Raw genomic sequence first — 115,343 nt, 5'->3', positions numbered from 1 at the left:
ACGCCGCGCTCGGGATCCTGTGCCGGCTCGTTTCGGACCCTGAGTTCGATCGGATCCAGGCCGACCCGCTCGGCGAGTTCATCCATTGCACATTCGAAGGCCAGCATGCCGGGCGCTTCGCCGGGCGAGCGCATCCATTCGCCGCGGTTGATGTCCAGCGGAACCAGGCGATGGCGGGTGAGACGGTTCGGCGCCGCATAGAGCGAGCGCGCAAAAACTGCCGTTTGTTCGCAGTACTCCTCGAAGCTGGACGTTGCCGACCAGACATCGTGCGCGATCCCGGTGAGCCGCCCGTCGGTGCCCGCGCCGAGACGCACCTGTTGGATCATCTCTGCACGATGACCGGCATTGGCGAACATCTGTTGTCGCGTCAGCGCGATTTTCACGGGGCGCCGCAGGACCTGCGCTGCAAGCGCGGCCAGGATCGTATCGGCATGGACAATCAGCTTGGACCCGAAGCCTCCGCCGATGAAGGGGCTGACGACGCGCACTCGCTCGGGCGGGATGCGAAGCGTGCTGGCGACCCCGGCCCGGAAGTTCGCAAGGGTCTGCGCCGATGTATGGATCGTCAGCTCGTTGCCTGACCAGGCAGCAAGCGTCGCATGAGGCTCCATCGGATTGTGATGTTCGAAAGGCGTCCGGTACGTGGCATCGATCTTGACCGGAGCCACAGCAAAGGTGCTCTCGAAGTCGCCGATCACGCTGTCGGTCTCGAAGCCGGCATTTGTCCGCTTTGGCGCATAGGCGTCGGCCTTATGGCCCGGTAGATCGTAGACGCCCGGCTCCTCGTCGTAGCGCACCTTGATGAGGCCCGCAGCAGCGCGTGCCGCCTCGAACGTCTCCGCAACGATCAGCGGACGGGCTCGTCGTAATACCGCACCCGCTCGCTGTTGAGCGCGGGCCGGGCACGGGTGAAGACCTCTGGCACCGTCGGCGTGACCGCTGGGCCGAAATCCGGCTGGGCCGGCGCATTCCGGTGCGTCATGGCGAGCAACACCGCCGGCGCCCCTTCGGCATCGGTCGTGTCGATCTCGGCGATGCGGCCCCTGGCGATGGAGACGCCGAGAATGTAGCCATAGACTGTACCATCCAGCACATTCTCGTAAGCGTATGTGGCGCCGCCCATCACTTTGAGCGGACCGTCAATGCGGTCGATCGGCCGCCCGATTAAGGCATTGCGCGTTTCGGAAGGATGGTTCTCGCTGGTCTTCGTCTCTGTCATCGCATCACCTCATGCACTCTCGGCGGCAGCAGCGAGCGTGTGCCGCATCGTCCGTTTCGCCAGCGGGACCTTGAAATCATTGGCGCCATGCCCGACGGCTCCGGCGAGCGCGGCTTCGGCCGCGTCGGTAAAGGCACCGTGGGACGCCGCCGCGCCTGCCAGCGCGCGCTCCGCCTCCGTCGCGCGCCAGGGTTTCGCTGCCACGCCGCCCATGGCGATCCGAGCGCTTCGGATACGGTCGCCGCTTTTCTCGACGATTGCTGCCACCGACACCAGCGCGAAGGCGTAGGAGGCACGGTCGCGCACCTTGCCGTAAAGCTGCCGGCCGGGTGGTGGCGGCGGCAGGGTAACCGCAACGACCATTTCGCCGTGGCCGAGCACGGTCTCCACATGGGGCGTCGCCTCGGGCAATCGATGGAAATCGCCGATCGTGATCGTGCGGGTCTCACCGCCGGGCGAGACGGTCTCGATCCAGGCGTCGAGCCCGGACATGGCGACCGCCATGTCAGAAGGATGTACCGCGATGCAGGCTTCGCTCGCGCCGAGTACGGCGTGCATGCGGTTGAAGCCCTGAAGCGCCGCGCAGCCCGAACCCGGCTGGCGCTTGTTGCAGGGCATGTTGCGGTCATAGAAGTAGGGGCAGCGCGTACGCTGCAGGAGATTGCCGCTGGTCGAGGCCTTGTTGCGTATCTGTCCAGACGCTCCCGCCAGCAGCGCTTGCGTGAGCATCGGGTAGCGCGACCTTACCCGTGGGTCGGCGGCGAGATCGCTATTGCGGACCTGGGCGCCGACCCGAAGCCCGCCTTCCGCCGTCTCCTCGATCCGATCAAGAGGCAGCCGGCTGATGTCGACGAGATGCGCTGGGCGCTCGATCTCGAGCTTCATCAGGTCGAGCAGGTTGGTGCCGCCGCTGATGAACTTGGCGTCCGGCCGGGCCGCAACCGCGGCGGCCGCCTGCTCGGCACTCGTCGCACGTTCATAAGTGAAGGACTGCATTGCTCATGCCTCCTCTGCCGCGTCGCGGATTGCAGCGACAATGTTCGGATAGGCGGCGCAACGGCAGATGTTGCCGCTCATCCGCTCGCGGATCTCGACATCGGTGAGACCGACGGAAGCCGCTGCCACGTCAGCGCTCGCATGGCTTGGCCAGCCGGCCCGCGCTTCGCCCAGCATACCAACCGCCGAGCAGATCTGGCCTGGCGTACAGTAGCCGCACTGGAAACCGTCGCGGGCGATGAAGGCAGCCTGGACCGGATGCAGCCGGTCACCCTCGGCAAGGCCCTCGATCGTGGTGATCTCGTCGCCTTCATGCATTGCGGCAAGCGTCAGGCAGGAATTGATCCGGCGCCCATCGACGAGCACCGTGCATGCGCCGCACTGGCCGTGGTCGCAGCCCTTCTTCGAGCCGGTGAGGCCGAGATGGTTGCGCAGGGCGTCGAGCAGCGTCGTCCGCGGGTCGAGCGCGATGGCAAGATCCTTCGCGTTGATCCGCAACGATATCGTCATCGTCGGTACCGGCGTGGCCGATGCCGCCGCCGTGACGGTCTCGGCCGGCTCGGCGTCAACCGGTATTCCGGTAGCCAGGAGCACCCCGGTCGCAACACCGCCTTCCAACACCATCCGACGCGTCGGCCCGCTCCTGTTGTCCGTTTTGGCCATGCATGATCTCCCAGTCGCAATGAAGCGCAGACGGCAACTTGACCCGAGCAACCCTCGGGTTCTGTCACCCAACGACACTGGAGGTGGGAGTGCGCGCGGCGCCTTTCTTTCAAGAAACCGGCGGCACTATCAGGATTCTGGAGAAGAATTCATCCGATAGGCACGAGGCGTCGTGCGCCTTAGACGTCGGAAGGTCGTGGTGAAGTGGCTCTGGCTTGAAAAGCCGAGCCGAAAGGCAATGATACCGATCGACAAACCCGTTTCGCGCAGCAACACCTCCGCTCGCCGCACCCGTTCCTCGATCACATAGGCATAGGGTGCAAGGCCGGTCGTCGCCTTGAAGCGACGCGCAAAGCTGTCGACGGCCATGCCCGCGACGGCTGCCAGCTCGCTTAGCGAAATGTCGGAATTCATATGCGCATCGATGTAATCCCGAACGCGACCAAGTGCTCGGCGGCTGAGACAGCCGTGACGTACAAACCGCTGTTGCTCCCGGCTCAGGTTGGCCACGCGGAGGCTGACCAGGGCGACCAGATGCTCGACATAGGCAGTGTCTGGCTTGTGGCCGAGTGCCATCTCGTCGCGAAGCGAACTCAGGAGCGTGGCGACGACCGCGTCTTTCTTGTTTACCAGTAGAGGCAGGTTCCTCAGGCGTTGGCATCCGGGAAGCCTGATATCGGGATCGATCCACAGGGCTGAATAGGAGAGGTTTACATCGCGATAGAAGCCCTGTCGTTCCGCGCCTGCCGGGACGAAGGTGAGGGCTCCGGGACGGTCCATCCCATCGTAAAGGGATCGCGCCTCGTGCCGGATGGATGTATGGGACGTGCCGCCTTTTTCGGTCAGCACGATCAGATGATGAGGGGCTGTCCAGCGGAGCTCCGCCTCCCGGCACGCCCACCGCCGGTTGTCGAACACGATCGAGGAGCTGACCCATGACGCGGTTTGCAGGGGCTCCGACTTCTCGTCTTGGCTCCGAACCCGTCCGTCACCAAGCAATGGTCTGAATGACATCGCGGTATCCCGCTTGTTCACTCGCCGGGCCGTGGTCAACCCCGGCTTCGAGCGTTGGGCGCCGCCCCGCCGCTACGCATACAGCCGTCCATGTGGGACAGGCAACGGGCGTTTTTAACCGTGCCGTGGTCAAGAAATCGTGAGATGAGGCAATCCAGAGCGCCCTCCCGGAAAAGCCGATCATCCGCGCTCGGGAAACATCGCCTTCAGGCCTTCGCGCGAGGCCGTAGCGACACCGCGTTCGGTGATCAAACCGGTGACCAGCCGCGCCGGCGTCACGTCGAAGGCCGGATTGGCCGCCGGCGTGGCTTCCGGCGACACGCGGACCTGGGCGATCTCGCCGGAAGCGGTCTTGCCCCAGACCAGCGAGACCTCGTCGGGCGAGCGCTGTTCGATCGGGATTTCGGCCAGCCCGTCGCCCACGGTCCAGTCGATCGTCGGCGACGGCAGCGCGACATAGAACGGCACGTCGTTGTCGGCCGCGGCCAGTGCCTTGAGATAGGTACCGATCTTGTTGCACACATCGCCGTCGGCGGTGGTCCTGTCTGTGCCGACGACGACCATGTCGATCTGGCCGCGCTGCATCAGATGGCCGCCGGCGTTGTCGACGATGAGCGTATGCGGCACGCCGTGGCCGGCCATCTCCCAGGCGGTCAATTGGGCACCCTGGTTGCGGGGTCGCGTTTCGTCGACATAGACATGGACTGGAATGCCGGCTTCCGTCGCCAGATAGATCGGCGCGGTGGCGGTGCCGTAGTCGACGGTGGCCAGCCAGCCGGCGTTGCAGTGGGTCAGGATATTGACCGGTTCGCCCTGCTGCTTGCGCGCCGCGATCGTCTTGATGATTTCGAGCCCATGGGCGCCGATGGCGCGGTTGAGGCCGACATCCTCGTCGGCGATCTCGCCGGCACGCCGATACGCCGCCGCGGCACGTTCTGCCAGGGGAAGCGTCAGCAGGAAGCGCTGCATTTCGTTCAGCGCCCAGCGCAAATTGATCGCCGTCGGGCGCGTTTCGTGCAAGGTTGCCCAGACGGCGTCGAGTGCCGCATCCGACGGATCATCGGCCATCTGCATGGCGACGCCATAGGCAGCGGTGACGCCGATCAGCGGCGCCCCGCGAACCCACATGTCGCGGATTGCCGTGGCGATGCCGGCGACGGTATCGATCTTTTCGGTGCGGAACTCATGCGGCAGCCAGCGCTGGTCGATGATCTCCACCGAACGCCCGTCGTCACTCGGCCAGATGGTGCGGTAGTGGCGGTCGCCGACGTTCAAATCCTGCTCTCCCGTTCGATCAGCGCGGCCAACCGGTTGACCTCGTCGATGCTGTGGATCTGGCGCCGGTTGACGGCGAGGTGACGGCCGAATTTCAGCGCCTTTGCCTCACATCTGGCGCGCAGATCAGGATCGGCAATGGTCTCGAAATCGGCATTATGGGCAAGGCCGAGAATGCGCCGGTGAACCTCGACGCCGGCAAAGCCGAGCAGATCGGTCCAGATCGACTGCAGCATGTGGTCTAGCGCCTGCTCGGCGCCAAGCCTGTCGCCCTGATCCTCGAACAGACTCTTGTGGTAGAGCATGCCGGTACGCTCGGTTCGCCACAGATGCGAGAACTCGACGCGGAATACCGACCATGTCTCGACCGTAACGCCGAGCAGATAGTCGCGCATGGCATCGCGGCTTCCGCCCTGTTCATGGCCGCGCTGCGAGAAGAACGCCATCCAGAAATTGGCGAGCAGCATGCCGACGTCGAAGGCGATCGGGCCGTAGAAGGCGAATTCGGGATCGATCATCCGCGTTTCGGTGTCGGTGACCATGATCGAGCCGGAATGCAGGTCGCCATGCAGCAGCGTCTCGGCATTGGCAGCGAAGATGTGCTTCATGCGCTGCGCCTCGACCTTGAGGTCGCGGTCGGCGCGCAGCTCGGCGACAATGCCGTCGAGCTGCGGGCTGGTGTGCCGGTTCATCTTGGCATCGAAATACGGATCCGAGAAAACCAGGTTCTCGGTGATGTCGCAGAGTTCGACATTGTCGGCGAACAGCGCCAGATCGGCCTTGCGATCCTTGGTCGCCATATGCAGGTCGGAGCCGCGAAACAACGTGCGGGCCATGAACAAGCCGATGTCTTTCGCGATGTTCGGCAATTGCCGGCCTTCGATCAGTGCCCGCCGCAGGATGATGTGCGGCGACAGGTACTCCATGATGATCAGCGCCTGGCCTTCATCGAAGTGGTAGATCTCAGGCACCGAACCCGGCGCCCGTGCCTGTTGCCGCGTCAGCGCATGGTATTCGAAAAAGGAGCGTTTTAACGGCAGCGGCCAGCTGTCGCCGACCAGCCGGACGTAGGGCAGGGCCTGCTTGACGACGGCCGCACCCTGAGCACCCTCGACGATGAACACCAGGTTCAGATTGCCGTCGCCGACTTCACGAACCTTCCACTGGCTCGTATCCTTGCCGATCTGCGAACACAGGGCCTCGTTGGCACCGAGACGGCCCGCCAGTGTCTCGACCGACAGTGCTTCGAACGGCGATTTCCCAGTCATCCTCACCTCCCGCTCATGTGCTCCGATAATAGCGGAGCCATGGCGGCCGGGCCAAGCTAGGAAGCCTTCTGGCAATTGTCAATCGTGTTGACAATTGCCGATATAGCCCATAGCGTCACGGTCAGGGAGGAACGAATGGGCAATGATGCCGTGTTCCGCGTCGACGGCCTGAGGAAATCCTTTGGCCATATCGAGGTGCTTGGCGGCGTCTCGCTCGAATTGCATGCCGGCGAAGTGACCGTGCTGATGGGCGCCAACGGCGCCGGCAAATCCACCCTCGTCAAGATCATCAGCGGCGTTTACGACCATGGCGGCGGCTCGATGTCGCTTGCCGGGCATGAGTTCGACCCGAAAACGCCGGCGGAGGCGATCCGCGCCGGCGTCGTTACTGTCCACCAGAACATCAATGACGGCGTCGTCGCCGACCTCGACGTCGCCACCAATCTTACCCTCGACAGGCTGAGCGGCAGCGGCGTGCCGACCCTGTTCAATCCAGGCCGGGTGCGTCGCGAGGCAAAGGCGGTGGCCCACCGCATGGGACTGGCCATCGACCTCAAGGCCCGGATCAGCGATCTCTCTCTGGCCGACCGCCAGATGGTGGCGATCGCCCGCGCCATGGCGCACCGGCCGAAAGTGCTGATCCTCGACGAGCCGACCTCCTCGCTGTCCAGCGCCGAAGCCGACCGGCTGTTCGCGCTGCTCGACCGGCTTCGCCAGCAAGGCGTGGCCATCCTCTACATCTCGCACCGTATGTCGGATATCAGACGGCTTGCCGATCGCATCATTTCGATGCGCGATGGGGTTATCTCAGGTATCTTCGACAAGAAGCCGCTGGATTACGAAGGTGCGGTCAACGCCATGCTCGGCCGCAAGATCCAGCTCGAGCGGATCGTCGCCAGGAATTCGGCCAAAGCAATTTTCACTGCCGACGCGCTGCGGATTGCTGAAGGCGCCAGGCCGATCTCGCTGACCCTCGGCGATGGCGAGGTCGTTGCCATCACCGGCCTTGTCGGTGTCGGCAAGACCGTGCTCGCCGAGACGCTGTTCGGCCTGCGCCAGCCGCTGGCCGGGACCATGGTGCTGAACGGGAAACCTTATGCTCCCGCATCGACCGGCGAAGCGATTGCCGCCGGTGTGTTTCTCGTCGCCAAGGACCGAGGCGAAAACGGCATCGTCGGCGACTTCAACATCCAGGAGAATATCAGCCTGCCGTTCCACAGCCGCATGTCGCGTCTCGGTGTTCTCAAACGCCGTATCGAACGCGCCATTGCCCGCCAGCAGATCCAGGAGCTCGGCATCGTCTGCCGCTCGGAGAGGGACGAGATGGCGTCGCTTTCCGGCGGCAATCAGCAGAAGGTGATGGTCGCCCGCTGGATGTCGCAGGCGGCAAGGCTTTTCATCCTCGACGAGCCCTTTCAGGGCGTCGACATTTCGGCTAGGCGCGACATCGCCGCCAAGCTGCGGGCCAGCGCCCACGGCCGCGCGACGCTGCTGTTCGTCACCGAACTCGACGAAGCCCTGGAGACGGCCGATCGCATCCTGGTGATGTCGGAGCAGACGATCGTCGGCGAGCACCGCAATACCGATGTCGATCTCGAGCGTCTGCTGGCCGAAGTGGCGGGCGGGCCGTTGCACAGCGCAGCCTGACGGCGGGATGACGATGAGAATTGGAATGGAGAGGGCATGAATTCGGGTTGGATAAAGACGGTGCCGGCGTGCGGGAGCGCTGAATGATCCTGCGCGACAATGCTATTCGCTACGGCTTCATCGTTCTGTTGTTCGGGCTGATCGCCTATTTCGCCGTCGCTGCCGATGGTTTCGTCTCGCCGCAAAGTGCTGTCTTCATCTTCCAGTCGGTCGCCATCACCGGCGTTCTGGCGCTCGGCGTCACCGCCACGCTGGTCGTCGGCGGCTTCGACCTGTCGATCGGCTCGGTCGCTACCAGCGCCATGATGGCGGCTGCCTATGTCATGGTGGTGCTGGAGCAGAACGCCGTCATGGCGGTCGTCGTCTGTCTTGTGATCGGCGCCGTGGTCGGCCTGATCAATGGCTGGCTGATCGTCTATATGCGGGTTCCGGACCTTTTGGCGACGCTCGGCATGATGTTCCTGCTTGTCGGCCTGCAGCGCATCCCGACCGAAGGCCGTTCGATCGCCACCGGCATGACCATGCCCGACGGCTCGGTCGCCAACGGCAGCTTCGGCGCCGCGTTCCTGGCGCTTGGCCGCCATCGCTTCGATTTCTTCATCCCGAACCTCATTCCGGTGTCGGTCGTCGTTCTGCTCGTGCTGGCGGTGCTGATCTGGTTTTTTCTCGAATACACGCGTTTCGGGCGCATGATGTATGCGGTCGGCAGCAACGAACGCGCCGCAGAACTCGCCGGCGCGCCTGTCAAGGCATACAAAATCTGGGCCTACGTTATTTCGGGAGTTTTTGCCTCGATCGGCGGCATTTTGCTCGCTGCCCGGCTTGGACGCGGCGACATCGCCTCGGGTAATAATCTGTTGCTCGACGCGGTGGCTGCGGCACTCATCGGTTACGCGGTTCTCGGCGCCGCCAAGCCGAACGCCTTCGGCACGGCTGTCGGCGCGGTGTTTGTCGGCGTGCTGCTGCAAGGCCTGACGATGATGAACGCGCCTTACTACACGCAGGATTTCGTCAAGGGCGTGGTTCTCGTGGTCGCCCTTGTCTTTACCTTCGCCCTTTCCGGCAGGGGCAGGAGATAGGGTTCGACCGGGTCATATTTTGGGTTCAACAAGTGGAGGAAACGACGTGAACATCACAAGAAGGCTTTTGGGGAAGGCAGCGCTCGGGCTTGCCGGCGCAACATTGCTGATGCAGATGCCGGCAATAGCGCAGGACAGGCCGGCGCCGTTCGACAAGCCGGGTGCCGTCAAGATAGCGCTGGTCCGCTATCTCTCGACCGGCGACTTCTTCCAGGCCTACCTTTCCGGCGTCGAGGCGCAGGCCAAGGCGCTCGGTGTCGACCTGCGCGTGCTCGATAGCCGCCAGGACGCGGCGCTTCAGGCGGACATGGTCGACCAGGCTATCGCGCTCGGCGTCCAGGGCATCATCATCCAGCACGGACTGACGGAATCGATGAAGGACGCCGCCCAGCGTGCGGTCGACGCCGGCATCAAGGTTGTCGCCTTCGACGTCAATGTCGAAAACCCCAAGATCCCGCAGATCGAACAGTCCGACCGCGACCTCGCGCGCCTGGCGCTCGAACAGGCGGTCAAGGACAATGGCGAGAGCTGGAAGGCCGGCTATGTCTATGTCGCCGGCATCGCGCCGCTCGACCGCCGCAACGAGACCTGGGTCGAATTCAAGAAGAAATATTCGGGCATCAACGAAGCCGCCATGTTCGGCACGCTCGACAATCCGATCGCCAATTCGGTCGCCAACCAGGCCCGTTCGGTGCTATCGGCCCATCCCGACATCAAGGTGATGTTCGCGCCCTATGACGAATTCGCCAAGGGCGTGAAGATCGCGGTCGACGAGGCGGGGCTGAACAAGGACATCAAGATCTATTCGGCCGACATCTCGACCTCGGATATCGCCGCGATGCGCGAGCCGGACAGCGCCTGGGCGGCAACCGCCGCCACCAACCCGGCCGTCGTCGGCCAGGTCTCGGTGCGTGCGCTGGCGCAGCTCTTGGCCGGCGAGGATCCCGGCCACAACGTCATCGTGCCGCCGACGCTGATCACCCAGAAGGATCTGCTCGACAAGGACATCAAGAACATGGAGGACCTCTCGGCCAAGCTGCCGCAATTCGCCCATGCCGATGTCGCGATGCCGACCTGGATGCCGAACCCGAACGCGAAGTGACTTTCGGCACGAGCAAAACAATAGCCGTCTGCAGCAGCTTGTTGCAGGCGGCCTTTTTGTCGAAGATGTCTGGCGTGCCGGACCGCCGAATTGCAATTGTCGCAGCCGCCGGCTTTGTGGGCCGATTGGACAATCGAAACCCAGGATTGACGGGTACATGGAGATGCGGGCGGTAGAGGAAAGTCTTACCGGCGCCGTCGCCGGAACATGTTTTCGATGCTTGAAGGCCACCACGGGCGTTGTGGTGTTGGGTGGATCGAGCGGCCGTGTTGACGTCGGTCGCGCGCGGCTCTTTGCAAATGCGGGTGCATCGGCCTTGGCTCTGCAGTGGTTTGGCGGTGAAGGCCAGGTTCCCGGAATATGTGAGATTCCCCTGGAAACGTTCTTTGCGGCAACCGATTATCTCATTGAAACAGGATGCCGTCGTATCGTCTATGTGGGCACGTCTAAGGGTGCCGAGGCGTCATTGCTTGCCGCCGTCCATGACCAGCGAATTGATGCGGTGGTCGCGATTAGCCCGTCATCCGTAGTTTGGGGAAATGTCGGTGCGGGCCGCGATGGTGTCAGCTGGCCTGAACGATCCTCATGGTCGCTCGACGGCATCGCGCTGCCGTTTGTGCCGACAGATCCAGATTGGACACCAGAGTATGTCGATGGCCAGGTGTCCTATAGGGGGCTTTTCGAAAGTTGTTTGAAAACGTTCAAGCGGGAAGCGAATGCGGCGACCATCCCTGTTGAGACCGCATCGGCCGAGCTTCTGCTCGTCGCCGGTGGGGGCGATGCACTGTGGCCTTCCCTATCGTTCGCCCGAGATATTGTTGGGCGGCGCGGCGAAGCAGGCAAGGTCACGCATCTCATTTCGTCGCCGGATGCCGGTCACCGCATTCTCTTGCCAGGCGAGAACACACCACGCTCGACTTTGCATCCACACGGAGGCAATGACGAGGCCGATTCAAAGCTGGGCCGAAAGGCTTGGGAAGGCATCCGAGAACTACTTTAGCAAAATTCTCAAATGCGCACCTGTCTCGGCTATTCGTTGAACAGATCGGAATGGGAGCCGGTGCGAGCTAGCTGGAGTTCATCGCCGGCAACTCGGTAGATCAAGAGCCAGTCCGGTTCTATGTGAGCGTCACGAAAGCCTTTCCAATCGCCTTTCAGCGAGTGGTCCTTATAGCTCGCCGGTAGCTCATCTCCGGCGAGCAGGAGGCCTAGCAGTTCGCGCAACTTGCCAAGATCTCTGCCCCGCTTCTCCGCACGTTTCACGTCGCGACGGAATTGCCCAGAGCGAACGGGCGTCAGCACGTCACATTCCCAAATCCTTGAACAACTCATCGGCCGAGGCGAAAGGCTTGCCCTTGCCACGTTCCAATTCGGTCATGGCCTTTCGAGTCGTTGCGTTCGGCACTTTCACCGGGAAGGGAAATTCCTTGTCGGCGGCGACGCGGACCAGCAGCAGGCGAATGGCGTCGGAAACGGACAATCCCATTGCCGCCAAGGCCTCCGTTGCCTGATCCTTTGTCGCCGTATCGATCCGAGCGCGGACCACGGTATCCGTTGCCATGTTGTGACTCCTTGAGGTCTGAGCCACAATGTAGCTACAAAATACCAATTTCGCAAGAGTGATCCCGATCAGGGGCTATCTCAACGCAGCCGCGATGTTGCCGCCGTCGACCGTCGTCACATCGGCGGTGGTCCGCTCGGCCAGCGCTTGATGCAGAAAGGCCTGGGCGACGTCTTCTGCCGTCACTTCCTGCCCGAGCAGGTTGCCCGACATGTACTCCTTCTCCGACACGCCGCGCGCGCCCGAGCGGCTGGCGATCATGGCGTCGGTCAACAGCCCCGAACGGATGCGGTCGGCGTTGACGGCATTGGAGCGGATGCCATGGGCACCGTAGTCGAGGGCATATTGCCTGGACAAAAACAGCGTTGCCGCCTTGGGAATGCCATAGGCGCCGAACTTCGGCCCCGGATTGACCGCCTGCTTGGAGGTATTGAACAACAGCACGCCGCCGGTGCCCTGTTCCAGCATGATGCGCACGGCATTCTGCGCCGCCGACTGGTGGGCGAAGAAATTGAGTTCGAAACTCTTGCGCAAGGTGGCGTCGTCGAGCTCGCCGATCCGGCCCTCCCAGGCAGCACCGGCATTGGAGACAAGAATGTCGAGGCCGCCGTAGACCTCGACCGCTTTGTCGAAGGCGGCGCGCATCTGCACCGGTTCGGTGATGTCGGCGCCAATGCCGATCGAACCGTTGCCGGCTTTTTTTGCCGCCTCGGCAGCCCTTGACGCATCGAGATCGACGACGACGGCATGGGCACCGTTGTCGGCGAACAGCTTTGCGGTGGCAGCACCGATCGCGCCGGCGCCGCCGGTGACCAGCATCACCTGGCCGGTCAGCGGCTTCGGCTTGTTGGCGGCGAGCTTGGCCTGTTCCAGCGACCAGTATTCGAGCGGGAACAGGTCGGCTTTGGAGAGCGGGCGGAAATCGCCGACGGCTTCGGCGCCGCGTACCGCCTCGATCCACATTTCGCCGACGTCGGAGGCGATCTTCGCATCCTTCAGCGTGCGGCCGTGGCCGAACATGCCGAGGCCGGGCACCAGCGTCAGCCGCGGCATCGGGTCGAGCATGGTGCGCTTCACGTCGTCGAGCGCATCATTGGTTTCGAAATAGGCGCGATAGTCCTTGGCGAATTTCTCGACATGCTGGCGGATGACGGATTTGTAGTCGCCGACCTTGTCCGCGTCGGGCGCCGGCAATGCCATCGGTCCGGTCTTGATGCGGATCGACAGGTCGGGTGTCGACACACCGCGGCCGGCATAGTCGGCAATTTTTGCCGAATTGATGAAATCCACGATCGCATCCGAGGTGCGGAAATCGCTGATCATCCGGTCGAAGCGGCCTTCGCCGCGTGCCACCGCCACCGCGCCGCGCAGCATCGGCGCAATCTCCGCGGGCTTGGCCAGCCTGGCCGGCAGTGCCACTTTTTCGGTGCGCGGCTTGCCGTTCCCAGCGATGAAATCCTCGGCGACGTTCACATAATGGATCATCCGGTCATAGGCCTGCCTGGCATCGTCGCCGAAGGTGAAGATGCCGTGCTTGTCGAGGATCAGACCTTCGACCGTCGGATCGGCGTCGAATACATCGGCGGCCGCCTTGGCCAGATCGAAGCCCGGCATGATGTAAGGCACGAATCCCATTTTCGCGCCGAACACCTTCCGGCTCAGCGCTTCACTGTCCTCCTGGTCGACGATGGCCAGGATCGCCGTCGAATGGGTGTGGTCGACGAATTTGTGCGGCAGGAAGGCGTGCAGCAGCGTCTCGACCGAAGGGTTGGGCGACGACGGATCGATGAGGTTCGCCCGCTGCAGCGCGACCATGTCCTCGTCGGAGAGCTTCTTGAGCGACCGCGCCTTCAACAGCGCGCCGAGCTTGACCGCCGGCAGGCCCTGCGGCTCGATGACGCCCATGTCCCAGCCGCTGCCCTTGACGCAGAGCACGTCCCATTCGTCGCCGACAAGGTCGGTGGCCTTGATCTTGCACGATGTGTTGCCGCCGCCATGGAGGACGAGCCGCGGCTCGCCGCCCAGCAGCCTGGTCGTATAGACGCGCAGCGCCAGGTCGCGGGCCACACCCTTCTTTGCATAGTCGGCGACCAGCTTCTCCGCCTCGCCGTCATTCCACAGGTTCTTCATGTCAGCTTCGTCCGATTTCTCTTTTGTTGTGAACAGGAATACCGCGACGCCTTGATGACAATGCGTCGGCGGCTCTAGGTATCAGGCGACCTCTTTTGCTGCTGCTCCGGCATGGTCGAGCAGCCGTCGCGCCATGCGCGCGCCGACGACCAGATGGGTGCAGAGCCCGCCGGCGATCGCCGCGACGAGCGGTTCGAACTTGCTGTCCTCCTGCACCACCACCAGGCGCTTTTCGATGCTGCGCAGCGATGACAGCTCTGCCGAAATCAGCCGGCGGTTGTAGCTGCAGTCGAGCGCCTGGCCTCGGGCGTCGATGATCTGCCCGGCAATGACGCCGGCCGCACCCGCCTTGCGCAATGCAGCCATTTCGCTCTCGGTCAGCGCGCCGCATTTGACCAGATGGCTGTCGGTGTCCACCGAGCCGACCGAATACAGCGCCAGGTCGCACTCACCGATGCCCGACAATTGCTCGCGGATCACCGGCTCGGCGCGCAGGCCGCGTGCCAGTTCTTCCGTCGTCAGCACCAGCGGCGCGTAGAAATTCAGCCCCTTGGCGTTGAGCCGGCGCGCGATTTCCATCGTGCATTGGTCCGGCCGGTACGAATAGGGGGCGCCCAGATTGCCGCAGAGCTGCACCACGGTGACGTCCTGCAGATCGGCATAGGACATGATGTCGGCGATGGTGTAGATGGTCCGCCCCCAGGCGACGCCGATGCGGTCGCCCTTCCTGACCAGCTCGAGAAAGACGCTCGCCGCCAGCACCGCGATGTCGGTCGAGGGGTCGGCGACATAGCCGTTTTCCGGTGCTATCCAGACGGCGTCGAGTTGCAGCGCGTCTTCGAGCTTGCGCGCCAGCACGTCGTCGGTGAAAAGCTGGGTCGAGGTCGAGATGTTGACGATGCCGGTCTCGCGCGCCTTGCGTAGATACATCGCCACCGAGGCACGGGAAATCTTGAGCTGGCTGGCCACCTGGTCCTGGCGCAGGCCGTGTGCATAGTAAAGCCAGGCGGCCTTGTGGATAAGCTGTTCTGCCGGTCGGATCGCCATGCCATCTCCTCGCTGACATTATTCACGGCTCTCGACAAAAGTCAAACCTTAGGCTGCGCATCTGATCCGACACCTGGCATTCCGGATGTCAGTAATTGCGCATTTATTGTTATCTCGGTACAATAAACCGATCAGGAGGTCCGACAATGAACGTATCACTGGGAGAGCGTTGGGAAACCTTTGTTTCCAACATCGTCAAGCGCGGCCGCTACGGTTCTGCCAGCGAAGTCGTGCGCGAGGGCCTGCGCCTTGTCGAAGAGCGCGAGGAAAAGCTGAAGGCGCTCCGCGCCATGGTGGACAAGTCGTTTGCTGAAGGCGGCGAAGCCACCGAGCAGGATATTGACGCCGCCTTGGAAGCCAAGGCCAAGCAACTCGCAAGGGAAGGCTTTTAGGAGTGCCACGGCTGCGCATGCTGCCGTCGGCACAAGCAGATTTGGTCAATATCCTTGAATACCTCACTCGTGAAAGCGGCAGCCTGTTTATTGGCGGGCGTTTTGTGGATGCTCTGCGCCCGAAATGCCGTGATCTGGCGAGCTTGCCGGCGACGATTGGTCGTGCTCGTCCCGAACTCCGGCCGGACGTCCGAAGTTTCGCTTTCAGGGGATACGTGATTTTCTTCCGCTATAATGGCGACTTTTTCGAAGTGGCGAATATCGTGGAAGGGCATCGGGACATCGACGCTTTGTGGCCGGAGGGTGAGGGCGGGGAGGGGCGTCCCAAGTAATGGGCGAAGGTGGTAAGAAGGCTCGACCAGACATTGCGGAGGACGGGATGGGCAATCCCTACGAACAGGACCTCGACAGGAATCCGGCCAACCACCAGCCGCTGACGCCGCTGACCTATTTTGAGCGGGCGGCAAAAACCTTTCCCGACCAGACCGCCATCATCCATGGCCGCCAGCGCACGACCTATCGCGCTTTCTGGAAGCGCTCGCTGAGGCTTGCCTCGGCGCTGGCGAAGCGCGGTATCGGCAAGGGCGACACCGTCACCGTCATGCTGTCCAACACACCGCCGATGCTGGAGGCGCATTTCGGCGTGCCGATGACCAGGGCGGTGCTCCATTCGCTCAACACCCGCCTCGACGCCGCCGTCATTGCCTTCCAGCTCGATCATGCCGAAAGCAAGGTGCTGATCGTCGACCGCGAATTCGCCGGCGTGGTTCGGCAAGCGCTGACGCTGGCCAAGGTCAGGCCGCTGCTGATCGATTACGACGATCCCGACTATGCCGCCGATGCGCCCTATGCCAAGGGCGAGCGGATCGGCACGCTCGACTACGAGGCGTTTGTCGCCGACGGTGACGAGGATTTCGCCTGGTCGATGCCGGACGACGAATGGGACGCCATATCGCTCAACTACACCTCCGGCACCACAGGCAATCCGAAGGGCGTCGTCTGCCACCATCGCGGCGCGGCACTGATGGCCTATGCCAACACCATCCATGCCGGGATGGGCAAGCACCCGGTCTATCTGTGGACGCTGCCGATGTTCCACTGCAACGGCTGGTGCTTTCCCTGGACGCTTGCCGTGCAGGCCGGCACGCATGTCTGCCTGCGCTGGGTGCGGCCGAAGCCGATCTACGACGCCATCGCCGATCACGGCGTCACCCATCTGTGCGGTGCACCCATCGTCATGTCGGTGCTGATCAACGCCTTGGACGAGGACAAGCGGCAATTCCCGCAGACCGTCACCTTCAACACCGCCGCAGCGCCGCCGCCTGAGGCGGTGCTGTCGGGCATGGCCGATGAGGGCTTTGCCGTCACCCATCTCTACGGCCTGACCGAAACCTATGGCCCGGCCGTCGTCAACGAATGGCACGGCGAGTGGGACCGGCTGGAGAAAGGGGCGAGGGCGGCGAAGAAGGCCAGGCAAGGCGTGCGCTACGCCGCGCTCGAAGGCCTGACTGTGATGGACCCGCAGACGATGCAAGAGACGCCGGCCGACGGCGAGACCATCGGCGAGGTGATGTTCCGCGGCAACATCGTCATGAAAGGCTATCTCAAGAACCGCAAGGCGAGCGACGAGGCCTTTGCCGGCGGCTGGTTCCATTCGGGCGACCTCGGCGTCATGCATCCGGACGGCTACATCCAGCTCAAGGACCGTTCCAAGGACATCATCATCTCCGGCGGCGAAAACATCTCCTCGATCGAGGTCGAGGAGGCGCTGTACAAGCATCCCGCAGTCGGCTCCTGCGGCGTTGTCGCTAGATACGACGACAAATGGGGCGAGGTGCCAGTCGCCTATGTCGAGCTGAAGCCGGGCAAGGCGGCGACCGAGGCGGAGGTAATCGAGCACTGCCGCGCGCTGCTCGCCCGCTTCAAGGTGCCGAAAGCGGTGATCTTCGCGGAAATCCCGAAGACTTCGACGGGCAAGATCCAGAAGTTCCGGCTGCGGGAGATGGCAAAGCAGCCTTAGGGCCTGATCCGAAAACGGAACCGATTTCGGAAAGCATCTTTTCAAGATCCTTCGCAAAAAAACACGGGGCGGCGTTGCAGGCGCGCCCGGCGGAAACCACATGCGTTTCGTGGGCCAACTCCGTCGGGGGATGTCACCATCTGTCACTAGTAGCCAAAATCGTGCCTTGACAGGTGATGGTTTTCAATTTACGAGTGACGAAATTCTAAATTCGTCAGTCGTAAATTTGGCCAACGAGATGCTTGAAACCCTAGACACCACCGCCGATTCCGCCCGCCAGGAAAATGTCACGCGCATCCTGGATTGCGCGGAGCGATTGTTCCGCCACTACGGCTACGGCAAGACCAACGTCGCCGACATTGCGCGCGAACTCGGCATGTCGACTGCCAACATCTACCGCTTCTTCGCCTCCAAGGTGGAAATCCATCAGGCGGTTTGCGGCCGTATGCTCGAGACCTGCTACCGGTTGAGCTACGAAGCCTGCCATGGTTCCGGCACCGCCAGCGAAAAGCTCCGCCGCTACGTGCATACGCACTATCAGTGGACGCTGGAAACCATGATCGACCAGGAGAAGGTGCACGAGATGGTCATCGTCGCCATCGAGCGCGACTGGCATGTCATCGAAAAGCACATCGACCGCATCCACGACCTGGTCGCTGACGTGATCCGCGAGGGCATCGCCACCGGCGAGTTCGTCGATCAGGATCCGGTAGTCGCTTCCCGGTGTTTCGGTGCTGCCATTATCAGCCTCTCTCATCCACAGATGATGGCCCAGTGCCTCGCCAAGAAGAACCGGGCGACGCCGGACGAGCTTACCGAGTTTGCCATCAGAGCCTTGAAGAAATGACCATTGCCGCCCGTCGGGCGGTGATGTCGGCAATTCATCTCCACAATTCGGGAGTACGAAAAGTGTCTTTGTCCAAGTCCATCACCTACAGGCGACCGGCCGCCGGCCTGGCACTGATTGTCGTTGCCGCTCTCGGCCTCGCCGGCTGCTCGCAGGAGAAAGCCGAGGTCACCGAGATCATCCGCCCGGTCAAGGTGGTCGAGATCGCCAAGGCAAGCGATACCCGTCAGCTTTCCTATTCCGGATCGGTGCGCGCCCGCACCGAGATGAATCTCGGCTTTCGCATCAACGGCAAGATCACCGAGCGCCTTGTCGACATCGGTGACCGCGTCAAGCCGGGCGACGTTCTCGCCCGCATCGATCCCACCGACTACGAGCTTTCGGTGAGAAGCTCTCAGGCCAGCCTCGATGCTGCCGACCGTCAGGTCGAGACAGTCGAGCTTACGCGCAAGCGGGCCGAACAACTCTACGCCAAGAATTTCGCGCCGAAGTCGCAGCTCGAGCAGGCGACGCTCAGCTACAATCAGGCGGTCGCCACGCGCGACTCCGCCCGCTCGCAGCTTGCCCAGGCACAGAACCAGGTCCGCTATACCGATCTCAAGGCGGACAAGAACGGCATCGTCACATCAGTTGCCGCCGATGTCGGCCAGGTGGTCGGCTCCGGGACACCGGTGGTGACCGTTGCCATCGACGGCGAGAAGGAAGTCCTGATCGCTGTTCCGGAAACCGATATCGCCGAATTCAAGCCGGGCAAGACCGTCAAGGCTGGCTTCTGGTCCGATGAGGCGCTGACGCTCGACGGCAAGGTCCGCGAAGTCGCCGGCAGCGCCGATCCGCAGTCGCGCACCTTTGCCGTTCGCGTCAGCCTGCCCAACGATCCTCGCGTGCTGCTAGGCATGACCGCCTCCATCGAAGCCGCGGCGGACAACCGGCAGCAGCTGGTGTCGATCCCGCTGGCCGCGTTGGCGCAAAAGGACAGCCAATCGATCGTCTGGACAGTCGACCGCAACGGCGGGACCGTCCATGCGCATCCGGTCAAGGTCGCCGCCTTCACCCCCGACGGCGTCAGTGTCGCCGATGGGCTGAAGCCGGGTGACGTCGTCGTCGCCGCCGGCACGCAGTTCATGACCGAGAATCTGAAAGTCAAGCTGACCGGTGATGCGGCGCAACAGTCGGCGTCGGCCGATGACGCTGCAAGGCGCTTGCGCTGACGGCCAGGCAATTCACGGTTTCCGGGCGGCAGGCGCCCCCGATTTTCGAGATCTCAGGTCGATGTAACCCCCACGTCGATCCTCGCGTCCCACCGCGATGTAGATCTCTCAACTCGGAAAGCCACGCCGCCCGGAAGCCCACATCGGAAGTTCCTTGGGCATGCGAAAGCGCGTGCTCTGTTGATCAAATTGAAACGGACTGACGCCGATGACCATCGACACCAATGAAAAGCGGTCTTTCAATCTTTCGCGCTGGGCAATCGGCCATCCGAGCATTGCCCGCTTCCTGTTCGGGCTGATCATCGTCGCCGGTGCACTCGGCCTGATGCGCATGGGCCAGAAGGAAGACCCCGATTTCACCTTCCGCGTCATGGTCGTCCAGGCGATCTGGCCAGGCTCCTCGATCAAGGAGATGGAGGACCAGGTCGTCAACAAGATCGAGCGCAAGCTGCAGGAAACGCCGCACCTCGATTTCGTCCGCTCCTACACCCGCGCCGGCAGCGCCATCATCACCTTGCAGGTCAAGGGCGACACCAATCCGGCGCAGGTCGCCGATGCTTTCTATCAGGTGCGCAAGAAGGTCGGCGATATCGCCAATGAGCTGCCGCAAGGGCTGCTCGGGCCCTACTTCAATGACGAATTCGGCGACACGTTCATCACCCTGCATTCGATCAGCGGCGACGGCTACAGCTATCCCGAGCTGAAGAAATTCGCCATCCAGGCGCGTGACATGCTGCTGACGACGCCCGGTGTCGAGAAGGCCGTGATCATCGGCGACCAGCCGGAAAAGCTCTACATCGACGTTTCATCCAAGGTGCTTGCCGAACGCGGCCTGACGTTGACCGACCTGCAGAATGCGATCCAAGGCCAGAACAATGTCGACCCGGCAGGTTCGGTCGACACCGGCCAGCGTTCGGTGCGCATTTCGGTCGAGGGCGATGTCACCAGGGCGGCCGACATCCGCGAGCTTCGCCTGCGCGCCGGCAACCAGGTGACGCGCCTCGGCGACATCGCCACCGTGACCTCCGGCCTCGAGGATCCGTACCAGCGCAAATACCGTTTCAACGGTCACGACAGCGTCCAGCTCGGCGTCGTCATGGCCAAGGGCTTCAACGTCACCGACGTCGGCAAGGACGTCGAAGCGACCTATAAGCGCTTCGAAGAGGCGCTGCCCTATGGCGTTTCGGTCGATCAGATTTCCGACCAGCCGCATGTCGTGAAGGAGGCTGTGAGCGAGTTCATGGAAGCGCTCGGCGAAGCGCTGCTGATCGTGCTTTTCGTATCGTTCCTGTCGATCGGCTGGCGCTCGGGCCTGGTGATCGCGATCGTCATTCCGCTGGTCCTGGCCGCCACGTTCGCCATCATGTACGAGCTCGGCATCGACCTGCAGCGCATTTCGCTCGGCGCGCTGATCATCGCCCTTGGCCTCCTGGTCGACGACGCGATGATCGTCGTCGAAATGATGGAGCGAAAGCTCGAGGAAGGCTTGGTCAAGGTCGAGGCGGCGAGCTTCGCCTATTCCTCGACCGCCTTCCCGATGCTGACCGGCACGCTGATCACCACGGCCGGCTTCATCCCCGTCGGTTTCGCGGCCTCGACCGCCGGCGAATATGTGCGCACCCTGTTTTACGTCGTCGGCATCGCGCTGGTCGTGTCCTGGTTCGCGGCGGTCTATTTCACGCCATGGCTCGGCCACATGATCCTGAAGCAGCGCAAGCACGCCGGCAACCATCACGATGTCTTCGACACGCGCTTCTACCGCCGTCTTCGCTCGACCGTTGCATGGGCGGTGCGCCACCGCATCATCGTCCTGGTGATGACGCTGATGACGTTTGCCACCAGCCTGTGGGCGTTCCAGTTCATCCCGCAGAATTTCTTCCCGCAATCGTCGCGCCCGGAAATCCTTGTCGACCTCTGGCTGCCGGAAGGCACCAGCATCAAGGAAGTCGAGACCCAGGCCAAGGCGCTCGAAGCCAGGATGATGGACGACAAGGACAAGCGCTTCATCGCCACCTATGTCGGCGAAGGCGCGCCGCGCTTCTTCCTGCCGCTCGACCAGCAGCTTCGCAACCCGAATTTCGCCCAGCTTCTGGTGATGGCCAATGACGAACCGGCCCGCGAGCGGCTGATTGTCAAGCTGCGCACCATCCTGGCCAATGATTTCCCATCGATCCGCGCCAAGGTCGACCGCCTGTTCCTTGGTCCGCCGACCGGCTGGCCGGTGCAGATGCGCGTCATGGGTCCGGATCGCCAGGAGGTGCGCCGCATCGCCGACGAGGTGAAGGCGAAGTTCCAGGCAAATCCGCTGCTCGGCGCCATCCACGACGACTGGCTGGAGCCGGTGCCGACGATGAAGCTGGTGATCGACCAGGATCGCGCCCGTGCGCTCGGCGTCACCTCGCAGCGCATCCGCCAGACGCTGCAGGCGGCCATGTCGGGAGCGCCGCTCGATGACTTCCGCGACGGCGAGGAGACGGTTTCGATCGTCGCCCGTGAGCCGGAGGCAAGCCGTCACCTGCTGTCGGCGGTCGACTCCGTCTACATCCCGACCGATTTCGGCGGCTCCGTGCCGCTGTCGCAGGTCGCCAAGGTGGTCCCGGTGCTGGAGCAAGGCGTCGAATGGCGGCGCGACCGCTTGCCGACCATCAGCGTACGCGCCACGCTTCCGGACGGCGTGCAGCCGAACGATGTCGCCATGAAGATGTACAGCGACATGCAGGGCCTGCGCGCCAGCCTCGCACCCGGCTACAAGATCGAGATCCAGGGCGGCGCCGAGGATGCGGCCGAAAGCCAGGCCTCGATTGCGGCGAAAGCGCCGATCATGCTGGCCGTCATCGTCGTGCTGCTGATGATCCAGCTGCAGCATTTCGGCAAGGCCATGCTGGTGCTGGCGACCGGTCCGCTCGGCATCATCGGCGCGGCGGCGGCACTTTTGATCAGCGGCGCGCCGTTCGGCTTCGTCGCCATCCTCGGTGTCATCGCCCTGCTCGGCATCATCATGCGCAACTCGATCATCCTGGTCGATCAGATCGACCAGGACATCGCCGCCGGCGTGGAGCGTTCCGAGGCCATCATCGGCTCGGCGGTGCGCCGGTTCCGGCCGATCGTGCTGACGGCGCTGACGGCGGTGCTGGCGCTGATCCCGATCTCGCGTGGCGTCTTCTGGGGGCCGCTCGCCTACGCCATGATGGGCGGCATTCTCGTCGCCACGGTGCTGACCATCCTTGTCCTGCCGGCAGCCTATGCGCTGTTCTTCGGCAGGGAGCCCAAGAAGGTGGTGGAGCAGCCGGCCGAGACGGAAGAAAAGAACGAAAGGCCGCAACTGGCCCTGGCGGCCGAATAGCGGTCGAGCGAACGTCTTCCATAGATAACCCCGCCGAGGCGGGGTTATCAGGGTCGGGTCAGGCCGCAATCAGTTCGTACGGCCGAGCATCGTTATTCATTTTCTGTATTTTGATCGGTTGCTCGTCCGCGGTAGGAACGCTCCGACGCGACAACTCATCGATTCCCGCGTCAACAGGCAGCCCCAGCTTTTCGATTGCCAAACGACGCACCAGGGCCTCAGCCGAGCTGTCAATGTCGATTTCGTTGCGCTCCCATCGGCCAATCGACTGCTTGTCACGGTGGACCATGGCGGCCAATTCAGCTTGGGTCAGACCCATTTCGGAGCGCAGGAAACGAAGCTCGTCCCCGCTCATGCCCTTGGCATGGCTTACGATCCCAAGCGCGATTACTTGATGCAGTTCATTCACAGCAGGAATCGTGATGATGTCGTCGCCATCGTCATCCACCTCAACGGCGATGCCTTCGATGTAAACGTTGAGCAGACCGCTTTCTGTGTAGTGGTGTGCGTTATTCATCAGCTTCAACTCCAATTATCGAGCCCGCTTTTCGCTCGAACTCATCGATCCACATAACCGAAATAACTTTGACGAGACATCCGTTCTTGGAAGGGATGATAACGACCCCGATGGATCGACTCCCGCTGTTCGGTGTCTTGCACTCCACGCGATAACGGAAATGACCCGGCCGGGTTGCGGGCACAGGTGGTTGGTACACATTTCCAAACTTGAGCGCATGCAGCACATCAGACATGATCAAGCCGCGTTCGGAAAGCCGATCCTGCGCATGCAGCTTGTACGAGATGTTTAGTTTCAGATTTCTCGCGATAGATCTTATTTCAATCGTCGCACGGCCGGCATCCCAAGGTTGCGTGATCGTCACAAATCCCCCTTCTATGGCATTCCTTCCGGTGCTTCATCTATCATGGTGATACCTACATAAGTGCTGAACGTCAATAAACAAGCGGCATGCCATTGACGCCCGTTGGGTGGTGACAAATTCGCTACCGAACACAGGACGACACCGCTATTAAGACTAGCGCGTGGTTGGAGGACAGTCATGACCATAGCTCAGACAAAGGCACCGCTGCGGCTGCCGATCGACGGGCGCCATCGCCGGATGTTCATCGGCGGCGGCTGGGTCGATGCCCGCTCCGGTCGGACCACGGAGAGCCGCAATCCCGCCACCGGCGCGGTCATCGCCACGGTGCCGCGCGCCGACCGCCAGGACATCGACTTGGCGGTGACTGCTGCGCGCAAGGCGTTCGAGGGCCCGTGGAGCCGGTTCAAGCCTTATGAGCGCCAGGTGCTGCTGCTGAGGATCGCCGACCTCTTCGAAAAGCACTGGGAAGAGATCAGCCGCTCCGACACCACCGACATGGGCATGCCGATCATACGCACCCGCGCCAATCGCAACCGGGTCATCGGCATGCTGCGCTACTATGCCGGCATGGCGACGGCGCTGCACGGCGAGACGATCGACAACTCGCTGCCCGGCGAAATCGTCTCTTTCACCCGCAAGGAGCCGGTCGGCGTCGTCGGCGCCATCATTCCCTGGAACGCGCCAACGGCGGCGTCGATCTGGAAGATCGGCCCGGCGCTGGCGACCGGCTGCACCATCGTGCTGAAACCATCGGAAGAGGCGCCGCTGACGCCGCTTTTGATCGCCGACATCATGAACGAGGCCGGCGTTCCGGAAGGCGTCGTCAACATCGTCACCGGCACCGGCACCGAGGCAGGTGCCGCACTCGCCGAGCATATGGGCGTCGACAAGATCGTCTTCACCGGCTCGACGGCGACCGGCCAGTCGATCGTGCGGGCCTCGGCCGGCAATCTCAAGCGCGTCTCGCTGGAGCTCGGCGGCAAGTCGCCGGTCATCGTCTGCGCCGATGCCGATCTCGACAAGGCGGTGCCGGTGGCGGCGATGTCGGTGTTCGCCAATTCCGGCCAGATCTGCATCGCCGGTTCGCGCCTTTTCGTCGAACGGCCCGTCCATGACGAGTTCGTCGAGCGGCTCGCGGCATACGCCAAGGGTCTCAGGGTCGGCGACGGCATCGACCCGGCGACCGAGATCGGTCCGCTCGTCTCCGAAAAGCAGCTGCAACGGGTCACCGGTTACCTCGAGGCCGGCACCGCGGAAGGGGCGAAACTCGTCACCGGAGGCACCCGGCTTGTGGAAGGCGCGCTTGGCGCCGGCAATTTCGTCGCGCCGACCGTCTTTGCCGGCGTCTCGGACGACATGAAGATCGCCCGTGAGGAGATCTTCGGGCCGGTAATTTCAGCCTTGCCGTTCGATACGCTGGACGAGGCAGTCGAGCGGGCCAACAACACGCCTTACGGCCTGGCTGCAGGGGTCTTCACCCAAAATCTCGCCACCGCCCACCAGCTGTCGCGCAAGATCCGCGCCGGCTCGGTCTGGGTCAATACCTATCACGCCATCGATCCGGCCGTGCCCTTCGGCGGCTACAAGATGAGCGGCTACGGCCGCGAGGGCGGCGCCGAGCACCTCGCCGAATATCTTAACACCAAGGGCGTGTTCATCAAGATCGATTGATCGGTCCGCCGCCCGCACAAAAAATGCTCCCCGACGCCGGTTTTGCAAAACAGAATTCCTTCCCATGGCCGCAAAGCCATCCCATGCTCGAGCAATTGGAGCGTTACGCTCGTCGTCATCGGTGCATTTTTCCATGGCAGAAAATCGACAATTGCGGCTTGGCGCTTTCATGCGGCCCGTCAGCCTTCATACCGGCGCCTGGCGCTACCCGGGCGCCTATCCCGACGCCAACTTCAATTTCGCGCATCTCAAGCACTTCGCGCAAAGGCTGGAAGCGGCAAAGTTCGACGCCTTCTTCATGGCCGACCACCTGGCCGTGCTCAACATGCCGATCGAGGCGCTGCGGCGCAGCCACACGGTCACGTCCTTCGAGCCGTTCACGCTGTTGTCGGCGCTTGCCGCCGTCACCGATCGTATCGGGCTGATCGCAACCGCCTCGACGACGTTCGACGCGCCGTACCACATCGCCCGTCGTTTCGCCTCTCTCGACCATATCAGCGGCGGGCGCGCCGGCTGGAATATCGTCACCACATCCAATCCCGACGCCGCGCTGAATTTCGGCCTCGACGAGCATGTCGAGCACGACGAGCGCTATCGCCGGGCGCGGGAGTTTTACGATGTCGTCACCGGCCTGTGGGACAGTTTTGTCGACGATGCCTTCATCCGCGACGCCGAAAGCGGGCTCTATTTCGATCCGGCGAAGCTGCATGTGCTCGACCATAAGGGCGAATATCTTTCGGTGCGGGGACCGCTCAATATCGCGCGGCCGGTGCAGGGCTGGCCGGTCATCGTGCAGGCCGGCGCGTCGGAGGCCGGACGGCAGCTCGCGGCGGAAACGGCCGAGGTGATCTTCGCCGCCCATGCCGATCTCGCCTCGGGGCAGCGCTTCTTTGCCGACGTCAAGAAACGTGCGCAAAAACTTGGCCGGTCGCGCGACGACATCAAGATCCTGCCCGGCGCCTTCGTCATTGTCGGCGAGACCGTCGAGGAGGCGCAGACGAAGCGGGCCAAGCTCGACAGCCTCGTCTACTACGAGAGCGGCGTCGCCTCGCTGTCGATCGCGCTCGGCCACGACGCGTCGCGGTTCGATCCGGATTCAGTCTTGCCCGAAATCCCGGAAAGCAACGCCAGCAAGAGCGGCCGCGAGCGCGTCATCGAACTGGCGCGCAAGGAAAACCTGACCGTCAGGCAGCTTGCGCAGCGGCTGGGCGGCTATTCCGGTCTTGCCTTCGTCGGCACTTCGAAAACCATCGCCGACGAGATGGAGGAATGGCTGGTCACCGAAGGCTCGGACGGGTTCAACGTCATGTTCCCCTATCTTCCCGCCGGATTGGATGATTTCGTCGAGAAAATCGTGCCCGAATTGCAGCGGCGCGGCATTTTCAGGAGCGAATACGAAGGATCGACCCTGCGCGAAAATCTTGGCCTGAAGCGGCCGCCAAACCGGTTCTTCCAACCTGAGACGGCAGCGATCCGCAAAGCTGGCTAGAACCGGTAATGATTTTAGACCGTGGCAAGCATCCGTTCTTTTCGTTCGGCCCGAATGTCCATAGGGTCAGCAGCGGGCTGGCAGCCCGAAATCATCGCGAGGGCTTTGCATCATGACCAATCCGGCCGTTGTCGGTTTCTCAGGCAATTTCACCCGGCCGTCCAAGACGCGCGGCTTCGTCGATCGTATCGTGAACGAGGTAGCCGGCAGATATGGCCTGGCCGCCAGCACGCATGACGTCGTCGACCTCGGCCCCAGCCTCGGTGGCGCCAAATGGGCGCGTGAACTGGATGCGCAAGCGGGCGATATCCTCAAGCGCGTCGTCGCGGCGGACGTGCTCGTCGTTGGCTCGCCCACCTACAAGGGCAGCTATACCGGCCTGTTCAAACACTTCTTCGATCTTGTCGACCCAACGGCGCTCAGGGGCAAGCCGGTGGTGCTGCTGGCGACCGGCGGCGGCGACCGGCATGCGCTGATCATCGAGCACCAGCTGAGACCGCTGTTCGGCTTCTTCGAGGCCTTTACGCTGCCGACCGCGATCTACGCTTCGGACAGGGATTTCATCGACGGCGTGCTTGCGTCCGAGACGATCCAGGCGCGCGTCGGACAGGTCCTCGAGGATATCGGTGCAGCGCTTGGCGGTCGCTCCCGCGCCGGCACCGCTGCCGAATAGCCCCTAAAAAGAAAAACCCGCCTCAGCGGCGGGTCTCGGGGCGAATCAGCACCATACCAAAATTATTAGCATAGCTGCCGGCACAAAGCAAGAACAAAATGCAGGAATCGAGCGCGCCTTGCGTGCCCGATCCCTCAACGCAGCCGTCAGATGACGAACAGCCAGTTGGCGAGCAGCATCACCACGACGCCGGCGACCAGCGTCAGATAGGGCAGCATCCCCGCCTTTTTCACCGCAAGGTCGGACGAGCTCATGCCGAGATCGGCCAGCATGTGGTCGGGGAATTTGCCCTTGTCCTGGATGTAGTGCCGGAAGCAGAACACCGGGATGATCAAGGCTGCCGTGATCAGCCCGGCCCACAATGCCATCGGGTTCCAGACCTTGGCGCCGGCGCCCATGAAGACCGCGTTGACGTAGGCAAAGATGGCGCCGAGGCCGAGCAGCCAGCTCGGCGCCCTCCATGGCCGCGCGATGTGGCCATTGTCGATGCGGTGGATCCAGCCGGCATTGAGGTTAAGGAAGTTGAAGATGATGTAGCCGCAATTCGACACGGCGAGGATGAAGAAGAAGCTTGTTGCGTCGGCCGAGGCGATGGCCAGCACGATCAGGTTGAAGATCAGGTCGGTCCACATCGCCCGCGTCGGGGCGCCGTGCTCGTTGACATGGCTGAGATAGCGCGGCAGCCAGCCGTCGACCGAGCCTTGATAGAGCGTGCGCGAGGAGCCGGCCATCGCCGTCATGATGCAGAGCACCAGCGCCAGGATCATCAGCATCACCAGCAGGCTGTGGATCAGCTGTCCGCCGCCGACCATACCGGCCAGCGCATCGGCAACGCCGGAGCCGTCGACGATCGGCGTCGCCAGCATGCCGTTCAAGCCGAGCACGCCCTGGAAGGTGAACGGCACCAGGATGAACAGCAGCATGCACAACAGGCCGGAATAGAAGATCGCCTTGAAGGTATCGGTGCCCGGGTTTTTGAACTCGGAGGTGTAGCAGACCGCGGTCTCGAAGCCGTAGGTCGACCACGCCGCGATGAACATGCCGCCGAGCACCAGCGTCCAGCCGGCGATGTTCCACGCGCCGGGCTCCGGCGCATAGGCTGCCGCGAGCGGCACCAGCGGCGAGAAGTTTGCCCAGTTGATCTGGCCGGTGACGATCGGCACCGCGCCGACGATCAGCATCGGGATGATGACCAGCAGGCCGATATATTTCTGCACGTTGGCCGTGCCCAGGATGCCGCGATGCTGGATCGAGAAGATGATCAGCATCAGCACCGCGCCGATGAAGAAGGTGGCGTTGAAGGTGAAGGAAACCGGGCCAAGCGTGTGACCGTAGAGCGTCCAGTTACGGATCGCCGGCGTCGCCGCCGCGGTGACCGCGGTGATGGCGTCGGCGGCGCTGGTTCCGGCATGGGCCGCGATATAGGCGGCGACCTCCGGCGACGTGTCGGTGAACAGCGGCACCGGCGCCAGTGCGTTGAGGATATAGGCGGCGGCGATCGAGCAGCCGAGCGACAGCACCGGCGACCAGGCGAACCAGTTGCACCACACCGAAAGCGGCGCGATGAATTTCGAATAGCGCAGCCACGCGGTGGCGCCGTAGACCGAGGCGCCGCCGGATTTGTTCGGGAACAGCCCGGCGATCTCCGCATAGGTGAAGGACTGCAGGAAGCCCATGACCATGGATACGGCCCAGATCAGGAAGGCCAGTGTTCCGGTGGTGCCGGCGATGCCGCCGATCGAAAACAAGACAAGGGCCGGAACGCCGCTTGCCACCCAGAAGGCGCCGCGCCAATCGATGTTCCGGTGCAGCTGCCCTTCGGCAGGCGGCACCAAGGTGGTGACTATCGTGCTCATTTACGTGGATTCCCCATTTTTGATGTTCCCCATCGGCAACAGCCGCAATCTCGCGAGGCGTCATCGACGCTCACGTTGAACGGCCCCAGGCGTTTTCCGCTCAGTAGTATTTTTTTCTTAGCAGTGAAGATTGACCCAAGGCGCTTTCACGTCAAGTGGTTTGTGACGCTGTGCACATTGCGTTTGTGAAACAGTCGAGCTTCGCTGGCGCTGCCAACGGGTGCGGTCTTTCTCCCCTTGTTGTGGGAGAAGGGAAGAACCAGACAGCGTCGATCAGGAGCGCGGCCTGGTCTTTTGCGGGTCGTAATGGGCAAGGGCGACAACGCGCGCCGGCAGCCGCTTGCTGTGGCCGTCGAGCTTGCCGATCTCGACCTCGGTGCCGACCGCCGAATGCGCGACGTCGAGCCTGGCCAGCGCGATGGTCTTGTTTAGCAGCGGCGAGCGCATGCCGGAGGTGACCACGCCGATCTGGGCGCGGCCGACATGCACGCAATCGCCGTGGCCGACGGCGACATTGGCGTCGATGTCGAGGCCAACCAGCTTCCTCTGCGGATTTTCCTTGCGCCGGATCAGCGCCTCGCGGCCGATGAAATCGTCGCTCTTGGTCTTCAGCGGTACGGTGAAGCCGATGCCGGCCTCGAACGGATCTGTCTGGTCGGAAAATTCGTAGCCGGCAAAGATCAGCCCGGCCTCGATGCGCACCATATCGAGCGCCTGCAGCCCCATCGGCTTCAGGCCGTGCGGCTGGCCGGCCTGCCAGATGGCGTCGAAGACCTTGTCGGCGTCGCGCGGGTGGCACCAGATCTCGTAGCCGAGCTCGCCGGTGTAGCCGGTGCGCGAGACAATGACGGGAATGCCGTTGCCGCCGCCGATGCGGGCGACCGCGAAGCGGAACCACTCAAGCTCGTCGATCGACGGCTGCAGCGGCGAGGTCCAGATGATCTGCCGCAGGATGTCGCGGCTTTTCGGTCCCTGCACCGCGACATTGTGCATCTGGTCGGTCGACGAGCGCACCAGCACGGTGAGGCCGAGTTTTTGCGCCGTTTCCCGCAGCCATTCGCCGGATAGATCGTCGCCGCCAACCCAGCGGAAATTATCCTTGCCGAGCCGAAGCAGCGTGCCGTCGTCGATCATGCCGCCGTGCTCGTAGCACATGGCGGAGTAGACCACCTGACCGGCGCCGAGCTTCTTGATGTCGCGGGTCAGCGTATATTGCAACAGCGCTTCGGAGTCCGGCCCGGTGACCTCGAACTTGCGCAGCGGCGACAGGTCCATGATCACGGCGTCCTGCCGGCAGGCCCAGTATTCGTCGATCGGGCCTTGCCTGGCGAAGGAATTGGCCAGCCAATAACCCTTGTACTCGACGAAGTTGCGGGTGTGCTTGGCAAAGCTCGAATGAAAGGCGGTCTCGCGGGTCATTTTAGGTTCCGAATCGGGCGTCATGCGTCTGGCGATCGCTCGCGAGAATTTGTGCTGGCCGGAATAGGTTCGCACATGGATGTCGGTCAGGTCCCAGCCATTGGCCGGCGTGGTGTCGTCGGGGCAGGCAGACGAAACGCAGACGATGTCCGTGAGCGCCCTGAGTAGCACATAGTCGCCCGGCCGCGACCACGGCTCGTCCGAAACCACGACACCATGCGCGTCGATCGCCGTGTTGAAGAAGAAGTTGATCGCCATCCAGCCGGCGCGGGGCGTGACGCCCTTGTCGGCCAGCGCGCGGTTGAAATTCTCCGAGCAGTTGGGATGGCCGGGATAGCCGATGTCGTCGTAATATTTGGCGGCGCAGGCGAGCGCGAACGCATCGTGCCGGCCGCAAGTGTCCTGCACCACCTCGACCAGCGGCTCCATGTCCTGGTCGTAGTATTTCGAATGCAGGCCGGGCATCGGATAGCTCGAGCCCATCAGCGTGCGCGTCGTCGTCACGTCGAGCGGATGATCGCGGCCCTTGTCCAGCTTGCGCGCCGAAAAGCACTGGAAATCCGTGCATTGGCGGCCGTCGACATCAATGATCTGCAGATAGTCGCCCGCCTTGACGAAGTAGGCCTCCGCCGTTGCCGAATGGACGCGCAGGTCGAGCACGGGATCGGCCAGCGGGTCGGCAAGCCTGGATTTCGCCGCCGGGCGGATGGTGGCGCGCCGGACGACGACGCTAAGCGGCGTCGCGGTATCGTGGCCGTCGACCAGCATCGGCCCGCCGGGCGCGGCAATCAGCATTGAGCCGTCGCGGGCGACGGCAAAAGCCTGTTCGGTACCGGCAGGGGTGGCGCCGCCGAAAACGCGAACCGCCTTTGCCTGATCGAGCTGCACCTCGCGCCGCTCGAGGCCTCGGCGCAAGGAAGCGAGGCTATCGTCGCCCTCGGCCAGCATCGCCTTGATGCCGGCGGCATTGCTGTTCGATTTCTCTCCGAGAATGCCGGGATCGGTCGCGCCGCTGCTGTCCCATGCCAGCAGCTCGCAAGCCTGCCCGCCCTCGACATTGCGCACGCTGATCGTATCGCCGGCCTCGACCTCGATCAGCACCGCGCCGTTGCCCTGGACGGTGTAGCGCTCCATCCCGGCCGGCAGCGCGATCTGGCCTGGCCGCAGGATCAGGCTCGGCCGCGGCGGTCCGGCGGCGACGGCGGGGTAGGGCGACTGGCTCATCTCAACCCTGGTTTCGAGAAACAAGTTTGCCTGTGCGTGAAATTATTTTAGCGGGAAGAATAGCAGGGGGATCGGGTTTGGCAAGGTGAAGGTGGCACAAGCTCCCCCTTCGCCCTTGTGGGAGAAGGTGTCGCCGAAGGCGACGGATGAGGGGTGTTCCAGGGAACGCCGGCCTCTCACTCCGCTGGAACACCCTCATCCGTCCCGGCGCTGCGCGCCGATCCACCCCACAAGGGGAGAAGGGAAGGCGCAACAAGGCTATGCCAACGCCTCGCTGTGGCTGATCTCGACGCCATACTCGGCGGCAGCGTCGAGCATCGTGTGCCACAGGCTTTCCGCGAATGTGGCGAACACCAGAAGATTGAACACCGCCTGCCCATCCGGCCGGTCACTGCCACGCCAGAGATTGATGCTGGTGTGATCGACCGCGGTCGCCGCAGCGGTGCCGGGCGGGAACGCCGCCGGGTGCAGGTCTAGTGACAACAATTTCGCCAACATCGAGCGCGCCTTGGCTCCAGAGACGCTGATCAGGGCGCGCGCATGCGACTGATCGGAAAGCGAGGCGGACTGCGAGAACGCCTGGCTCAGCTTCTCCATCGCGTGAATGCCGCCCTTCGACAAGACGAGGAACTGATCCGGTCCCGACCAGATCAGCGTCGCGTCGGGAACTCGGACCGCGTTGGGCGCATTCGGGGCGGCAACGCCGAAGCGGGTTTCGGCAGCCTTCGCCAGTTCTGCCGCTTTGCCGCGCCGCGCCATCACCTGGATCAGGTCGAAATTGCGGATCTCGGTGAGCGATACGCCGGCCGCCGTGCCGCGCGCGCCGTAGCCGCCGACAACAAGCGCTTTCTCCAGCGGACTGCGGGCAATCCAGGAAAACTCAGCCACGCTGGCGCCCTCCATCCGGATCGTAGAAGACAGGACTGCACAGCTCGACATCGTAATCTTCGCCACGCAGCGGATCGTGCGCATGGACGATCTCGCCGATGCGCTCGCGGCCGCGCTCGACCAGCCCAAGCCCGATCCACTGGTCGAGCATCGGCGAAAAGCAGACCGAGGTGACATAGCCCTGGTCATTGTCGGGACCGGGCGTCTCGCCCTTCGGGATAATATGCGCGCCGGAACGCAGGCCGCGCGTCTTGTCGACCGGCTTGATGCCGACGACGACCTGGCGGTCCGGCGCGACCAGCGCCTCGCGCCCGGCCATGACGCGGCCGATGAAGTCTTTCTTGGTCGACATCATCTTGCCGAGGCCGAGGTCGGCGGCGGTCGTCGTGCCGTTCAACTCCGGTCCGGCGACATGGCCCTTTTCGATGCGCATGACGCCGAGCGCCTCGGTGCCGTAGGGCGTAACGCCGAATGGCTTGCCAGCCAGCATCAAATTGCGCACCAGCGCGTCGCCATAGCGCGCGGGAACCGAAATCTCGAACGCCATTTCGCCGGAGAAGGAGATGCGGAACAGCCGCGCTCTGATGCCACCGTGCAGCGCGACTTCCCGCGCCCCCATGAACGGGAAACCTTCGTTCGACAGGTCCTCGGATTCATCAAGGACCTGTTTCAGCAACTCCCGCGCGCTCGGCCCGGCGATCGAGAATTGCGCCCACTGGTCGGAAACCGAGGTCAACTGCACGTCGAATTCCGGGAACAGCACCTGCCGGCAGAATTCGAGATGCTGCATCACCAGCCCGGCCTTGGCGGTGGTGGTGGTCAGGAAATAGTGATCCTCGGCCAGCCGCGACGTCGTGCCGTCGTCATAGACGATGCCGTCCTCGCGCAGCATCAGCCCGTAGCGGGCTTTGCCGACAGCAAGACTGGAGAAGGTGTTGATGTAGACGCGGTCGAGGAAGGCGCCGGCATCCGGGCCGTGCACGTCGATCTTGCCGAGTGTCGAGACGTCGCAGAAGCCGACGCCGGAGCGCACCGCCTTGACCTCGCGCGTGACCGATTCCAGCCAGTCCTTTTCGCCGGCGCGCGGATACCATTGCGCGCGCTTCCACAGGCCGGTGTCGACGAACACCGCGCCCTGTTCGGCGGCCCAGTGATGCGACGGCGTCAGTCGCGTCGCATGGAAGTTCTCGTCGCGATGATGGCCGGCGAAGGCGCCGATGGCGACCGGCACATAGGGCGGCCGGTAGATCGTCGTACCGGTCTCGGGAATGGACTTGCCTGACACAGCCGCCATGATGGCGAGGCCGGCGACATTCGAGGTCTTGCCCTGGTCGGTGGCCATGCCGAGCGTCGTATAGCGCTTGAGATGCTCGACCGATTCAAAACCCTCGCGCTGCGCCAGTTCAATGTCGGAAGCCGTGACATCGTGCTGGTAGTCGACGAAGGCTTTCCCTTTGCCGGCGACATGCCAGAGTGGCGTTAGTGAAAACGCTTCGCTGTCGGCGACCGGCGACGTGCCGGCATTGCCGCTTCGTCCGGCGCTCTGCGCTGCCGCAACACCCGCGGCAAATCCCTGGCGCAGGCAGTCGCCCAGCCCGAAGGCGCCGTTGGCGGCGCCGACAGCCACCATGCCGGGCGGCGCACCGTCCGGCACGAAAGCTGCGATGTCGTCCTGCCATTTCGGCCGGCCGCGATGATAAGAGGTCAACCCGACCGCCGGATTCCAGCCGCCGGAGACGGTAAGCCCGTCGGCTTCGACTTCCGCCCGGGAGCCACCGGTGAGCGCCACCGCAATTTTCCTAACGCCGTCCTTGCCGCCCTCGACCCCGCTGACGGAACCGTTGAGCACGGCAAAGCCGGCCTTGGCGGCAAGCACGCGATGCGCGGCGGAGACGTCCGGGCGCGCATCGACGACCGCCGCGATCTGCAATCCGGCGGCGAGCGCGCTCTCGACCGTGCGCCAGCCGTCCTCATTGTTGGTGAACAGCGCGATCCGCTTTGCCGGCGTCGCCGCATAGCGCGCGACATAGGTCCGCATCGCCGAAGCCATCATCACGCCGGGCGTGTCGTTGCCGGCAAAGACGATCGGCCGCTCGATGGCGCCTGCGGCGACGACGCAGTGCCTGGCCACGATCCGCCACAGCCGCTGGCGCACCTGGTGCTCGGGCGGCGAGGGCAGGTGGTCGTTGACCCGCTCGATCGCGCCATAGGTGCCGCCATCATAGACGCCGAACAGCGTCGTGCGGTTCATGATGCGGACATCGGGCAGTGCGGCGAGTTCGGCCAGCGTGCGTGAAATCCATTCGGCTGCCGGCTCGCCGTCGACCATGCCGCCGTCGGCGAGCAGGCGGCCGCCAAGCGCAAAATCTTCCTCGCACAGGATGACGCGGGCGCCGCCGCGCCCGGCCGCCAGTGCCGCAGCCAGCCCGGCCGGGCCGGACCCGGCAATCAGCACGTCGCAATGCGCCCACGCCTTGTCGTAATGGTCGGGATCGGCGACGCCTGCAGCGCGACCGAGGCCGGCGGCGCGGCGGATCGCCGGCTCGTAGACCGCTTCCCAGAATTTCGCCGGCCACATGAAGGTCTTGTAGTAAAAGCCGGCGACGAAGATCGGCGCAAACAGCTGGTTGACCGCCATCAGATCATGGCGCAGCGACGGCCAGCGGTTCTGGCTGGCCGCTTCCAGACCGTCATAAAGCTCGGCCGTGGTCGCCTTGGTGTTGGGCTCGCGTCGCGCTCCGCTGCGCAGTTCGACCAGCGCGTTGGGCTCCTCCGAACCAGCGGTCAGGATGCCGCGTGGGCGATGGTATTTGAACGAGCGGCCGACCAGCTTGACGCCATTGGCGATCAGCGCCGAGGCCAGCGTGTCGCCTTGGAAGCCGGCAAAGCTCTTGCCGTCGAAGCGGAAGCCCAGTGGCGCGGCGCGATCGATGAGACCGCCTGATACGAGACGATAGGGCTGGCTGGAGGTCACGATCGCCCGCCTTCCGTCGCTGTGGCCTGATGAGCGCTGACCTGGACAGAATTCATCTTGCAGCCTGCTTCGCACCAACGCCGGCCGCCGGCTCGACGGAGGAAATCTCATGCGTAAGCGTGTTGCGGGCGACCTTCAGCCAGGCCCGGCAGCCGCCGCCATGGTACCAGTATTCGCTCATCGGCCCGGCGACATTGTCGCGCAGATAGACATAGTCGAAGACCTCGTCTTCGGAGGAGCCGGCCGCCGGACGCACCGGCCTGGCGTCGCCCAGATAGGTGAACTCGCCGAGTTCGCGTTCGCCGCAGAAGGGACAGACAATGCGCATGCTCTTCAGCCAGCCTTCAATGCAGGTTCGGTTGGGCGCCCTGGCCCTTTTCGTCGATCATCGCACCTCGCCGGAAGCGGTCGAGGCGGAAGCGCGCCGCCTCCTTGTGCGGCTCGTCGCGCGCCAGCAGATGGGCAAAGACCAGGCCGGAGCCGGGCGTCGCCTTGAAGCCGCCATAGCACCAGCCGGCATTGAGATAGAGCCCGTCGACCGGCGTCTTGTCGATGATCGGCGAGCCGTCCATCGACATGTCCATGATGCCGCCCCACTGGCGCAGCAGCCGCACGCGGCCGATCATCGGCATCAGCGCCATGCCGCCCTCGCAGACGTCCTCCATGACAGGCAGATTGCCGCGCTGGGCGTAGGAATTATAGCCGTCGATGTCGCCGCCGAAGACCAGGCCGCCCTTGTCGGATTGGCTGACGTAGAAATGGCCGGCGCCGAAGGTCATGACATTGGGGATCAGCGGCTTGATCGCCTCCGAGACGAAGGCCTGCAGCACATGGCTTTCGATCGGCAGCCGCATGCCGGCCATCGCCGCGACGCGCGACGAGGAGCCGGCGACCGCCATGCCGACCTTGGCCGCACCGATCTTGCCGCGGCTCGTCTCGACGCCGGTCACCTTGCCGTTGCCGTCGCGGACAAAGCCGGTCACCTCGCAATTCTGGATGATGTCGACGCCGAGCGCGCTCGCCGCATGCGCATAGCCCCAGACCACGGCGTCGTGGCGTGCCGTGCCGCCGCGTCGCTGCAAAAGCCCGCCCTGCACCGGAAAGCGCGCATTGTCGAAGTTCAGGAACGGCATCATCTTCCTGACCGCCGCCAGATCGAGTAGTTCGGCATCGATGCCGTTGATGCGCATGGTGTTGCCGCGCCGTGCGTAGGCGTCGCGCTGCGCGTCGGAATGGTAGAGATTGATGACGCCGCGCTGGCTGACCATGGTGTTGTAGTTGAGGTCCTGCTCCATACGTTCCCACAGCTTCATCGAAAGCTCGTAGAAGCCGGTATTGCCGGGCAGCCCGTAATTGGAGCGGATGATGGTGGTGTTGCGGCCGGCATTGCCGGAGCCGATCCAGCCTTTTTCCAGCACCGCGACATTCCTGATGCCGTACTCGCTGGCGAGGAACCATGCCGTCGCCAGTCCATGGCCGCCGCCGCCGATGATCACCACGTCGTAGTGGCTCTTCGGGCTGGCGTCGCGCCAGGTGCGCTGCCAGTTCTTGTGGCCGGAAAATGCCGCCCGGGCGAGGGAGAAGATCGAGTATTTCATGAACCTGTTTCGCGCCGGGCGTGCTTCCGGATCAGATGTCGAGCGTGTGGTCGCGCTCCCACTGGGTGAAGTGGGAAGCATAGGAATTCCATTCCTGTTGCTTGAGCTTTAGATAGGCCGACGAGAATTCCTCACCCAGCGCCGCCTTGAGCGATTTGTCGTTGTCAAACTCGCGCAATGCGTCGAGCAGGTTGAGCGGCAGCTTCGGCGCGCCCTCGACCGTATGGCCGAACTGGTACATGTCGATGTCGTAGCGCCTGCCGGGATCGGCCTTCGAGCGGACGCCGTCGAGGCCGGCGGCGATGATCACGGCCTGCAGCAGATAGGGGTTTGCCGCGCCGTCGGGCAGGCGCAGCTCGAAGCGGCCGGGGCCGGGCACGCGCACCATGTGGGTGCGGTTGTTGCCGGTCCAGGTCACGGTGTTCGGCGCCCAGGTGGCGCCGGAGATGGTGCGCGGTGCGTTGATGCGCTTGTAGGAATTGACCGTCGGGTTGGTGATGGCGGCAAGCGCGGAAGCATGTTTCATGATGCCGCCGAGGAAATTCCTGCCCTTGGCCGACAGGCCGAGTTCCATCGCATTATCGGCAAAGACATTGGTCTTGCCGTCCCTGTCCCAAACCGAGATGTGGGCATGGCAGCCATTGCCGGTCAGGCCCTGGAACGGCTTCGGCATGAAGGTCGCGCGCAGGCCGTGCTTTTCCGCAACGGATTTCACCATGAATTTGAAGAAGGAATGCTTGTCGGCGGTCGCCAGAGCATCGTCGAAGGCCCAGTTCATCTCGAACTGGCCGTTGGCGTCCTCATGGTCGTTCTGGTAGGCGCCCCAGCCGAGCGCCAGCATATGGTCGCAGATCTCGGCGATGACGTCGTAGCGGCGCATCACCGCCTGCTGGTCGTAGCAGGGCTTCGACGCCGTGTCGTATTCGTCGGAAATCGTCTTGCCGTCCGGCGAGATCAGGAAGAACTCGGCCTCGACGCCGGTCTTGATGTGCATGCCGTCGCCGGCGGCCTCGGCGATCAGCCGCTTCAGCGTGTTGCGTGGCGCCTGCTCGACCGATTTGTCGTCCATGATGCAGTTGGCGGCGACCCAGGCGACCTCCGGCTTCCAAGGCAACTGGATCACCGAGGCCGGATCCGGCACCGCCAGCATGTCGGGATGCGCCGGCGTCAGGTCGAGCCAGGTGGCAAAGCCGGCAAAGCCCGCACCGTCCCGCTGCATGTCGGCGATCGCCTGCGCCGGCACCAGCTTGGCGCGTTGCCCACCGAACAGGTCGGTGTAGGATATCATGAAATATTTGACGCCCTTTTCCTTGGCGAAGGCGGCGAGATCGTTCCCCATTATAGTTCCTCGCTTACTGGCATTTGGTTTGTTTTAGAAGCCGTTCTTGCCCGGTATCCAATTGGTGCCGGCCAGCGGCACGCCGGCCATGGCTGCGGCTTCGATCGTCAAGGCCACAAGATCCTCGGGCTCGAGATTGTGCAGGCTATTCTTGCCGCAGGCGCGGGCGATCGTCTGAGCCTCAAGTGTCATCACCTTAAGATAATTCGCCAGCCGTCGTCCGGCCGCAATCGGATCGACCCGTTTCATTAGCTCGGGATCCTGCGTGGTGATGCCGGCCGGATCGCGTCCTTCGTGCCAGTCGTCATAGGCGCCGGCCGTGGTGCCGAGCTCGTTGTATTCCGCCTCCCAGCGCGGATCATTGTCACCGAGCGCGACAAGCGCTGCCGTGCCGATCGACACCGCGTCGACGCCGAGCGCTAGCGCCTTGGCGACGTCGGCGCCGTTGCGTATGCCGCCCGAGACGATCAGCTGCACCTTGCGGTGCATGCCGAGGTCCTGCAGCGCCTGCACCGCCGGCCTGATGCAGGCAAGCGTCGGCTGCCCGACGTTCTCGATGAACACTTCCTGGGTTGCTGCGGTGCCGCCCTGCATGCCGTCGACGACGACGACGTCGGCACCGGCCTTTACCGCAAGGGCTGTATCGTAATAGGGCCGGGCGCCGCCGACCTTGACGTAGATCGGCTTTTCCCAGTCGGTGATTTCGCGCAGTTCCAGGATCTTGATCTCGAGATCGTCCGGCCCGGTCCAGTCGGGGTGGCGCGAGGCCGAGCGCTGGTCGATGCCTTTCGGCAGCGTGCGCATTTCGGCGACGCGGTCGGAGATCTTCTGGCCGAGCAGCATGCCGCCCCCGCCGGGCTTGGCGCCCTGGCCGACGACAACCTCGATCGCGTCGGCACGGCGCAGATCGCGCGGGTTCATGCCGTAGCGCGACGGCAGATACTGGTAGACCAGCGTCTTCGAATGGCCGCGCTCTTCCTCGGTCATGCCGCCGTCGCCGGTGGTCGTCGAGGTGCCCGACAGCGTGGCGCCGCGGCCGAGCGCTTCCTTCGCCGGCCCGGACAGCGAGCCGAAGCTCATGCCGGCAATGGTGATCGGGATTTTCAGTTCGATCGGTTTTTTTGCATAGCGCGAGCCGAGCACGACGCTGGTGTCGCAGCGTTCGCGATAGCCTTCGAGCGGATAGCGCGAGATCGAAGCACCGAGGAACAGAAGGTCATCGAAATGCGGCAGCTTGCGCTTGGCGCCGGCGCCGCGGATGTCGTAGATGCCGGTCGCCGCGGCGCGGCGGATCTCGGAAAGCGTGTAGTCGTCGAAGGTCGCGGATTTGCGCGGCGTCGTCGGCGGGTTGCGATAGGTCATTGAGCCTCAATACGCGTCGGCGTTGTCGATATTGAAATTGTAGAGGGTACGAGCCGAGCCATAACGCTTGAACTCCGCCGCCTTGACGCCGGTCACGCCGGCGCGGTCGAGTAAGCCTTGCAGCAATTCGAGATGCTCGGGCCGCATCTCCTTGGCGATGCAGTCGGCGCCGAGGCTTTCGACCTTGCCGCGCACGAAAAGCCGCGCCTCGTAGATGGAATCGCCGAGCGCATCGCCGGCATCGCCCAGCACCACCAGATTGCCGGACTGCGCCATGAAGGCCGACATGTGGCCGATTTTGCCATGGACGACGATGTCGATGCCTTTCATCGAAATGCCGCAACGCGATGACGCGTTGCCTTCGATGACCAGCAGCCCGCCGCGGCCGGTGGCGCCGGCATACTGGCTGGCATCGCCTTTGACGACGATCTGGCCCGACATCATGTTCTCGCCGACGCCGGGCCCGGCCGAGCCATGCACGGTGATGGTGCCGCCGTCGTTCATGCCGCCGCAATAGTAGCCGACGCTGCCGCGCACATCGATGGCGACCGGCTGGTCGACGCCGACGGCGACCGAATGGCTGCCTCGCGGGTGGAGCACCTCCCAGGCGGTCTCGTTCGAACCGGGCGCCAGATCGTGCAGCGCCTGGTTGAGCTCGCGCAGCGACATTTCGGCCAGGTCGAAGACCCGCGATGCCTGGCCCGGCTCACGCGCTGCCTTGGAGAGGTTGATTGCCGGCATCAGCTCAATGCTCCCAGAAATAGACGGTTGCGGGCTCGGGTTCCCAGACGTTCGCATTGTCTATGCCGGGCAGTTTGGTGAGCGCACGATATTCCGAGCCGAAGGCGACATACTGGTCGGTTTCGGCCATCACGGCGGGCTTGCAGGCGATGGGGTCGCGCACCACGCCGAAGCCGTTCTTGGTGCCGACGACGAAGGTGAAAAAGCCGTCGAGATCGCTCAGCGTGCCTTCCAGCGCCTCGCCCAGGTTCTTGCCATGCGCCATCTGCGAGGAGAGATAGGCGGCAGCGACCTCGGTGTCGTTCTCGGTCTCGAACGTCATGCCTTCACGGATCAGTTCGCGGCGGACATTGTTGTGGTTGGATAGCGAGCCATTATGCACCAGGCACTGGTCGGCGCCGGTCGAGAACGGATGCGCGCCCATCGTCGTCACCGCCGATTCGGTCGCCATGCGGGTATGGCCGATGCCGTGCGTGCCGGTCATCTCGCGGACGCCGAAACGGTCGACGACTGCTTCCGGCAAGCCGACTTCCTTGTAGATCTCGACGACGTCGCCGGCGCCCATGATGCGGATGTCGGGGCGCAGCGTCTGGATCGCCTCGCGGGCTTCGTCGATCTTGGCAGGCATCGTCCGGACCACGGCATGCGTCGACTTCGCAGCAATGCTCACCGGCGCGCCGATTGCCTTGGCGAGTTCGGCGTCGAGGCCGCGGAAATCGCGCTCCGGCTTGGCCGACTGGATGGTGATCTTGGCTTCACTGGAGGGCGCGCCATAGATGGCGATGCCGGCGCTGTCGGGACCGCGATCGCTGAGCGAGATCAGCATCTCCGACAGCATCGCGCCAAGCTGGGGCTCGAGCGACTTGTCCTTCAAAAACAGTCCGACGATTCCGCACATGTCAGGCTCCGCGAGTTTGTTCCTCCGAGATGTATCGAATGAGTCCCGGGAATTCAATTGGTATGAAAAAAATTTTCCTGTCGTTATATATCGGCTGAGGCGCCGCCGGCCGCACTATTGCTGCGCTGGCCGCCATTGTGAACCCATTTGGCATAGCGGATCCGGGCGATCTTGTAGGCATCCAGGATCGACAGGGCATAGATCAGGACGCCGCCGGCATGGCGGCCGATGAAGCTGGCATCGGGCGGCGCGATCTTGGCGGTGACCCAGGCCAGGACCACCATGAAGAACAGGAATTGCAGGCCGCGCACCGGCACGCCGAGCACGACATGCCCGCTCGCCGGCAAAACGATCGCAGCGCCCAGAACCAGATAGGGGCTCAATGGTGCGGGGGAGGTGGTGATCTGGCTGGTCATGCCGCCTGCCGTTCGCTTTGATTGATGGCATCGCGCAGCGCCGAAGCCGACGACAGCAGCCGCTCGATCAGCCCCGGATCGAGCCTGACCGTGCCGAATTCGGCTTGCCGGAATACGCCGTAGCGCGCCCGCTCGGCCTCGGCCAGCAGCCAGACGATGCGCACGCCGTTCGGTGTGATCAGCAGTTCCTTGGCGCGCTCCTCGGCAAAGACATCGAGGTGATCGGCGATGACGGCTTCGGGGAAGCGCACGCCCTTGCGGTCGCTCCGCAGCACCGCCTCGGCTGGAAATCCGGCGGCCTTCGGCAGTGTATGGACGAGATGATCGAAATTGGAAAAAGTCGTCGGCGATCCCGGCCGCATCATCATGTCGAAAGTGCCTGGTATCACGACCTTTTCGGTGATCGAAACGCTCAGCCAGCGCGCCGGCAGCTTCCTTATCGCCAGCGTGTCGACGATGGTCCGCACCTGCACCCGCCGGCCGTTCCACGAGCCGGCGAAGGTGACGACGCCGGCGACGCCGTCCGAGACGTTGGCCGCGTCGGGGATGACGGCGCGGACGCCGGCTTCGTCGGCAGCAAGCGCAGTCGAAGCCTTGGCGCGGTTGGCGCGCGCAAGCCAGGCTATGTGGAGGACGAGAGCCAGGGCAACCGCCCCGGCGAGCAATGCTGAGATCACCTAGCGCACCTCGTCACGCAAATGCCCGCCCAGACCGGGCGCGCCGTCAGTACCCCTGCGGCTTCGGCCACGGCATGGTGAACTGGGCACCACGGCGTACGAATTTGTAGCGGTAGAAGTGGAACCACAGCGAGATCAGGAAGTAGAAGGCGACCATGGCGATCAGCTGCGAACCAAAGCCGAGGAAGATCGCAAAGAAGGTCACCACGCAAAGGCAGAACAAGACGATCGCCGGCAGCGGATGGAAGGGATGGGTGTAGCCGCGGCGGATCGAGCCGAGCGGCCACTTCTTCCTGAACATGATGATGTTGATGCTCATGAAGGTGTATTGCAGCACGCCCGACAGGATCGAGAAGGTGATCGCCTGGTTGAGGTCGGCGATGAAGGCGAAGGCGAGCGCGATCGGCAGCAGGAACAGGATCGAGCGGTAGGGTGTGCGGTATTTCGGATGCACCGCCGAGAACCAGGTCGGCAGATAGCGGTCGCGGCCGAGCGAAAACCAGGCGCGCGCGGCGTCGTTGATGCAGCCATTGGCGGAAGCAAGTGCAGCAAGCAGCGTCGCGATGAACAACAGGTTCTCCAGCAGCGCACTGCCAGTCAGTTTGCCTGCGTCCCACAGCGGATAATAGGTGATGCCGAGATATTCCCAGGGCATCAGCGAGGCGCAGACATACCAGGTCATGGCGGCCGCGATCAGAAGCGTGATCATCCCGGCCATCGTGCCGTAAGGCAGCGAGCGCGCCGGCGAGCGTACTTCCTCGGCGGCCTGCGTGGTGCCCTCGATGCCGAGATAGTACCAGATGCCGAACTGGAAGGCGGCGATGACGCCGATCCAGCCATAGGGCAGGGCGTTGCCGGGGGTGACCAACTCGTTCAGCTTCAGCACGGCGCCTTGCGTCCACGGACTGACCGAGAAGAACAGGATGACGATCGAGACATAGGCGATGGCGGTGATGACGAAATTGACGTTGAGCGTCATCAGCACGCCACGATAGTTCAGCCATGCCAGCACGACGATGGTCGCGGCGATGAAGGAATTGTGGTTGAGGCCCTCGACGCCGGCCTTGGCGACAATGGTGTCGCCGAGCAGTCCGACACTTCGAGCATGGTATAGGCAAAGACCAGGAAAAGCGCGACGTTGAAGGCCATCAGCGGCCCGACAATGTGCTTGGCCTGGGCATATTGGCCGCCGGCGGCGGCAACCGTCGAGGTGACTTCGGAATCGATCATCGCGACCGAGGTGTAGAGCAGTCCGACGATCCAGCAGACTATCAGCGCCGCCAGCGCGCCGCCCTTGTCCGCCGCGAAATTCCAGCCGGTGAATTCGCCGACCAGAACGATGCCGACACCGAGCGCCCAGACATGGGCGGGGCCGAGCACCCTGAGCAGTGAAACCCTGTCGCCTTGCACTTGCACCGCTGGTTCAGCCGCGATCGTCATCGTTCAATCCCCCACTCAGATCCGGTGTTTTTCGGACACGGCTTCAAGTTCGCCTTCCCTGGACGAGGTCAGCATCTCTTCGGAATAGGTCGTGTCGATCTTGAACCAGTCGTAGAGCATCCACAGCGCGAGCACGATCGAGATGCCCCAGCATGCGTAAGAGAGTGCCACCCACATGACGATGCTTCCCTATCTATTTGTCGCCGAATTTTTCGTCGATGACGTCGCGGTATTCGCGGTCCGATGCGCGGAACAGAAAGATGAAATAGCCGATCAGCACCGCGGCCATGATGATCAGCGTCGGCCAGTCGATGATGTAGTGGAACCGGTTCTGGATGATGTCGTGCGCGGTTTCCGGCGTGTAGCCGAGCTTTTCCCAGATCGAGGCCATGGTCGGGTTCTGGCCGAGCGCTTCCCACGTCTTGGCGTCGAGCGCGTCGATGGATTTTGCCGCCCCTGCCAGGCCTAGTTTCAGCGGCAGCCACAGCGCGACGAAAATCGCGACCACGACGACGGCGATATCGAAAACCTGTCCGGCCTTGCTCTGTTCGGGCGGTGTATAGCGGGCCATGCGTCTTCCCCTCAGGACTTGCGGTTGCGGTAGGCGTCGGCGTTCTTGATGTCGAGGCCGTAGATGAAGTCCTTGTCTTCCTTGTAGTGGTTGACCATCGCCAGGATCGCGGCCGTGTTGAAGATCAGCACGGCGGCCGCGGCGACCGCGACGACGAGCTTGATGCCGGCATCGGGGATGTATGGCCATGTCATGAACAGGACGAAAAGGATCGTCGCCCACAGGCAGACGATCAGGAGCACCGATCCACGAAGGTCGGAACGGTACAGGGCTTCAATGCGCTGCTGCATGTCGGACATCGGTTCCCCTCCATCGCTCTCTTTCAAGAGAGTGAAATTTTTTTCATAAATTCAAGCCGAATTCCGCAATTGTCAAGACGATTTTACGCAACGTTAACCGTTTGTTTGATCCGCCGAATTTTGCCTGACAATGAAATTATTTGCTTGCGGGTATTGCAGGCTCCCGGCGTTTGCGATCAATATTCGGGCAACGCTCCCGCCGCTGTGCAGGGAGCAGGGAAAGCAAACGTTTTTCGAAACGGAGGACAGCGGATGACGGCATCCTGGAGATTTTCGACGCTTGCGGACCGCCATCGCGCGCTCGGCTCCAAGCTCGAGGACTGGAGCGGCATGGGCACCGCCTGGACCTACGACAAGGACGCCGACGAAGAGTACATCGCCATCCGCACCAAGGCCGGGCTGATGGACGTGTCCGGCTTGAAGAAGGTCCACATCACCGGGCCGCACGCCTCTCACCTGATCGACCTGGCGACGACGCGCGACGTCGAAAAGATCTATCCCGGCAAGTCGGCCTATGCCTGCATGCTCAACGAGGCCGGCAAGTTCACCGACGACTGCATCCTCTACCGCACCGGCCCGAATTCCTGGATGGTCGTGCATGGCTCGGGCACCGGCCATGAAGAGCTGCAGCGTGCTTCCGTCGGTCGCGACGTGTCGCTGCGCTTCGACGACAATCTGCACGACCTTTCGCTGCAGGGGCCGCTAGCCGTGGATTATCTGGCAAAGCATGTGCCCGGCATTCGCGACCTCAACTATTTCCACCACATGCAGACGCAGTTGTTCGGCTTTCCGGTGATGATCTCGCGCACCGGCTACACCGGCGAGCGCGGCTACGAGATCTTCTGCCGTGGCCAGGACGCCGGAACGATCTGGGACAGGATCCTCGACGAGGGCAAGAGCGTCGGCATCATCCCGTGCCGCTTCACCACGCTCGACATGCTGCGCGTCGAGAGCTACCTGCTGTTTTACCCCTACGACAATTCGCAGAAATATCCGTTCGAGAATGAGGGGCCCGGCGACACGCTGTGGGAGCTTGGTCTCGACTTCACCGTCAGCCCGGGCAAGACGGGCTTTCGCGGTGCCGAGGAGCACTACCGCCTGAAGGGCAAGGAGCGCTTCAAGATATTCGGTGTGCTGCTCGAAGGCAGGGAGCCGGCCGACGAGGGCGCACCGGTCTATCGCGACGGCAAGAAGGTCGGCGTGGTGACCTGCGCCATGTATTCGCCGCTGGTCAGGAAATCGATGGCCATCGCCCGGCTCGACGTTGACTGCGCGGTCCAGGGCACCCGGCTCGAGATCCGCAACAGGAGCGGCGCCATCAGCGCAACCGCCGAGCCGCTTCCGTTCGACGACCCGAAGAAGACCAAGCGCACGGCGAAAGGCTGAGGCATACTGCGGGTATGGCAGCGAAAAGCATCATCAGCCGCCCGGTCTATGGGACCCTGTCTCCACAGCCCGGCAAGCACCATCTTTTCGTAGCGGACGCAGAGGGAGCGCTGGCGATTACCGATCTGGCTGCCAAGGCACCGGCGGATTTCTTCGGCGGCGCCCACATCATCTTCATTCCCGGCCGCGACGGTAAATACGCCGAGGCGGTCGAAGCACTGAAGCCGGCGCAGCTCTACCTCGGCCATTCCTTCGCCAGTGCCCTGCCGCGGCTGAAGCAGACGCTGGCCAACGCCCATATGGGCCTCAGGCTCTACCTTGCCGGCACCGAAGGGCTGATCGGCCAGGCCATGCAGGCGGCGCTCGAAGCCGGCATCGACCACACCTCGATCCAGACCGAGCATCGCGGCTCGCTGGCGCGCCGCGTGCAGTGCGTCCATTGCAAGGGCATCACCGAGAACGTCACGACGCAGCCGGCAACCTGTTCGCATTGCGGCCTGCTGCTTCTGGTGCGCGACCACTATTCGCGGCGCCTCGCCGCCTTCCAGGGCGTCTGCATCAACGCCGAGGACCGCAGCGAAATTCCTCCGATCGAGGAGGTCTTTCGATGAGCACCGGCACCACCAAACTCGATGTCGTCGTCAGCGATGTCGTCCCGGTCAACGAGTTGGTGACGCGCTTTCATTTCCGCAGGCGCGACGGCCAGCTTTTGCCGACCTTTTCCGGCGGCGCCCATGTCGTCGTCGAGATGCGCGATGGCGAACGCACCAGGCTCAATCCCTATTCGCTGATGGGCTCGCCGCTCGACACCCGCGAATACACCATCTCGGTGCGCCGCGACGACGCCGGCCGCGGCGGCTCGCTGTTCATGCACAGGCAGGTCAGGCCGGGCACGGAGATGGTGGTGAGCTACCCCGTCAATCTGTTCTCGCTCGATCTTCGGGCCAGGAAGCATCTGATGCTGGCCGGTGGCATCGGCATCACCCCGTTTATGGCGCAGACCGCGCAGCTGGCGGCGCAAGGCGGCAATTTCGAATTGCATTACACCTGCCGCACCGCCTCGCTCGGCACCTATGCGGACCTGCTGAGAGAGCGCTACGATCGCCGGGTCAGGCTCTATCACGACGACCGCGACGAGCGCGTCGATCTCGACCGGCTGTTGTCGTCGCAGCCGCTCGGCACGCATCTCTATGTCTGCGGGCCGTCCGGCATGATCGGCTGGGTGCGCGAACGCGCCGCTGCCCTCGGCTGGCCGCCAGAGACCGTGCATTTCGAGCATTTCGCGGCCCCGCAGCCCGGCGCGCCGTTCGACGTGACGCTGGCGCTCAGCGGCAAGACGATCCGCGTCGACGAGCAGCAGAGCCTGCTCGAGGCGATCGAGGCGGCCGGCGTCGATCCGCCCTATCTATGCCGCGGCGGCGTCTGCGGCCAATGCGAGACCAACGTGATTTCGCATGACGGCAAATTCATCCACAACGATCACTGGCTGAGCGAGGAAGACCACCGGTCGGGCTGCAAGATCATGCCTTGCGTGTCGCGCTTCGAGGGCAGGTCGCTGGTGCTGGAAAGATAGGAGGCGAGCTTGGGCATCACCTTTCGCAAGGAAACGTTCCGCGACGACTTCACCTTCAGGAACAGCCCCGAGCACATCAGGCGGTTCCCGTTCCCGTTCCATGAAGATAGCTACATGTATGCGGTCAACATCGAGCCGCATGTCGTCGGGCCGAAGGGCAGCGTGCTGGAGAATTTGATCGACGTCGACGAGCACTATGTCGCCGAGATGCAGGACCGCGCTTTGGTGCTGGCCGAGGATCCGCTGCGCTGCCAGTCGCTGCCGCACATGACGCTGGCCGGCTGGGACCTGCTCGAACTCCTGATGGAGCAGCAGGCGCTGGGCTACCCCGAGCATTTCACGCTGATCCGCGACGGCGATCGCTGGCGCTGGATCAACCGGCCGCTCGGCATCGACGACAGCTTCACCTTCGGCGACGTCTCGACGCTGCCCTATGGGCCAATGGAATACATCACCCGCCAGAGCCAGGGCGATTTCTGCATTCTCGACCAGCGCGACGGCAATCTGTGGATGGATGCCGGCATGGTCACCACCCAGGCCGACTGGTCGCTCGATTTCGACATCGGCATGAACTTCTTCGAATGGCACGCGCCGGTGCCGCTGGCGCATGAGAAGGGGATCTTCGTCCGGGCGCTGAAATTCCTCACCAACATCCAGCAGGGTAAGCCGGCGCGCCGGCTGAACTGGACGATGACCATCAATCCGCGCCTCGACACCAGCCCGGAAAATTACCACAAATGGGGTCCGGACCGCGCCACGGTGACGCCGGAAAACGTTGGCGAAAAAGTGCATCTGCGCGTCGAACTGCAGAGTTTCTGGCGGCTGCCACGCTCGAATGCGATCGTCTTCCCGATCCGCTGTTACCTCATCAAGATGGACGAACTGGTGACGCAGCCGAAATGGGCACGCCGCCTGCACCGCGTCATCCGCGACCTGCCCGACGAACTCGCTGCCTACAAGGGCCTGACGCGTTATCGGCCGACTTTGGTCGAATGGCTGTCGAAATTGGATGATGGCAGCCCGACATCGCCGGGCTTCGGGCCGGAGTAAAGCTGCCCGCGAAGCTGCTAATCTCCCCACGAGGGGGGAGATTGGCCAACTCACCCCGCGCTCTGCGGGTAGCAGATGATCGACAGATAGCGCATCGGCAGAACGCTCAGCACTTCCGGTCCGTGCGGCGCATCGGCGTCGAAGAACAGGCTGTCGCCGGGCTTCATCGGGTAGAGATTGCTGCCATGCCGGTAAACCACTTCGCCTTCGAGCATATAGAGGAATTCCATGCCTTCATGCTGGAAGGTCGGGAACACGTCGGAATCCTCGGTCAGCGTGATCAGATAGGGTTCGACGACGACGCCGCTGGTGTTGGAGCCGATATGGCCGAGCAAATTGTACTGGTGGCCGGCGCGCGTGCCGCGGCGTTCGACGTCGAGGCCTTCGCCGGCCTTGACGAAGACGGCACTGCGCTCCTCCTCGAAACGGCGGAAGAAGGCGGTGACGGGAACGCCGAGCGCCCGCGACAGCGCCTGCAACGTGGTCAGCGATGGCGAGGTGATGCCGTTCTCGATCTTCGACAGCATGCCGAGCGAAATGTCGGTGGCGGCAGCCAGATCGGCGACGGTGATGCCGAGCTTTTTGCGGAATGCCCGCACCTCGCGGCCGATCGCGACCTCAAGCACTTTTTCGCGGGTGTCGCGAATGGCGTGCGGGTTCTGGGTGAGCGGCACGCGTATCTTGCGCGGCTCGATCGCGGCGGGTTTGGCTTTGCCCGCCGCGGCGCTGGCATCTTGCTTCAGATTGGACGCTCTTTTCGCCATTTCGCCACCCCGGACCTTGCCGATTCATTTCACTCACGGTGAACATATTCGGTGCCGATACAGAAGCGCAACTCTCACGACAAGTCGAATTGCGCAATGACCGGATTTCGCCCGAGCTTCCACGTCGTTTAGAAATCCAGCTCGGCGAAGCGCGGTTTCGCGACAAGCCCTGTTGACAGCATCGAAGGGGCAATTACTGTCCTGTCAGTGAAATTTGTTTCGTTAGAGAAATGAGATTGGGAGGCCCGCATGAAAGATCGTGTTGCCGTCATCGGAGCCGGGCCGTCCGGCATGGCCCAGCTCCGGGCCTTCAAGTCGGCCGCCGACAAGGGCGCCGATATTCCCGAGATCGTCTGCTTCGAAAAGCAGTCCGACTGGGGCGGCCTGTGGAATTACACCTGGCGCACCGGCCTCGACGAGCACGGCGACCCGGTGCATGGCTCGATGTACCGTTACCTCTGGTCGAACGGGCCGAAGGAATGCCTCGAATTCGCCGACTACACGTTCGAGGAGCATTTCGGCCGGCCGATCGGCTCCTATCCGCCCCGTGCCGTGCTGTGGGACTACATCAAGGGCCGCGTCGAAAAATCGGGTGTGCGTCAATGGGTGCGCTTCAACAGCCCGGTGCGCATGGTCACCTTCTCCGACACGACGAAAAAATTCACCGTCACCGCGCATGACCGCACCAACGACGTCACCTATTCGGAAGAGTTCGACAATGTCGTCGTCGCTTCGGGGCATTTCTCCGTGCCCAACGTTCCCTATTTCGAGGGCTTCTCGACCTTCAATGGTCGCATCCTGCACAGCCACGATTTCCGCGACGCGATGGAATTCAAGGGCAAGGATATCTTGATCATCGGCCGCTCCTATTCGGCCGAGGACATCGGCTCGCAATGCTACAAATACGGCGCCAAATCGATAACCTCGAGCTACCGCTCGAAGCCGATGGGCTTCAAATGGCCGGAGAACTGGAAGGAAGTGCCGCTGCTGCAGAAGGTCGTCGGCAAGACCGCGCATTTCAAGGATGGCAGCACCAAAGACGTCGACGCCATCATCCTGTGCACCGGCTATCTCCATTCCTTCCCGTTCCTCACCGAGGATTTGAAGCTGAAGACCGCCAACCGTATGTGGCCGGACGGGCTCTACGAGGGCGTCGTCTGGGAGAAAAACCCGAAGCTGTCCTATATCGGCATGCAGGACCAGTTCTACACCTTCAACATGTTCGACGCGCAGGCCTGGTTCGCCCGCGACGTCATCATGGGCCGTGTCGAGCTGCCCTCGGCCGAAGCGATGGCGGAGCACGGCCGGAAATGGCGGGCACGCGAGGAGACGCTGGAAGACGCCGAGCAGATGATCTGGTTCCAGGGCGACTACACCAGGGAGCTGATGGAGCAGACCGACTATCCGGGCTTCGACGTCGAGGCCGTCAATCGGACCTTCATGGAGTGGGAGCACCACAAGGCGGAAGACATTATGGGCTTCCGCGACCATGCCTATCGCTCGCTGATGACCGGAACGATGGCGCCTTTGCACCATACGCCGTGGCTGCAGGCGATGGACGATTCGATGGAGAGCTATCTCGAGGTGAAGGGCGTGGCGGCGGAGTAGCAGTCAGAACGGCGATGACTTGCCTCAGACAACCTCCCGCGCCGGGTCGGCTGCAAGCGCCAGGGAATTTGCGACGTGCTCGAGGTGCTCCTCGTCCAGAATGCTGGTCGCGACGCGGACGGCGTTCGTTTTTCCGGTCGAAAACTTCGCCCCGGCATGGACCGCGATGCCGTGGGCGGCCAGCGTGACCATCGCGTAAGGTTCCGAAGCAACCGGAATGAGGACGCTGAGACCGTGCCCGGCGTCGATATCGACATTGCGTTTGGCCAGTTCGCAGGCGAGCCGTTCGCGGCGGCGGCGGTAGACCTGCTTCGCCCGCTCCACCAGGGCGGTTGTGGCCGGGTCTTGCAGCAGCCAGGCGGTGGCCGCCTGCAGGATGCGGCTGGTCCATCCCGAGCTGAAGCTGCGGTAGGATTGGATCTGCTCGACGATCGTCGCCGATCCGGACAGGACGGCGAGCCGCAGGTCCGGGCCGTGGGTCTTGGAATAGGACAGGATATGGATGACGCGATCGGGAAAACGCCGGCCAAGCGAGATGCGCGGCGCCGAGGCAATATCGCCGACGCCGTCATCTTCGACAATCAGCACATCGGTACCGGCGAGCAGGTCGCCGATGACTTCCAGCCGCGCCGGCGACATGCAGGCGCCGGTCACCGAATGGACGCGCGGCTGGAACAGGAACGCCACCGGCCGCTGCCGCAGTGCGCTGGCGAGCGCGTCCGGCAAGGGGCCGTCACCGTCGCAATCCACCGGAATGATCGGTACGTCGAGATCTTCGAGGATGTCGAGCAGGCGAAGCGCCGTCGGGTTCTCGATAGCTACCGGCGCTCCCGGCGGGACCAGCGCATGCAGCAAGGTGTAGATGGCGTTGTAACCGCCATTGGTGGCCAGGAACGCGCCGGGATCGTACGGCCATGATGGGCGCACTGCGGCCTCCAGCTCGGGCAGGATGCGCACCCGCTCGTAGCTGTTGAGCTTTTCGGCGCGCGCGCCATGCGCCAGCGCGATGTCGAGCGGCGGCAAGAGCCTCACATCGGGCTCCGCGATCGCCAGGTTCAGAACATCCTGTCCGTAATTGCCGCCGCTCATGTGGCGCTCGGGGCGGGCGGCAAAGCGGTTGCCCATGATCCAGGTGCCGTTGCGTCCGCGGCCGCCGATGATCTTGTAGCGCCGCAACTCGCTCCACGCCTGCGAAACCGTCGCCGGGCTGACGCCAAGCACATAGGCCAGATCGCGCACCGGCGGAAGTTTTGCGCCGACGGGCAGCGCGCCGCTTCTGATCAGCGCACTGGTCTCGCGCGCGATGCCGCGCATCGTGCGGTCGCCAAGGCGTTCAGCGAACCATCCTGCATCGAAATTCATCCGCATCGGCGACCGCTAAAGCTAATGTTCAATAACGTAATAACATTTGATCGGCAGAAAATAAACATTTACCAATCGCCGGTCAAACATAGCTTTGAAGTTCATGCCGATGGCCGTTTCCATCACTATAGCCACCCGCGATTGGGACTATCTCACTCCCTTGGTCCTGGGTGACGTCGCCTCCAGCCGCCTGTCGGTGAAGGTTGATCGTGTCGCCACGCTAATCGCGGATCTCGGCACCGATCCGAACTACGATGCGGCGGAGGTCTCGTTCAGCCGTTATGTGTCGGCCATGGCGTCGGGCCGGGATACGGTGGTTGGAATACCGTGCTTCATCATGCGCGGCTTTCGCCATCGCTGTATCATCACGGTCGAGGAAAGTCCGCTGGAGCAGCTTTCCGACCTTGCCGGCAAACGTATCGGCGTCACCGGCTGGCGCGATTCCGGCAACACGTGGACGCGCGGGGCGCTTCGCCGGGAGGGCGTCGGCATCGAGGATGCCTATTGGTTTGCCGGCCGGTTGACATCCGAGCACCCGATCGCCGACCGCCTCGACGGATTCGGCAGGCCGGGGCGCATCGAAGCAGCACCGGGCGAGCGCCCGATGATGGAGCTGCTGGCGCAAGGCGAGCTCGACGCCGTTTTCACGCCCTTCATGCCGGACGGCTTTTTCGGCCCGGCTTCCGGCTTCCGGCAAGTGCTGCGCGATTTTCGCGCGGCCGAACGCGCCTATTTCGCCGACGTCCGTTATGTGCCGGGCATGCATCTGGTCGCTGTCAAGGCTGCAATGGCCAGGGAACATCCCTGGCTGCCGCAGGAACTCGCCAGGCTGATCGACGAAAGCCAGCGCGTCTGGACGGCAAAGCGCCGAAAATATGCCGACACCTCGCCGTGGATCCTCGAGGAGCTGCTTCATGCGGGGCGCGACCTGCCTGCCTCCTGGAACGCCAGCGGCCTGCCTGCCAACCGGCGCATGATCGAGGATTTCGTCATCGAGCTCCATGCCCAGGGCATTCTGACGGAACCGATTTCCGCCGAAGCCTTGTTTCCTTTCGAGGCCGGGTCGCGGGCCACCTGACAACGCAACGAAGAACACGAAGGAGAATGCCATGAGGACAATCAGCTTCATATTCGCCTCGCTCGTCACCATGCTGGCGCAGGCCAGCTTTGCCCAGGACGTCCAAAAGCAATCGGTGAACGAAGACTTGCGCGCCCGGCTGCCGGAAGAGATCCGCACGGCGGGAAAGATCACGGCTGTCAACAACGGCTCGTTCCCGCCCTATGAGATCGTCACTGGCACCGAACTGACAGGGGCGACCAAGGACATTTCGGACGCTATAGGCCAGCTGCTCGGCGTCGAGGTCGACCATGCCTCGGTCGCCGGCCTGCCGGCTTTGCTGAGCGGCATCAACGCCGGCCGCTATCAGTTCGCGATGGGGCCTGTCGGCGACTATCCCGACCGCCAGAAGTCCAACGACTTCATCGATTGGGTGCGCGAATACGTCGTCTTCGCCGTCGAGAAGGGCAACCCGCAAGGCATCACCTCGCTCGACACCGCGTGCGGCAAGCGCATTGCCGTGATGTCGGGTGGCTCGGCCGAAAAGGTCATCAAGCAACAGGCGCAGAAATGCACCGAGGGCGGCAAGCCGGCCGTCGAGGTGCAATCCTTCACCGACCAGCCAAGCTCGATACTGGCCGTCCGGTCGAAGCGCTCCGACGCATTCTTCTCCTCGCAGGCGCCGCTGACCTATTTCGTCGAGCAGGCGAAGGGCCAACTGGAACTCGCCGGGGTCGGCCAGGCCAACGGCTTCAAGGACATCTACCAAGGCGCCGTCGTCAAGAAGGGTTCGCCGCTGGGCGGCGTGCTGCTCGACGCCTTCAAGATCCTGATGAAGAACGGCACCTACGCCGCGGTGATGAAGAAGTGGGGCCTCGAGAAGAACATGATCGACGCGCCCGGCATCAACCAGGGCCAGTAGAGGCTGCCATGACCGACGCGACCGCTGCCTACGCGGCCGGGCTGCCGCGACGTCCCGACGACGCGCTGCGCGACGTCAAACGAGCCCACCGGCCATTCCCGCTCGTCCGGCTGGCGCTCTGGGCATTCACCGTCGCCGTCGCCGCCGGCTTCGCCTATATCGTCGCGGTCAACCCGAATTTCGGCTGGCCCGTGGTCGCCCAGTATTTCTTCGATCCGACGGTCATGCAGGGGCTTTCCGTAACGCTCGGCCTGACGGTCGTGGCGATGATCCTGGGCATCGTGCTCGGCCTGCTGCTCGCCATCGCGCGCATGTCGAACGACAGGCTGGCATCCTTTCTCTCCGGCCTGTTCATCTGGTTCTTCCGCGGAACGCCGCTGCTGGTGCAATTGATCCTGTGGTACAACCTTTCGACGCTGTTTCCGCGCATTTCCCTCGGCTTCGCCAGCTGGAATACCAACGACCTGATCACGCCTTTGACGGCCGCCGTTCTTGGTCTGGCGCTGAACGAGGCCGCCTACATGGCCGAGATCATTCGTGGCGGGCTGCTGTCGGTGGACAAGGGACAGGCCGAAACGGCTGAAGCCTTCGGCATGACGCGCGCGCGGGCCTTGCGGCGAATCATCATCCCGCAAGCCATGCGGTCGATCGTGCCGCCGACCGGCAATCAGCTAATCAGCATGATCAAGGCGACGTCGCTTGTCAGCGTCATCGCCATGGCCGACCTGCTCTACTCGGTGCAGTCGATCTACAACCGCACCTTCGAAATCATTCCGCTGCTGATGGTTGCAGTGCTGTGGTACCTACTGATTACCTCGGTCCTCAATGTCGCGCAAGGCGCGATCGAACGCCACTACAGCCGCGGCGACCGCGGCGCGCGTGAGAAGACGGCGACCGCCACACTGGAGGCCGCCAATGAGCGCGCATGACACGCCCCTGGTCAGGGCGCGCAACGTTCACAAGGCGTTCGGCCCGCTCGAGGTGCTGAAGGGCATCGACCTGGACGTCGCGCCTGGCGAGGTGGTGGTCATTCTCGGACCGTCCGGCTCCGGCAAATCGACCTTCCTGCGATGCATCAATTATCTGGAGGCGATCGATCAAGGGTCGATTGAGGTGGACGGCGAGCAGATCGGCTACCGGCTGCACAACGGCCGGCTCGACAAACTCTCCGACCGGGCGATCGCCGCGCAGCGGCGCAAGATCGGCATGGTGTTCCAGCAGTTCAATCTCTATCCACACATGACGACCCTGCAGAACGTCATCGAGGCTCCAGTCGGCGTCCACCGGGAGAACCGCAAGGAGGCGATCGGCTACGCCCGCGAACTGCTGACCCGTGTCGGTCTCGCCGACAAGATCGACGCCTATCCGCGCCAGCTTTCAGGCGGCCAGCAGCAGCGCGTCGCCATCGCCCGCGCGCTCGCCATCCGCCCGAAATTGATGCTCTTCGACGAGCCGACGTCGGCGCTCGATCCGGAACTGGTCGGCGAGGTCCTCGCCACCATGCGCGATCTCGCCAGGCAGGGCTTGACCATGATCGTGGTCACGCATGAGATCGGCTTCGCGCGCGAAGCCGCGGATCGGGTGGTGTTCATGGACGACGGCAATGTGATCGAGGCCGGGCCTCCGGACGAGGTTCTGGCTAACCCCAGGCACCCGCGCACGCGGGCCTTTTTAAGCCGTTTCATCTGACAGCAAAGCCGGCACGATTACGTGCTCGGCCGGCAAAGGACCTTCGATGCCAAAGACCTCCAACCAGTTCGCCGACATTTCCGACTTCGCCGACAAGGCCGCCGAGCTTGCAGCGGCCCGCCAGCACCTGCACGCCCATCCCGAGCTTTCATTCCAGGAGCACGAAACCGCTGCATATGTTGCCGAACGGCTCGAAGGCTGGGGCTACGAGGTGACGCGCAATGTCGGCGGGCTCGGCGTCGTCGGCCGCTTGCGCCAGGGCAGCGGCCGCAGCATCGCCATCCGCGCCGACATGGACGCCTTACCGATTACCGAAGCGACCAATCTCCCTTATGCCAGCCAGGCCAGCGGCAAGATGCACGCCTGCGGCCATGACGGCCACACCACGATGCTGCTCGGCGCCGCCGAATACCTGGCGCGCACGCGGCATTTTAACGGCACGGTGAACCTCATCTTCCAGCCGGCCGAGGAAGCCGGCAAGGGAAGCGGGGCGCAGGCGATGATCGCCGACGGCCTGTTCGAGCGCTTTCCCTGCGATGCGATATTCGGGCTGCATAACCATCCGGGCGCGCCGACGGGTTCGTTCCTGATGCGCGCCGGGCCGCTGATGGCGGCGAGCGATACCGTCACGATCAAGATAACCGGGCGTGGCGGCCACGCCTCGCGTCCGCACCTGACGGTCGACCCGATCGTCGCTGCCGCCAACATCGTCATGACCCTGCAGACGGTGGTGTCGCGCAACGTCAACCCCATCGAGACGGCTGTCGTTACCGTCGGCACCATTCACGGCGGCACGGCCTCCAACGTCATCCCGGAACACGCCGAGATCGCGCTGAGCGTCCGCTCTTTCTCGGCCGAGATCCGCGACACGCTCGAGCAGCGAATTCGCAATATCGCAGCACTTGTGGCGCAGGCGCATGGCGCAACGGTCGAGATCGATTACGAGCGCGGCTACCCGGTGGTGATCAATTCCCAGGGCGAGACGTCCTTCGCGACAGACGTCGCTGTCGAGCTCGTCGGTCAGGACAAGGTGTCCGTCTGCCCGTTGATCCCCGGCAGCGAAGATTTTTCTTATTTCCTCGAACACAAACCCGGTTGCTTCCTGCGCCTCGGAAACGGCGAGGATTCAGCCATCCTGCACAGCCCGAAATACGATTTCAACGACGGCAATCTGACCGTCGGCGCAGCGCTCTGGGCTCGACTGACCGAGAGATTCCTGGCCATTTGATTCACATCTGCGGCTTGGATTGTCGATCGGCCGGTCGAGCAGAATTGGGGCGACCGGCCGCGCGACTATCAACGAACTCTCACCGCATTCCGCCTCTTCGAATAGGATAAGAGTTTCGCTCTCAGACGAACAAAAAGTCGCTCGTCGTCAGCGTGTTCGTAAAGTTTGCGAGAGTAACTTGATCGACTCCCGCGGTAATGATGGTGTCGGTTCCAGTTTGCGCAATAGTGAGATCATCGAACGATTGCACGCGCTCCACGCCGCTAAACACGATAGTGTCGCCTTGGGTCTGGCTGAAATCGTAGATGGTGTTTTGGGTTCCGACCGTCATGGAACCATCGTCCTTGAACATGAATTGGTCTCTGCCGCCCTGAGCCAACTCGCTCAGTTGCCCGTCGCCCCACATGTCATTGATGACCGTGCAGCCGGGTGCCGCGCTCCCGGCGTACAGGGTATCGTTTCCGCCCTTGGCCGAACCGGACATTTGCAGAGCGTCGCCGCACAGGAAGTTACGGACCTGGCCGCTTTCGCTGTTCTGGCCCCCAGTAAGAATGTCGTTGCCGCCCTGGGCGGAACCGGACATAGAGCGCGCGTCGCCGTATAACTCGTTTAGAACATCAGGAAAGGCGCTTTTGTCCCCGCCAGTCAGGGTATCATTGCCGCCCACAGCGCTGCCGAGCATCGTGACCGCATCGCCATACCCCAAATTATGAGTGCCTTGCAGCACGGCCACGTCGTCGCCCCCAAGCGCGTGATCGAACATACTGCCGCCCGCGTCCCCGTAGAACGTTATCTCCGAGCCACCCGCGCTCGTGAAAGTGTCGTTGCCGCCCGCGGCGAAACCGGAAAGATCACCGCCCGCATCGCCATAAAGAGTTTTGCTCCCGATCTCCCCACCCAGGTCCGTATAGTGGTCGTCGCCGCCCTGAGCATGGTCAGACATGTTGCCGCCGGCGTCACCGAAGAAGGTGTTGGTGGAAAAGAAGCTACCCGTGAAGGTATCGTTGCCACCCTTGCTGTAGGCCGACATATCGCCGCCGGCATCGCCGTAGAAAGTGTTGAAGGAGTCGGTCCTGCTCGTGAAATTGTCGTCGCCGCCTTGCGCATTGCCGGACATGTTGCTGGCCGCGTCACCGTAGAAAATGTTATTGGCTTCTATCGAGCCCTGGAAGGTGTCGTTGCCGCCCTTGCCATGATCGGACATCTCGCCGCCCGCGTCACCGTAAAAGATGTGATCGGCTCCTTGTCGAGTGCTGGTCACGAAAATGTCGTCGCCGCCTTGAGCAAAGCCGAACATGTTGCCGCCGGCGTCGCCGTAGAATGTGTTGTCTACCCGTCTACCCACTTCACTGCTCAACGTATCGTTGCCGCCCTTGCTGTGGTCCGACATATCGCCGCCGGCATCGCCGTAAAAAGTGTTGGAGGAGTCGCCCTCGGCGGTAAAACTGTCGTCGCCGCCCTGAGCATGGACGAACATGTTGCCGCCGACGTCACCGTAGAAGATGTACGTGCCTAGCGAGGCGCCTGTGAAACTGTCGTTGCCGCCCTTGCTGTGGTCCGAGCCATCCTCGCCGGCATCTCCGTAGGCAGTGGTGGTGGAGGATGGCGGCCCCGTGAAGGTGTCGTTGCCGCCTCTTGAGAAATCGAGCAGGCTGCCGCCAGCATCGCCGATTAAGATGTTTGTATTTAGATCGCCTGCGAGGACGTCATCGGTGCCCCGTTGACGATCTACTAGATCACCGGGAGTAAAGGGAACGCGTATAGCCATTGTTCGCTCTCCTGTTGAGCCTGCCCGTCCGATGACAGCCGTACGATTTGAGGTAACAGCGAGCAATCATCCCGAATGGCTATATCTTTAGGCGTAGGGATCGGTGCCTCGTTAACGGCGCGCTTGGCGGCAGCTTCCTGACGCCGTCCTATTCCGGACTATCCCAGCCTTGCGCGAGCCTTCGCCGTCCAGGCGTTGAACAGCCGGTCGGCGACGATGCCGATGAAGGCAATGGCCAGGCCGGCGACGATCCCGCGGCCGGAATCGGCCTTGGACAGGGCGATGAACACCTCCTGGCCGAGATCGCGCGTGCCGACCATGGCGCAGATGATGATCATCGCCAGTGCCATCAGGATTGTCTGGTTGACGCCAAGCATGATCTCTGGAAGCGCCAGCGGCAGCTGCACGCAAAAGAAGGTCTGGCGCCTGGTGCAGCCCGAAACCTTCGCCGCCTCGATCAGCGCCGGCGGCACCTGTCGAATGCCGTGATTGGTGTAGCGGATCGCTGGCACCACGGCGAAGGCAACGGTGGCGATCATCGCGGTGACGTCGCCGACCCTGAACAGCATCACCACCGGAATGATGAAGCAGAACGACGGCAGCACCTGCAGTGTGTCGATGACCGGCGTGACGGTCTTTTCGAAGCGGTCGCTGCGCGATGCCATCAGCCCGATCGGGATGCCGATGAGGCAAGCGATAAAGGCCGAGATGCCGCACAAATAGACCGTCGCCATGGTCTTTTCCCAAAGGCCGGTGACGGCGCAGAACGCTGTCAATGCCGCGACCAGGGCGGCGAGGCGGAAGCCGCCGAGCTGGTATCCGGCAAGGCCGAGGAGACAAACCGCGCCCAGCCACGGAAAGCCCTCGCAGAAGGCGCGCACCGGGTTCAGCACGTTGAGGATAAGCGCCACGCGGAACGCTTCGATCGTGTCGAAGAAGTTGATGGTGATCCAGTTCACCGCCGCCTTCCACAAAGGCGCGGTGGTGAAGGTGATCGCCTTCGGCACCGCGGCGAAGGCCGGCACGAACAGGCCGAGCAGCGTGGTGACGGCGAGAATGGCGACGGCCAGCGTCAGGTTGGGATAACGCCGCCAGAAGCTGGTGCCGGCCTGATGGCGGACATTGCCCTTGTCGTGATTGTGGGCGATCGCCTGGCTCAGCCGGTCGAGTGCAATTGCCAGTGCGACAATGGCGAGGCCAGCCTCCATCGCCTCGCCGACCTTGAGCGCGCGCAGCGCCAAAAGCACGTCATAGCCGAGCCCACCGGCGCCGATCATCGAGGCGATGATCACCATATTGAGTGCCAGCATGATGACCTGGTTGACGCCGACCATCAATGTCGGCCGCGCCGACGGCAACAGCACTCGCCACAGCTTCTGCCGTGCCGTGCAGCCGGCCATCTCGCTGAAATCGTCGATCTCCGACGGCACCCGCGACAGGCCGAGCATCGTCGCCCGCACCATTGGCGGCGTCGCGAAAATTGCCGTCGCGATCATTGCCGAGACCGGGCTGTTGCCGAAAAGAAGCAGCATCGGGATGAGATAGGCGAAGGTCGGGATCGTCTGCATCAGATCGAGGGCAGGGGAGATCAACAGCCTCTCCACCCAAGGCTTGCGCCATGCCCAGATGCCGGCGAACAGCCCGGTGACAATGCAAAACGGCACGGCGATCGAGATTAAGCCCAGCGTCAGCATGGCGCTGGTCCACTGCCCGAACAGCGCGATGTAGAGAAAACAGCCGCCGGCCAGCGCACCCAGCTTCCAGCCGCCGGCCGCGCGTCCGGCAAGGTAGGCGGCAGCGCAGACGCCGACCCAGGACAGGCGCGGCAACACGACCATATCGGCGCCATGGCCGATCTTGAAATTTTTGGCCAGAAGAGCGAGCGCGAAATCGAGCGGCACGCCGAGCACCGCGGTGATCGAACGGGTCAGCCAGGAGAAATTCGACTTCACCCAGTTCATCAGCGCACCGACCCAGTCTGCGACAGGAACGATCGCGCCGGCCGGGTAATTGACCGCCCAGGGCAGGCTTTCCTGCAGCAGGAAAACGATAAGCACGGCGGCGAGCGCGCAGGCCCAGATCGCCAGCCAGGTTTGAATCGGCCGGGGCCTCGCTGCGCTGGCGCTTGCCGTGACCGTCATGCGCCGACCCCACGACGTTCTATGCCGGCGAGAAGATCGATCACCGCCTGCGGCGTGACCTCGCCGATCGGCTTTCCGGCGCCGTTGACCACCGCGAAGGGCTTGCCGGCAGAGACGATATCAGCCGAAAAACTTGATATCTTGGCATCCGGCGCGACCGTGCCGCCGTACTCGGCGCCATCGCAGGCGCGCATCAGGCTGCGCGCCGAGATCACCTTGGCGCGGTCGACGTCGCGGGTGAATTCGGCGACATAGTCGGTCGCCGGGTTGACCACCAACTCTTCCGGCGTGCCGATCTGGATGACCTCGCCGTCCTTCATGATGGCGATACGATCGGCTAGCCGGATGGCCTCGTCGAAATCATGGGTGATGAAGACGATGGTCTTGTGCAGCATGGTCTGCAGCCGCATCAGCTCGTCCTGCATCTCACGGCGGATCAGCGGGTCGAGGGCCGAGAACGGCTCGTCGAGGAACCAGATTTCCGGCTTCGTGGCGAGGCTGCGGGCGATGCCGACACGCTGCTGCTGTCCGCCGGAAAGCTCGCGCGGATAGAAATGCTCGCGGCCGCGCAAGCCAACCAGCTCGATGACTTCACGGGCTCGCTTCTCGCGCGTCGGCCGGTCCTGCCCCTGGATGCCCAAGGGAAAGGCGATGTTCTCCAGTACGTTGAGATGCGGCAGCAAGGCAAAATTCTGGAACACCATACCCATGCGATGGCGTCGCAGCTCGATCAGCGCGGCATCGGAAATCTTGAGCAGGTCCTTCCCCTCGAATTCGACCTTGCCGTGGGTCGGCTCGATCAGCCGCGACATGCAGCGCACCAGCGTCGACTTGCCTGACCCCGAAAGTCCCATGATGATGAAGATCTCGCCCTGTCGGATTTCGAGATCGACGCCGCGCACCGCGCCGACCAGTCCGGCCGCGGCGATGTCCGCCAGGCTGGCCTTGCCGTCGCGCCGGCGGATGAAATTGGCCGCGTCCGCCCCAAACAGCTTCCAGACATTGCGGCAGGCAAGCTTTATCGGGCGTGCATCGTTGCCGGCTTTCGCCGCCTGTTCAATCGTATCGCTCATTCAACCGTCCTTCTGGAATAGGGGATCGAGACCCGGCCCTGAATGGCCGGGTCGTCGCGTTTCCAGTCAGACGGTCACTCGGCCCAGGCTTTCCAGTCGGCTTCGTGGGCGGCGATCCAGGCGGCGGCGACATCTTCCGGCGTCTTGCCTTCGAGATCGATCTCGCCGCTCATCTTGTTGAGCTCGTCGGTATCGACCGTGTAGTTTTTCGCGACCTTGTAGGCGACCGGCCATTTGTCCTTCATGCCGGCCCAGGAATATTTCCAGATCTCGCCATGCGGCTTGCCGCAGTCATATTTGGCATCTGGGTTCACGCCCCATTTCGGGTCGTTGTAGCATTCCGGCGTATAGTCGGGGAATTCGACCCATTCGCCCTTGTATTTGGCCGGCGCCCAATGCGGCGAATAGATCCACAGCATGATCGGCGCCTTGCGCTGATAGGCCGAGTCCAGTTCGGCGAACATCGCCGCATCGGTGCCGGCATGGATGACGGTGAAGGGCAGTTTCAGCGCCTCGACGCGTTCGTCGTCAAAACCTTCCCATGTCACGGGTCCGCCGAGATAACGCCCCTTCGGCGCGGTTTCGGCGGTCGAGAACGCTTCGGCGCATTTCGGGTCTTTCAGCGCCTCCCAGTTAGGCAGGCCGGGGCATTTCTCTTTCATATACTCGGGAAACCACCATTCTTCCTTGGCCTTGGGTCCGAGCTTGCCGAGGCGTTCGGTCTGGCCCGTCGCGTCCGAGGCCTTCATCGCCTCGCCGGCCGTCGTGTCCCAGAATTCCAGGCCGACATCGATGTCGCCATTGGTCAGGCCGGTGGTCAGGCTGGAGAGATAGTCGGCGGTCGGGTACTCGACGGTGTAGCCGAGCTTTTCGAGGATGCCGCCGAGGATCTTGGCGTTCAGATTGACGCTGGTCCAGTCGAACAGCGCGATCTTGATCGGGTCGTTGGATTCCGGCGCTGCCGCATAGGCCGAAGATGTCAGTGCGGCTGCGGCAAGTGTTAAGGCTCCCATTGAGAAACTCGAAATCATGTTCCGAAGTGACATGCTTGTTCTCCTGTCAAGCTCTGGTGAAGTTATCGTTCGTTCCCTTCTTGCGTCTTTTTTTGATTGTGTTGGAAAAGCTGGTCGTTGCGCAAGGGCGTTGGCGCCAGATTGCTGCCGGCGCTGAAGCGGCGCAGAGCGGATGGTGCCCAATTTTGTGAAAATGTGCCGGAGGGGACCGTGTCATGGCTGCCGATGGATTGCCGCCAAGGCAGTCCGCGGATCGATCGCTGGTCTGGCGGCGCTATGAAAGGTGCGAGCCATCAAGGTCCCATGATCTCAGCTGTCGGCCTGGCGAACCCATCTCGCCAGAGCCGTTTCATGGGATGAAATTATATATACCAACATTCATGTCTCGCAACGCGTAATGCCGTCACGGTCATGCAATTCGGACAGGGCACTGCCGCCCGAGTATCCTCACGACATGATCAGGCCGCCATCGACATTGATGGTCTGCCCGGTGATGTAGGCCGCATCGTCGCTGGCTAGAAAGCTGACCAGGCCGGAGACATCCTCGCCGCTGCCGGCGCGGCCCATCGGGATGTTCCTCACCCATTCGGCCATCAGCTCGCCGGGCTTGTAGTCGCCCATCAACTTGCCCCATGCGGCGTCGTTATAGGCCCACATATCGGTGTCGATGATGCCGGGGCAGATCGCGTTGACGGTGATCTTCTCCTTGGCCACTTCCTTGGCCAGGCTCTGGGTGACGCCGACGACGCCGAATTTCGAGGCCGCATAATGCGGCGTGTAGATAAAGCCCTGCCGCGCCTGGCCGGATGCGGTGTTGATCAGCCGGCCGCCATCGCCATGCTTGCGGATGCGCGCGATCGCCTCCTGGCAGCACAGGAACACGCCCTTGGTGTTGACCGCCATCACCTTGTCCCATTCGGCCTCGGTCATCGCCTCTATCCTGGCGATTGTGATGACACCGGCATTCTGTACGGAGATGTCGACGCGGCCGAACTGTTGCTCGGCCAGGTCATAGAGGGCGACGACCTCGTCCTTTTTGGTCACGTCCATGCGCAGCGATGCGACCTTGGCGCCCGTAGCCTTGAGATCGGCGGCGACCTCTTCGACGCGCGCGTCGATGGCGCTGACGACGACCGCGGCACCTTCCGCCGCGAAGCGCCTGGCCATTGCCGCGCCGATGCCGCCGCTGGCGCCGGTGATGACCGCCGTTTTTCCCTGGAATCGCTTCTGCATCTTTTCTCCTACCAGCAGACGAAGCCGCCATCGACGATCAGGTCGATGCCGGTGACGAAACTCGAGGCGCGGCTGGCCAGGAACACGGTCGGGCCGACCATCTCTTCCGGCGCCGCCATGCGGCCCATCGGCGTGTCGCGCTCAAAGATCCTGACCTGGTCGGCGACCTCCGGCCGCTTGTTCATCGGCGTCAGCGTGTAGCCGGGGCTGACGACATTGACGCGCAGGCCGCGATCGGCCCATTCCATGGCGAGGCTCTTCGACATGTGGATCACCGCGGCCTTCGACGAATTGTAATGCGCCTGGGTCAGGCCGCGATTGACGATCGAGCCCGACATCGACGCGATGTTGATGATCGAGCCCTTGCGCCGCGTCAGCATGGCGCGGGCCTCGGCCTGGCAGGACAGGAACACGCCGCTGACATTGACGTCATAGAGCTTCTGCCATTTCTCCAGCGACAGCGTCTCTGCCGGCTCAGCTCCGGCGACGCCGGCATTGTTGACGGCGATGGTCAACGCGCCGAGTTCCATCTCCGTACGCTCGATCGCGGCCGCGAGATCGGCCTCTGAAGTCACCGTGCCGGTCAGCACCAGCGCCTTGCGGCCGAGTGCCGTGATCCGGTGCGCGGTCTCCTCCAGCCCGCCTTTCGAGGCGTGGCCGAAGCAGGCGATGTCGGCGCCGGCCTCGGCCAGCCCAATGGCGATTGCCTGCCCGATGCCGCTGCCGGCGCCTGTCACAAGTGCCACGTCACCATGAAGGTCGAATAATTTCATCGTCGGTCCCTCTGCTCCAACCGCCGTCCTCCGGAAATAAAGGGGCGCCAACTCTGTTGCTGGCGCCCCGCGCGGTCTGGTGCCCGGGAGGATACCACCTGCTGCGCTTTGTTTCGATGGGCTGTTCCTAGCTCGTGGCGAGTTCCATGACGGCGATATTGCTTGCTTCGCTGCGGTCGAGAATGCCGCGTTGCCGGCCGCGGCTCAGCACCAGAACGCGATGCGACAGGCCGAGAACTTCCTCGAGGTCGGAGCTCACCACCACCACCGCCATGCCGGAGCGGGCAAGGTCGGCGATGACATCATAGATCGCGGCGCGTGCACCGACGTCGATGCCGCGCGTCGGCTCGTCCAGGATGAATACCTTGGGCGGGCGCGACACCCATTTGGCGATGATCACTTTCTGCTGGTTGCCGCCGGAGAGCTTGCTGACCGCCTGGTTCGGCCGGCCCTTGACGCCGAGCCGGCGAATGCCGGCCTCGGCGAATTTCTGCACCGCCTTCGGGAACACCCAGCCATTCGGCGCGACATGGTCGAAATTGCCGATCGCCAGGTTCTCGCCGATCGTCTGGTCGAGCACCACGCCTTGCGCCTTGCGATCTTCGGGCACCAGGACGACGCCGGCCTTGATCGCCGCCGCCGGGCCATGGAGATGCACCGGCTTGCCGGCGACGCGCACCGATCCCGATGAGATCGGATCGGCACCGGCGATCGCTCGCACCAGCTCCGTGCGTCCGGCGCCGATCAGCCCGGCAATGCCGAGGATTTCGCCGGCCCGCACTGAAAAGCTGACATTTTGAAAGCTGCGTTCCGGCGAGGACAGGTTCTCGACCTCGAGCAGCGTGTCGTTGCCCGGCGCCGATATCGTAGGGAACATCCGCTCGACACTGCGGCCGACCATTTGCTCGACGACAGTGCGCACCGGAATGTCGGCGCGCTCGTGCCGGGCGACGATGCGCCCGTCGCGCATCACCACCACGCGGTCGGCGATTTGGGCGATCTCGTCCAGCCGGTGGCTGATATAGATGAAGGACATGCCTTCCGCCTTGAGCTTGCGGATTTGCTGGAACAGGAGCTCCGTTTCCTCGCCGCCAAGGGCGGCCGTCGGTTCGTCGAAGATCAGCAACTCGGCATTGAGCGTCAGCGCCTTGGCGATCTCGACCTGCTGCTGGGCGGCGATACGCAGCGTGCGCACCTTGCGCTCGGGCGAGACATCGAGGCCGAGGCGCTTCAACTGGGCCGATGCCCGTGCGTTCATTGCCGCGCGGTCGATGCGGCCGCCACGCATCGGCAGGCGCCCGACATAGACGTTTTCGGCGACCGACAGATCGGGCAAGAGCTTCAGCTCCTGGTGGATCATGCCGATGCCGGCGTCGATCGCCGCGGCAGGATTGGCGGGGGAATAAGCGTTCCCCCGCCAGGTGATGGTGCCGGCATCGGGTTTCGTCGACCCGGCGATGATGTTCGAGACAGTCGACTTGCCGGCGCCGTTTTCGCCAAGCAGCGCCACGACCTCGCCCGGCCGCACCTCGAAGCTCGCATCGGCCAGGACCTGCACCGGCCCGTAGCTTTTGCAGAGGCCGCTGACGACGAGCCCGTTATGGGGGTGCGTGTGGCGAGGATCGGTGGACATCGTTGCGCTCGTCGACTGCCGGACTGGTCTCAATCAGGGATGCTTGGCGATGAACTGCTCGACATTGTCCTTGGTGGTCAGCGTCGCATCCTGCAGCTGTTCGGCGGGAATGGTCTCGCCGGCCACCAGCTTGATCGCCGCATCGACGGCGAGCCGGCCCATGCCCTGGGTTTGCTGCGTCGCGGTCACGTCGAAGACGCCGTCCTTCAGTGCCTTGAGCGCCGCCACATCGCCGTCGAAGCCGGCAACCCAGACCTTGTGGCCGGGATTGGCGACCTTGACCGCCTGCGCCGCACCGAGCGCCAGCGCATCGGCCTGGCCGATGACGATCGACACGTCGGGGTGCGACTGCAACAGATCCTGCGTCAGCTTGAAGCCTTCGTCCTGATGCCAGCCTTCGCTCCACAATTCTCCGACAACCTTGATGTCGGGATAGCCTTTCAGCGCTTCGCCGCAGCCCTTCGAGCGGTCGACTTCGGGCGTCGTGCCCTTCTGGCCGTGGATGATGATCAGCTCGCCCTTGCCGCCGGCCTGCTTGGCGATGTAGTCGCAAACCGCCTTGGCCGATGCCACGCTGTTGGTTGCGATGAAGGTATCGCCGGGCGCGCCATCGGCGTTGCGGTCGACATTGACGACTGGGATGCTGGCAGCCTTGGCGGTCTTGGTCGGCACGGTGGCGGCGGTGGCGCCGGCTGGAATGTAGATCAGCGCATCGATGTTCTGCGTGATCAGGTCCTGCACCTGGCTGACCTGGGTCGCCGAATCGCCCTTGGCGTCGACGGTGACGACCTCGATCCCCTTTTCCTTGCCGTAGGCTTCGACGGACTGCTTGATCTGGTTGAAGAAGTCGGCCTGCAGATTGGCGACGGCGAGGCCGAGCTTCTTGGCCTCCTTGGCCGAGGCCATGTCGGAAAGGCCAAGCAGCGGGATGACGGCCGCGGCGGTAAGCAGCAATGAACGTTTGGTCAGCATGTTTATTCCTCCGTTGATGTTCAATCTGTCCTGCCCGCGCATCGCGGCGCCCCTTGGCCGAACAACTCCCAGTTTCGGATCACCGATCCGTTTTCGCCCGAATATCCGGGTGAATCTCATTGAGCCCAATTCTTCGTTGTGCCCCATTCTTCATTGTGCTCGGCGCCGCCAGGTGTCGGTGGCCACCGCCAGCGCGATCACCACGCCGATAACCACTTGCTGGATGAAGGGCGAGACACCGAGCAGGTTCAGCCCGTTGCGCAGCACGCCGATGATGAGGACGCCGATGGCTGTGCCGCCGATCGAACCGACGCCGCCCGACAGGCTGGCGCCGCCGATCACCACCGCCGCGATGGTGTCGAGTTCGTAGCCAAGGCCGGAGCTCGGCTGGACGGAATCGAGCCGGGCGGCAAGCACGATGCCGGCGAGACCGGCCAGCACGGCGCAGATCGCATAGACCCAGTTTGTCAGCGACTTGACTGGTATGCCGGACAGCCGGGCGACTTCGGCGCTGCCGCCGATTGCGTACAGGCTACGGCCGGTAGCGCGATAATTCAGGAAGATCGCGAAAATGACGGCAAGCACGATCATCAGTCCGACGGTGACCGACAGGAATCCGAAATGGCGGATGATCGACAGGCTGGTGAACCAGTCGGGAAAGCCGACGATCTGCGAGCCGTCGGTGATCATGTTGGCGAGACCGCGCGCCACCGACATCATCGCCAAAGTGGCGATGAAGGGCGGCAGCTTGGTGATCGTGACCAGCAGGCCCGAAACCAGGCCGCAAAGACCGGCGACGACGAGGGCCGCGGCGATGCCGGCGGGCAGGCCGAGATTGAGATAGTCGGGATGGGCGACGAAGCCCATCACCATGGAAGCCAGTGCCAGCACCGAGCCGACGGACAGGTCGATGCCGCCGATCAGGATGACCAGCGTCATGCCGATCGCCATGATGCCGAGCACGGTGACCTGGTCGAGCACGTTGAGGATGTTGCGGATGGTCAGGAACGTGTCGGTGGTCAGCGAGAGCGCCAGGCACAGCAGAACCAGCCCGATCAGCGGACCCATGGTTCCGGCAAAGACAGCTGAAAACCTTGCGCCCGCCGTAGCCTGCGCGCCAGAGCCTGCCTTCAACTCGCCTGCCTTCAAATTGCTTGTGTCGTTGCTCACAGCCACTTTGTCTCCTCCACAGCAATCCGGCGCTGCATCACCGCGCCACTTTGCTCACCAGGCTCCTCCCTGTGAACAATTTATCTTTAACATGCAATTTTGTTCAGCTAAACTGTTCGTCGGAAAATTGTCAAGGCCTGCCGCTTCATTCGAGGACGGGTTTGCGCTGTCCGCCGGTTTGGCTTACGCAAGGTCTCCGAAATCTTGGACATTTCGAAGTCGCCGCATTGGAATTTCATGAGCAGAGCCGGCGGCTGCGGCAAGGCAAACAGATGACGATCGTAGAGAACGAAAGAGCCTCGCGCTTCCCCGACGCCGAACTCAAGGCCCGCGCCGCCTGGCACTATTACGTCGAGGGTCTTACACAGGAACGGATTTCCGAAATTCTTGGCGTCGGCCGCATCAAGGTGCATCGCATTCTCTCCGCCGCCCGCGAAGAGGGGGTCGTCCAGTTTCGCATCCGTGACAGCGTCGTCGAATGCGTGATTTTGGAGGAAAGCCTGAAGCAGCGGTTCGGGCTCAGCCAGGCCGTGGTCGTGCCGTCGGCAGCCGACCGAAGCAATGCGCCGCTGATGATCGGCCACGCCGCTGCCGCCTACCTGGCCGACCATGTGAATGCCGGCGATGTCATCGCGCTGGGCTGGGGGCGGACACTGAAATTCGCCATCAATGAATTGCCGCGGCGGCCCATCGCCAGGACGACGGTGGTTTCGATGCTTGGCGGCCTCACCCATGCCCAGCCGCTCAACCCGACAGAAAGCGCCTGGGATTTCGCCGAAAAGATAGGTGCGGAATGCTTCCTGCTGCCGGTGCCGGTCTATGCCGACAGGCCGGAGCAGCGCGACGCCTTCATGAGCCAGCGCAGCGTTCAGGACGTCGTCTTCCGCGCACGCCGGGCAAACATCGCCGTGCTCAGCGTCGGCTCGTTTTCCAACGACAGCCCGATCGCCAATTATGGCTTCATCAAGCCAAGCGAACTCGAGGAATTGCAGGCGGCCGGTGCCGTCGGCGATATTCTGTGTCATTTCATCGACGTCGAGGGCCGCCCGGTCGACCACGAGGTCAACCGCCGCGTCTGCGCCTATCCGCTGCAGGATCTGTCGGATATCCCGAGCATCATCCTGGTGTCGGGAGGCAGCGAGAAGGTTGCGGTGATGCGGGCTGCGCTCGCCAACACCAAGGTATCGGTTCTGATCACCGACGAAGACGCGGCCAAGGGGCTGCTCAACCGCTAGATTTCGCGGAGAGCGCCGAGGCGGGTATGGATATCGCGCGTCGCCTGGTAAAGGTCGCGGTAGATTGCCTTGCGGTCGCGATAGGCGGCGACAAGCCCGTCGACCGGATCGACATGCCTGGTGGGAGCGGCAGCCATTACCTCTGCTGCGGCTTCCGGCGAGGCAAACCAGCCGATAGCCGCTGCCGCCAGCATCGCAGCGCCGAGTGCAGCGGCTTCGTTGACCGGCGAAACCGAGAGCGGCCGCTCGAGCACGCTTGCCATGATCTGCATGAGCAGCGCGCAATTGGTGCCGCCGCCGGCGGCAATCATCGCCGCCGGTCCGCCCGCCCGGGCTTCCATGGCCTCGGTGGCGACGGCCTGCTCGAAGGCGATGCCTTCCAGGACAGCGCGGAAGAGATGCTCCGGCCGGTGGTCCAGCGACAGGCCGACAATGGCGCCGCGCGCCGCACCGTCCCAATAGGGGCTCATGACGCCGGCCCAATAGGGCATGATGAGCAGGCCGTCGCTGCCCGCGGCAACATCCAGCGCAGCCTTCTCCAGCGCTGCCGCCGACGGCGAACCGGTCGTGCGAACGATCCAGTCGACCAGCTGCATGCCCGAGCGCAGCACGGTCTCGAGCATGAAACCGGAGCCGGTCGGCGAGACCAGCGTTCGAAAAGCGTCCGAGGTTTTCACCCTGCCGGAATAGCAGCCGCTGACCACGCCCGAGCCGAGCGAGAGATAGCTCTTGCCCTCGCCGTAAACGCCCATGCCAAGGCCCATAGCTTGGCCGTCACCGGCGCCGGCAACAACCGGCGTGCCGGCCTTCAGGCCGGTCAGCTGCGCTATGCTTGCGGAAAGACTGCCGCAGACCACGCCCGGCGCGACCAGCTCGGGCAATTGCTCCAGTTGCAGCCCCGCCGCCGCAACGAGCTCTGGACGCCAAGTGCCCTTCTCGAGGTCGAGCAGCCCGAGCGGATCCGCACTTGCGGTGCTGGTGACCAATCGCCCGGTCAGCCGCTGGACGAAGAATCCATGCACGTCGACCAGCGCCGCTGCCTGGCGAAGCACTTGCGGCTGGTGCTCGGCAAGCCAGGCGATGGCGTAGAGTGCCGGCGTCGGGTCCGGCGGCTTGCCGCTCCAGTCGCGGATCGCCTCGCGGCCGAGTTCGGCCGAAAGCCTGATAACCTGCGGACGGGCGCGTTCGTCCAGCCACAGGATCGCCGGGATCAGTGCTTTGCCGGCGCTGTCCACCAGCGTGAAGGTCTCGCGCTGATGGGCGATACAGATCGCCGCCACCCGCGCAGCGCCGACCGCCTCGGTGACCTGCTTCAATGCGCCAAGCAGCGCCGTCCACCAATGTTCGGCGTCCTGCTCGAAATGACCGGGCTTCGGATTTGAAAGCGGGTACGGTTCGCGCGCCTGGAACAGCTCTTCGCCGTCGCGCGAGAAGGCAATTGCCTTCACGGCCGTGGTCGAGGCGTCGATCCCGATTACGACATCTTCCATCAGGCGGAGATCCGGCGGGGTCAGGCCGCGTTGGTAGCGAACCGTCCGTCTGACTGGTCAAGACGGCGGCGGATCTGGGTTATCACCATCGAATCGTCGGGTACACAATTTTCATAGGTCAGGAAGTCGCCGGTCTTGAGCGGCTTGACCACCTTGGCGCGTTCGGCAAGGCCGAGCGGCAGGGCGCCGCGGGCGCGCGCATCCTCCCAGGTCATGGCGAAGCCGCGATAGTCGTTCTCGCCGATCATGCCGAGAGATTGGCCAACGCCGAGATCGCTCTTGGCAACCGCCACCGCCTCGGCGACCGGATGGTCGAGCGGCTCCATGTCGGCACGCTTGTAGACCACCGCGCGCGCCGCCGACAGCGGCACTTCCAGGCTGGTCAGATGATAGGGCCGGAAGATCGTGAAATAGGGGCCTTGGCCGACCTTGAGGTCGATCATGCGCTCCAGCACACGCGGATGCCGGGTTTCGATGATGCAGAACACGCCGGGCGCCACGCCCTTGCCGATCGAGTAATCGACAACGCCCTTGCGGTGCAGCACGCCGCCATCCTCGCGCGGGCAAAGCACGCTTGCCAGCTCCTCTAGCGTCGCGGTCGGGCCGTGCATGCCCGGCACATCGGGCACCAGGCCGGTCGCATTGGCGATTGCCACCATTTCGATCGCCGTCTTCGAGCCGTCGACGAATTCGACCAGCATGCGCGCATTCATGTTGCGCTCGGCCGCCTCCTTCTCGTAGTCGGCCGGCATGGCGTCGATCTTCAGCGGATTGTTCTTGCCCTTGCCGGCGGCGATGATGTTGAAGCCGAGGCTTTTGGCAAAGCCGATGATCTCCAGCGTGCAGGCGGGCTCGTCGCCGGCGGCACCGGTATAGACGACGCCGGCCTTGCGTGCCTCCTCCTTGAGGAAGCGGCCGATGGTGATGTCGGCCTCGACATTGAGCATGACGATATGCTTGCCGTTCTTCATCACTTCGAGCGCAAACAGCGTGCCGATATTGGGATTGCCCGTTGCGTCGATGATGACGTCGATCCGGCCGGCCGCCGCCAGCGCATGCAAATCTTCGGTCACCGCGATCTTGCCCGCCTCGATGGCGCGGTCGATCGCCGCGGCATTGCCGGCCTGAACGATGTCGGAATGGTCATGGCCAGCGAGCAGCGCCGCGTCGATCGCTGCCTGCGGCCTGACTTCGGAAATGGCGCCGATCCGCATGCCCGGCATCAGCGCGACCTGGACGACGATGTCGGTGCCCATCTGCCCGGCGCCGGCAAGCCCGATGGTGATCGGCCCCTGCTGTTCAGCGCGCTTCAGCAGTTCCGCTGCAAATTGCGGATGGGACATGTCGCTTCCTCCAGTTCCTGACGCGCCGCAGCGTCCAAATCAACGTTTTGAACATTTCTATTTGCAAATGAAAAATATTTCAACCGGCAATTGGGCATTGCCGCTCTGCAATCGGTCGAGGACGATTGGATGAGCGGTCAATCCACACGGCCGTGCCTCCGCAGTCAGAAGGACGCGGCATATTCAGGTTGATTCGGTGCAGCCTTATTGCAGTTCAGCTGCCGATTTCGAAGAAGGGCGCGCCGAGCAGGCCGGGAACGACATCGATGCCGAGGCCCGGCCCATCCGGAATGCCCATACGGCTTCCCGAAACCGGCGGCATGTTGGATGCGGTGCGCACCGTCACCCATTCGTGAAAGGCGATAGCGTGCAGCCGGCGCTCCTCCGGCGTCGACAGCGACAGATGCGCCATGGCCGATGTGTCGATCTCGGCGCCGCCAGTGTCCTCGACCGTGATCATGAAGCCGAGGTCGACGGCAAGGTCGCGGATCTGGCGCGTTTTGGTGACGCCGCCAAGGCGTGAGATCTTCAGCGTCAGCCCGTCGGCGGCGCCCTTGCGATGGATGTCGAGCATATCGTCAAGCGAGGCGACGGATTCGTCGAGCACCATCGGTTTGTCGAGCGAGCGGCGCACCGACAGGCATTCGTCGATCGTCGTGCAGGGCTGCTCGAACGTGTAGTCGATGTTGCGCGTCGCATCGGCGAACTGGCGCGCCTGGTAAGGCGTCCAACCGGCATTGGCGTCGCAGAAGATGACGGTGCCCTTCGGCACGGCGGCGGCGACGGCTGTGACGCGTTCGATGTCGTCATGGACGTTGCCGCCGACCTTGACTTGCAGCCGGTGAAAGCCGTCGTTGAGGATGCGCTTGGCGAGTGCGGCCATCGCGTCGACGGTGCCGTGGGTGACGACCTTGTAGAGTTCGGCCGTCTCACTTTCGCGCCCACCGAGCAGGGTGACCAGCGGCACGTCGGCGGCGCGCGCCGCGAGATCCGAGCATGCCATGTCGAGCGCCGACTTGATGTAGGGATGGCCCTTGAACACCGTGTCCATCAGCCTGTTGATACTGGCAAGCCCGCGTGGGTCATGGCCAATGAGATGCGGTGCGATCTCGACGACGCCGGCGCGCGTGCCGGCGGCGAAGGCAGGCGAATAGAAGTTGCCGAGCGGCGCCATCTCGCCCCAGCCGGTGAGCCCGCTATCGGCGGTGACGGCGACGATCACCGCGTCGAACGCATCGGCGACGCGCCCCTTGGACATACGATAAGGCCCGTCAACGAAGGGCTGCACGACATGATAGGCCTTGATGGTTTTGATCTGCACGTTTTCTGTCCGTTGCCTATTTTCCGGGATGACCACCAGAATTGTCTGGCTCAGCCGCCTTCAGGCGGTCCGGCACGATTGGCGCCAGCACCCTTTGAGCCGCGCTGTTCCAGCCCGCGCGCATAGGCGAGCAGTTCTTCGAAATCGAAATCGATGTGCTCCTTGGCGTGGCGCTGGGCAGCGCGCATGTCGCTGCCCTTGAGCAGCCGTACATAGGTCTCGTGAGCATCTTCGGCAGGCACCGGCTCGTTGCGCGCCCGCTGGTGCAGCGCGAAATACATCTGCAGCCGGCTGGTCAGCCGCTGCCACGTTTCAAGCAGCACCGAATTGTCGGCCCATTCATGGATCAGGCCATGCAGTTGCAGCGCGGTTTCGATCTGCCGCGTCGTGTCCAGTTCGCGCGTCGCCTGCTTCACCGCCGCATGGCGTCGGTCGATCTCGTCGAAGAAGCGCTCGTCGCGAAGCGGCCAGGTCCGCGCGATGGCGAATTCGTCGAGCACCTTGTTGAGCGAATAGGCATCGTCGATATCCTTCGCGGTAACGTCGATGACGAAGGTTCCGGCGTAAGGAATGCTGGTCAGGATGCCTTCCTGCACCAATTCGCGCATTGCCTCGCGCAGCGGCGCGCGGCTCACCCGCATCTGCTCGGAAATCCTGAGTTCGTTGAGCTTCTGCCCAGGTTCCAACTGGCCGGTCAGGATCGCCCGCCGGAGCAGCGCCACGATCTCGGCGCGTCTTGTCGTGTCGGCGATCGGACTGAAATCCAGCGTCGCCATTCCGGCTGCTCCAGCAAACCGGAAGGAAAAACAGATTGTCGACAATCTTACAAGAGGCTGGTTGTGGATTTCTTAACTTCCGCTTGGCCGGCGGCTTGCGGCGCAGGCAAGGCCGTCAGGCCGCACGGCCGCAGAACCGACCCCGCTGAACATCACGCCGGCTTCTCGAAGCTGGCGTATGTAGCGCTTTCCCCAAGGAATTGCGTAAAACGAAACATAGCAAAACGGCGCCCTTGGCGTGGGAGCCGAGGGCGCCGCGGGACCGGACCTGATGGGGGTTATCAGGTGGGCGGTTTCTCGGGCAGCGGCGAGACCGGCATTCCCGGGCCGATCTTCTGCAGATTGCCGGTAATGACCCGGTCGCCTTCGGCCACACCGCTCAAGATGGCGACCTGATCGCCATTGGTCGGTCCGAGCGAAACGATACGCTGGTCGACCGTGTTGTCCTTGCCGACGACATAGAGGTATTTGCCGAGCTGGCCTGAGCCGAGTGCCGTCTGCGGTACCATCAGCGCATCGGGCTGCTCTTTGACGTGCAGCCGGACGCGGACATATTGGCCGGGGAGCAGCGTGAACTTGGCGTTGCCGATCGTCGCCCGTGCCGTGATCGTGCCGGTCGAGCGATCGATCGAGTTGTCTATGAAGGTAAGATCGCCCTTCTGGCGCGGTTCCGTTTCACCGGGAAGCAGGACATCGACACTGATCGGTCCTGCGGCCCGGGCTTCCTCGATCTGTGTCAGGTCCGTTTCGCTCGGATTGAAGGTGACGTAGATCGGATCGAGCTGCACCAGCGAATTGAGCACCGTGCCGGCAACGCTGACCAGCGTTCCAACGGATGCCTGGCTGCGTCCGATGCGTCCCGCGAACGGGGCGCGGATTTCGGTATAGCTCAAATTGAGCTCGGCGGTCCGCAAGGCGGCCTGGTTCACGGCGAGCGAGGCCTGAGCCTCACGCAAGGTGCTGGTGCGCTGGTCGAACACGTCCTTGGCGAGATAGCCGCTCTTGGCGAGCTCGCTGCCGCGCCCGAGATTGGAGCGCGCATAGTCGAGTGTTGCCGTGTCGCGCTGGATAAGCGCCTTCGCCTGCTCGAGGGCAGCCTGGAAATCCTCAGGGGCGATCTTGTAGAGAAGGTCGCCCTTCGCAACGTCACTGCCGTCGATGGCGACCTGCTCCTGCAGGTAGCCCGGCACGCGCGCCTGCAGCGTGATGCTGCGGATCGGCTCCACCCGGGCGGCATAGTCGAGATAGATCGGGATCGTCTTCTTGACGACGCTCACCACCGGCACCGGCATGACGAAGGCTTCCGGCTTGGGTGTTGCCGCCCCGGCTGTGCCGGCGTTGAGGCTGAGGCTGCCCATGTCGAGCAGGTGAACGCTCGCCACCGAAATCGCCCCAAGGGCGACGGCCGTTCCCAGCGCCATTTTCCATTTACGCATGATCAATTCTCCAGTCCTATTCAGCCGCTTCGGCCAATGGCTCGAAGGCGGGTTCGGCAGTTGGTTGTTCGGTCGCTTCGGAAACCGGTTCGCTCTCGCTGCGGCGCTCGCGCAGCTGCTCGATCACCGCATAGAAGACCGGCACGAACACCAGCGACAGGATCGTCGCCGCGACCATGCCGCCAAAGACGGTGGTGCCGATCGACTGCCGGCTTGCGGCACCCGCACCTGTGGCGAACATCAGCGGCAGCACGCCGAGGATGAAGGCGAAGGCGGTCATCAGGATCGGTCGCAGCCGAAGCCGCGCCGCTTCCATCGCGGCGTCGACGATGCTGAGGCCTTCTTCGCGCCGGCGCCGGGCAAACTCCACGATCAGAATCGCGTTCTTGGCCGCCAGTCCGATCAGCATGACGAAGCCGATCTGCGAATAAACGTCGATCTGCATGCCGCGCAGCCACAGCACGACGAACGCACCGAACAATGCGAGCGGCACCGCCAGCAGCACCATGAACGGCATCGCCCAGCTCTCATACTGCGCGGCCAGGATCAGGAAGACGAAGACGATTGCAAGGCCGAAGACGACGGATGCGATCGATCCTGCCTTGAGCTCCTGATAGGTGATGCCGGTCCATTCGTAGCCGAAATCTCTCGGCAATGCCGTGGCAGCGGCACGCTCCATTGCCGCCACCGCCTGGCCGGACGAAAAGCCGGGGGCGGCGCCGCCATTGATCAGCGCCGACGCATTGTTGTTGTAATGCGGCACGGTCTCGGGGCCGACGATCGGCACAAGCTTGCCCAACGTGCCCAACGGCACCATGCCACCCGACGCATTGCGGACATAGAGCCGCGATATGTCCGCCGGACCGGCGCGAGAGTCCTTGTCGGCCTGGATCGTCACCCGGAAGGTGCGGCCGAACAGGTTGAAATCGTTCACATAGAGCGAGCCGAGATAGATCTGCAGCGTGTTGAAGACGTCCGGCAGGTTGAGCCCGAGCAGCTTCGCCTTGGCGCGATCGAGATCGTAGTTGAACTGTGGCGTCGAGGTCGAGAACGACGAGAACAATTGCTGCGGGTTGAGCTCCGGCTGCTTGCGCGCCTCGGCAATCACGGCTTGCGTCGCATCGTTGAGCGCCACGCTGCCGCGGCCGGTCAGGTCCTCGACCTGGAACTCGAAGCCACCGGTGGCGCCGATGCCCGGGATCGACGGCGGGTCGAAGCTCAGCGCAAAAGCCTCCGGAATTTGCAGCAGCTTGTTGCGCACGTCGGCGACGAGTTTCGAGGCGCTCTGGTCGGGGCCGCGTTCGTCCCATGGCTTCAGGATCGCGAATTCGACCGCCGAGTTCGACTGCGCGGCACTGGTCAGGAAATTCAAGCCGCTGATCGAGCCGACGATGTCGACGCCGGGCGTGTTTTGCAGGATGTCGCGCGCCTTTTGCGCCACCGCATCGGTGCGTTCCAGCGAGGCCCCGTCCGGGAGCTGGATGACGACGAAGAAATAGCCCTGGTCCTCGACCGGAAGGAAGGTCGACGGCAGGCGCTGCCAGACGAAATAGGTCGCGACAAGTCCGGCCGCGAACACGCCGAGCATGATCCAGCGCAGGCGGATGAGAATGCGTACGCCATTCGCATAGGCATGCGCCAGCCGTTCGAAGCCCATGTTGAACCAGCGGAACAGCACGAACTGTGTTTCCGGCCGGTGGCGCAGGAAGGCGGCGCTGAGCGACGGGGTAAGCGTCAGCGAGACGAAGGCCGAGATGCCGAATGAGATCGCCACGGTCAGGGCGAACTGGTTGTAGAGTCGGCCGGACACGCCGGGAATGAAGGCGACCGGCACGAACACGGCCATCAGCACGGCGGTCGTGGCGATGATCGGGCCAGTGACCTCGGCCATCGCCGTGCGCGTGGCGGCCAGAGGTTTGAGGCCGGCCTCAAGTTGGCGTTCGACATTCTCGACGACGACGATGGCGTCGTCGACGACGAGGCCGATCGCCAGCACCATGCCGAGCAGGCTGAGCATGTTCAGCGAGAAGCCAAGCATATGCATGACGGCCAGCGTCGTTACCAGCGACACCGGAATTGCGATCGTCGGGATGATCGTGGTGCGCCAGCTTTGCAGGAAGATGAACACCACGGCGACGACCAGGACCAGCGCTTCGCCGAGCGTGATCAGCACGTCGTGCATTGAGGCCGAAACGAAACGTGTCGTATCGTAATGCATGGCGTAGCTGACGCCCTTCGGGAAACGGCCCGACAGCTCCTGCATCTTGTCCTTGACGCGCTGCTGCAGATCGAGCGCGTTGGAGCCCGGCATCTGGTAGACCGCGAGCACCACCGTCGGGTCCTTGCCGAAGAAGGCCGACGACGAATATTGCAGCGCGCCGAGTTCGATGCGCGCAACGTCGCGCAGCCTGACCAGCGAGCCGTTGGCGGTATTGGCCCGCACGACGATGTCGCCGAACTCCTTGGGATCGCTCAGCCTGCCGACGGCGTTGACCTGCATCTCGAAGGCAGTGCCGGCCGGAGCCGGTGATTGCCCGATCTTGCCGGCCGCCACCTGGACGTTCTGCTCGGCGACGGCGTTCTGCACGTCGACTGCGGTAATGCCGAGATTGGCGAGCTTGTCGGGGTCGAGCCAAATGCGCATCGAATAGCGCCGCTCGCCGAAGATCTGCACGTCGCCGACGCCGGGCAGCCGCTTCAGCGGATCGACCACCTGCAGATAGGCGAGATTGCTCAGCGCGACCGGATTGACGGAACCGTCCGGCGAGGTGAGGTCGACGATCAGGACGAAGTTCGGGTTCTGCTTCTTGATCGTCACGCCGCCCTGATTGACGATGGCCGGCAGCGAGGAAGCCGCCTGCGAAACGCGGTTCTGGACGTCGACGGCCGCCGTGCTCAGATCGTAGCCGACGTCGAAGGTGATGGTGATCGTCGACGAGCCGTCATTGGAGCTCGACGACGACATATAGATCATGCCTTGGACGCCGTTGATCTGCTGTTCGAGCGGTGTCGTCACCGTGTCGGCGACGACCTGCGCGCTGGCGCCCGGGTAGTGAGCACTGACCACGACCTGGGGCGGCGTGATGTCGGGAAATTGCGAGACCGGCAGAAGGAAATAAGAGATTCCCCCGGCGAGCACCATGATGATGGCGATCGCCGACGCAAAGATCGGACGATGGATGAAGAAGTTTACCATGAGATGCACGCCTCGCCCGATGCTCTGGCCCGGCCGAAGGCCTTGGCCACCCTGGACAGTCGCCGGCTGCGCGTCGAGCCGGAATCTTCGAGAAAGCCGAAATCTTGCAGGGGGCGACGCGGCGCATTGCGGCGCTCGGCCTGCTCGTCCGCCAGCGTACGCAGCATCGCCTCGAAAGACCGCGGGTCGACGCGGTCGGCTTTCATCAGCATGCGGATCATCGGATCCCTCACGACTTCATCGATCGTCAGATCATTGCACTGCGACATCGAAGCGGCTCCTGGTTTTGGCGATCCGCGGCGAGCCGCGGATCGGGTGTTCTCTTGCTCGCCGGCCGAGGCCGTGCGGTGCGGTTCGTGCCCTTGCCGATCGGGGCGGGGCTGATGGCCGGCACTTGCGAGTTTGACATGATGCAATGCGGGTGTTACAGGTAAGTAACATCGCTACCGTTACAGACCGGTAACACCCTAGTCAAGAGGTGCACCGAGGGAATTTCGGAAACGCAATCACGGAGGTTTTGATGACAGACGGTGTTGTGGAGCGTGTTCGCCCCCGGGACAGGATCCTTGAGACGGCACGGGACATGTTTCACAAGCATGGCATTCGCGGCGTCGGCATCGACGCCATCACCGAGGCCGCCGGCACCAACAAGATGACGCTCTACCGGCATTTCGAGTCCAAGGACGACCTGATCATCGAATGTCTGCGGGCGACCGCCTGCAGCGCCAACGCGATGTGGGAGAAGTTCGAGGCGGAGAATCCGGGCGACAAGCTGGCGCAGCTGCACGCCTGGGTCCGGATGGCGGCCGATTGCCTGATGTCGGATCGCCGCGGTTGCGACATGGCCAACGCCGCCATCGAGCTGAGCGAGGCCGATCATCCGGCAAGGCAAGTGATCAAGGAACTCAAGGAAGCGCAGCGCGAGCGTCTGGTCTCGCTGTGTCGCGATGCGGGTATCGGACAGGCCGAGCTTCTCGCCGATACGCTGTCGCTTCTGCTCGAGGGCGCCCGCGTCAGCCTGCAAAGCGTCGGCGCCGAGGGCCCGAGCGCGCAGTTCGTCCGCATGGCGGAAGGCCTGATCACTTCTTTCAGGGCCAGATAATCTCGCAAGCGGCGAAACGATCCGCGGCGTTTTGATTGCGCGCCGTGCCGCTGGGTGATGTCTCGTCCCATCGCGATGTTCCATCTCGCGTCGCCCTTGCCGCAACAGCATTGCTGGCGCGGCGTTGTTTGCTGGTCGTCAGGCAGGATAGGGCCGTTGGCGAACCGGTGAGAGTGACAAGTGTGACAGGATTTCGCCCGATAAGCCGCGGCGGTCGCAGCGAAGCTCATCGATCCGCGGATCAGCAATCGTGTCCGGTGTCAGTCACGATCCCAGCATCGCCCGCTATCCCGGCGCCGGAACAAAAAAAGCCCGCTGCCGGGAGGAGGTGGCAGCGGGCTCGATTTCGAATACGGCACGGGAGGAGGTGTACCGCACTCAGCGTCGGCATCGCATCTGGGAGGAGTAGATGGCCGACACCTGCGAAACTATCAATTGCCCAATGATTCGGCAACCAAAAAAGTTGCATAGGTGATGTGCAGATTTGCGGTATCAACCGAATTTTAACGATCAAGGCCCGAGCGACCATCGCCCCCGCACGACATCACTGCACCGGGACATTTTCCTTGAAGATCAGGCGCGGCTCGATGAATTTCCGCGTCAGATAGGGCGCCGACGAGGCGATCGAGCCGAGCAGGCGAATGACCGACTGTTCGGCGATCAGCCGCGCATTCTGGTCGATGACGACGTCGAGCAGATCGTCGACCAGATAGCCGCGCGTCTCGCGCGTCAGGTCATGGCAGATGAACACCGGCTTCGTCCGAGGCCTGGCTTCGAGCAATGCTTTTGCCACGCCCGAGCGCCCGGCCCCGACACAGTAGATCCCGAGCAGCTCCGGCTCGTTGTGCAGCGCCTTCATGGTCGCGGTATAACTGACCTCCGGCTCGTCGTTGATCTCGACGGCGCTGGTGACGGTCAGATTGGGGAACTCCTCGCCGAGCACCGAGCGAAAGCCCATCTCGCGTTCCTCATGGCCGCGATAGGAGCGTGAGCCGACCACCATCGCCAGATGGCCCTGGCGGCCGCCGAGGAACCGTCCCATCAGCAGCGCCGCGGTGCGGCCGGCCACTCTGTTGTCGATGCCGACATAAGCTGAGCGCGGCGCGCCGGGAACGTCGGAAACCAGCGTGACCAGGCGGATGCCGGCCTCGACGATCTCGCGCAAGATGTTGCGCGTTCTCGGATGGTCGATGGCGATGACGCCGACACCGTTCGCCTTGAGAGAGAGGTCTTCGACGGCCATCTGCAAGGCACTCGGCGAGATGCCGGTGAGCTTGTGGATGCGGCAGGAGGCGACCAGCGGCAGGCGCGCCGCATAATCCTCGATGTGCCTGGCCAGATCGGCCATGAAGGCATTGCTGCCCATCGGCAGGAAGAATTCGAGATGTGCCGGCCGCGAGGGCAACGCGACCTGGTCGACGACCGGCAGATAGCCGAGCTGCTTGGCCGCCTCCATCACGCGCTGCCGGTTGGCGGCACTCGCCCCCGGCCGGTTGTTGAGCACACGGTCGACCGTCGCGGTCGACAGGCCGCAGCTCCTGGCAATATCCGAAACGGTGGCTTTCATGTCGCAACCATGTGGCGATGCGATCCAGTGCCTCGACGATAAGCCCGGCCCGGCTGCTCACCCGGGCCGTTGCGTGCCCTCGGCCAGCGCGTCACGGATCTCCTTGTCCGACATGCCGGTGATGACGCGCTCGACTTCGGCGACGCTGGTCTTCTTCGGGTCGATATCGTCGGCGACCACCTTGCCGCGGCGCATGACGACGATGCGGTCGACCACCTGGAAGACATGATGGATGTTGTGGGCGATGAAGATGCAGGAATGGCCGGAATCGCGGGCACTGCGCACGAAGCTCAGCACCCCTTGCGTTTCGGCGACGCCGAGATTGTTGGTCGGCTCGTCTAGGATGATAAGGTCGCTGTCGAAATGCATGGCGCGCGCAATCGCCACCGCCTGCCGCTCGCCGCCGGAGAGTGAGCCGATCGGCGTCGTCGGCGGGATGTTCTTCGAGATGCCGACCTGCTTGAGCAGGTCACGGGCAACCACGTTCATCGCCTCCTGGTCCATGCGGTTGAGGAAACGCGGCGGCTTGATCGGCTCGCGTCCGAGGAACAGGTTACGGGCGATCGACAGCTGCGTCACCAACGCGGAATCCTGGTAGATCGTCTCGATGCCATGGGCGATGGCGTCGCTGGTACTGCGCAAATTCACCTTCTTGCCACGGATAAAGATGTCGCCGCTGGTCAGCGGGACCGCGCCCGACAGCACCTTGATCAGCGTCGACTTGCCGGCGCCGTTGTCGCCGAGCAGTCCGACGATCTCTCTTTCGTTGACATGGAAATTGGCATCAATCAGCGCCTGCACGCGCCCATAGGACTTGCGGATTTTCGTCATGCGGATCAGTGGCTCGACCATCGTCTCAAGTCCCTGCCTGATGCCGGCGTTCCAGCCATGAGTGGAGCGCCATCATGCCGAGGATGATGGCGCCGATGAAGATGTTGTAGGCAAGGCCCGGCACACCGATCAGCACGATGCCGTTGCGCATCACGCGCAGGATCAGGATACCGAGCACCGTGCCGATGATTGTACCGCGCCCGCCGGTCAGCGCCGTGCCGCCGATCACCACCATGGCGATGACTTCGAGCTCGTAGCCGGTGCCGCTGTTGGGGTTGGCCGCCGAGGTACGCAGCGAGGAGATGACGCCGGCGAGCGAGGCCAGGATCGACGACAGGATGAACAGGCCGATCTTGACGCCGCTGACATTGACGCCGCGCGCCCTTGCAGCACTCGGGTTGCCGCCGGCCGCCTGGATCCAGTTGCCGGTCCGGCTCTGCGTCAGCACGTAGCCGAGCGCGATTGCGGCGGCGATGAACCAGAACAGCGACATATAGATACGGAACGGCCCGATGAAGAAATCGCCGACCAGGGCTTCCGCCAGCCAGCTGCCCTCGGCGCTCCAGGTCCGCTGCGGAAACCCGCTGGTGACGAACAAAGCGGTGCCGCGCACCACCAGCAGCATGCCAAGCGTCACCAGGAAGGACGGGATCTTGAGCTGCGTCACGAACCAGCCATTGACCAGTCCGATGAAGGCAGCGACCACCAGCGCAACGACGAAGGCGGCTTCGAGCGAGGCGACGCCGCTGTTGAACAAGGTCCACATCAGGACCGGCGAGAAGCCGAACACCGAGCCGACCGAGAGGTCGAATTCGCCTGATGTCATCAACAGCGTCATCGCCAGCGCGATCAGCCCGAGTTCGACCGTGAAGGCCAGCGTGTTCGAGATGTTTTGCGGCGACAGGAAGTCGTGGTTGATGCCCCAGAACACGGCGATCTCGATGACGAGCAGCACGAACGGCCCGAACTCAGGCCGCGCGATCGAGCGTTGGATAAGAGAACGATTTTCCACCTTGGACCCGCGATAGGATTGGATTTGGCCGAGACCGCAAGCGGTTCGGCGGAATGATGAGACGGTCACGGCCGCCGAAGCGGCCGTGACCAACTCGATCGCGGACCTATTTGCCGGACAGGATCTTGTCGTATACCGCGGCGGTGTCCTTCTCGTAGAGCGCGCCGGTGATCACGTCGAAGCCTGGCGGGATACCGCTTGCCGCCATGTTGGCGAGCGAGAGCGCGACGTAGCTGGTCGCCTGCGGATCCTGCCACTGCGCGGCATTGACGTAGCCGTTCAGCACTTCCTGAGTGGTGTCGAGCGAGTTGCCCCAGCCGACGACCGGGATTTCGCCCGGCTTGACGCCGACCTGGTCGAACACCCGCTTGATCGAACCGGTGACCAGGTCGCCGAGGCCGATAACCGCCTTGACCTTGGCCCTGTTGGCGGTGAGGTAATCGACCATGCGGTTGATCACTTCGGCCTGGTCGAGCGTCGCTTCGGTGATTTCGTAGGTGATGCCGAGCGGCTCGAACACGCTCTTGATGCCTTCCTCTTCCTGGACGCCATAGGTGGCGCCGGGAATCTCGACCGGCATCCAGACGAAGTCGCCCTTCTTCACCAGGCCCTTGTCGACCAGATACTGCGCCCAGTGGTTGCCGAAGGTGACGTTGTCGCCGCCGACATAGGCGTTGAAGTCCGCCTTCGGGTCGGGCGTGTTGAAGTTGATGATCGGGATGTTCGCCGCCCGCGCTTCCTTGACGATCTCGACAAGGCTGCCCGGATCAGGGCTGGTCGTGGTGATGCCGTCGGCCTTCGCGGAAATCGCGGCGCGAATAGCCTCCTGCTGCGACGCCACGTCGCCATTGTGGAACGATGTGTTGACAGTGTTGCCGGTGTCCGCCGCCCATTGCTTGGCCCCGGCAAGGAAGTAGGTCCAGACCGGATCGGCCGGGCCGCCATGCGAAATCCAGTAGAACGTCTTGGCCTGTGCCGCGGCCGGAATGGCCAGCGCCACTACCAAGCCAAGTACAAGCAGTCTTAGCCTCGTCAGCATGTGATTTCCTCCCATTTGAACCGAACTCCTCCTCCGACGACGATCACCGCGAAAGGCCGTGCGCGGCCAAAACGGTGGTCGCATTTTGCCAGCGTCGACCTGGGCGCATTAGAGCATTCCCTTTTTCGATCGATGGCAAGCCTCCATCCGCCAATGGACGTTGGCGCAATGCACGACGCCATCAGCAATCCCATCAGATTGCATCAGTTTGGCTGATATTTTCCAGGCGGCCGACGATCGGCCCTGCGACCGTCACGCAATGCCGCGCGGCGGCGCGCCGAGCACGGATTGCTCTAGGTCGATAAGCGTCCCGGTCATCAGCCCGGAGGCGTCGCTGAGCAGGAACAGCGTTAGCTGGGCGACTTCGTCCATGGTCAGCAATCGACCAAGCGGCAGGCCGGCGGCGGCGATCTTTGCCCAGTTTTCGCCCTTGCCCAGCGTGCGCGCCTGCATCTCTTGTTCGGCCGGCGTCGCTACCCAGCCCATGTTGATGCCGTTGACGCGGATGCGATCGGAAAGATGCGCGTTGGCAATGTTTCTGGTCAGCGTCGAAAGCGCGCCCTTGGTGGCGGAATAGATGGCAAGGTCCGGCGCACCGCAATGCGCATTCACCGACAGTATGTTGACGATGGCGCCCGCCGCCTGCCGTGTCTTCATGTCGGCTACGGCCGCTTGCATGAGGAAGAACGGCGCGCGCGCATTGACGGAAAACAACCTGTCCCAGTCGTCGATTGTGCCAGTTTCCAGCGAGGCCCGGTCGGTGAGGGCCGCAGCGTTCACCAGACAATCGATGCGGCCGAGTCTTTTGATCGCTTCCGCCATGACAGCTGCAGGCGCGGCCGGATCTCCAAGCTCGGCCTGGATGAAGACGACGGGCCGGCTTGGTCGTGAAAGCTCTTCGGCGATGCGTGCGCCACGCTCGGCATTGCGGCCGACAATGGCGATCCCTTCGCCGCCGCCGGCTGAGGCCAGCCGGGCGATGGTCTCGCCAAGCCCTTGCGTCCCGCCGGTAACGACAAGGGTCTTGCCCTCAAGAGCGACGATCAATGGACTCTCCCGAATGCCGACGAGCAGGTAATTTCCAATCAGAGAATTCTAGATCTATCGGATGTTAGGCTGGGGGACTAGATGAGGTCGGCCCTTGCGAGGTCACGCATCAGATGGCTGGCGCCGTAGGTCCAGTGTGGGCAGTCGGGTGACAGCCGCACGCGGTTGACCAAGGCACCGAACTTCTCCGACGATATGGTGACGATGTCGCCGACCTTGTGGGTAAAGCCCTTGCCTGTTTCGCCGCGATCCTTCGACGGCACGAACATCGTGCCGAGATAGAGCGCCAGCCCGTCCGGGTATTGGTGATGTGGCCCCATGGCGGCGGCGACCAACTCTTCTGGCGAGCGGCTGATCTCGGCCATCGAACTGGCGCCTTCCAGCGAGAATCCATCCTCGCCTTCGACTTTCAACCGTACGATCGCCTGCTTCACGTCGCCGATGGAAAATGTCTCATCGAACAGCCGGATAAAGGGGCCAAGTGCTGCCGAAGCGTTGTTGTCCTTGGCTTTGCCGAGCAGCAGCGCCGAGCGCCCCTCGACGTCGCGCAGATTGACGTCGTTGCCGATCGTCGCCCCGACGATCCTGCCGCTGCTCGCGGCGATCATGGCGATCTCCGGCTCCGGATTGTTCCATGTCGAAACCGGATGCAGGCCGACATCGGCGCCGAAGCCGACCGAGGCCATCGGCTGGCATTTGGTGAAGATCTCGGCATCGGGGCCTATGCCGACTTCCAGATATTGCGACCAGGCGCCGCGCGCAATCAGCTTGGCCTTGATCTCCATCGCTTCCGGCGAGCCGGGCTTGAGCTTCGACAGATCGTGGCCGATCAGCCCGGCGATGTCGGCGCGAATGGCGTCGGCCTTGTCGGCTGAACCGCGCGCCTGCTCCTCGATCACCCGTTCGAGCAGGCTGACGACAAAGGTGACGCCAGACGCCTTGATCGCCTGCAGGTCGACGGGGGACAGCAGGTACGGTTTCCCCGGATCGCGCGCTGTCTCGAAACTGTTGGCCGCAATGGCGTCGAGCGGGCCGATCGGCCGCCCCTTTGCCGAGCGGACGTGTCCTGCCGGATCCGGCAATTCGCAAACGTCGCGTACGGTCGGTGCCACATTTGACGTGATGTCGAAGACCGTGCCGTCACGCACCGTGACCACCAGCGGATGGGAAGCATCGCTCGCCCGGGCGCGGCCCACGAAGAGGCCTTCGGCGGGCAAATGTGTGGCGTTCGTCATGGCTTGTATTTCCTGTTGTCTTGTCCTTCGGCCGCGGCACTTTCAACAAATTCCCGGCAAAGGTCTATCCCGTTTCGAAGGCCAGCTTTGTCAATCTGTTAAGGTCGTCTTGCGCTGCTGGATCGTAATCGATTTCGCCCTGCGCCAATGGCGAGCCGAAAACAGGCTGTCAAATCCATGAAATCGTCACTAGGATTTTCACTGAAAAGCGCAGCCCAGGTGACCCTTGTCCTTACGGTTTTCCGATCCGATCTGGCAAAAGCCGCGGACAGCCACCGCGTTCCAGTCGCTTTTTCCAGCCGGCCAATGCGTCGATGTCGTCATCGTCGGCGGCGGCATCATGGGGCTGTCAACGGCCTTGCACGCTGCCCGGCTCGGCCTTGCGGTCCAGGTGCTGGAGGCCGGCGAAATTGGCAATGGGGCGTCCGGTCTGAACGGCGGTCAGGTTATTCCTGGCCTGAAATACGATCCGGACTGGCTGCTGGAGCATTTTGGTCTCGAACGCGGTGAGGCGCTCGTCAACTTTGCCGCCTCGACGGCGGACGCCGTCTTCGAAATGATCCGCGACGAAAGACTGGCGGTGCCGTTCGTCCGCAATGGCTGGATCCAGGCCGCACACACCGAGACCGCGCTGAAAGCGGCGGCGAATCGGGATCGGCAGTGGCGCGCCCGCGGCGCCGATGTCCGGTTGCTGAGCGGGACGGAGATCGCGACGATGACCGGCGCGCAAGGCTATCTCGGCGGCTGGCTCGATCGCCGTGCCGGCGTCATCGATCCGCTCGCCTACACGTCGGAACTGGCGCGCGTCGCTGCAGCGGCAGGCGTGAAGATCGCCGAGCGCCAGAACGTGATGCAGATCAGCAAGAATGCCGGCAATTGGCACGTTTTTACGGAAAGCGGCGCCGAACTCAAGGCCAAGGCGATTGTCCTGGCGACCAACGCCTATACCGGCGGCCTGCTTCCCGGCCTCGCCGAGACGATCGTCCCGCTGCATTCCTTTCAGATCGCGACAGCGCCGCTATCGTCCAATCTCGCGGCGGCGATCCTGCCGGAGGGGCAGGCGGTTTCGGATTCGCGCCGCATCCTCGTCTATTACCGCAAGAGTGCCGATGGTCGGCTGGTGCTTGGCGGACGCGGCCGCATGGCCTTGCCGAACAGCCCGGCCGACTGGGCGCATCTGGAACGCGCGCTGCTGCGGCTCTACCCGGCGCTGTCCGACGTGGTCATCGAAAAGCGCTGGTTCGGCCGGGTGGCAATGACGCCGGACCATCTCCCGCATATCCACGAGCCAGAGAAGGGTCTGCTGGCGGTGGTTGGCTGCCAGGGCCGCGGCATCGGCCTGATGACCGCGCTTGGCGAGCGCATTGCCTCCTATTTGTCGAGTGGCGACACCAGGCAATTGCCGTTCCCGGTCTCGCCGATCCGGCCGATTCCGTTTCACGCCTTTCGGCAGGTCGGCGTTGCCGCGACCATCGCCTGGTACCGGATGCTGGACGCCTTCGAACGCTGACGTTCATTCCCAAACGTCAAACAGCTTGACAGCTTCACGAATATGAAAAAAGCTTAGTCGATTTCAAATACCATAGGCAGTCGATGTCGACCATCGCCGCAACGCAGCCGCTGCCGGAAACCCGGTCTTCGCCGGGTTTCCGCTTCGCCATGCTGCTGCCGGGCGGGCTCGTCACCTTTGTGCTGATCCTTTTCGCCTTGGGGCTGGTGTTCTTCCTGGCCTTTCGCGGCAATGACGGCTCGCTGCTCGGGACTGGTTTCACCCTTGCGAATTTCGTCACGGTGGCCACCGATCCGCTGTACTGGACGGTGACGCTGCGCTCGCTGAGCATCGCCGGCCTGGTGACGCTGGCAACCGTCGTCACGGCGTATCCTGTCGCCTATTATCTGGCTTTCCATGCCGGGCGGCGACGCGGGCTGCTGCTGCTCCTGCTGACCCTGCCGTTTTGGACCAGCTATCTGCTGCGCGTCTTCGCCTGGAAGATCGTGCTTGCCTATAATGGCGTGCTCAACTCGGCGCTGATCGAAAGCGGCATCTGGTCGGAGCCGACATTGGCCTTTCTCAACACACCGGCAGCGGTCGTCGTCACGCTTGCCCACGCTTATGCCCCGTTCGCCATCCTGCCCATCTATGTGGCGCTGGACACGATCCCGAAATCGCTGCTCGAAGCCGCTTCCGATCTCGGCGCAAAACCGTTCACCAGCTTCCGCCGCATCGTGCTGCCCAATTCGATGCCGGGCGTGCTGGCGGCGGCCCTCGTCGTCTTCGTGCCGACCGTCGGCGACTATGTCACCCCGGCGTTGGTCGGCGGCCCGGCCAGCACCATGATCGGTACGCTGATCCAGGCCGAGTTCGGCAAGGCAAATGACTGGCCGTTCGGCGCCGCACTCGCCGTCGCCGTCATGCTGGTCATCCTCGCCGTGGTGCTGGTGGTGCGCTTCGCCGACCGCCGATACGGCAGCGGCACATGAACGCGGCGCGTATCGATGCAAAACAGGGCGGCGGCTGGCTCGGCGCCTATGTCCTTGCCTATTTGATATTCCTGTATTTGCCGATATTGCTGATCCCGCTGTTTTCCTTCAACAATTCAATCCAGGCGGCGTTTCCGCTGCAAGGCTTCACGCTTGAATGGTACGGCACGCTTTACGGCAATTCGGCGCTCTCCGGCGCGCTTGCCACCAGCCTCGTCATCGGCGCAATTGCTGCCACCGGCGCAACACTCTGCGGCGTGACCGTGTCCTATATGGACCTCTACGGCCGCTCGCCGCTGGCCGCCACGATCAGTGCTATAGCGCGGCTGCCGATCCTGATCCCAGGCGTCATCGTCGGCATATCGCTGCTCATCCTGGTCAACCTCGCCGGCGTTGGGCCGTCGCGCATTGCCATTGTGCTCGGCCACGTGTTGGTGGCGCTGCCGACGACGGTGGTGGTCATGCGCAGCCGCTTCGCCGCCATCCCGAAGACCATCCGCGAGGCAGCGCTCGACCTCGGCGCTTCCGACTGGACGACCTTCAGAAGGGTGATGCTGCCGCTCAGCCTGCCGGCCATTATTTCGGCCTTCATGCTGGCCTTCCTGACCTCCTTCGACGAGTTCATCGTCGCCTTCTTCCTTGCCGGCACCGAGCCGACGCTGCCGCTTTATATCTGGAGCCAGCTGCGCTTCCCGAAATCGCTGCCGACCGTCATGGCGCTCGGCACCGCGATCCTGGCCGTGTCGTTCCTCATCGCCGCGCTCGCCGAAATCCTGCGCCATCACGGGCTTGCTGCCACCCGGCGGTCAGCGCCCGCCAACCTGTCAAAACCAGAAGAAACCGAAAGAGGAGAACTGCAATGGCATTCGACCTGAAATCGATAACGGCAAAGACAGCGAAAACCGGACTGGCTGCGTTCGCGCTGGCGCTTGCGTCGACTGTCGCCTTTGCCGGCGACAAGCTGCAATATTTCACGTGGTCGGGCTATGAACTGCCCGACTTCAACAAGAGCTTCCTGGCCGCGCACCCCGATGGTCTCGAAGCTTCGATGTTTGGCGACGACGATGACGCTTTCACCAAGGTCAAGGCCGGCTTCCGCCCCGATGTCGCGCACCCATGCTATGACAAGGTGGCGCGCTGGAACAAGGAAGGCCTGCTGCAGCCGATCGACACCAAGCGCATCAAGAACTGGGATTCGATCTTCCCGGTCTTCAAGAACCTGCCCGACCTGCAGGCCGGCGACGGCAAGGTCTGGATGGTGCCGTGGGACTGGGGCAACACCTCGATCCTCTACCGCACCGATCTGGTGAAGAACCCGGAAGCCAGCTGGAACCTGCTTTGGGATAAGCAATATGCCGGGCGTATGGCGACCATCGATGCCGTCCACGACACACCGGTGGTGGCGGCCCTTCTCGCCGGCGTCAATCCATTCGACATGACACCGGAACAGATGGACAACGTGGCAGAAAAACTTCGCGAGCAGCGCCCGCTGCTCTCGAACTACACCACCGACATGACCTCGGTCGAACAGGCATTGGCCAGCGGCCAGCTGGTCGCGGCCATGACCTGGAACGCCTCGGCCACCTCGCTGAAGAAGCAGGGCGTGCCCGTCGAGTTCATGAAGCCGAAAGAAGGCATGCTGACCTGGGCTTGCGGCTTCGTCATGCTCAAGGACGCCAAGAACGTCGACCTAGCCTATGACTTCATCAACAGCCGGCTGGAGACGGATTCCGGAAAGTATCTGATCCAGGCCTACGGCTATGGCAGCTCGATCAGCTCGGCTTTCGCCGCCGTGCCGAAGGAGGAGTTGGAGAAATTGCAGCTACCTTCCGATCCCGAGGTGATGCTGAAGACCACGATTTTTACCGGGCCGATGAAACAGAATGACGAACTCGCCAAGATGTTCGAGAAGGTCAAGGCAGGCGGCTGAGTTCGCACTTCCTTCTCCCCTTGCGGGAGAAGTGTCGCCGAAGGCGACGGATGAGGGTGTTCCAGATGGCACAGACGGCACTCGGGCCAACACCCCTCATCCGTCTCGGCACTTCGCGTCGATCCACCTTCTCCCACAAGGGGAGGGAAAACCTTACCAAACAAGGACGAACGAATGGACATGCTGGACGAAGCGGCTGAGAAGCCGAAGGACGACGCCGACGTCAGGGTCGGCCGGCGCGTGCGGGCGCTCAGGCTGGAGCGCAATCTCTCGCTGGCCGAACTCGCCGCTAAAGCCGGCGTCTCGATCGGTGCGCTGAGCCAGATCGAGCGCGGCATGTCATCATTGCGGGTGCGAGTGATCTGGCCGCTTGCCGCCGCCCTCGACATCGAGCCGTCGGCGCTGATTGTTGACGGCAACGATGCCGGCAACGATCTTTATTGCGTGCGCGCCAACAGCCGGCGTCAGATCCCGGTCAAGTCGGAAGGCATCGCCAAGGCGCTGCTGTCGCCGCCGGCCGCCACGCTGACCGGCATGCTGGTGACGGTGGAGGCCGGCGGCGGCACCGCCGAAGCCTACGCCCATGCCGGCCACGAATTCGGCTTCGTCCTGTCGGGTGAGGTCGAACTGGTGGTCGATTCGACCAGATACGGGCTGAAGGCCGGTGACAGCTTCGCCTTCAAGAGCACCTTGCTGCATGCCTTCCGCAATCCCGGCAGCGAGCGCTGCCAGATCCTGTGGGTCAACACCACCAAGCCGTCCGAGGTTCGCGATGGCGCCTGATCCGCTCGTCCGGCTGGACAAGGTCTCCAAGATTTTCCCCGGCGGCATCGTCGGGCTCGACACTGTCGATCTCAATATTTCGCGCGGCGAGTTCCTGACCCTGCTCGGACCGTCCGGCTGCGGCAAGACCACCAGCCTGCGGGTCATCGCTGGTTTCGAAGGCCCGTCGAGCGGCAGGGTCCTGCTCGAAGGGCGCGACATCACGGGGCTCAGGCCCTTCGACCGCCCGGTCAACACCGTATTCCAGGACTACGCGCTGTTTCCGCACATGAACGTCGCCGAAAATGTCGGCTTCGGCTTGTCGCTGCGCAAGCTCGCGGGTGCCGAACAGGCAAAGCGCGTCGGCGCGGCGCTCGACATGGTCGGCCTTGCCGACAAGCTCGGCGCCCGCGTGTCCGAATTGTCGGGTGGCCAGCGCCAGCGCGTCGCGCTTGCCCGCGCCATAGTCTGCGAACCGCGCGTGCTGCTGCTCGACGAGCCGCTGTCGGCGCTCGATGCGCATCTGCGCGAACAGATGCAGGCCGAGTTGAAGCGCCTGCAGTCGCGCCTCGGCACCACTTTCGTCATGGTCACGCATGACCAGACCGAGGCGCTGTCGATCTCTGACCGCATCGTTGTCATGAACAAAGGCCGCATCGAGCAGATCGCGCCGCCGGCGACTCTCTACGACCGGCCCGCCACCAAATTCGTCGCCAGCTTCATCGGCACGATGAACCTTCTGCAGTCGCGCTTTGTCGGCCGCGACGGCGAGCGCTTGCGGTTCGCCGCCGGCGCCCTGCCGCTGGAAGCGGTTTCGGAGACGGGCGAACTGCCTGGCGAGGGCACGGTGCGCACCATCGGCGTGCGTCCGGAGGATCTTTTGGCGACGACCGAGGCCACGGCCGGCACTGTACCGGTGCGGGTGAACAGCATCGTCTTCCACGGCCGCACCTTGCGCCTTCATGCAGAGCTGGGGCAGGGGACACAGGTCGTGATCGACGCGCCACGCCCGACAGAGGGTTTTCAATTCAGCGTCGGCGATGTGGCGCATATCAGCCTGCGCCGCGGCGCCAACTGCCCTATGCTGCCCAGCTAGTCTGATTTTCAACTTCCAGAAAACTGGAGTGTTCCCACATTATCGGCAACGGGGCGCAGACTTCGAATTCCTGCTCGGCAGGGCTTCCTCGACCGCTGAAATCGCGGGTGTTGGCGCGGAAAGCATTCAGCGCCCGTTGCGTTTCCATTTGACGAGTTCTCTGTTTGTTCTAAATTTCTCGGTCGGATACGATTTTGCCGGACGAGAGATCAATTATGAGTGGGCAACCTGCATTCGGAACCCCGAACAACGGCCAGATCTTTTTCCGATGGCAGGGGACCAAGCGACGTTTCGACGACCGCATATTCTTGCCATCTTGGCTGAGAGCGCGGTCGCTGGTCCCTTGGCGCGAAAGACTATCGCCTTGAATCGAGAGTTAAGGCTGCAAGGCTGGTTTGTTCCGGAGAACCACATCCATATCTCGCTCGTCGGCCTCGGTGACCATGATGGGTATCCGGAAAAGCTGGTTGAAATCGCTCGGCATATCGGCTCGATGATCGTTGCAAAACCGTTCGATATTTCTTTCGATCGCCTGACGGCTTTTGGTGGTGGTTCGCTGGTTCTGCGCAACGGTGACAGCAATCCAGCGCTCCAAGAATTCTGGCGCAATCTCACCCTCTGATTTCCGACAGCCCGCTAAAGCTCTTTCTCACGAAGTCCATTGAACCGCATGTTACGCTGCTTCGTGACGAAGTCCGTGTCCCCAGGATTCGCGAACGGTCGATTGATCCAATTGGCTGGACAGTCCGGGATTTTGTGCTGATCCACAGTGTAATCGGCAAGGGGATTTAGCGCGAGAGCGCACGTTGGCAATTGAACGGCCAAGACGATGCCTTGGCCGGGATGTAGAGGCCCAAGCCGTCGTCATAGCCCGCACGATATTCATCATCCTGACATGGCATGTCAGCTGTCTCGGGATTGACGATGGCAGGCCAGCACGCGACCCGCTACTTCCAATGCGTCTTAACAAGAGGAACCCCATGACGATCACGGAAATTGCCAAGGATTTCACCGAGCTCCTCAAGCAGGGCGATCATCAAGGTGCTGCTGAGAAGTACAATGCCGACGACGTCGCCAGCTACGAAGCCATGGAGGGGCCGATGGCCGTCTCCCGTGGCAAGGAAGCTCTGAAGCAAAAGAACCAGTGGTGGCAAGAGAACAACGAAGTGCATGGCGGTTCGGTCGAGGGCCCATATGTCAACGGCGACCAGTTCGCAGTGCGCTTCAAGTTTGACATAACGCCCAAAGCTACCGGCGAACGTGCCACCATAGATGAGGTTGGTCTGTACACGGTCAAGAACGGCAAGATCACCGAAGAGCGGTTCTACTATTGAGGCCGGAAATACCACCGGCTTCCGGGAGCCGCTGCAAGGTTGAACAATAAGCATGGCGGCCGGAGGATGACCTGGCCGTCTTCGAGAAGCTCAGATCGTTTTGACGTAGCCCGCCAACTGATCCGCCACCGTGCCCCAGCCGTCGTAGAAGCCCATCTCCTCGTGGCTGTTGCGCGTGGCTTCGTCGCGGTGGATGGCGGTCGCGGTGTAGCGCGTCGCCTCGCCCCGCGATTGCAGCGATATGACGGCTGTAATGAATGGGTCGCCTGACGGCCGGTAGCCTGGCAGCAGCGCATCGGTCCACACCAGCCGCTCATCCTGGACGATCTCGAGGTAGCAGCAACGCCTGTCGTTGACTTGCCTGCCGTCGGGCGACTGCATGCGGGTGCGGAACAGGCCGCCGGGCCGCAGGTCGATCTCGCAATCGGTGATGATCCACGGCTTCGGCGTGAACCATTGGCGGACATGCTCGGGCTTCGTCAAGGCCATCCACAGCAGTTCGCGCGGCGCCTCGATCGACCGTTCGAGCACGAGGTCGAGCTTCGGATCGGGTTGGAACAACGGAGCCATGTTCATCTGTCTTTCTCCTTGAGTTTCAGCACGTAGTCGTCGAACTGGTCGAGACGGCGCTCCCACAGCGCCCGCTGCTCGGCCAGCCAGTTTTCCGCGAGCTTCAGCGGCTCCGGCGCGAGCCGGTAGGTCCTGACGCGGCCTGCCTTCTCCGAATGCACCAGCCCGCAGCCTTCCAAAACCCTGAGATGCTCGATGAAGGATGGCAGGGCCATCTCGAACGGCTGGGCAAGCTCGCCGACCGAGGCGGGGCTTCGGTTCAGTCGCTCGACCACGCGTCGCCGGGTCGGATCGGCGAGTGCCCGGAAAATGCCGTCGACGGGCGGGGGGCTTTCGGTCTGCAGGCTCGTCATAGTCGTTTCCTTGCCTCGGCCATTCCGCGTGACCAGAGTTGGCTTAGAAACAGTTAGGGAAATTCCTTACTATTGGCAATGGCGAAAATCATGGATGCCCGGCAAGCCGCTGGAAAACTGAGAGGTGCGGTTTTAGGGTGCCGTCAGATTCGACCGGTCCGAGGATCCGTTTTTGACGATCACCATGTATGGCATCACCAATTGCGATACGATCAAGAAGGCCCGTTCCTGGCTGGCGAGCCATGATGTTGCCTATCGCTTTCATGACTACAGAGTCGACGGGCTGGATGCGGATCGGCTGAACGGCTGGTCAGGCAAAGTCGGTTGGGAAATTCTGCTCAACAAGGCGAGCACGACGTTTCGCGAACTGTCGGAGGAGGACAGGATGGGCCTGGATGAAAGGAAGGCCAAGGCGCTGATGCTGGCAAAGCCGACGATGATCAAGCGTCCGGTGCTGGAACTTGGCGATCGCATATTGGTTGGCTTCAAGCCTGATGTTTATCAACAGGCGATCGGTAGGAAGTAGAACCGACCCACCGCGATCCGTCGCGCCCCCTCTGTCCTGCCGGCATGCATATCGATCGTATCAGATGCTTGTGGTTTTCCCACGCAAATAGCTCGCCAGCGCGACCGCATTATTATGGGCCTCGTCGTGCGCGCCGTAGAGCAGCGTCACCTTGCCCTCACGGAGCAAGGCGCGCAGTTCCGCCAGCGCCTCGCCGTTCCGGTCGAGCTCATCGCTGTATCGCCGCTGGAACTCCGCCCAGCGCGCCGGCTCATGGCCAAACCATTTGCGCAACGCGTCGCTTGGCGCGATGTCCCTCAGCCATAGCGTCAGCGCCGCGTCCTGCTTGGCGATGCCGCGCGGCCATATGCGGTCCACCAGCACCCGCTGCCCGTCATCGGGCGCCGGCGGCTCATAGATGCGCTTGACCGCGAGTTCCATTGCCAACCCCGCATGCGTCACAGGCGCGGCTGCGTGCTGGCGCTCTTAAACCCACTCGCCCTTGCGCATCACCGGCACGCGGCTGCTGTCCTTGTGGACGCCGTCTATATCGATCTTGTCCGAGCCGATCATCCAGTCGATGTGGATGAAACTCTTGTTGCCGCCGCGCGCCGCGATCTCGTCCTGGCTGAGCGAGGCGCCGTCGACGAAGCACTTCGAGTAGCACTGGCCAAGCGCGATGTGGCAGGCCGCGTTCTCGTCGAACAGCGTGTTGAAAAACAGCAGCCCGCTCTTGGCGATCGGCGAGGAATGCGGCACCAGCGCCACCTCGCCGAGACGGCGCGCGCCTTCGTCGGTATCGAGCACCTTCTGCAGCACATCCTCACCTTTCGAGGCCTTGGCCTCGACGATGCGGCCCGCCTCGAAACGCACCGCAATGCCGTCGATCAGCGTGCCCTGGTAGGACAGCGGCTTGGTGCTGGTGACATGGCCTTCGACGCGCCTTGCATGCGGCGTGGTGAAAACCTCTTCGGTCGGGATGTTCGGGTTGCAGGTGATGCCGTTCTTGGCGGTCGAGGCGCCGCCCATCCACTCGTGGCCGTCGGCCAGCCCGACGGTCAGGTCGGTGCCGGGACCAGTGAAATGCAGCGCGTGGAAATTGTGGCCGTTCAGCCATTCGGTGCGGCTCTTCAACGCCGCATTGTGCGCCGTCCAGTTGCCGATCGGGTCTTCGACGTCCACCCGCGAGGCGGCAAAGATGGCGTCGGCGAGCTTGGCCACGGCGACGTCTTCGGCATCGTCCGGGAAAACCTGCTTCGCCCACGCCTGATCAGGATAAGCCACAATGTTCCAGTTGATGTCGAAGCCGGTGATCTTCTCCAGCGCCGGCTGATAGGCCATCGAATTCGCCTTATTGGCACGCGCCACCTTTGCCGGGTCCTGAGAAGAAAGCAGCGACGGATCCTCGCCGCGCACAGCAAGCCTCGCCGCATTGTCGGCGAAGGCTTTTGCCATGCCTTCATAGAGCCAGCCGGCGGCGCGGTCGAAACCGGCGTCGGCGCCGTAGCGGAAGCGCGCGAGAGTGATCTCGTCGTCGTTGAAGATCGGCGTCACCAGGCCGGCACCTGCCTTGTAGGCGTGCTCGACGATCCGCCGCGTCAGAGGCAGCGCGGCGATAGACGAGGTCAGCACCAGATCCTGACCCGGCTGCAATTGCAGCCCGACCTTGACGGCGACCTCCGCCAGCCTGTCGAGCTTCACCGGGTCGATGGTTGCGGAAACGCCGCGCGAATGTGTGGTCATGATCCTGCCTGCCGTGATTGGGGACTGTGTCTTACATAGACCGGCGCTACCGACCTTTCCACTCTGATGACGCCGGCAGGTCTAGCTGACGCTCTCGAGCGACCTGAACTGCGCCATCGTCGCCTCGATCTCTTCGCGCACCCAGATCTTGAAATCCCTGACCTTGCGGCTTTCGCCCTTGCTGGCCGAGGTCACCAGCCAATAGCCGAGTCCGCTCTGGGCGCGTATGCCGAACGGCGCAACGAGACGGCCGTCGGCCAGCGCGTCTGCGGCCAGCAACTGCCAGCCGAGCATGACGCCGTGACCGGCAATCGCCGATTCCAGGCACAGCATCGGATCTGTGAAGCGCGCGCCTTTCATGAAGGTGACCGGCTCCACCCCGGCCGCTTCGAACCAGCTCTCCCAACTGATCATCGATCTTTCGTCTGTGATCGCACAAGTCAAAGCAAGGTCCTCGATCGATTTCAGCTTGCTGGCGATCACCGGTGCACAGACCGGAAACACCTCTTGCGCCAGCAGCAATTCGGCCCGCCCGCCCGGCCATTTGCCGTCGCCGAGCCGGATGGCGACGTCGATGTCCGAACGATCGAAATCGGCAAGCCGCACCGAGGCATCGATGCGCAGGAGCACGTTCGGATGCCGGGCAAAATGCCGCGATAGCCGCGGCAGCAGCCATTTCGAGGCGAACGCCGGCGCCACCGAAACCACCAGCGTGCACTCCGAGCTTTCATCGGCAAGCGCTACCGCCTGTGCGAGTTCGCGAAACCCGGCGCTGAGCCGCGCGGTAAAGACGGTGCCGAATTCGGTCGCCACCAGGCCAGCTGGCGTTCGTTCGAACAGCGCCCGGCCGAGCTGCTTTTCTGTCCGGTTGATCTGCTGGCTCACGGCGCTGACCGAAACGTTGAGCTCGCCGGCCGCCGCCGCGAGCGAGCCCAGGCGGGCAACGGTTTCCACGGCGCGCAAGCCGTTGAGATGGACGCGGTTCAAAGTAGCCATACAGTTTTTCTAAACTCGAACGGCGGAAATCTCAATTGCCAAACACTGCAGGATGCCGGATTCTAAGTGGGTTACTCAGAGTGACGAGGCAAATCCGATGAAGATTTTGTCATGGCTCGGCGCCTTTTCGCCGATCGGAACGCAACCACACCGGCATGCCACCAGCTGGGTGACCGATCCGCTGTCGCATCCGGTGCTCGACACCATGTCGGAGCGCGAACTCGCCGACATGCCGTTCAGGCTGACCGCGCATCGTACCCGCTACGAGACGGCCTCGACGAGGACCTGCTGCGGCTGAACAAGGACTTGCTGACACTTCAGGTGAGCCGGCCGCCGACGCCGCTGCGCAGCCCTTCTGGGCCAATAAAAGGCGGATTGTCTCGCCGGCAGGCGCACTTATTGTGCACCGCGATGAACATCGCTTCGCCCTTGCGCCTGGCAATCGCCGGCATGATCGCCCTGGCCGTCGCCATGGGAATCGGCCGCTTCGTTTATACGCCGATCCTGCCTGGCATGATGGAAGAGCTCGGCCTGTCGCCGGCTGATGCCGGCTGGATCGCATCGGCCAATTATCTCGGCTACCTCGTCGGCGCGCTTGCCGCCACCGGCGGCTGGGCGCAAGGCCGCGAACGCCAGCTGATGCTGGCCGGCCTTGCAGCCACTGCGATACTCGCCGGGCTGATGGGCCTGACCGGCACGATGGCCGCCTTCCTCCTCATCCGCTTCCTTGCTGGCCTCGCCAGTGCCTTCGTCCTGGTCTTCATGACCAGCATCGCTTTCGGCCATCTCGCCGCGGCCGGGCGAAACGACCTGCAGGCACTGTATTTCGGCGGTGTCGGCCTCGGCATCGCGGCATCCTCGGCGCTGTTGGCGCTCCTCGTCACCGAACACGCCGGCTGGGCGGCGGGGTGGCTGTGGTCCGCGGTGATTTCGGCCTGCGGCTTTGCCGTCGTCGCGTTGCTGGCTGCCGGCACCTCGACCGCGAACAGCGTTGCCGGGCCCGAGCCGGCGTTGCCAAAAAACCCTTCACTGGTGAAGGTCATTGTCGCCTACGGCCTGTTCGGCTTCGGCTACATCGTCACGGCAACATTCCTGGTCGCGATCGTCCGCCAGGGCGGCGACGGCCGCGTCTTCGAGGCCGTGGTCTGGATGGTCACCGGCCTTGCCGGTTTCCCGTCGGTCTGGCTGTGGCAGAAGCTCGCGGCCAGAATCGGGCTTTATGCCACCTATGCCCTGGGGTGTCTGGTCGAGGTGGTCGGGGTCAGCGCCAGTGTCGTCATCGACGGACGCACCGGGCCGCTGCTCGGCGGCCTGCTCGTCGGCGGCACCTTTATCGCCATCACCGCGCTTGGCCTTCAGACCGGCAGGCAGCTTGCTCCGCAAGCGCCGCGCCGGATGCTGGCGGTGATGACGGCCGCCTTCGGCCTTGGCCAGATCGTCGGCCCGATCGTCGCCGGTCTGCTTGCGCAGGCCTCGGGTAACTTTTTCCTCGCCTCGATCGTGGCCGCCGCCGTCCTGCTCGCTTCCGGCGCGATCGCCTGGTCGGCTGCGCCAAAATCGCCATGATTGTGGTCTTGCTCGGGGCCGGGCGTGGGACACGGGCATTTTCTTTCCCACTAATGTGTGACTTTATGCCCGCTGACCAACGCCGCTGATTTGCGCCGACCGAGGATTTCGCCACAGTGTTTGTATCGTTTTTTCCGCAGCCGAAGCTGTTTTTCACCTCGGCGGCCGTCTGGAGTCTTCTGCTCGTTGTTCTTTGGTTTTTCGGCGGCGAACACCTCGGCACGATGCTTGGCATGCCGCCAGTCGATCCGCAGGCCGCGCCTGTCATAAGCCCAGTGAGATTCCTGACGCCGTCATTCCTCTGGTTCTACGGATATTTCTTCGCCGGTATCGGCATATTTTACCTTTTTTGGGCGCTGTACGCCCCCCATCCCTGGCAGAACTGGTCGATCCTTGGTTCTGGTTTGGTTGTTTTTGTCACTAATTTCATCGTCCAGATAAGTGTGGCGCTGAACGATTGGCGTGGCATGTTCTACGATATGGTGCAGAGGGCCCTGACCACGCCCAGCTCCGTCACGCCTGCCGAGCTTTACTACGGAGTGTGGCAGTTCCTCTCTTTGGCGCTGGTCTATATGACCATCGCGGTTTTGAACGTCTTCTTCGTCAGACACTATGTCTTCCGCTGGCGGACGGCCATGAACGACTATTTTACCGCCTATTGGCCGAGGCTACGTCATATCGAAGGGGCGTCGCAGCGCGTTCAGGACGACACGATGCGCTTCTCGAGCACAATGCAAGGGCTGGGAGTGAACTTCATCGATTCCGTTATGACCCTCATCGCATTCCTGCCCTTGCTGGCAGCTCTGTCTCGTCATGTCCCAACCCTTCCCATCGTCGGAGCGATTCCCTATCCATTGGTCATCGCCGCAATCGTGTGGTCGTTGTTCGGCACTGGGTTGTTGGCCGTCGTCGGGGTCAAGCTTCCTGGCCTGGAATTTCGGAATCAACGGGTTGAAGCCGCTCTGCGCAAGGAACTTGTCCTTGGTGAGGACGATATGGCAAGAGCGCAACCGCTAACCCTAGCTGAGCTGTTCGCGAATGTTCGGAAGAACTATTTCACCCTCTACGCTCACTATGTCTACTTCGACATGGTCCGGTATCTCTATCTCCAGGTAGACAATGTTTTCGCCACACTTATTCTTGTTCCGACTCTCGCTGTGGGCAAGATAAGCTTCGGCATTTTTCAGCAGGTCGTCTCCGCCTTTTCCCAAGTCGCCAGTTCGTTCCAGTATCTCGTCAATTCCTGGCCTACTATCGTCGAGTTGATTTCTATCTACAAACGTCTGCGCGCGTTCGAAGCGACCCTTGAAGGGGCACCGCTGCCGGTAATCGATCAGCACTATCTGGAACGGGAGCAAGCTGGCCTGCGCCCTGAGGATCAGCCAGCAAGCTAAGAAAATCGGGCGGCGATCGCTTCCGGCTCAGCCGCCCACCGCCGCCTGTCTTTCGCCTCGCCGCGAGACGTAGTCGCGAAAACTGATGCACTCGACTTCCGCCTTGACGCAGACCTCGCCGGCAAAGCGTTCCAGCGCGTTCCAGTAGGCGCCGTCGTTCATCAGCGTGAAGTGGAAGCCGAGCTCCAGCGGAATGCGCTTGCCCTGATATTGCGCATCGAAGGCGGCGCGAAAGGCCTGATAGGTCCGGTCGGCGAACGCTTCTGCCATGCTCGGCCGCTCGAAGCCGCCGGAATGCCTGACATAGAGATTGTAATCCATGGCGATCACCCGCCTTGAGTTCGGCCCTTCCGGGATCTGCGGAAGCGAAAAGCGCGTGATGCCGTTGACGGTCGGCGGCTCGACCGGCCCACGGGAAACGCCGCTTGCGTCGAGCAGGAAACCGGCCGCGGGCAGCGCCTCGTAAAGCGCCTTGTTTGCCGACAGGTAGGGCGCGCGAAACCCGACCACTGCCCTGCCTGCGAAATCGCGCCAACCCTTTGGTTCGGGTGCAATGCCGTTGATCGAATAGGCGTTTTGGAGAATGTGCTTGAACGAGCCGAACTCGCTCAGCCAGTCGGCCTTGCTCCAGTCCTTGCCATCGAAATGACCGCAGCCATGGCTGCCGATGTCGTGGCCTTCCCTGGCGGCGAGGTTGATCTGCTCGAGCCGCTCGGCAACTTCCTGTTTGGAGGCGGCAAAGCCGATATTCGATTTGCCGGCCGTTTTGCCCGGCGCGGTGTATTCCTTGCGCGTCTCGGGTGACAGCAGGAACACGCAGGAGACAAAATACGTGAAATGCGCACCGGTGCGCGCGGCCAGCGCCCGGCTGCGCTGCCACTGCGAAATATCGCGGGCGCTGTCGAACGAAATGATGACCGTCTGCTTCGGTTTTGCCGGCGCCGCCGGCGGGTCGGCAAAAGCCGCGCCGGTAGCAAGCGCGGCAATCGAAAACGCAACAACGCGGGACAAACGGGGCAAAGGCATCTGACCGGATCAAGGAATGTAGAAGCACCGCCTACCGGCGAAATATGGCACGGATACGATCGACCTGCGCGGCCGCCGGTGGCGGCGGCTGCCTCGTGAATAGGCGATTTTCCTGCGGAACCCCTTCCATGCCGGCAAAATTTCGCTAAAACGCGGGCTCATCAACCGCCCCGGCCGGGGGCATGAATGGTTTTGATCCATGTCGGACGACAGTTTTATCCGCGAAGTCAACGAAGAGATTCGTCGCGACCAGGCGCATGCGCTGTGGGACCGTTTCGGTCCCGTCTTGCTCGTATTGGCCGTGCTGGTGGTGCTCGGCACTGCCGCTGTCGTCGGCTACCGCTATTGGGACGAGACCCGCGCCAACCGCTCGGGCGATGCTTTTTCGCAGGCGCTCAAGCTCGCCAATGAGGGCAAGAACGACGAGGCGCTTGCCGCTCTGGAGGCGCTGGAAAAGGACGGCTACGGCGCCTACCCGCTGCTCGCCCGTATGCGCGCGGCAACCGTCAAGGCGGACAAGGGCGACGTCGATGCCGCCGTCAAGGACTTCGACGAGGTCGCCGCCGACACCAAGATCCCTTCCGGCATTCGCGACATGGCGCGGCTCAGGGCTGCGCTGCTGCTGGTCGACCACGGCTCTTTCGCCGATGTCTCCAGCCGCGTCGAGGCGCTCACCGCCGACACCAATACGCTGCGCCATACGGCGCGCGAGGCGCTTGGCCTTGCCGCCTGGAAGGAAGGCAAGGCGGCGGATGCTTTGAAGCTGTTCGACCAGATCGCCGCGGACGACGGCGCCCCGCGCAACACGCGCGAGCGGGCGACGTTGATGTCCGAGCTGATCCGCGGCTCGGGCGGTGTATCGTAATGCATGTCGCCCAAAAGTGCGCAGCGGTTTTGGGACAACGACATGCATGGCAGATGTAGGGCCGGATGACCTTCAAAGTCGCCATCATCGGCCGACCTAACGTCGGCAAATCGACCCTTTTCAATCGGCTGGTGGGAAGGAAGCTGGCGCTTGTCGACGACACGCCCGGCGTCACCCGCGATCGACGCGTCCATGCCGCAAAGCTCTACGATCTGCATTTCGACGTCGTCGACACTGCCGGTTTGGAGGATGCGGCCGCCTCGACGCTGCCCGGCCGCATGCGCGCCCAGACCGAGATCGCCATCCGCGAGGCCGACCTGATCTTTTTCACGATCGACGCCAAGTCCGGGCTGATGCCCGACGACAAGACTTTCGCCGAGATCGTGCGCAAGTCCGGCAAGCCGGTTGTCGTCGTGGCCAACAAGGCCGAGGCGCGCGGCGCCCAAGGCGGCATGCTGGAGGCATGGGAACTCGGCCTTGGCGAGCCGATCCCGGTCTCGGCCGAACATGGCCAGGGCCTGCCCGATTTGCGCGATGCGGTGATCGCCGCACTGGGCGAGGCGCGCGCCTTCGGCGAGGACGAAGAGGCCAGCGAGGAGGAGATCGCCGCCAGCGAGGTGCTGATCGGCGAAGACATCACCGACCCGGACGCCGAGCCGAGCTATGACGATACCAAGCCGATGCGCATCGCCGTCGTCGGCCGTCCCAACGCCGGCAAGTCGACGCTGATCAACGCGCTGATCGGCGAGGAGCGGCTGCTGACCGGCCCTGAGGCCGGCATCACTCGCGATTCCATCTCGGTCGACTGGGACTGGCATGGCCGCCGGCTAAAACTGTTCGATACCGCCGGTATGCGCCGCAAGGCCAGGATCCACGAAAAGCTCGAGGTGATGTCGGTGCAGGACGGCTTGCGCGCCATCCGCTTTGCCGAGATCGTCATCATCGTGCTCGACGCGACTATTCCCTTCGAGAAGCAGGATCTGCAGATCGCCGACCTGATCATCCGCGAGGGCCGTGCCCCGGTGATCGCCTTCAACAAATGGGACCTTGTCGATCATCCCCAGGAGCTGCTGGCCGAGCTACGCGAAAAAACCGAGCGGCTTCTTCCCCAGGCGCGCGGCATGCAGGCGGTGCCGGTGTCAGCCGAGACCGGGCGCGGGCTCGACAAGCTGATGGATGCTGTCATCAGGACGCATCGAGTTTGGAACAGCCGCGTCTCAACCGGCAAGCTCAACCGCTGGCTGGAGGGCATTCTGGCGCATCATCCGCCACCCGCGGTTGCCGGACGCCGGCTGAAGATCAAATATGTCACCCAGGCCAAGACGCGGCCGCCCGGCTTCGTCGTCTCCTGCTCACGCCCCGATGCGATGCCGCAATCCTATGTCCGCTATCTCTCGAACAGCCTGCGCGAGGCTTTCGACATGCCCGGCGTGCCGATCCGCATCGCCTTGCGCACCTCGGACAACCCGTTCGCCAGCAGGGCAAAGAAGCGCCGCTGAGCTGCGGGTCCTCTGGGCGCCAGCATCAGGCTACGCTCCGCAGGCCGCTCGCGGGCAGCGCCTGCACATTTTCGGGGAGGCGATTCCACCGACACCTGCAGCAGGATGTTGGCAAGCCGCGCCGCTACCGGGTCGGGCTCGGCCTCCTTGCGATGCAGGAACAGCGCCATCTTGGGCAAGGCGGGCAGCCCGGCGATCTCCGGCGCGTCATCGCCCAGAGGGTGGCCGGCGCGAGTGGGGGCAGCCTCTGCACCTAATGGGCAGTGTAGGCTCCGTCCACCAGATGGTAGCTCCCAGTGATAAAGCTGGCCTGGTCGGACAAGAGGAAGCATACAAGAGCCGCTACCTCTTCCGGTTTCCCGCGCCTGCCCATCGGCTGAAGACCTGCCATGCGCCGGCTGGCTAATGCCTCCATTTGCTCCGATAAAAGAGGCGTTTCGATCCAGCCGGGGCCGACTACATTGATCCGGATGCCCATCCTGGCATATTCGATCGCCGCAACTTTGGTTAGTCCAACGACCCCGTGTTTCGCTGCCGTGTAAGCGGACGCAGTTGGCAAGCCGACGGAACCGAGGACGGAGGACATGTTCACGATGGCGCCTCCGCCTCGATCCAGCATCGCGGCGATTTCGTACTTCATGCTGTAGAAAACGCCATTTAGATTGACGTTTATCAGCTTGTGCCAGTTGTCGAGCGGATAGTCTGCCGTGGCTTTTCGAATGCCGTCGATACCTGCATTGTTTACCGCCATATCCAGTCCGCCGCATTTCTGGACAGTGAACTCGATCAGCTTTTCCACGGCTGCCGCATCCGTGACATCTACCGCAAAGTCGTAGGCCCTGCCGCCTTGCGAGCTTATTTCGGCGGCTCTGCAGTGCGCGGCCTCGGCATCAAGGTCGGCGACAACAATCTCGGCTCCTTCTTGCGCGAGTTGCCGTGAAACAGCCGCCCCTATTCCGGAGCCTGCGCCGGTCACAATCGCGACTTTACCATGGAAGTCAGGCTTCATCGTCTCTGTCCTATGCCAATTTTGACATAACCGAACAGAGGCAGACGGTTATCGCAAGAAGTTTCGCTCCAATTCGCTTGTCAATCCTGTGAATTCATTTTGCCACCACACAGCGAGACTTGGCGCGCAGGCCTTGGAATGGTAGAGACGAGGGCGGCGGTAGATGACCAGTTTCCTAGCAGGTACAAATGGAAGAACACCACATTGCGCGCCGGGGGCTCGTGCTGGGTAGTCTGGCTCTGATGGTCTCCGGATGTACGTCGATTTCATCCGCGTTCGGACCAAGGCGTGGCCTGAATCCTCGTTACCGACGACAGCACGTGCGGTACGACGGAAACGAGCCGGCCGGAACGATCGTCGTCGATACTTCGCAACGCTTTCTCTATGCCGTCGAGACGGACGGGTGGGCGACGCGCTACGGCGTTGGCGTCGGCGAGCAGGGACTTTCGTTCAAGGGTACAGCGACCGTCGGCCGCAAGGCGGACTGGCCGTCGTGGACACCCACCGCCAGCATGATGCAGCGCAAGCCGCGCCTGGTGAAGTATGCAGGGGGGGTCCCTGGCGGACCAAACAACCCGCTTGGTGCGCGTGCCCTTTATCTCTATCAAGACGGGCGCGACACCCACTTCCGGATACATGGTACAAACGAGCCATGGACGATAGGCACAGCGGTATCGAACGGGTGCATCCGTATGATAAATGACGACGTCATTGACCTCTACGACCGTACTCCTTTGGGCACGACGGTGGTGGTTGTTTGATGGTGGGCAGGCCTGATCTCCGTTGGATGGTGAACCCTGCCAGCACGTCACCGCAAAGGTGCCGCCGGCAACTGGATGCCAACTGTGTCATTTCTGCACTAGGCGTTGGTGTAGATCGCAGCTAACTTGGTGGGGCTGCATATCGTTTTAGTTGTGGCGATTCTATAGGCTATTCCGCCCCCGGGGAAAGGATTGCTTGATGAACAGGATATTGGTTGCAATGGTTGCTGTGCTCGCCGTTGCCAGCCTGAGCGGCTGCGCGAACGACTGGATCGGCAAAGGAAAGGGTAAGGCTCCGGCACCCGCTCCGGTAGAGGAACCAGTGATTAAGTAAGGACCGGCTTGTATGGGGAAGGGGTGCCAAGCCCTTCCCCATACATACGCAGCCGGGGCTTTGGCCGGCTTCATAGCGTACGGCGCGGTTGGCGGGCATAGGCCGTTATTAGGTCTGTGCATTGTGAAGTTCGGGAATGGACGCGGCGATGACGCTTGTAAGTAGCCGTCTCTTGCTTGTGGCGTTGGTGGCCCTCCCGGCAGCGGCATGTCAGACGAAAGACCTGCCGCCCCAGCCGAATTTCGTATCTTATGCCGATGGCGGAGCTGCGCCTAAAAAAAACGAGGAGCGGTACTTCATCGAGTTCCGCTCCCGCTACGCCCTAAGCTACGGCCACACCTACGCAGTTTTTGGGCGCCTGGACCGGGCCGGGAGAATGATCGATCCCCAAGTCGCGGGCCTTCACCCGGCTTCGAACAGTGCGGTTCCCTATGTTCTGGGCCATATCGTGCCGGTGCCAGCCGAAACCGGGTGGAGCGACGGTGATCTGGAAGAACCATACAGATCCGCAAGCTGGCGAATCATATTGACCCGGGCCGAATACGACAAAGTCGTTGCCTACATCCGCAAGCTGCAGGCGAGCTCGCATGTCTGGCAGGCGACGGTCTTGAACTGCAACGGCTTCGTGGCGGACATCGCTCATTCCATGGGATATAAGACTCCCGCCATTCAGCTCCGGCCGCAACAATTCATAACCGAGCTTCGGGAGATGAATACATAACCAAGATTCGAGGGATGAATGGGACCGAATGCGATCGGTACTGCCCCTCCGGCTTTCGCGTGTGCGGACTAACTCGGAGAGGATCGCTGCGCCTGAAGGTAGGCCGGTGACGAAATCGAGGCGATGGGTGAAGTGGCCATACTCAGGGGCAGCTGCTACAGTCGCGATCGCAGAAAGGGCGCTGGTGACCTGAAGTGACCATTGCTTTAGCCTCACTTGGCGAGATCATATGGGTGATCGGCATCGTCGCTTGGTACGTGATCCGGTATCCCTTCGAGCGCCGGGCAAGGCGCGTGCGAATAGTAGCTGGCGGCCGCTCAAGTTCCGACACGGTCGGGCTTGCATCGGCTCTCCTTGGCCTGGCGATCCTGCCTGGCTTCTATGTCGCCACCGGCATCCCCGCAGCGGCTGATCATCCGGCCAGCGTGTGGTCGGTGGCGCTCGGAACCATCATCTTCTGCTCGGCGCTGTGGATTTTTCGCTTATCCCACAAGGAACTTGGCCGTAACTGGTCGATTACGCTCGAGATTCGCGAACGGCATGAACTGGTCAGCGCCGGGCCATATGCCTTGGTCCGTCACCCTATGTACACCTCTTTCCTGCTTATGGGGCTCGGCCAGCTCTTTCTGCTGCCGAACTGGGTTGCGGGCATATCGGGTTTGGTTGGTTTCGCAGTCCTTTTCCTGCTGAGAGTGGATAAGGAAGAGCGTATGATGCTGGAGAATTTAGGCTCGCAATACCGTGTCTATATGGAAAGGACCAAGCGAATATTCCCTTATCTTTATTAGAGGTCGTTTTATGCGAGGCCGAGCCCTCAAGCTTTCCGCGCCCCGGCGCCTTGTTGGCGATCTGATGAGGTTTTCGATCGGCGTGCCACGGGTCGCGGTGCAGCGTCAGATGAATCTCGGCCCACTCGTAAGGGCTAGAATGGCGCAGCAGACCAGGCCCTCGTGGACCGCGATCTTCCTGAAAGGGTATGCGCTTCTTGCCCTAGAGACCCCGGAGTTGCGGCGCGCCTATGTCAAGTTGCCCTGGCCGCAGCTTTACGAGTATCCGGCAAGCGTAGCCTCGATTGCCCACGAGCGCGAGTATGATGGCGAGCCGGCCGTTCTGCTGAGCTGCATCAAATGCCCGGAGCGCTACTCCATCACGGAACTTGAGCGATCCATCCACGCGGCTCGATCACGGCCGATCCAGGAGGTCCCGGAGTTTCGGCGTGCCTTGCGGATGGCAGGTGCGCCCGCGCCAGTCAGGTGGCTGCTTATGTGGCTAGGGTTGAACATCGCCCGGCAAAGGGCAAATTACTTCGGTACCTTCCAACTGTCCGTCTATTCTGGTCTCGGTGCGGAATCACTCAACCCGCTGACACCACTGACCACCCTTCTAAACTACGGTCCGATCGGCAAAGACGGATCGGTGAATGTCCGCATCCACTACGATCACCGGGTCATGGATGGAGCGAACGTCGCACGAGCACTGGAGAGATTCGAAAAGATTCTGAACGGCACTGTCGCCAATGAAGTGGTGCTGCTCGGTCAAGGTGTTTCCGCTCCTGCAAGACAGAGGAACGCGACGTGATTTCGCACGGTGAATTCCGGCCAGCTATCGTCGTGATTGGCGGCTCGGGTGGAATTGGCCGGGCGATTGCGAGCGTCGCTGCAAGGGAGCGCGGTGCGGTTGTGCTGGTTGCCCGCTCGCCTGAGGGTTTGGCCGCCGCGGCGTCTGAGGTTAGGGAGGCGGGCGGCGAGGCATTCACGCTCGAGTTGGATCTCGTGGCAGGCGATGCGCCAACGCGCCTGGAGGGCTTTCTGTCCGCACACGGCCTAGTCTGTGATGTCCTGGTCAACAGCGCCGGCTATGGCCTGCGGGGCGCGACGACGGCGCTGCCTGTTGATGGTCAACTCGGCATCATCGATCTCAATATACATTCCCTTACAGAACTGACCCTTCATTTTCTGCCGGGAATGGTGGCGCGCCGACGGGGCGGGGTGCTCAATCTCAGTTCCGTGGCCGGGTTCGTTCCCGGGCCTTATATGGCTCTGTACTTCGCTAGCAAAGCTTTCGTGCGCTTCTTCTCAGAGGCGCTTCACCAGGAATTGCGCCGAACCGGTGTGACGGTCACATGCGTTGCACCAGGCCCGGTGTCCACGGAGTTTCTCGCAAGATCAGGCGCCAATCAGACGGTGCTCTTCAACATCTTGCCCAAGGTGGATCCGAAGTATGTGGCCGAACAGGCGTGGCGAGCGTTCAAATCCGGTCGTCGCCTCGTCGTACCGGGAATCTCGGGTAAGTTGGCTGCCCTCGCGGCAGCGCTCCTGCCTTCCGCGGCGCTGCTGCCCCTGGTCGGCCGGCTGCAGCGCGGCGGCAATGATCAATGTCCTTGCGGTTCAGGTATGAAGTTCAAGAAATGCTGCGGTACCCGCCAGATTCAGCTACGCCGGGGCCCTCGGGGAATTATCCCCTGACCGGACCAGCACGTCACCGAAAAACCTCATTGAAACAAGAGACCGCTCGCCGATGACGGGCGTTAAGTAAGCATGTTGGTAGCATAGAGGCGAGGCTTTCGACATGCCCGGCGCGCCGATCCGCATCGCTTGCGCACCTCGGACACCTGTTCGCCAGCAGGGGGAGATTGGCCGTTCCCTCCGCTTTTAGCCAAGCTCCGACGCCGAAAGACGGGTGGGACGGCGAAGCTGCTAATCTCCCCCTCGAGCGGCCCTCGAGGGGGAGATATCCGGCAGGACAGAGGGGCGCGCGAGGGATCGCCAGCATTACTGCTTCTTCGACTGACTAAGTTATGGAGCGCCCTGCGGCCCTTTCGGCTCGTCTGCGCTAAGCCGCTTTTCTCAGACCATCCGCGTCGCCACTTCCCGGCAACGCTTCCAGTGCTGCCTGCAGCAGGATGTCGCCAAGCCGCGCCGCTATCGGGTCGGGCTCGGCCTCCTTGCGATGCAGGAACAGCGCCATCTTGGGCAAGGCGGGAAGCCCGGCGATCTCCGGCGTCATCGCCCTGACGCTGGCCGGCAGGCCGATATCGGTGCGGATCGTCAGTCCGAGCCCCGCGGCGACGGCTGCCCAGATGCCGCCAAGACTCGGGCTGGAGAAGGCCATCCGCCATGCCAGGCCGGCGCGGTCCAGCGTCTCGGTCGCCACGCTGCGCAGCAGGCACGGCGCTTCGAGCGCCACCAGCGGCAACGGCTCGCCATCGCGCAGGCAGGTCTCGATCTGTTTTGCCGGGCCGATCCAGCGCATCTGGACGTCGGCGACATGCCGGCTGTAGGGCAGCGTCGCGCCATTGTGCCAGGCAAGCGCGATATCGAGGCTGCCCGAAAGGATCCTTTCGGCAAGCTCATGGCTGCGTGCGATCCTGGCCTCGATCTTGACCTTGGGATGGGCGCGGGCGAAGCGCCCGAGCACCTCCGGCAGCACCGCCTCGCCGAAATCCTCCTGTAGTCCAAGCCGCACCCAACCCTCCAGCTCGACATCGTGGATGGCGGACGCGGCCTCGTCATTGAGCTCGATCAGCCGGCGCGCGTAGCCGAGCATGGTCTCGCCCGCGTCCGTCAGCGCCAGGCCACGCCCAGATTTGCGGAAGATCGGCGTCGCCGCCTGCTCCTCCAGTTTCTTCAATTGCGCACTGATTGCCGAGGTCGAGCGGCCAAGCCGGTCGGCGGCCTTGGCGAAGCTGCCCAGCTCCATGCCGGTAACGAAGCTGCGCAGAACGTCGAGATCGAATGTCACACGTCGCATAGCGATAATCCTGATATTTGGGACATTACGTGAAAAACTTCCTGATTTTCAGTACGAAGTTATGGCGGTAGAGACAGCGCGTCAAGAACCGAACGCAACCAGCCCATGCAGGAGCTGAACCATGTCCGCTGTCGCCACACGAGCAGATTGCAAACCGCGTCGCCCGGCCGCCGTTACCAGCCTGTCAGAGCAGGCGGCGCTTCGACCCAATCATCGCTGGAAGGTGCTGGGCATCGGCGTCGCCGCCAATGCCTGCTTCTCCGCGACATTCTCCGGCATTCCGGCCACGGCCGTGTTCCTGCGCTCGGGCTATCATCTCTCCAATGGCGAGCTCGGTCTGGCGCTTGGCCTTCTCGGCTTGGGCGTGGCGCTGAGCGAATTGCCGTGGGGGCTGCTGACCGATCGCTGGGGCGACCGCCGCGTGCTGCTGACCGGGCTCGGCGCAACCGCGGTGTGGCTGCTCGTCATGGCCGCGCTGGTCGTGCCGTCACCAGCCCAAATTCCCGGCGTCGCGCTTCTCGCCGCTGCCCTGCTGGTCACCGGATTGCTCGGCGGCAGCGTCAACGGCTCCAGCGGCCGCGCCATCATGGCCTGGTTTGGCGAAGGCGAGCGTGGCTTTGCCATGAGCATCCAGGCAGACGGCGGTGCCGCTTGGCGGCGGGCTTGGCGCGCTGGTGCTGCCGTCGCTCGCTTCGGCCCATGGCTTCACGGCGGTCTTCGGACTTCTGGCGGCTGCGTCCGCCGTCTCGACCTCGCTCGCCTGGCGCTGGCTGCATCAGCCGCCGGCGCACGACCATGCCCATTCGAGCAGCGCGGCAAAGCCGGCCGGCCCGGCACCGCTGCGCAACCCGGCCGTCTGGCGCATCGCGACAGCCATCGGCCTGCTGTGCTTCCCACAGGTGGCCGTGCTCACCTTTGCTTCCGTCTTCCTGCATGATTTTGCCGGCATGGGAACGGCCGTGATCAGCGCCAGCCTGGCTGCCGTGCAGGTCGGCGCCATGGTCATGCGCGTCTGGAGCGGCCGCTACACCGACCGTCACGGCAACCGCCGGTCGTTCCTGCGTCTGTGCAGCATGCTGAGCGTGGCCGCCTTCGCCGTGCTTGCGGCGCTCGTCTTGTTTTCGGCCCAACTCTTGTCAGGCCAAGCGCCGATGCTGTCGCCGGCGATCGTTGCGATGCTCGTCGTGGCCGGCATCTGCGTCTCCTCCTGGCATGGCGTCGCCTACACCGAGCTTGCGACGCTGGCCGGCGCCAGCCAGGCCGGAACGGCGCTCGGCCTTGCCAACAGCCTGGTCTTCATCGCCTTCTTCCTGGTGCCGATCGCCATTCCCGGGCTTCTCGTGCTCTGCTCGTGGGCAGGCGTCTGGCTGGGTGCGGCTATTTGCGCGCTGATCGCCTGGCCGATCTTTCTTCCGCCAACGGACAGCCGCAAAAGCGCCTGACTTCGACACGAGATGGGAAAACAACGTTCTAAGCTGTTAACGCCCCATCAAGGTTAATGCATCATTGTAGCTCTCCAGTGGGGTCCGTTGCGTTTCTGGAGAGTTCCGTGCATCGACGTGTTTTGACGCGGCTTGTCGCCGCCGCCGGTGAGAAAAAGCGTTCCTTCCTGTCTCCGTTTATTATTGGCCTTGGCATCTGGATCGGCTTTCCGACGGTCGCTGCCTATCAGGACATGACAAGCCTGGTCTCCGGCCTGGAGGCGCCGAGCGTCCGCTGGAACGCCTATGTCGAGAAATCCGTCGCCGGCTCGGTTCACGCCGCCGAAATGCCCTTCCTCGATTCCAGCAGCACCGGCTCGCTGTCCGGCTCCGGCGTGCAACTGCCCGGCATCGGCGCCGTCTCGTTTCGCGGCAAGGGCGGCATCGCCGGCACCACGCCGGACGAAAACCGCATCACGCGTGCCGACAAGAAGGGCCGCATCATCCAGGTCTCGCCCGTCTCGCCGCCGAAGAACTTCAACGCCGGCTCGATCTTCGAGCGAACCTCCTCGCTGCTGCGCCCAAGCATGGACAGCGGCCTGAGGATGGCCTTCGCCAAGCCCGAGATCAAAGGCAAGGAAATCCAGATCGCCGCCTCCTTCCACACGCGCGTCGACAAGAAGCCGGATTCCGGCGTGCCGGCGATGCTTGCCGCGCTGGTCAACAACGATCATCCCGACGTGCTGGCGACCGCCTACGCCTCGTCTGCCCCCGATTACGCCAAGGCATCGCCTTTCGAGGCCTTGCTGCAGGACGAGGACCCGAACGATGGCCGCTTCATTCCGCCGCTGAGCAAGGGCGATCATTCTTGGATGCAGACGCCGCTGCCGGCGAGCGTCTTTTCCAAACCGGAGCAGGCCTGTCTCGCCAACGGCATCTATTTCGAGGC

General features: G+C 63.1%; 104 protein-coding genes and 3 pseudogenes (2 of these 107 cut by a window edge). 47 read left to right on the top strand and 60 right to left on the bottom strand.

Annotated features, from left to right (window positions below; translation table 11 throughout):
* From NKH78_RS09845 to mtnK, 6 genes and pseudogenes are all read right to left on the bottom strand, one after another.
* Window positions 1-1,222, bottom strand: a pseudogene (locus NKH78_RS09845) (xanthine dehydrogenase family protein molybdopterin-binding subunit) (it extends 1,065 nt beyond the left edge of the window).
* Between the two features lie 9 nt (window positions 1,223-1,231).
* Window positions 1,232-2,218, bottom strand: coding sequence for an FAD binding domain-containing protein (locus NKH78_RS09840; RefSeq protein WP_352738518.1), 987 nt, complete (start codon window positions 2,216-2,218; stop codon window positions 1,232-1,234).
* A 3-nt stretch (window positions 2,219-2,221) separates the two neighbouring features.
* Window positions 2,222-2,881: a 2Fe-2S iron-sulfur cluster-binding protein gene (locus NKH78_RS09835; protein ID WP_352476552.1), complete on the bottom strand. Its 660-nt coding sequence runs from the start codon at window positions 2,879-2,881 to the stop codon at window positions 2,222-2,224.
* 129 nt (window positions 2,882-3,010) lie between these two features.
* Window positions 3,011-3,895 carry a helix-turn-helix domain-containing protein gene (locus NKH78_RS09830; RefSeq protein ID WP_352738597.1) on the bottom strand — a complete coding sequence of 295 codons (885 nt, stop codon included), beginning with the start codon at window positions 3,893-3,895 and terminating at the stop codon, window positions 3,011-3,013.
* Between the two features lie 180 nt (window positions 3,896-4,075).
* A complete protein-coding gene (gene mtnA, locus NKH78_RS09825; RefSeq protein WP_352738520.1) occupies window positions 4,076-5,170 on the bottom strand; it encodes an S-methyl-5-thioribose-1-phosphate isomerase in 1,095 nt (364 codons plus the stop codon).
* The gene (gene mtnK / locus NKH78_RS09820; RefSeq protein WP_352738522.1) at window positions 5,167-6,438 is read right to left on the bottom strand and encodes an S-methyl-5-thioribose kinase; all 1,272 of its coding nucleotides are present in this window, start codon (window positions 6,436-6,438) and stop codon (window positions 5,167-5,169) included. Before mtnK ends, mtnA begins: the two co-directional genes overlap by 4 nt.
* Window positions 6,439-6,573: 135 nt before the next feature.
* Here mtnK and NKH78_RS09815 point away from each other — a divergent pair, with 135 nt between their 5' ends.
* From NKH78_RS09815 to NKH78_RS09800, 4 genes are all read left to right on the top strand, one after another.
* Window positions 6,574-8,085: a sugar ABC transporter ATP-binding protein gene (locus NKH78_RS09815; protein WP_352738524.1), complete on the top strand. Its 1,512-nt coding sequence runs from the start codon at window positions 6,574-6,576 to the stop codon at window positions 8,083-8,085.
* Window positions 8,086-8,168: 83 nt separating this feature from the next.
* Complete coding sequence (locus NKH78_RS09810; protein WP_352615088.1) at window positions 8,169-9,164, top strand: ABC transporter permease; 996 nt, start codon at window positions 8,169-8,171, stop codon at window positions 9,162-9,164.
* 46 nt (window positions 9,165-9,210) lie between these two features.
* Window positions 9,211-10,266 carry a substrate-binding domain-containing protein gene (locus tag NKH78_RS09805; protein ID WP_352472282.1) on the top strand — a complete coding sequence of 352 codons (1,056 nt, stop codon included), beginning with the start codon at window positions 9,211-9,213 and terminating at the stop codon, window positions 10,264-10,266.
* A gap of 157 nt (window positions 10,267-10,423) precedes the next feature.
* Window positions 10,424-11,266 carry an acyl-CoA thioester hydrolase/BAAT C-terminal domain-containing protein gene (locus NKH78_RS09800; RefSeq protein WP_352882775.1) on the top strand — a complete coding sequence of 281 codons (843 nt, stop codon included), beginning with the start codon at window positions 10,424-10,426 and terminating at the stop codon, window positions 11,264-11,266.
* 29 nt (window positions 11,267-11,295) lie between these two features.
* Here NKH78_RS09800 and NKH78_RS09795 read toward each other — a convergent pair whose 3' ends face one another.
* The 4 genes from NKH78_RS09795 to NKH78_RS09780 form a co-directional block, all read right to left on the bottom strand.
* Complete coding sequence (locus NKH78_RS09795) at window positions 11,296-11,568, bottom strand: type II toxin-antitoxin system YafQ family toxin (protein WP_352882773.1); 273 nt, start codon at window positions 11,566-11,568, stop codon at window positions 11,296-11,298.
* Window position 11,569: 1 nt separating this feature from the next.
* A complete protein-coding gene (locus NKH78_RS09790; protein WP_352472285.1) occupies window positions 11,570-11,827 on the bottom strand; it encodes a type II toxin-antitoxin system RelB/DinJ family antitoxin in 258 nt (85 codons plus the stop codon).
* A 75-nt stretch (window positions 11,828-11,902) separates the two neighbouring features.
* Complete coding sequence (locus tag NKH78_RS09785; RefSeq protein WP_352738528.1) at window positions 11,903-13,957, bottom strand: bifunctional aldolase/short-chain dehydrogenase; 2,055 nt, start codon at window positions 13,955-13,957, stop codon at window positions 11,903-11,905.
* Window positions 13,958-14,038: 81 nt separating this feature from the next.
* Complete coding sequence (locus NKH78_RS09780) at window positions 14,039-15,004, bottom strand: sugar-binding transcriptional regulator (RefSeq protein ID WP_352472287.1); 966 nt, start codon at window positions 15,002-15,004, stop codon at window positions 14,039-14,041.
* A gap of 146 nt (window positions 15,005-15,150) precedes the next feature.
* Between NKH78_RS09780 and NKH78_RS09775 the strand changes: the two genes are divergently transcribed.
* The 6 genes from NKH78_RS09775 to NKH78_RS09750 all read left to right on the top strand — a co-directional run bounded on the left by NKH78_RS09775 (window position 15,151) and on the right by NKH78_RS09750 (window position 22,817).
* Window positions 15,151-15,396, top strand: a complete 246-nt coding sequence (locus NKH78_RS09775) for a type II toxin-antitoxin system ParD family antitoxin (protein WP_352453248.1) — start codon at window positions 15,151-15,153, stop codon at window positions 15,394-15,396.
* A 2-nt stretch (window positions 15,397-15,398) separates the two neighbouring features.
* A complete protein-coding gene (locus NKH78_RS09770; protein ID WP_352882769.1) occupies window positions 15,399-15,728 on the top strand; it encodes a type II toxin-antitoxin system RelE/ParE family toxin in 330 nt (109 codons plus the stop codon).
* Between the two features lie 47 nt (window positions 15,729-15,775).
* Window positions 15,776-17,416 (top strand): acyl-CoA synthetase, encoded by a 1,641-nt coding sequence (locus tag NKH78_RS09765; RefSeq protein ID WP_352738532.1) that lies wholly within the window; start codon window positions 15,776-15,778, stop codon window positions 17,414-17,416.
* A 238-nt stretch (window positions 17,417-17,654) separates the two neighbouring features.
* Window positions 17,655-18,263, top strand: coding sequence for a TetR/AcrR family transcriptional regulator (locus tag NKH78_RS09760; RefSeq protein ID WP_352542219.1), 609 nt, complete (start codon window positions 17,655-17,657; stop codon window positions 18,261-18,263).
* Between the two features lie 62 nt (window positions 18,264-18,325).
* Window positions 18,326-19,474: an efflux RND transporter periplasmic adaptor subunit gene (locus NKH78_RS09755; protein WP_352680435.1), complete on the top strand. Its 1,149-nt coding sequence runs from the start codon at window positions 18,326-18,328 to the stop codon at window positions 19,472-19,474.
* Between the two features lie 208 nt (window positions 19,475-19,682).
* A complete protein-coding gene (locus NKH78_RS09750) occupies window positions 19,683-22,817 on the top strand; it encodes an efflux RND transporter permease subunit (protein WP_352472294.1) in 3,135 nt (1,044 codons plus the stop codon).
* Window positions 22,818-22,875: 58 nt separating this feature from the next.
* Here the strand turns inward: NKH78_RS09750 and NKH78_RS09745 are convergent, their stop codons facing one another.
* Entirely contained in the window at window positions 22,876-23,334 is a 459-nt protein-coding gene (locus NKH78_RS09745) for a helix-turn-helix domain-containing protein (protein WP_352455217.1), read from the bottom strand.
* Window positions 23,327-23,698 carry a DUF4258 domain-containing protein gene (locus NKH78_RS09740; protein ID WP_352472295.1) on the bottom strand — a complete coding sequence of 124 codons (372 nt, stop codon included), beginning with the start codon at window positions 23,696-23,698 and terminating at the stop codon, window positions 23,327-23,329. Before NKH78_RS09740 ends, NKH78_RS09745 begins: the two co-directional genes overlap by 8 nt.
* Before the next feature lie 177 nt (window positions 23,699-23,875).
* Here NKH78_RS09740 and NKH78_RS09735 point away from each other — a divergent pair, with 177 nt between their 5' ends.
* From NKH78_RS09735 to msuE, 3 genes are all read left to right on the top strand, one after another.
* Complete coding sequence (locus tag NKH78_RS09735; protein WP_352472296.1) at window positions 23,876-25,369, top strand: aldehyde dehydrogenase family protein; 1,494 nt, start codon at window positions 23,876-23,878, stop codon at window positions 25,367-25,369.
* A gap of 133 nt (window positions 25,370-25,502) precedes the next feature.
* Window positions 25,503-26,858 (top strand): LLM class flavin-dependent oxidoreductase, encoded by a 1,356-nt coding sequence (locus NKH78_RS09730; protein ID WP_352738537.1) that lies wholly within the window; start codon window positions 25,503-25,505, stop codon window positions 26,856-26,858.
* A gap of 112 nt (window positions 26,859-26,970) precedes the next feature.
* A complete protein-coding gene (msuE, locus tag NKH78_RS09725; RefSeq protein WP_352455213.1) occupies window positions 26,971-27,531 on the top strand; it encodes an FMN reductase in 561 nt (186 codons plus the stop codon).
* A gap of 146 nt (window positions 27,532-27,677) precedes the next feature.
* Here msuE and NKH78_RS09720 read toward each other — a convergent pair whose 3' ends face one another.
* From NKH78_RS09720 to NKH78_RS09645, 16 genes and pseudogenes are all read right to left on the bottom strand, one after another.
* Window positions 27,678-29,387: a trimethylamine N-oxide permease gene (locus NKH78_RS09720; RefSeq protein ID WP_352738539.1), complete on the bottom strand. Its 1,710-nt coding sequence runs from the start codon at window positions 29,385-29,387 to the stop codon at window positions 27,678-27,680.
* A 273-nt stretch (window positions 29,388-29,660) separates the two neighbouring features.
* Window positions 29,661-32,030 (bottom strand): trimethylamine N-oxide demethylase, encoded by a 2,370-nt coding sequence (locus NKH78_RS09715; protein WP_352777155.1) that lies wholly within the window; start codon window positions 32,028-32,030, stop codon window positions 29,661-29,663.
* A gap of 258 nt (window positions 32,031-32,288) precedes the next feature.
* Entirely contained in the window at window positions 32,289-32,918 is a 630-nt protein-coding gene (locus NKH78_RS09710) for a sarcosine oxidase subunit gamma (RefSeq protein ID WP_352738543.1), read from the bottom strand.
* A complete protein-coding gene (locus NKH78_RS09705) occupies window positions 32,911-35,892 on the bottom strand; it encodes a sarcosine oxidase subunit alpha (RefSeq protein ID WP_352738546.1) in 2,982 nt (993 codons plus the stop codon). The genes NKH78_RS09710 and NKH78_RS09705 overlap by 8 nt, the downstream gene beginning before the upstream one ends.
* Window positions 35,893-35,944: 52 nt before the next feature.
* Window positions 35,945-36,220 carry a sarcosine oxidase subunit delta gene (locus NKH78_RS09700; protein WP_352738548.1) on the bottom strand — a complete coding sequence of 92 codons (276 nt, stop codon included), beginning with the start codon at window positions 36,218-36,220 and terminating at the stop codon, window positions 35,945-35,947.
* Window positions 36,221-36,236: 16 nt separating this feature from the next.
* A complete protein-coding gene (locus NKH78_RS09695; protein WP_352548741.1) occupies window positions 36,237-37,490 on the bottom strand; it encodes a sarcosine oxidase subunit beta family protein in 1,254 nt (417 codons plus the stop codon).
* Window positions 37,491-37,521: 31 nt separating this feature from the next.
* A complete protein-coding gene (gene glnT, locus NKH78_RS09690; protein WP_352476570.1) occupies window positions 37,522-38,829 on the bottom strand; it encodes a type III glutamate--ammonia ligase in 1,308 nt (435 codons plus the stop codon).
* 33 nt (window positions 38,830-38,862) lie between these two features.
* Window positions 38,863-40,191, bottom strand: a complete 1,329-nt coding sequence (locus NKH78_RS09685) for an FMN-binding glutamate synthase family protein (protein WP_254818691.1) — start codon at window positions 40,189-40,191, stop codon at window positions 38,863-38,865.
* A 6-nt stretch (window positions 40,192-40,197) separates the two neighbouring features.
* Window positions 40,198-40,932 carry a GltB/FmdC/FwdC-like GXGXG domain-containing protein gene (locus NKH78_RS09680; protein ID WP_352738550.1) on the bottom strand — a complete coding sequence of 245 codons (735 nt, stop codon included), beginning with the start codon at window positions 40,930-40,932 and terminating at the stop codon, window positions 40,198-40,200.
* A 4-nt stretch (window positions 40,933-40,936) separates the two neighbouring features.
* Window positions 40,937-41,830, bottom strand: coding sequence for a class II glutamine amidotransferase (locus tag NKH78_RS09675; protein WP_352738552.1), 894 nt, complete (start codon window positions 41,828-41,830; stop codon window positions 40,937-40,939).
* A gap of 83 nt (window positions 41,831-41,913) precedes the next feature.
* Window positions 41,914-42,246 (bottom strand): hypothetical protein, encoded by a 333-nt coding sequence (locus NKH78_RS09670; protein ID WP_352738554.1) that lies wholly within the window; start codon window positions 42,244-42,246, stop codon window positions 41,914-41,916.
* A complete protein-coding gene (locus NKH78_RS09665) occupies window positions 42,243-42,923 on the bottom strand; it encodes a hypothetical protein (protein ID WP_352882753.1) in 681 nt (226 codons plus the stop codon). The genes NKH78_RS09670 and NKH78_RS09665 overlap by 4 nt, the downstream gene beginning before the upstream one ends.
* Window positions 42,924-42,969: 46 nt before the next feature.
* A pseudogene (locus NKH78_RS09660) lies at window positions 42,970-44,363 on the bottom strand (APC family permease).
* A gap of 15 nt (window positions 44,364-44,378) precedes the next feature.
* On the bottom strand, window positions 44,379-44,540 hold the full coding sequence (locus NKH78_RS09655; protein WP_023673991.1) for a hypothetical protein: 162 nt from the start codon (window positions 44,538-44,540) through the stop codon (window positions 44,379-44,381).
* A 16-nt stretch (window positions 44,541-44,556) separates the two neighbouring features.
* On the bottom strand, window positions 44,557-44,934 hold the full coding sequence (locus NKH78_RS09650; protein WP_023673992.1) for a hypothetical protein: 378 nt from the start codon (window positions 44,932-44,934) through the stop codon (window positions 44,557-44,559).
* Between the two features lie 11 nt (window positions 44,935-44,945).
* On the bottom strand, window positions 44,946-45,233 hold the full coding sequence (locus NKH78_RS09645; protein ID WP_023716771.1) for a hypothetical protein: 288 nt from the start codon (window positions 45,231-45,233) through the stop codon (window positions 44,946-44,948).
* 252 nt (window positions 45,234-45,485) lie between these two features.
* On the opposite strand from NKH78_RS09645, the gene NKH78_RS09640 reads away from it, so the two are divergent.
* The 4 genes from NKH78_RS09640 to NKH78_RS09625 are packed head-to-tail and all read left to right on the top strand — an operon-like array spanning window position 45,486 to window position 49,242.
* Entirely contained in the window at window positions 45,486-46,619 is a 1,134-nt protein-coding gene (locus tag NKH78_RS09640) for an aminomethyl transferase family protein (RefSeq protein ID WP_352738561.1), read from the top strand.
* Window positions 46,620-46,633: 14 nt separating this feature from the next.
* The gene (locus tag NKH78_RS09635) at window positions 46,634-47,230 is read left to right on the top strand and encodes a dimethylamine monooxygenase subunit DmmA family protein (protein ID WP_352505300.1); all 597 of its coding nucleotides are present in this window, start codon (window positions 46,634-46,636) and stop codon (window positions 47,228-47,230) included.
* On the top strand, window positions 47,227-48,192 hold the full coding sequence (locus NKH78_RS09630; protein WP_352505299.1) for a PDR/VanB family oxidoreductase: 966 nt from the start codon (window positions 47,227-47,229) through the stop codon (window positions 48,190-48,192). The genes NKH78_RS09635 and NKH78_RS09630 overlap by 4 nt, the downstream gene beginning before the upstream one ends.
* A 9-nt stretch (window positions 48,193-48,201) precedes the next feature.
* Entirely contained in the window at window positions 48,202-49,242 is a 1,041-nt protein-coding gene (locus NKH78_RS09625; protein ID WP_352738563.1) for a heme-dependent oxidative N-demethylase family protein, read from the top strand.
* 50 nt (window positions 49,243-49,292) lie between these two features.
* On the opposite strand, the gene NKH78_RS09620 is transcribed toward NKH78_RS09625, so the two are convergent.
* On the bottom strand, window positions 49,293-50,006 hold the full coding sequence (locus NKH78_RS09620) for a helix-turn-helix domain-containing protein (protein WP_352738565.1): 714 nt from the start codon (window positions 50,004-50,006) through the stop codon (window positions 49,293-49,295).
* Between the two features lie 249 nt (window positions 50,007-50,255).
* On the opposite strand from NKH78_RS09620, the gene NKH78_RS09615 reads away from it, so the two are divergent.
* A complete protein-coding gene (locus tag NKH78_RS09615; protein ID WP_352738567.1) occupies window positions 50,256-51,614 on the top strand; it encodes a trimethylamine monooxygenase in 1,359 nt (452 codons plus the stop codon).
* Window positions 51,615-51,638: 24 nt separating this feature from the next.
* On the opposite strand, the gene NKH78_RS09610 is transcribed toward NKH78_RS09615, so the two are convergent.
* Window positions 51,639-52,982, bottom strand: a complete 1,344-nt coding sequence (locus NKH78_RS09610; protein WP_352738570.1) for an aminotransferase-like domain-containing protein — start codon at window positions 52,980-52,982, stop codon at window positions 51,639-51,641.
* 103 nt (window positions 52,983-53,085) lie between these two features.
* Here NKH78_RS09610 and NKH78_RS09605 point away from each other — a divergent pair, with 103 nt between their 5' ends.
* The 5 genes from NKH78_RS09605 to NKH78_RS09585 all read left to right on the top strand — a co-directional run bounded on the left by NKH78_RS09605 (window position 53,086) and on the right by NKH78_RS09585 (window position 57,872).
* Window positions 53,086-54,054, top strand: coding sequence for a substrate-binding domain-containing protein (locus NKH78_RS09605; RefSeq protein ID WP_352738572.1), 969 nt, complete (start codon window positions 53,086-53,088; stop codon window positions 54,052-54,054).
* Window positions 54,055-54,124: 70 nt separating this feature from the next.
* Window positions 54,125-54,955 (top strand): ABC transporter substrate-binding protein, encoded by an 831-nt coding sequence (locus NKH78_RS09600; RefSeq protein WP_502899798.1) that lies wholly within the window; start codon window positions 54,125-54,127, stop codon window positions 54,953-54,955.
* Between the two features lie 8 nt (window positions 54,956-54,963).
* Window positions 54,964-55,884, top strand: a complete 921-nt coding sequence (locus NKH78_RS09595) for an amino acid ABC transporter permease (protein ID WP_352505293.1) — start codon at window positions 54,964-54,966, stop codon at window positions 55,882-55,884.
* Window positions 55,871-56,644 carry an amino acid ABC transporter ATP-binding protein gene (locus NKH78_RS09590; protein WP_352882747.1) on the top strand — a complete coding sequence of 258 codons (774 nt, stop codon included), beginning with the start codon at window positions 55,871-55,873 and terminating at the stop codon, window positions 56,642-56,644. Before NKH78_RS09595 ends, NKH78_RS09590 begins: the two co-directional genes overlap by 14 nt.
* A gap of 46 nt (window positions 56,645-56,690) precedes the next feature.
* The gene (locus tag NKH78_RS09585) at window positions 56,691-57,872 is read left to right on the top strand and encodes a M20 aminoacylase family protein (RefSeq protein WP_352882744.1); all 1,182 of its coding nucleotides are present in this window, start codon (window positions 56,691-56,693) and stop codon (window positions 57,870-57,872) included.
* Between the two features lie 121 nt (window positions 57,873-57,993).
* Here the strand turns inward: NKH78_RS09585 and NKH78_RS09580 are convergent, their stop codons facing one another.
* The 9 genes from NKH78_RS09580 to NKH78_RS09540 all read right to left on the bottom strand — a co-directional run bounded on the left by NKH78_RS09580 (window position 57,994) and on the right by NKH78_RS09540 (window position 69,612).
* The gene (locus NKH78_RS09580) at window positions 57,994-59,640 is read right to left on the bottom strand and encodes a calcium-binding protein (protein WP_352882742.1); all 1,647 of its coding nucleotides are present in this window, start codon (window positions 59,638-59,640) and stop codon (window positions 57,994-57,996) included.
* Between the two features lie 158 nt (window positions 59,641-59,798).
* Window positions 59,799-61,781 carry an ABC transporter permease gene (locus tag NKH78_RS09575; protein WP_352738580.1) on the bottom strand — a complete coding sequence of 661 codons (1,983 nt, stop codon included), beginning with the start codon at window positions 61,779-61,781 and terminating at the stop codon, window positions 59,799-59,801.
* Window positions 61,778-62,854 carry a quaternary amine ABC transporter ATP-binding protein gene (locus NKH78_RS09570; protein WP_352738581.1) on the bottom strand — a complete coding sequence of 359 codons (1,077 nt, stop codon included), beginning with the start codon at window positions 62,852-62,854 and terminating at the stop codon, window positions 61,778-61,780. Before NKH78_RS09570 ends, NKH78_RS09575 begins: the two co-directional genes overlap by 4 nt.
* A 74-nt stretch (window positions 62,855-62,928) precedes the next feature.
* A complete protein-coding gene (locus NKH78_RS09565) occupies window positions 62,929-63,900 on the bottom strand; it encodes an ABC transporter substrate-binding protein (protein ID WP_352645412.1) in 972 nt (323 codons plus the stop codon).
* Window positions 63,901-64,314: 414 nt separating this feature from the next.
* Entirely contained in the window at window positions 64,315-65,100 is a 786-nt protein-coding gene (locus NKH78_RS09560; RefSeq protein WP_352738583.1) for an SDR family oxidoreductase, read from the bottom strand.
* Between the two features lie 8 nt (window positions 65,101-65,108).
* Window positions 65,109-65,873, bottom strand: coding sequence for an SDR family oxidoreductase (locus tag NKH78_RS09555; protein WP_352738585.1), 765 nt, complete (start codon window positions 65,871-65,873; stop codon window positions 65,109-65,111).
* Window positions 65,874-66,000: 127 nt separating this feature from the next.
* Window positions 66,001-67,506 carry a sugar ABC transporter ATP-binding protein gene (locus NKH78_RS09550; protein ID WP_352738586.1) on the bottom strand — a complete coding sequence of 502 codons (1,506 nt, stop codon included), beginning with the start codon at window positions 67,504-67,506 and terminating at the stop codon, window positions 66,001-66,003.
* Window positions 67,507-67,539: 33 nt separating this feature from the next.
* Window positions 67,540-68,478: a sugar ABC transporter substrate-binding protein gene (locus NKH78_RS09545; RefSeq protein ID WP_352738588.1), complete on the bottom strand. Its 939-nt coding sequence runs from the start codon at window positions 68,476-68,478 to the stop codon at window positions 67,540-67,542.
* A gap of 150 nt (window positions 68,479-68,628) precedes the next feature.
* On the bottom strand, window positions 68,629-69,612 hold the full coding sequence (locus NKH78_RS09540; protein ID WP_302897181.1) for an ABC transporter permease: 984 nt from the start codon (window positions 69,610-69,612) through the stop codon (window positions 68,629-68,631).
* Between the two features lie 308 nt (window positions 69,613-69,920).
* Between NKH78_RS09540 and NKH78_RS09535 the strand changes: the two genes are divergently transcribed.
* Window positions 69,921-70,883, top strand: coding sequence for a sugar-binding transcriptional regulator (locus NKH78_RS09535; protein WP_352738590.1), 963 nt, complete (start codon window positions 69,921-69,923; stop codon window positions 70,881-70,883).
* On the opposite strand, the gene NKH78_RS09530 is transcribed toward NKH78_RS09535, so the two are convergent.
* From NKH78_RS09530 to NKH78_RS09500, 7 genes are all read right to left on the bottom strand, one after another.
* Window positions 70,880-72,373, bottom strand: a complete 1,494-nt coding sequence (locus NKH78_RS09530) for a xylulokinase (protein ID WP_352777166.1) — start codon at window positions 72,371-72,373, stop codon at window positions 70,880-70,882. The two genes, NKH78_RS09535 and NKH78_RS09530, sit on opposite strands and share 4 nt — an antisense overlap.
* 20 nt (window positions 72,374-72,393) lie before the next feature.
* Window positions 72,394-73,716 carry an NAD(P)H-dependent oxidoreductase gene (locus NKH78_RS09525; RefSeq protein WP_352737105.1) on the bottom strand — a complete coding sequence of 441 codons (1,323 nt, stop codon included), beginning with the start codon at window positions 73,714-73,716 and terminating at the stop codon, window positions 72,394-72,396.
* 214 nt (window positions 73,717-73,930) lie between these two features.
* Window positions 73,931-75,037 (bottom strand): mandelate racemase/muconate lactonizing enzyme family protein, encoded by a 1,107-nt coding sequence (locus NKH78_RS09520; RefSeq protein ID WP_352701689.1) that lies wholly within the window; start codon window positions 75,035-75,037, stop codon window positions 73,931-73,933.
* 50 nt (window positions 75,038-75,087) lie between these two features.
* Window positions 75,088-75,813, bottom strand: a complete 726-nt coding sequence (locus NKH78_RS09515; protein ID WP_352701687.1) for a GntR family transcriptional regulator — start codon at window positions 75,811-75,813, stop codon at window positions 75,088-75,090.
* Between the two features lie 281 nt (window positions 75,814-76,094).
* Window positions 76,095-77,249, bottom strand: coding sequence for an efflux RND transporter periplasmic adaptor subunit (locus NKH78_RS09510; RefSeq protein WP_352737104.1), 1,155 nt, complete (start codon window positions 77,247-77,249; stop codon window positions 76,095-76,097).
* 16 nt (window positions 77,250-77,265) lie between these two features.
* The gene (locus NKH78_RS09505; RefSeq protein ID WP_352882736.1) at window positions 77,266-80,445 is read right to left on the bottom strand and encodes an efflux RND transporter permease subunit; all 3,180 of its coding nucleotides are present in this window, start codon (window positions 80,443-80,445) and stop codon (window positions 77,266-77,268) included.
* Complete coding sequence (locus NKH78_RS09500) at window positions 80,439-80,714, bottom strand: hypothetical protein (RefSeq protein WP_352737102.1); 276 nt, start codon at window positions 80,712-80,714, stop codon at window positions 80,439-80,441. The genes NKH78_RS09505 and NKH78_RS09500 overlap by 7 nt, the downstream gene beginning before the upstream one ends.
* A 251-nt stretch (window positions 80,715-80,965) precedes the next feature.
* Between NKH78_RS09500 and NKH78_RS09495 the strand changes: the two genes are divergently transcribed.
* Window positions 80,966-81,547 (top strand): TetR/AcrR family transcriptional regulator, encoded by a 582-nt coding sequence (locus tag NKH78_RS09495; RefSeq protein WP_031211029.1) that lies wholly within the window; start codon window positions 80,966-80,968, stop codon window positions 81,545-81,547.
* Window positions 81,548-82,091: 544 nt separating this feature from the next.
* On the opposite strand, the gene NKH78_RS09490 is transcribed toward NKH78_RS09495, so the two are convergent.
* The 6 genes from NKH78_RS09490 to NKH78_RS09465 form a co-directional block, all read right to left on the bottom strand.
* A complete protein-coding gene (locus tag NKH78_RS09490; RefSeq protein WP_352737101.1) occupies window positions 82,092-83,114 on the bottom strand; it encodes a LacI family DNA-binding transcriptional regulator in 1,023 nt (340 codons plus the stop codon).
* A 57-nt stretch (window positions 83,115-83,171) separates the two neighbouring features.
* Entirely contained in the window at window positions 83,172-83,966 is a 795-nt protein-coding gene (locus NKH78_RS09485) for an ATP-binding cassette domain-containing protein (protein ID WP_352737100.1), read from the bottom strand.
* A gap of 4 nt (window positions 83,967-83,970) precedes the next feature.
* Window positions 83,971-84,957 carry an ABC transporter permease gene (locus tag NKH78_RS09480; protein ID WP_254820392.1) on the bottom strand — a complete coding sequence of 329 codons (987 nt, stop codon included), beginning with the start codon at window positions 84,955-84,957 and terminating at the stop codon, window positions 83,971-83,973.
* 106 nt (window positions 84,958-85,063) lie between these two features.
* Window positions 85,064-85,996: a sugar ABC transporter substrate-binding protein gene (locus NKH78_RS09475; RefSeq protein WP_352737099.1), complete on the bottom strand. Its 933-nt coding sequence runs from the start codon at window positions 85,994-85,996 to the stop codon at window positions 85,064-85,066.
* 252 nt (window positions 85,997-86,248) lie between these two features.
* Window positions 86,249-87,043 (bottom strand): SDR family oxidoreductase, encoded by a 795-nt coding sequence (locus tag NKH78_RS09470; RefSeq protein ID WP_254820394.1) that lies wholly within the window; start codon window positions 87,041-87,043, stop codon window positions 86,249-86,251.
* Window positions 87,044-87,120: 77 nt separating this feature from the next.
* The gene (locus NKH78_RS09465) at window positions 87,121-88,278 is read right to left on the bottom strand and encodes a fumarylacetoacetate hydrolase family protein (RefSeq protein WP_352737098.1); all 1,158 of its coding nucleotides are present in this window, start codon (window positions 88,276-88,278) and stop codon (window positions 87,121-87,123) included.
* Window positions 88,279-88,504: 226 nt separating this feature from the next.
* Between NKH78_RS09465 and NKH78_RS09460 the strand changes: the two genes are divergently transcribed.
* The 8 genes from NKH78_RS09460 to NKH78_RS09425 all read left to right on the top strand — a co-directional run bounded on the left by NKH78_RS09460 (window position 88,505) and on the right by NKH78_RS09425 (window position 95,881).
* Window positions 88,505-89,788 (top strand): NAD(P)/FAD-dependent oxidoreductase, encoded by a 1,284-nt coding sequence (locus tag NKH78_RS09460; protein ID WP_352737097.1) that lies wholly within the window; start codon window positions 88,505-88,507, stop codon window positions 89,786-89,788.
* Window positions 89,789-89,871: 83 nt separating this feature from the next.
* Window positions 89,872-90,759, top strand: coding sequence for an ABC transporter permease (locus NKH78_RS09455; protein ID WP_352737096.1), 888 nt, complete (start codon window positions 89,872-89,874; stop codon window positions 90,757-90,759).
* Window positions 90,756-91,634, top strand: coding sequence for an ABC transporter permease (locus tag NKH78_RS09450; RefSeq protein WP_352737095.1), 879 nt, complete (start codon window positions 90,756-90,758; stop codon window positions 91,632-91,634). Before NKH78_RS09455 ends, NKH78_RS09450 begins: the two co-directional genes overlap by 4 nt.
* Window positions 91,619-92,689 carry an ABC transporter substrate-binding protein gene (locus tag NKH78_RS09445; RefSeq protein ID WP_352737094.1) on the top strand — a complete coding sequence of 357 codons (1,071 nt, stop codon included), beginning with the start codon at window positions 91,619-91,621 and terminating at the stop codon, window positions 92,687-92,689. Before NKH78_RS09450 ends, NKH78_RS09445 begins: the two co-directional genes overlap by 16 nt.
* A gap of 174 nt (window positions 92,690-92,863) precedes the next feature.
* Window positions 92,864-93,472, top strand: a complete 609-nt coding sequence (locus NKH78_RS09440) for a cupin domain-containing protein (protein WP_254820400.1) — start codon at window positions 92,864-92,866, stop codon at window positions 93,470-93,472.
* Window positions 93,462-94,547, top strand: a complete 1,086-nt coding sequence (locus NKH78_RS09435) for an ABC transporter ATP-binding protein (RefSeq protein WP_352737093.1) — start codon at window positions 93,462-93,464, stop codon at window positions 94,545-94,547. The genes NKH78_RS09440 and NKH78_RS09435 overlap by 11 nt, the downstream gene beginning before the upstream one ends.
* A gap of 28 nt (window positions 94,548-94,575) precedes the next feature.
* Entirely contained in the window at window positions 94,576-95,169 is a 594-nt protein-coding gene (locus NKH78_RS09430) for a hypothetical protein (protein WP_352737092.1), read from the top strand.
* Between the two features lie 358 nt (window positions 95,170-95,527).
* Window positions 95,528-95,881, top strand: coding sequence for a SnoaL-like domain-containing protein (locus NKH78_RS09425; protein WP_352505266.1), 354 nt, complete (start codon window positions 95,528-95,530; stop codon window positions 95,879-95,881).
* A 90-nt stretch (window positions 95,882-95,971) separates the two neighbouring features.
* On the opposite strand, the gene NKH78_RS09420 is transcribed toward NKH78_RS09425, so the two are convergent.
* Together NKH78_RS09420 and NKH78_RS09415 are read right to left on the bottom strand one after the other, a co-directional pair.
* Window positions 95,972-96,451: an SRPBCC family protein gene (locus tag NKH78_RS09420; RefSeq protein ID WP_352702081.1), complete on the bottom strand. Its 480-nt coding sequence runs from the start codon at window positions 96,449-96,451 to the stop codon at window positions 95,972-95,974.
* A gap of 2 nt (window positions 96,452-96,453) precedes the next feature.
* Complete coding sequence (locus tag NKH78_RS09415) at window positions 96,454-96,804, bottom strand: ArsR/SmtB family transcription factor (protein ID WP_352737091.1); 351 nt, start codon at window positions 96,802-96,804, stop codon at window positions 96,454-96,456.
* A 172-nt stretch (window positions 96,805-96,976) separates the two neighbouring features.
* Between NKH78_RS09415 and NKH78_RS09410 the strand changes: the two genes are divergently transcribed.
* Window positions 96,977-97,330 carry an ArsC family reductase gene (locus tag NKH78_RS09410; RefSeq protein ID WP_352737090.1) on the top strand — a complete coding sequence of 118 codons (354 nt, stop codon included), beginning with the start codon at window positions 96,977-96,979 and terminating at the stop codon, window positions 97,328-97,330.
* Window positions 97,331-97,390: 60 nt separating this feature from the next.
* Here NKH78_RS09410 and NKH78_RS09405 read toward each other — a convergent pair whose 3' ends face one another.
* The 3 genes from NKH78_RS09405 to NKH78_RS09395 form a co-directional block, all read right to left on the bottom strand.
* Window positions 97,391-97,756 (bottom strand): DUF488 domain-containing protein, encoded by a 366-nt coding sequence (locus NKH78_RS09405; protein WP_352737089.1) that lies wholly within the window; start codon window positions 97,754-97,756, stop codon window positions 97,391-97,393.
* 39 nt (window positions 97,757-97,795) lie between these two features.
* Window positions 97,796-99,052, bottom strand: coding sequence for an aminopeptidase (locus tag NKH78_RS09400; protein ID WP_352737088.1), 1,257 nt, complete (start codon window positions 99,050-99,052; stop codon window positions 97,796-97,798).
* An 81-nt stretch (window positions 99,053-99,133) separates the two neighbouring features.
* Window positions 99,134-100,048 carry a LysR substrate-binding domain-containing protein gene (locus tag NKH78_RS09395; RefSeq protein WP_502899789.1) on the bottom strand — a complete coding sequence of 305 codons (915 nt, stop codon included), beginning with the start codon at window positions 100,046-100,048 and terminating at the stop codon, window positions 99,134-99,136.
* 97 nt (window positions 100,049-100,145) lie between these two features.
* Between NKH78_RS09395 and NKH78_RS09390 the strand changes: the two genes are divergently transcribed.
* The 3 genes from NKH78_RS09390 to sbmA all read left to right on the top strand — a co-directional run bounded on the left by NKH78_RS09390 (window position 100,146) and on the right by sbmA (window position 103,008).
* Complete coding sequence (locus NKH78_RS09390; RefSeq protein WP_352737087.1) at window positions 100,146-100,346, top strand: hypothetical protein; 201 nt, start codon at window positions 100,146-100,148, stop codon at window positions 100,344-100,346.
* 113 nt (window positions 100,347-100,459) lie between these two features.
* Complete coding sequence (locus tag NKH78_RS09385) at window positions 100,460-101,614, top strand: YbfB/YjiJ family MFS transporter (RefSeq protein ID WP_352737086.1); 1,155 nt, start codon at window positions 100,460-100,462, stop codon at window positions 101,612-101,614.
* Window positions 101,615-101,730: 116 nt separating this feature from the next.
* Window positions 101,731-103,008: a peptide antibiotic transporter SbmA gene (gene sbmA / locus NKH78_RS09380; RefSeq protein WP_352737085.1), complete on the top strand. Its 1,278-nt coding sequence runs from the start codon at window positions 101,731-101,733 to the stop codon at window positions 103,006-103,008.
* Between the two features lie 27 nt (window positions 103,009-103,035).
* On the opposite strand, the gene NKH78_RS09375 is transcribed toward sbmA, so the two are convergent.
* On the bottom strand, window positions 103,036-104,028 hold the full coding sequence (locus NKH78_RS09375; protein ID WP_352737112.1) for a polysaccharide deacetylase family protein: 993 nt from the start codon (window positions 104,026-104,028) through the stop codon (window positions 103,036-103,038).
* A 205-nt stretch (window positions 104,029-104,233) separates the two neighbouring features.
* Between NKH78_RS09375 and NKH78_RS09370 the strand changes: the two genes are divergently transcribed.
* Together NKH78_RS09370 and der are read left to right on the top strand one after the other, a co-directional pair.
* A complete protein-coding gene (locus NKH78_RS09370; RefSeq protein ID WP_352737084.1) occupies window positions 104,234-104,899 on the top strand; it encodes a tetratricopeptide repeat protein in 666 nt (221 codons plus the stop codon).
* Between the two features lie 65 nt (window positions 104,900-104,964).
* Window positions 104,965-106,398 (top strand): ribosome biogenesis GTPase Der, encoded by a 1,434-nt coding sequence (gene der / locus NKH78_RS09365; RefSeq protein WP_352882726.1) that lies wholly within the window; start codon window positions 104,965-104,967, stop codon window positions 106,396-106,398.
* Between the two features lie 253 nt (window positions 106,399-106,651).
* Here der and NKH78_RS09355 read toward each other — a convergent pair whose 3' ends face one another.
* The gene (locus NKH78_RS09355) at window positions 106,652-107,407 is read right to left on the bottom strand and encodes an SDR family NAD(P)-dependent oxidoreductase (RefSeq protein WP_352476622.1); all 756 of its coding nucleotides are present in this window, start codon (window positions 107,405-107,407) and stop codon (window positions 106,652-106,654) included.
* A 188-nt stretch (window positions 107,408-107,595) separates the two neighbouring features.
* Here NKH78_RS09355 and NKH78_RS09350 point away from each other — a divergent pair, with 188 nt between their 5' ends.
* The 6 genes from NKH78_RS09350 (at window position 107,596) to NKH78_RS09325 (ending at window position 111,688) form a co-directional block, all read left to right on the top strand.
* On the top strand, window positions 107,596-108,168 hold the full coding sequence (locus NKH78_RS09350; RefSeq protein WP_352505257.1) for a L,D-transpeptidase: 573 nt from the start codon (window positions 107,596-107,598) through the stop codon (window positions 108,166-108,168).
* 199 nt (window positions 108,169-108,367) lie between these two features.
* Window positions 108,368-108,502, top strand: a complete 135-nt coding sequence (locus NKH78_RS09345; protein WP_254820414.1) for an ABC transporter — start codon at window positions 108,368-108,370, stop codon at window positions 108,500-108,502.
* Window positions 108,503-108,650: 148 nt separating this feature from the next.
* Entirely contained in the window at window positions 108,651-109,223 is a 573-nt protein-coding gene (locus NKH78_RS09340) for a hypothetical protein (RefSeq protein WP_352882857.1), read from the top strand.
* A gap of 200 nt (window positions 109,224-109,423) precedes the next feature.
* Entirely contained in the window at window positions 109,424-110,011 is a 588-nt protein-coding gene (locus NKH78_RS09335; RefSeq protein WP_254820426.1) for a protein-S-isoprenylcysteine O-methyltransferase, read from the top strand.
* A 10-nt stretch (window positions 110,012-110,021) separates the two neighbouring features.
* On the top strand, window positions 110,022-110,801 hold the full coding sequence (locus NKH78_RS09330; protein ID WP_352801461.1) for a hypothetical protein: 780 nt from the start codon (window positions 110,022-110,024) through the stop codon (window positions 110,799-110,801).
* Entirely contained in the window at window positions 110,798-111,688 is an 891-nt protein-coding gene (locus NKH78_RS09325; protein ID WP_352880446.1) for an SDR family NAD(P)-dependent oxidoreductase, read from the top strand. The genes NKH78_RS09330 and NKH78_RS09325 overlap by 4 nt, the downstream gene beginning before the upstream one ends.
* Window positions 111,689-112,055: 367 nt before the next feature.
* Here NKH78_RS09325 and NKH78_RS09320 read toward each other — a convergent pair whose 3' ends face one another.
* Complete coding sequence (locus NKH78_RS09320) at window positions 112,056-112,973, bottom strand: LysR substrate-binding domain-containing protein (protein ID WP_352880444.1); 918 nt, start codon at window positions 112,971-112,973, stop codon at window positions 112,056-112,058.
* 121 nt (window positions 112,974-113,094) lie between these two features.
* Between NKH78_RS09320 and NKH78_RS32595 the strand changes: the two are divergent.
* A pseudogene (locus NKH78_RS32595) lies at window positions 113,095-114,415 on the top strand (MFS transporter).
* A 107-nt stretch (window positions 114,416-114,522) separates the two neighbouring features.
* A protein-coding gene (locus tag NKH78_RS09305; protein ID WP_352645469.1) for a cell wall hydrolase crosses the window boundary here: on the top strand, window positions 114,523-115,343 show its 5' portion. 364 nt of this gene lie beyond the right edge of the window; the window shows 821 of its 1,185 coding nt (coding positions 1-821); it begins with the start codon at window positions 114,523-114,525; its stop codon lies beyond the right edge, outside the window.

Source organism: Mesorhizobium sp. M0910 (genome assembly GCF_040319465.1).
Classification (GTDB): Bacteria; Pseudomonadota; Alphaproteobacteria; order Rhizobiales; family Rhizobiaceae; genus Mesorhizobium.
Note: the sequence above shows the minus strand (reverse complement) of the source record. Positions and strands in the feature narration are given on the sequence as shown.

Bases quoted from the DNA above. Each gene is read 5' to 3' on its own strand.
- NKH78_RS09840 (WP_352738518.1), bottom strand. From the start codon at position 2,218: ATGCAGTCCTTCACTTATGAACGTGCGACGAGTGCCGAGCAGGCGGCC.
- NKH78_RS09835 (WP_352476552.1), bottom strand. From the start codon at position 2,881: ATGGCCAAAACGGACAACAGGAGCGGGCCGACGCGTCGGATGGTGTTG.
- NKH78_RS09830 (WP_352738597.1), bottom strand. From the start codon at position 3,895: ATGTCATTCAGACCATTGCTTGGTGACGGACGGGTTCGGAGCCAAGAC.
- mtnK (WP_352738522.1), bottom strand. From the start codon at position 6,438: ATGACTGGGAAATCGCCGTTCGAAGCACTGTCGGTCGAGACACTGGCG.
- NKH78_RS09815 (WP_352738524.1), top strand. From the start codon at position 6,574: ATGGGCAATGATGCCGTGTTCCGCGTCGACGGCCTGAGGAAATCCTTT.
- NKH78_RS09810 (WP_352615088.1), top strand. From the start codon at position 8,169: ATGATCCTGCGCGACAATGCTATTCGCTACGGCTTCATCGTTCTGTTG.
- NKH78_RS09800 (WP_352882775.1), top strand. From the start codon at position 10,424: ATGGAGATGCGGGCGGTAGAGGAAAGTCTTACCGGCGCCGTCGCCGGA.
- NKH78_RS09790 (WP_352472285.1), bottom strand. From the start codon at position 11,827: ATGGCAACGGATACCGTGGTCCGCGCTCGGATCGATACGGCGACAAAG.
- NKH78_RS09785 (WP_352738528.1), bottom strand. From the start codon at position 13,957: ATGAAGAACCTGTGGAATGACGGCGAGGCGGAGAAGCTGGTCGCCGAC.
- NKH78_RS09780 (WP_352472287.1), bottom strand. From the start codon at position 15,004: ATGGCGATCCGACCGGCAGAACAGCTTATCCACAAGGCCGCCTGGCTT.
- NKH78_RS09775 (WP_352453248.1), top strand. From the start codon at position 15,151: ATGAACGTATCACTGGGAGAGCGTTGGGAAACCTTTGTTTCCAACATC.
- NKH78_RS09765 (WP_352738532.1), top strand. From the start codon at position 15,776: ATGGGCAATCCCTACGAACAGGACCTCGACAGGAATCCGGCCAACCAC.
- NKH78_RS09760 (WP_352542219.1), top strand. From the start codon at position 17,655: ATGCTTGAAACCCTAGACACCACCGCCGATTCCGCCCGCCAGGAAAAT.
- NKH78_RS09750 (WP_352472294.1), top strand. From the start codon at position 19,683: ATGACCATCGACACCAATGAAAAGCGGTCTTTCAATCTTTCGCGCTGG.
- NKH78_RS09745 (WP_352455217.1), bottom strand. From the start codon at position 23,334: ATGAATAACGCACACCACTACACAGAAAGCGGTCTGCTCAACGTTTAC.
- NKH78_RS09735 (WP_352472296.1), top strand. From the start codon at position 23,876: ATGACCATAGCTCAGACAAAGGCACCGCTGCGGCTGCCGATCGACGGG.
- NKH78_RS09730 (WP_352738537.1), top strand. From the start codon at position 25,503: ATGGCAGAAAATCGACAATTGCGGCTTGGCGCTTTCATGCGGCCCGTC.
- msuE (WP_352455213.1), top strand. From the start codon at position 26,971: ATGACCAATCCGGCCGTTGTCGGTTTCTCAGGCAATTTCACCCGGCCG.
- NKH78_RS09720 (WP_352738539.1), bottom strand. From the start codon at position 29,387: ATGAGCACGATAGTCACCACCTTGGTGCCGCCTGCCGAAGGGCAGCTG.
- NKH78_RS09715 (WP_352777155.1), bottom strand. From the start codon at position 32,030: ATGAGCCAGTCGCCCTACCCCGCCGTCGCCGCCGGACCGCCGCGGCCG.
- NKH78_RS09700 (WP_352738548.1), bottom strand. From the start codon at position 36,220: ATGCGCATTGTCTGTCCCTTCTGCGGCGAACGCGAACTCGGCGAGTTC.
- NKH78_RS09695 (WP_352548741.1), bottom strand. From the start codon at position 37,490: ATGAAATACTCGATCTTCTCCCTCGCCCGGGCGGCATTTTCCGGCCAC.
- glnT (WP_352476570.1), bottom strand. From the start codon at position 38,829: ATGGGGAACGATCTCGCCGCCTTCGCCAAGGAAAAGGGCGTCAAATAT.
- NKH78_RS09685 (WP_254818691.1), bottom strand. From the start codon at position 40,191: ATGACCTATCGCAACCCGCCGACGACGCCGCGCAAATCCGCGACCTTC.
- NKH78_RS09680 (WP_352738550.1), bottom strand. From the start codon at position 40,932: ATGCCGGCAATCAACCTCTCCAAGGCAGCGCGTGAGCCGGGCCAGGCA.
- NKH78_RS09675 (WP_352738552.1), bottom strand. From the start codon at position 41,830: ATGTGCGGAATCGTCGGACTGTTTTTGAAGGACAAGTCGCTCGAGCCC.
- NKH78_RS09670 (WP_352738554.1), bottom strand. From the start codon at position 42,246: ATGACCAGCCAGATCACCACCTCCCCCGCACCATTGAGCCCCTATCTG.
- NKH78_RS09655 (WP_023673991.1), bottom strand. From the start codon at position 44,540: ATGTGGGTGGCACTCTCTTACGCATGCTGGGGCATCTCGATCGTGCTC.
- NKH78_RS09650 (WP_023673992.1), bottom strand. From the start codon at position 44,934: ATGGCCCGCTATACACCGCCCGAACAGAGCAAGGCCGGACAGGTTTTC.
- NKH78_RS09645 (WP_023716771.1), bottom strand. From the start codon at position 45,233: ATGTCCGACATGCAGCAGCGCATTGAAGCCCTGTACCGTTCCGACCTT.
- NKH78_RS09640 (WP_352738561.1), top strand. From the start codon at position 45,486: ATGACGGCATCCTGGAGATTTTCGACGCTTGCGGACCGCCATCGCGCG.
- NKH78_RS09635 (WP_352505300.1), top strand. From the start codon at position 46,634: ATGGCAGCGAAAAGCATCATCAGCCGCCCGGTCTATGGGACCCTGTCT.
- NKH78_RS09630 (WP_352505299.1), top strand. From the start codon at position 47,227: ATGAGCACCGGCACCACCAAACTCGATGTCGTCGTCAGCGATGTCGTC.
- NKH78_RS09620 (WP_352738565.1), bottom strand. From the start codon at position 50,006: ATGGCGAAAAGAGCGTCCAATCTGAAGCAAGATGCCAGCGCCGCGGCG.
- NKH78_RS09615 (WP_352738567.1), top strand. From the start codon at position 50,256: ATGAAAGATCGTGTTGCCGTCATCGGAGCCGGGCCGTCCGGCATGGCC.
- NKH78_RS09610 (WP_352738570.1), bottom strand. From the start codon at position 52,982: ATGCGGATGAATTTCGATGCAGGATGGTTCGCTGAACGCCTTGGCGAC.
- NKH78_RS09605 (WP_352738572.1), top strand. From the start codon at position 53,086: ATGGCCGTTTCCATCACTATAGCCACCCGCGATTGGGACTATCTCACT.
- NKH78_RS09600 (WP_502899798.1), top strand. From the start codon at position 54,125: ATGCTGGCGCAGGCCAGCTTTGCCCAGGACGTCCAAAAGCAATCGGTG.
- NKH78_RS09595 (WP_352505293.1), top strand. From the start codon at position 54,964: ATGACCGACGCGACCGCTGCCTACGCGGCCGGGCTGCCGCGACGTCCC.
- NKH78_RS09590 (WP_352882747.1), top strand. From the start codon at position 55,871: ATGAGCGCGCATGACACGCCCCTGGTCAGGGCGCGCAACGTTCACAAG.
- NKH78_RS09585 (WP_352882744.1), top strand. From the start codon at position 56,691: ATGCCAAAGACCTCCAACCAGTTCGCCGACATTTCCGACTTCGCCGAC.
- NKH78_RS09580 (WP_352882742.1), bottom strand. From the start codon at position 59,640: ATGGCTATACGCGTTCCCTTTACTCCCGGTGATCTAGTAGATCGTCAA.
- NKH78_RS09575 (WP_352738580.1), bottom strand. From the start codon at position 61,781: ATGACGGTCACGGCAAGCGCCAGCGCAGCGAGGCCCCGGCCGATTCAA.
- NKH78_RS09570 (WP_352738581.1), bottom strand. From the start codon at position 62,854: ATGAGCGATACGATTGAACAGGCGGCGAAAGCCGGCAACGATGCACGC.
- NKH78_RS09565 (WP_352645412.1), bottom strand. From the start codon at position 63,900: ATGTCACTTCGGAACATGATTTCGAGTTTCTCAATGGGAGCCTTAACA.
- NKH78_RS09560 (WP_352738583.1), bottom strand. From the start codon at position 65,100: ATGCAGAAGCGATTCCAGGGAAAAACGGCGGTCATCACCGGCGCCAGC.
- NKH78_RS09555 (WP_352738585.1), bottom strand. From the start codon at position 65,873: ATGAAATTATTCGACCTTCATGGTGACGTGGCACTTGTGACAGGCGCC.
- NKH78_RS09550 (WP_352738586.1), bottom strand. From the start codon at position 67,506: ATGTCCACCGATCCTCGCCACACGCACCCCCATAACGGGCTCGTCGTC.
- NKH78_RS09545 (WP_352738588.1), bottom strand. From the start codon at position 68,478: ATGCTGACCAAACGTTCATTGCTGCTTACCGCCGCGGCCGTCATCCCG.
- NKH78_RS09535 (WP_352738590.1), top strand. From the start codon at position 69,921: ATGACGATCGTAGAGAACGAAAGAGCCTCGCGCTTCCCCGACGCCGAA.
- NKH78_RS09530 (WP_352777166.1), bottom strand. From the start codon at position 72,373: ATGGAAGATGTCGTAATCGGGATCGACGCCTCGACCACGGCCGTGAAG.
- NKH78_RS09525 (WP_352737105.1), bottom strand. From the start codon at position 73,716: ATGTCCCATCCGCAATTTGCAGCGGAACTGCTGAAGCGCGCTGAACAG.
- NKH78_RS09515 (WP_352701687.1), bottom strand. From the start codon at position 75,813: ATGGCGACGCTGGATTTCAGTCCGATCGCCGACACGACAAGACGCGCC.
- NKH78_RS09510 (WP_352737104.1), bottom strand. From the start codon at position 77,249: ATGCGTAAATGGAAAATGGCGCTGGGAACGGCCGTCGCCCTTGGGGCG.
- NKH78_RS09505 (WP_352882736.1), bottom strand. From the start codon at position 80,445: ATGGTAAACTTCTTCATCCATCGTCCGATCTTTGCGTCGGCGATCGCC.
- NKH78_RS09500 (WP_352737102.1), bottom strand. From the start codon at position 80,714: ATGTCGCAGTGCAATGATCTGACGATCGATGAAGTCGTGAGGGATCCG.
- NKH78_RS09495 (WP_031211029.1), top strand. From the start codon at position 80,966: ATGACAGACGGTGTTGTGGAGCGTGTTCGCCCCCGGGACAGGATCCTT.
- NKH78_RS09490 (WP_352737101.1), bottom strand. From the start codon at position 83,114: ATGAAAGCCACCGTTTCGGATATTGCCAGGAGCTGCGGCCTGTCGACC.
- NKH78_RS09485 (WP_352737100.1), bottom strand. From the start codon at position 83,966: ATGGTCGAGCCACTGATCCGCATGACGAAAATCCGCAAGTCCTATGGG.
- NKH78_RS09475 (WP_352737099.1), bottom strand. From the start codon at position 85,996: ATGCTGACGAGGCTAAGACTGCTTGTACTTGGCTTGGTAGTGGCGCTG.
- NKH78_RS09465 (WP_352737098.1), bottom strand. From the start codon at position 88,278: ATGACGAACGCCACACATTTGCCCGCCGAAGGCCTCTTCGTGGGCCGC.
- NKH78_RS09455 (WP_352737096.1), top strand. From the start codon at position 89,872: ATGTCGACCATCGCCGCAACGCAGCCGCTGCCGGAAACCCGGTCTTCG.
- NKH78_RS09450 (WP_352737095.1), top strand. From the start codon at position 90,756: ATGAACGCGGCGCGTATCGATGCAAAACAGGGCGGCGGCTGGCTCGGC.
- NKH78_RS09445 (WP_352737094.1), top strand. From the start codon at position 91,619: ATGGCATTCGACCTGAAATCGATAACGGCAAAGACAGCGAAAACCGGA.
- NKH78_RS09440 (WP_254820400.1), top strand. From the start codon at position 92,864: ATGGACATGCTGGACGAAGCGGCTGAGAAGCCGAAGGACGACGCCGAC.
- NKH78_RS09435 (WP_352737093.1), top strand. From the start codon at position 93,462: ATGGCGCCTGATCCGCTCGTCCGGCTGGACAAGGTCTCCAAGATTTTC.
- NKH78_RS09425 (WP_352505266.1), top strand. From the start codon at position 95,528: ATGACGATCACGGAAATTGCCAAGGATTTCACCGAGCTCCTCAAGCAG.
- NKH78_RS09420 (WP_352702081.1), bottom strand. From the start codon at position 96,451: ATGGCTCCGTTGTTCCAACCCGATCCGAAGCTCGACCTCGTGCTCGAA.
- NKH78_RS09415 (WP_352737091.1), bottom strand. From the start codon at position 96,804: ATGACGAGCCTGCAGACCGAAAGCCCCCCGCCCGTCGACGGCATTTTC.
- NKH78_RS09400 (WP_352737088.1), bottom strand. From the start codon at position 99,052: ATGACCACACATTCGCGCGGCGTTTCCGCAACCATCGACCCGGTGAAG.
- NKH78_RS09395 (WP_502899789.1), bottom strand. From the start codon at position 100,048: ATGGCTACTTTGAACCGCGTCCATCTCAACGGCTTGCGCGCCGTGGAA.
- NKH78_RS09390 (WP_352737087.1), top strand. From the start codon at position 100,146: ATGAAGATTTTGTCATGGCTCGGCGCCTTTTCGCCGATCGGAACGCAA.
- NKH78_RS09385 (WP_352737086.1), top strand. From the start codon at position 100,460: ATGAACATCGCTTCGCCCTTGCGCCTGGCAATCGCCGGCATGATCGCC.
- NKH78_RS09370 (WP_352737084.1), top strand. From the start codon at position 104,234: ATGTCGGACGACAGTTTTATCCGCGAAGTCAACGAAGAGATTCGTCGC.
- der (WP_352882726.1), top strand. From the start codon at position 104,965: ATGACCTTCAAAGTCGCCATCATCGGCCGACCTAACGTCGGCAAATCG.
- NKH78_RS09355 (WP_352476622.1), bottom strand. From the start codon at position 107,407: ATGAAGCCTGACTTCCATGGTAAAGTCGCGATTGTGACCGGCGCAGGC.
- NKH78_RS09350 (WP_352505257.1), top strand. From the start codon at position 107,596: ATGGAAGAACACCACATTGCGCGCCGGGGGCTCGTGCTGGGTAGTCTG.
- NKH78_RS09345 (WP_254820414.1), top strand. From the start codon at position 108,368: ATGAACAGGATATTGGTTGCAATGGTTGCTGTGCTCGCCGTTGCCAGC.
- NKH78_RS09340 (WP_352882857.1), top strand. From the start codon at position 108,651: ATGACGCTTGTAAGTAGCCGTCTCTTGCTTGTGGCGTTGGTGGCCCTC.
- NKH78_RS09330 (WP_352801461.1), top strand. From the start codon at position 110,022: ATGCGAGGCCGAGCCCTCAAGCTTTCCGCGCCCCGGCGCCTTGTTGGC.
- NKH78_RS09320 (WP_352880444.1), bottom strand. From the start codon at position 112,973: ATGCGACGTGTGACATTCGATCTCGACGTTCTGCGCAGCTTCGTTACC.